This is a genomic window from Mesorhizobium sp. WSM4810 (genome assembly GCF_055811235.1).
In genome coordinates this window covers 54,391-165,709 of sequence record NZ_JBVVQV010000007.1, presented here as the reverse complement: position 1 = coordinate 165,709, position 111,319 = coordinate 54,391, and the positions used below count along the sequence as shown (strand labels likewise).

General features: G+C 62.2%; 111 protein-coding genes and 8 pseudogenes (2 of these 119 running past the window's edge). 54 read left to right on the top strand and 65 right to left on the bottom strand.

Annotated elements, in window-relative coordinates:
• Window positions 1–562, top strand: partial view of a CCA tRNA nucleotidyltransferase gene (locus AC0L3O_RS13400; RefSeq protein WP_023799946.1) — the end only. 707 nt of this gene lie to the left of the window's left edge; only the last 562 of its 1,269 coding nucleotides appear in the window; its start codon lies off the left edge, out of view; it ends in the stop codon at window positions 560–562.
• A gap of 5 nt (window positions 563–567) precedes the next feature.
• Here the strand turns inward: AC0L3O_RS13400 and AC0L3O_RS13395 are convergent, their stop codons facing one another.
• The 3 genes from AC0L3O_RS13395 to hemF form a co-directional block, all read right to left on the bottom strand.
• The gene (locus tag AC0L3O_RS13395; RefSeq protein WP_023799945.1) at window positions 568–753 is read right to left on the bottom strand and encodes a DUF1059 domain-containing protein; all 186 of its coding nucleotides are present in this window, start codon (window positions 751–753) and stop codon (window positions 568–570) included.
• Window positions 754–999: 246 nt separating this feature from the next.
• A complete protein-coding gene (locus AC0L3O_RS13390) occupies window positions 1,000–1,260 on the bottom strand; it encodes a DUF1344 domain-containing protein (protein ID WP_023799944.1) in 261 nt (86 codons plus the stop codon).
• Window positions 1,261–1,506: 246 nt separating this feature from the next.
• Window positions 1,507–2,421, bottom strand: a complete 915-nt coding sequence (gene hemF / locus AC0L3O_RS13385; protein ID WP_128174433.1) for an oxygen-dependent coproporphyrinogen oxidase — start codon at window positions 2,419–2,421, stop codon at window positions 1,507–1,509.
• 105 nt (window positions 2,422–2,526) lie between these two features.
• On the opposite strand from hemF, the gene AC0L3O_RS13380 reads away from it, so the two are divergent.
• Window positions 2,527–2,784, top strand: a complete 258-nt coding sequence (locus AC0L3O_RS13380; RefSeq protein ID WP_473615782.1) for a hypothetical protein — start codon at window positions 2,527–2,529, stop codon at window positions 2,782–2,784.
• On the opposite strand, the gene soxR is transcribed toward AC0L3O_RS13380, so the two are convergent.
• Both soxR and AC0L3O_RS13370 read right to left on the bottom strand, forming a co-directional pair.
• Window positions 2,781–3,227: a redox-sensitive transcriptional activator SoxR gene (soxR, locus tag AC0L3O_RS13375; protein WP_023799942.1), complete on the bottom strand. Its 447-nt coding sequence runs from the start codon at window positions 3,225–3,227 to the stop codon at window positions 2,781–2,783. The two genes, AC0L3O_RS13380 and soxR, sit on opposite strands and share 4 nt — an antisense overlap.
• Before the next feature lie 205 nt (window positions 3,228–3,432).
• Window positions 3,433–3,891, bottom strand: a complete 459-nt coding sequence (locus tag AC0L3O_RS13370; RefSeq protein ID WP_128169704.1) for a tRNA (cytidine(34)-2'-O)-methyltransferase — start codon at window positions 3,889–3,891, stop codon at window positions 3,433–3,435.
• Between the two features lie 871 nt (window positions 3,892–4,762).
• On the opposite strand from AC0L3O_RS13370, the gene AC0L3O_RS13365 reads away from it, so the two are divergent.
• The 6 genes and pseudogenes from AC0L3O_RS13365 to AC0L3O_RS13340 all read left to right on the top strand — a co-directional run bounded on the left by AC0L3O_RS13365 (window position 4,763) and on the right by AC0L3O_RS13340 (window position 10,935).
• Window positions 4,763–6,637 (top strand): ABC transporter ATP-binding protein, encoded by a 1,875-nt coding sequence (locus AC0L3O_RS13365; RefSeq protein ID WP_473615849.1) that lies wholly within the window; start codon window positions 4,763–4,765, stop codon window positions 6,635–6,637.
• Between the two features lie 53 nt (window positions 6,638–6,690).
• The gene (locus AC0L3O_RS13360; protein WP_128247198.1) at window positions 6,691–8,574 is read left to right on the top strand and encodes an ABC transporter ATP-binding protein; all 1,884 of its coding nucleotides are present in this window, start codon (window positions 6,691–6,693) and stop codon (window positions 8,572–8,574) included.
• Between the two features lie 31 nt (window positions 8,575–8,605).
• On the top strand, window positions 8,606–8,920 hold the full coding sequence (locus tag AC0L3O_RS13355) for a DUF6665 family protein (RefSeq protein ID WP_128174437.1): 315 nt from the start codon (window positions 8,606–8,608) through the stop codon (window positions 8,918–8,920).
• Between the two features lie 264 nt (window positions 8,921–9,184).
• A pseudogene (locus tag AC0L3O_RS13350) lies at window positions 9,185–9,425 on the top strand (calcium/proton exchanger); the annotation flags it as partial.
• A 247-nt stretch (window positions 9,426–9,672) separates the two neighbouring features.
• Window positions 9,673–10,182, top strand: coding sequence for a BA14K family protein (locus AC0L3O_RS13345; RefSeq protein WP_473615781.1), 510 nt, complete (start codon window positions 9,673–9,675; stop codon window positions 10,180–10,182).
• 276 nt (window positions 10,183–10,458) lie between these two features.
• Complete coding sequence (locus AC0L3O_RS13340) at window positions 10,459–10,935, top strand: histidine kinase (protein WP_128178093.1); 477 nt, start codon at window positions 10,459–10,461, stop codon at window positions 10,933–10,935.
• A 37-nt stretch (window positions 10,936–10,972) separates the two neighbouring features.
• On the opposite strand, the gene ppk2 is transcribed toward AC0L3O_RS13340, so the two are convergent.
• Together ppk2 and AC0L3O_RS13330 are read right to left on the bottom strand one after the other, a co-directional pair.
• Window positions 10,973–11,806, bottom strand: a complete 834-nt coding sequence (ppk2, locus tag AC0L3O_RS13335; RefSeq protein WP_128178101.1) for a polyphosphate kinase 2 — start codon at window positions 11,804–11,806, stop codon at window positions 10,973–10,975.
• The gene (locus AC0L3O_RS13330) at window positions 11,799–13,559 is read right to left on the bottom strand and encodes a SulP family inorganic anion transporter (RefSeq protein WP_473615779.1); all 1,761 of its coding nucleotides are present in this window, start codon (window positions 13,557–13,559) and stop codon (window positions 11,799–11,801) included. Before AC0L3O_RS13330 ends, ppk2 begins: the two co-directional genes overlap by 8 nt.
• Before the next feature lie 84 nt (window positions 13,560–13,643).
• Between AC0L3O_RS13330 and AC0L3O_RS13325 the strand changes: the two genes are divergently transcribed.
• The 4 genes from AC0L3O_RS13325 (at window position 13,644) to AC0L3O_RS13310 (ending at window position 15,772) form a co-directional block, all read left to right on the top strand.
• Window positions 13,644–13,778 (top strand): hypothetical protein, encoded by a 135-nt coding sequence (locus AC0L3O_RS13325; protein WP_473615854.1) that lies wholly within the window; start codon window positions 13,644–13,646, stop codon window positions 13,776–13,778.
• Window positions 13,714–15,192 carry a CYTH and CHAD domain-containing protein gene (locus AC0L3O_RS13320; protein WP_473615778.1) on the top strand — a complete coding sequence of 493 codons (1,479 nt, stop codon included), beginning with the start codon at window positions 13,714–13,716 and terminating at the stop codon, window positions 15,190–15,192. The genes AC0L3O_RS13325 and AC0L3O_RS13320 overlap by 65 nt, the downstream gene beginning before the upstream one ends.
• 83 nt (window positions 15,193–15,275) lie before the next feature.
• Entirely contained in the window at window positions 15,276–15,554 is a 279-nt protein-coding gene (locus tag AC0L3O_RS13315) for a hypothetical protein (protein ID WP_473615848.1), read from the top strand.
• Window positions 15,551–15,772, top strand: coding sequence for a hypothetical protein (locus tag AC0L3O_RS13310; RefSeq protein ID WP_473615776.1), 222 nt, complete (start codon window positions 15,551–15,553; stop codon window positions 15,770–15,772). The genes AC0L3O_RS13315 and AC0L3O_RS13310 overlap by 4 nt, the downstream gene beginning before the upstream one ends.
• Before the next feature lie 1,107 nt (window positions 15,773–16,879).
• Here AC0L3O_RS13310 and AC0L3O_RS13305 read toward each other — a convergent pair.
• The 3 genes and pseudogenes from AC0L3O_RS13305 to AC0L3O_RS13295 all read right to left on the bottom strand — a co-directional run bounded on the left by AC0L3O_RS13305 (window position 16,880) and on the right by AC0L3O_RS13295 (window position 19,847).
• The gene (locus tag AC0L3O_RS13305; RefSeq protein ID WP_473615775.1) at window positions 16,880–18,523 is read right to left on the bottom strand and encodes a SulP family inorganic anion transporter; all 1,644 of its coding nucleotides are present in this window, start codon (window positions 18,521–18,523) and stop codon (window positions 16,880–16,882) included.
• Between the two features lie 70 nt (window positions 18,524–18,593).
• Window positions 18,594–18,818 carry an SAM domain-containing protein gene (locus AC0L3O_RS13300; protein ID WP_287344762.1) on the bottom strand — a complete coding sequence of 75 codons (225 nt, stop codon included), beginning with the start codon at window positions 18,816–18,818 and terminating at the stop codon, window positions 18,594–18,596.
• A 363-nt stretch (window positions 18,819–19,181) separates the two neighbouring features.
• Window positions 19,182–19,847 (bottom strand): annotated as a pseudogene (locus AC0L3O_RS13295) (IS6 family transposase).
• A gap of 254 nt (window positions 19,848–20,101) precedes the next feature.
• On the opposite strand from AC0L3O_RS13295, the gene AC0L3O_RS13290 reads away from it, so the two are divergent.
• The 5 genes and pseudogenes from AC0L3O_RS13290 (at window position 20,102) to AC0L3O_RS13270 (ending at window position 22,238) form a co-directional block, all read left to right on the top strand.
• A complete protein-coding gene (locus AC0L3O_RS13290; protein WP_077380058.1) occupies window positions 20,102–20,248 on the top strand; it encodes an ABC transporter in 147 nt (48 codons plus the stop codon).
• Window positions 20,249–20,397: 149 nt separating this feature from the next.
• Window positions 20,398–21,069, top strand: a complete 672-nt coding sequence (locus tag AC0L3O_RS13285) for a hypothetical protein (protein ID WP_473615774.1) — start codon at window positions 20,398–20,400, stop codon at window positions 21,067–21,069.
• Between the two features lie 79 nt (window positions 21,070–21,148).
• A pseudogene (locus tag AC0L3O_RS13280) lies at window positions 21,149–21,322 on the top strand (protein-S-isoprenylcysteine O-methyltransferase); the annotation flags it as partial.
• Between the two features lie 270 nt (window positions 21,323–21,592).
• Entirely contained in the window at window positions 21,593–21,817 is a 225-nt protein-coding gene (locus AC0L3O_RS13275) for a hypothetical protein (RefSeq protein ID WP_473615772.1), read from the top strand.
• 88 nt (window positions 21,818–21,905) lie between these two features.
• On the top strand, window positions 21,906–22,238 hold the full coding sequence (locus AC0L3O_RS13270) for a VIT1/CCC1 transporter family protein (protein ID WP_473615846.1): 333 nt from the start codon (window positions 21,906–21,908) through the stop codon (window positions 22,236–22,238).
• Window positions 22,239–22,328: 90 nt separating this feature from the next.
• On the opposite strand, the gene ydiK is transcribed toward AC0L3O_RS13270, so the two are convergent.
• The 4 genes from ydiK to AC0L3O_RS13250 form a co-directional block, all read right to left on the bottom strand.
• Window positions 22,329–23,429 carry an AI-2E family transporter YdiK gene (ydiK, locus tag AC0L3O_RS13265; protein ID WP_473615771.1) on the bottom strand — a complete coding sequence of 367 codons (1,101 nt, stop codon included), beginning with the start codon at window positions 23,427–23,429 and terminating at the stop codon, window positions 22,329–22,331.
• Window positions 23,430–23,575: 146 nt separating this feature from the next.
• Entirely contained in the window at window positions 23,576–24,664 is a 1,089-nt protein-coding gene (cax, locus tag AC0L3O_RS13260) for a calcium/proton exchanger (RefSeq protein WP_031255267.1), read from the bottom strand.
• The gene (locus tag AC0L3O_RS13255) at window positions 24,636–24,983 is read right to left on the bottom strand and encodes a potassium channel family protein (protein WP_473615770.1); all 348 of its coding nucleotides are present in this window, start codon (window positions 24,981–24,983) and stop codon (window positions 24,636–24,638) included. Before AC0L3O_RS13255 ends, cax begins: the two co-directional genes overlap by 29 nt.
• Before the next feature lie 87 nt (window positions 24,984–25,070).
• Window positions 25,071–25,268: an aspartate-alanine antiporter-like transporter gene (locus AC0L3O_RS13250; protein WP_373420421.1), complete on the bottom strand. Its 198-nt coding sequence runs from the start codon at window positions 25,266–25,268 to the stop codon at window positions 25,071–25,073.
• Between the two features lie 615 nt (window positions 25,269–25,883).
• Between AC0L3O_RS13250 and AC0L3O_RS13245 the strand changes: the two genes are divergently transcribed.
• From AC0L3O_RS13245 to AC0L3O_RS13225, 5 genes are all read left to right on the top strand, one after another.
• A complete protein-coding gene (locus tag AC0L3O_RS13245) occupies window positions 25,884–26,390 on the top strand; it encodes a hypothetical protein (RefSeq protein ID WP_473615768.1) in 507 nt (168 codons plus the stop codon).
• Between the two features lie 30 nt (window positions 26,391–26,420).
• The gene (locus AC0L3O_RS13240; protein ID WP_473615767.1) at window positions 26,421–27,833 is read left to right on the top strand and encodes a DUF3300 domain-containing protein; all 1,413 of its coding nucleotides are present in this window, start codon (window positions 26,421–26,423) and stop codon (window positions 27,831–27,833) included.
• Between the two features lie 48 nt (window positions 27,834–27,881).
• Complete coding sequence (locus tag AC0L3O_RS13235; protein WP_473615765.1) at window positions 27,882–28,832, top strand: DUF2950 domain-containing protein; 951 nt, start codon at window positions 27,882–27,884, stop codon at window positions 28,830–28,832.
• Window positions 28,833–28,910: 78 nt separating this feature from the next.
• Complete coding sequence (locus AC0L3O_RS13230; RefSeq protein WP_287260228.1) at window positions 28,911–29,747, top strand: universal stress protein; 837 nt, start codon at window positions 28,911–28,913, stop codon at window positions 29,745–29,747.
• A 103-nt stretch (window positions 29,748–29,850) separates the two neighbouring features.
• Window positions 29,851–30,189, top strand: coding sequence for a hypothetical protein (locus AC0L3O_RS13225; RefSeq protein ID WP_133254778.1), 339 nt, complete (start codon window positions 29,851–29,853; stop codon window positions 30,187–30,189).
• A gap of 139 nt (window positions 30,190–30,328) precedes the next feature.
• Here the strand turns inward: AC0L3O_RS13225 and AC0L3O_RS13220 are convergent, their stop codons facing one another.
• From AC0L3O_RS13220 to AC0L3O_RS13200, 5 genes and pseudogenes are all read right to left on the bottom strand, one after another.
• On the bottom strand, window positions 30,329–31,564 hold the full coding sequence (locus AC0L3O_RS13220; protein ID WP_287344780.1) for an HlyD family secretion protein: 1,236 nt from the start codon (window positions 31,562–31,564) through the stop codon (window positions 30,329–30,331).
• A complete protein-coding gene (locus AC0L3O_RS13215; RefSeq protein ID WP_287344782.1) occupies window positions 31,561–32,115 on the bottom strand; it encodes a hypothetical protein in 555 nt (184 codons plus the stop codon). The genes AC0L3O_RS13220 and AC0L3O_RS13215 overlap by 4 nt, the downstream gene beginning before the upstream one ends.
• Before the next feature lie 288 nt (window positions 32,116–32,403).
• Complete coding sequence (gene ccoS / locus AC0L3O_RS13210; RefSeq protein ID WP_123148495.1) at window positions 32,404–32,670, bottom strand: cbb3-type cytochrome oxidase assembly protein CcoS; 267 nt, start codon at window positions 32,668–32,670, stop codon at window positions 32,404–32,406.
• Window positions 32,667–34,655 carry a heavy metal translocating P-type ATPase gene (locus AC0L3O_RS13205; RefSeq protein WP_473615764.1) on the bottom strand — a complete coding sequence of 663 codons (1,989 nt, stop codon included), beginning with the start codon at window positions 34,653–34,655 and terminating at the stop codon, window positions 32,667–32,669. Before AC0L3O_RS13205 ends, ccoS begins: the two co-directional genes overlap by 4 nt.
• Before the next feature lie 261 nt (window positions 34,656–34,916).
• Window positions 34,917–35,733, bottom strand: a pseudogene (locus AC0L3O_RS13200) (DUF2189 domain-containing protein).
• 299 nt (window positions 35,734–36,032) lie between these two features.
• Between AC0L3O_RS13200 and petA the strand changes: the two are divergent.
• The 4 genes from petA (at window position 36,033) to AC0L3O_RS13180 (ending at window position 39,651) form a co-directional block, all read left to right on the top strand.
• Entirely contained in the window at window positions 36,033–36,593 is a 561-nt protein-coding gene (gene petA / locus AC0L3O_RS13195; RefSeq protein WP_027151039.1) for a ubiquinol-cytochrome c reductase iron-sulfur subunit, read from the top strand.
• A gap of 17 nt (window positions 36,594–36,610) precedes the next feature.
• Entirely contained in the window at window positions 36,611–37,915 is a 1,305-nt protein-coding gene (locus tag AC0L3O_RS13190; RefSeq protein ID WP_128177051.1) for a cytochrome b, read from the top strand.
• A gap of 89 nt (window positions 37,916–38,004) precedes the next feature.
• Entirely contained in the window at window positions 38,005–38,877 is an 873-nt protein-coding gene (locus tag AC0L3O_RS13185) for a cytochrome c1 (RefSeq protein WP_287137019.1), read from the top strand.
• A 228-nt stretch (window positions 38,878–39,105) separates the two neighbouring features.
• On the top strand, window positions 39,106–39,651 hold the full coding sequence (locus tag AC0L3O_RS13180) for an adenine phosphoribosyltransferase (protein ID WP_091598429.1): 546 nt from the start codon (window positions 39,106–39,108) through the stop codon (window positions 39,649–39,651).
• 167 nt (window positions 39,652–39,818) lie between these two features.
• Here AC0L3O_RS13180 and AC0L3O_RS13175 read toward each other — a convergent pair whose 3' ends face one another.
• The 8 genes from AC0L3O_RS13175 to AC0L3O_RS13140 form a co-directional block, all read right to left on the bottom strand.
• Entirely contained in the window at window positions 39,819–40,289 is a 471-nt protein-coding gene (locus AC0L3O_RS13175; RefSeq protein ID WP_287260236.1) for a MaoC family dehydratase, read from the bottom strand.
• The gene (locus AC0L3O_RS13170) at window positions 40,286–40,801 is read right to left on the bottom strand and encodes a MaoC family dehydratase (protein WP_473535079.1); all 516 of its coding nucleotides are present in this window, start codon (window positions 40,799–40,801) and stop codon (window positions 40,286–40,288) included. Before AC0L3O_RS13170 ends, AC0L3O_RS13175 begins: the two co-directional genes overlap by 4 nt.
• 125 nt (window positions 40,802–40,926) lie before the next feature.
• Window positions 40,927–41,901, bottom strand: coding sequence for a magnesium/cobalt transporter CorA (gene corA, locus AC0L3O_RS13165; RefSeq protein ID WP_473535078.1), 975 nt, complete (start codon window positions 41,899–41,901; stop codon window positions 40,927–40,929).
• A 257-nt stretch (window positions 41,902–42,158) separates the two neighbouring features.
• Window positions 42,159–43,262: a redox-regulated ATPase YchF gene (gene ychF / locus AC0L3O_RS13160; RefSeq protein ID WP_473615762.1), complete on the bottom strand. Its 1,104-nt coding sequence runs from the start codon at window positions 43,260–43,262 to the stop codon at window positions 42,159–42,161.
• A 97-nt stretch (window positions 43,263–43,359) separates the two neighbouring features.
• Window positions 43,360–44,085 carry an aminoacyl-tRNA hydrolase gene (gene pth / locus AC0L3O_RS13155; protein WP_128169725.1) on the bottom strand — a complete coding sequence of 242 codons (726 nt, stop codon included), beginning with the start codon at window positions 44,083–44,085 and terminating at the stop codon, window positions 43,360–43,362.
• A 22-nt stretch (window positions 44,086–44,107) separates the two neighbouring features.
• On the bottom strand, window positions 44,108–44,749 hold the full coding sequence (locus tag AC0L3O_RS13150; protein WP_023799895.1) for a 50S ribosomal protein L25/general stress protein Ctc: 642 nt from the start codon (window positions 44,747–44,749) through the stop codon (window positions 44,108–44,110).
• Window positions 44,750–45,067: 318 nt separating this feature from the next.
• On the bottom strand, window positions 45,068–45,571 hold the full coding sequence (locus AC0L3O_RS13145; RefSeq protein WP_128177064.1) for a DUF2938 domain-containing protein: 504 nt from the start codon (window positions 45,569–45,571) through the stop codon (window positions 45,068–45,070).
• Between the two features lie 68 nt (window positions 45,572–45,639).
• Entirely contained in the window at window positions 45,640–45,816 is a 177-nt protein-coding gene (locus tag AC0L3O_RS13140) for a hypothetical protein (RefSeq protein ID WP_473535144.1), read from the bottom strand.
• On the opposite strand from AC0L3O_RS13140, the gene AC0L3O_RS13135 reads away from it, so the two are divergent.
• Together AC0L3O_RS13135 and AC0L3O_RS13130 are read left to right on the top strand one after the other, a co-directional pair.
• Window positions 45,742–46,359 carry an ArsR/SmtB family transcription factor gene (locus AC0L3O_RS13135; RefSeq protein WP_473535140.1) on the top strand — a complete coding sequence of 206 codons (618 nt, stop codon included), beginning with the start codon at window positions 45,742–45,744 and terminating at the stop codon, window positions 46,357–46,359. The two genes, AC0L3O_RS13140 and AC0L3O_RS13135, sit on opposite strands and share 75 nt — an antisense overlap.
• Window positions 46,360–46,401: 42 nt before the next feature.
• Window positions 46,402–47,031 (top strand): TetR/AcrR family transcriptional regulator, encoded by a 630-nt coding sequence (locus AC0L3O_RS13130; protein WP_473615845.1) that lies wholly within the window; start codon window positions 46,402–46,404, stop codon window positions 47,029–47,031.
• 79 nt (window positions 47,032–47,110) lie between these two features.
• On the opposite strand, the gene AC0L3O_RS13125 is transcribed toward AC0L3O_RS13130, so the two are convergent.
• A complete protein-coding gene (locus AC0L3O_RS13125) occupies window positions 47,111–48,361 on the bottom strand; it encodes an MFS transporter (RefSeq protein ID WP_287180827.1) in 1,251 nt (416 codons plus the stop codon).
• Between the two features lie 131 nt (window positions 48,362–48,492).
• Here AC0L3O_RS13125 and AC0L3O_RS13120 point away from each other — a divergent pair, with 131 nt between their 5' ends.
• A complete protein-coding gene (locus tag AC0L3O_RS13120; RefSeq protein WP_473535074.1) occupies window positions 48,493–49,359 on the top strand; it encodes an AraC family transcriptional regulator in 867 nt (288 codons plus the stop codon).
• 85 nt (window positions 49,360–49,444) lie between these two features.
• Here AC0L3O_RS13120 and AC0L3O_RS13115 read toward each other — a convergent pair whose 3' ends face one another.
• From AC0L3O_RS13115 to AC0L3O_RS13085, 7 genes are all read right to left on the bottom strand, one after another.
• The gene (locus tag AC0L3O_RS13115; protein ID WP_023799890.1) at window positions 49,445–50,380 is read right to left on the bottom strand and encodes a ribose-phosphate pyrophosphokinase; all 936 of its coding nucleotides are present in this window, start codon (window positions 50,378–50,380) and stop codon (window positions 49,445–49,447) included.
• A 165-nt stretch (window positions 50,381–50,545) separates the two neighbouring features.
• A complete protein-coding gene (locus AC0L3O_RS13110) occupies window positions 50,546–51,169 on the bottom strand; it encodes a hypothetical protein (RefSeq protein WP_473535073.1) in 624 nt (207 codons plus the stop codon).
• Window positions 51,170–51,223: 54 nt separating this feature from the next.
• Complete coding sequence (locus AC0L3O_RS13105) at window positions 51,224–52,375, bottom strand: M24 family metallopeptidase (RefSeq protein WP_473615761.1); 1,152 nt, start codon at window positions 52,373–52,375, stop codon at window positions 51,224–51,226.
• On the bottom strand, window positions 52,375–53,169 hold the full coding sequence (gene pgeF / locus AC0L3O_RS13100) for a peptidoglycan editing factor PgeF (protein WP_473535072.1): 795 nt from the start codon (window positions 53,167–53,169) through the stop codon (window positions 52,375–52,377). Before pgeF ends, AC0L3O_RS13105 begins: the two co-directional genes overlap by 1 nt.
• Before the next feature lie 97 nt (window positions 53,170–53,266).
• Window positions 53,267–54,355 carry a class I SAM-dependent methyltransferase gene (locus tag AC0L3O_RS13095; RefSeq protein WP_287238955.1) on the bottom strand — a complete coding sequence of 363 codons (1,089 nt, stop codon included), beginning with the start codon at window positions 54,353–54,355 and terminating at the stop codon, window positions 53,267–53,269.
• Window positions 54,356–54,433: 78 nt separating this feature from the next.
• A complete protein-coding gene (lgt, locus tag AC0L3O_RS13090) occupies window positions 54,434–55,309 on the bottom strand; it encodes a prolipoprotein diacylglyceryl transferase (protein WP_287171591.1) in 876 nt (291 codons plus the stop codon).
• Window positions 55,310–55,435: 126 nt separating this feature from the next.
• The gene (locus tag AC0L3O_RS13085; protein WP_023799884.1) at window positions 55,436–55,594 is read right to left on the bottom strand and encodes a hypothetical protein; all 159 of its coding nucleotides are present in this window, start codon (window positions 55,592–55,594) and stop codon (window positions 55,436–55,438) included.
• Between the two features lie 155 nt (window positions 55,595–55,749).
• Between AC0L3O_RS13085 and AC0L3O_RS13080 the strand changes: the two genes are divergently transcribed.
• The 4 genes from AC0L3O_RS13080 (at window position 55,750) to AC0L3O_RS13065 (ending at window position 58,021) form a co-directional block, all read left to right on the top strand.
• Complete coding sequence (locus tag AC0L3O_RS13080; protein WP_287230744.1) at window positions 55,750–56,052, top strand: accessory factor UbiK family protein; 303 nt, start codon at window positions 55,750–55,752, stop codon at window positions 56,050–56,052.
• A gap of 311 nt (window positions 56,053–56,363) precedes the next feature.
• On the top strand, window positions 56,364–56,864 hold the full coding sequence (locus AC0L3O_RS13075; protein WP_006202532.1) for a type III secretion system chaperone family protein: 501 nt from the start codon (window positions 56,364–56,366) through the stop codon (window positions 56,862–56,864).
• Between the two features lie 18 nt (window positions 56,865–56,882).
• Window positions 56,883–57,242, top strand: coding sequence for a tRNA-binding protein (locus tag AC0L3O_RS13070; RefSeq protein ID WP_027151061.1), 360 nt, complete (start codon window positions 56,883–56,885; stop codon window positions 57,240–57,242).
• Window positions 57,243–57,577: 335 nt separating this feature from the next.
• Window positions 57,578–58,021 carry a YybH family protein gene (locus AC0L3O_RS13065; protein WP_023799881.1) on the top strand — a complete coding sequence of 148 codons (444 nt, stop codon included), beginning with the start codon at window positions 57,578–57,580 and terminating at the stop codon, window positions 58,019–58,021.
• Window positions 58,022–58,247: 226 nt separating this feature from the next.
• On the opposite strand, the gene AC0L3O_RS13060 is transcribed toward AC0L3O_RS13065, so the two are convergent.
• The 4 genes from AC0L3O_RS13060 to AC0L3O_RS13045 all read right to left on the bottom strand — a co-directional run bounded on the left by AC0L3O_RS13060 (window position 58,248) and on the right by AC0L3O_RS13045 (window position 62,256).
• Window positions 58,248–59,333: a glycosyltransferase family 4 protein gene (locus AC0L3O_RS13060; RefSeq protein ID WP_473475491.1), complete on the bottom strand. Its 1,086-nt coding sequence runs from the start codon at window positions 59,331–59,333 to the stop codon at window positions 58,248–58,250.
• 218 nt (window positions 59,334–59,551) lie between these two features.
• The gene (locus tag AC0L3O_RS13055; RefSeq protein ID WP_473475490.1) at window positions 59,552–60,964 is read right to left on the bottom strand and encodes an ATP-binding protein; all 1,413 of its coding nucleotides are present in this window, start codon (window positions 60,962–60,964) and stop codon (window positions 59,552–59,554) included.
• A gap of 52 nt (window positions 60,965–61,016) precedes the next feature.
• A complete protein-coding gene (locus tag AC0L3O_RS13050) occupies window positions 61,017–61,736 on the bottom strand; it encodes a response regulator (protein ID WP_023799877.1) in 720 nt (239 codons plus the stop codon).
• Window positions 61,723–62,256, bottom strand: coding sequence for a MarR family winged helix-turn-helix transcriptional regulator (locus AC0L3O_RS13045; protein WP_031255243.1), 534 nt, complete (start codon window positions 62,254–62,256; stop codon window positions 61,723–61,725). The genes AC0L3O_RS13050 and AC0L3O_RS13045 overlap by 14 nt, the downstream gene beginning before the upstream one ends.
• 243 nt (window positions 62,257–62,499) lie before the next feature.
• Here AC0L3O_RS13045 and AC0L3O_RS13040 point away from each other — a divergent pair, with 243 nt between their 5' ends.
• From AC0L3O_RS13040 to AC0L3O_RS13030, 3 genes are all read left to right on the top strand, one after another.
• Complete coding sequence (locus AC0L3O_RS13040) at window positions 62,500–63,393, top strand: branched-chain amino acid aminotransferase (RefSeq protein WP_091598375.1); 894 nt, start codon at window positions 62,500–62,502, stop codon at window positions 63,391–63,393.
• 145 nt (window positions 63,394–63,538) lie between these two features.
• Window positions 63,539–63,856, top strand: coding sequence for a hypothetical protein (locus AC0L3O_RS13035; RefSeq protein ID WP_027151066.1), 318 nt, complete (start codon window positions 63,539–63,541; stop codon window positions 63,854–63,856).
• A 239-nt stretch (window positions 63,857–64,095) separates the two neighbouring features.
• Complete coding sequence (locus tag AC0L3O_RS13030; RefSeq protein WP_128177015.1) at window positions 64,096–64,737, top strand: MBL fold metallo-hydrolase; 642 nt, start codon at window positions 64,096–64,098, stop codon at window positions 64,735–64,737.
• A 115-nt stretch (window positions 64,738–64,852) separates the two neighbouring features.
• Here the strand turns inward: AC0L3O_RS13030 and AC0L3O_RS13025 are convergent, their stop codons facing one another.
• The 3 genes from AC0L3O_RS13025 to AC0L3O_RS13015 all read right to left on the bottom strand — a co-directional run bounded on the left by AC0L3O_RS13025 (window position 64,853) and on the right by AC0L3O_RS13015 (window position 66,222).
• The gene (locus AC0L3O_RS13025) at window positions 64,853–65,272 is read right to left on the bottom strand and encodes a BA14K family protein (protein WP_473615759.1); all 420 of its coding nucleotides are present in this window, start codon (window positions 65,270–65,272) and stop codon (window positions 64,853–64,855) included.
• 243 nt (window positions 65,273–65,515) lie between these two features.
• A complete protein-coding gene (locus AC0L3O_RS13020) occupies window positions 65,516–65,728 on the bottom strand; it encodes a cold-shock protein (RefSeq protein ID WP_006202521.1) in 213 nt (70 codons plus the stop codon).
• A 281-nt stretch (window positions 65,729–66,009) separates the two neighbouring features.
• On the bottom strand, window positions 66,010–66,222 hold the full coding sequence (locus AC0L3O_RS13015; RefSeq protein WP_023799871.1) for a cold-shock protein: 213 nt from the start codon (window positions 66,220–66,222) through the stop codon (window positions 66,010–66,012).
• A gap of 528 nt (window positions 66,223–66,750) precedes the next feature.
• Here AC0L3O_RS13015 and AC0L3O_RS13010 point away from each other — a divergent pair.
• A complete protein-coding gene (locus AC0L3O_RS13010; protein ID WP_128177013.1) occupies window positions 66,751–67,152 on the top strand; it encodes a Kazal-type serine protease inhibitor family protein in 402 nt (133 codons plus the stop codon).
• A gap of 87 nt (window positions 67,153–67,239) precedes the next feature.
• Here the strand turns inward: AC0L3O_RS13010 and AC0L3O_RS13005 are convergent, their stop codons facing one another.
• The 5 genes and pseudogenes from AC0L3O_RS13005 to AC0L3O_RS12985 all read right to left on the bottom strand — a co-directional run bounded on the left by AC0L3O_RS13005 (window position 67,240) and on the right by AC0L3O_RS12985 (window position 69,660).
• On the bottom strand, window positions 67,240–67,914 hold the full coding sequence (locus AC0L3O_RS13005; protein WP_473615758.1) for an EAL domain-containing protein: 675 nt from the start codon (window positions 67,912–67,914) through the stop codon (window positions 67,240–67,242).
• 74 nt (window positions 67,915–67,988) lie between these two features.
• Window positions 67,989–68,623: pseudogene (locus tag AC0L3O_RS13000) on the bottom strand (CSS-motif domain-containing protein).
• A 337-nt stretch (window positions 68,624–68,960) separates the two neighbouring features.
• Window positions 68,961–69,098, bottom strand: a complete 138-nt coding sequence (locus AC0L3O_RS12995; protein WP_023799867.1) for a hypothetical protein — start codon at window positions 69,096–69,098, stop codon at window positions 68,961–68,963.
• A 50-nt stretch (window positions 69,099–69,148) separates the two neighbouring features.
• Window positions 69,149–69,397 (bottom strand): hypothetical protein, encoded by a 249-nt coding sequence (locus AC0L3O_RS12990; protein WP_128169625.1) that lies wholly within the window; start codon window positions 69,395–69,397, stop codon window positions 69,149–69,151.
• Entirely contained in the window at window positions 69,394–69,660 is a 267-nt protein-coding gene (locus tag AC0L3O_RS12985; protein ID WP_027151071.1) for a hypothetical protein, read from the bottom strand. Before AC0L3O_RS12985 ends, AC0L3O_RS12990 begins: the two co-directional genes overlap by 4 nt.
• Window positions 69,661–70,028: 368 nt before the next feature.
• Here AC0L3O_RS12985 and AC0L3O_RS12980 point away from each other — a divergent pair, with 368 nt between their 5' ends.
• Together AC0L3O_RS12980 and AC0L3O_RS12975 are read left to right on the top strand one after the other, a co-directional pair.
• A complete protein-coding gene (locus tag AC0L3O_RS12980) occupies window positions 70,029–70,211 on the top strand; it encodes a hypothetical protein (protein WP_027151072.1) in 183 nt (60 codons plus the stop codon).
• A 195-nt stretch (window positions 70,212–70,406) separates the two neighbouring features.
• Window positions 70,407–72,041, top strand: a complete 1,635-nt coding sequence (locus AC0L3O_RS12975; protein ID WP_473475482.1) for a tetratricopeptide repeat-containing sulfotransferase family protein — start codon at window positions 70,407–70,409, stop codon at window positions 72,039–72,041.
• A 7-nt stretch (window positions 72,042–72,048) separates the two neighbouring features.
• On the opposite strand, the gene AC0L3O_RS12970 is transcribed toward AC0L3O_RS12975, so the two are convergent.
• From AC0L3O_RS12970 to AC0L3O_RS12945, 6 genes are all read right to left on the bottom strand, one after another.
• Window positions 72,049–72,402, bottom strand: coding sequence for a DUF1428 domain-containing protein (locus AC0L3O_RS12970; RefSeq protein WP_473615757.1), 354 nt, complete (start codon window positions 72,400–72,402; stop codon window positions 72,049–72,051).
• 61 nt (window positions 72,403–72,463) lie between these two features.
• On the bottom strand, window positions 72,464–72,892 hold the full coding sequence (locus AC0L3O_RS12965; protein WP_091598521.1) for a VOC family protein: 429 nt from the start codon (window positions 72,890–72,892) through the stop codon (window positions 72,464–72,466).
• A 187-nt stretch (window positions 72,893–73,079) separates the two neighbouring features.
• The gene (locus AC0L3O_RS12960; protein ID WP_023799860.1) at window positions 73,080–73,265 is read right to left on the bottom strand and encodes a hypothetical protein; all 186 of its coding nucleotides are present in this window, start codon (window positions 73,263–73,265) and stop codon (window positions 73,080–73,082) included.
• 104 nt (window positions 73,266–73,369) lie between these two features.
• The gene (locus tag AC0L3O_RS12955) at window positions 73,370–74,899 is read right to left on the bottom strand and encodes an ABC-F family ATP-binding cassette domain-containing protein (RefSeq protein ID WP_128169623.1); all 1,530 of its coding nucleotides are present in this window, start codon (window positions 74,897–74,899) and stop codon (window positions 73,370–73,372) included.
• 440 nt (window positions 74,900–75,339) lie between these two features.
• Entirely contained in the window at window positions 75,340–78,552 is a 3,213-nt protein-coding gene (uvrB, locus tag AC0L3O_RS12950) for an excinuclease ABC subunit UvrB (protein WP_473475480.1), read from the bottom strand.
• Window positions 78,553–78,663: 111 nt separating this feature from the next.
• Window positions 78,664–79,917, bottom strand: coding sequence for a hypothetical protein (locus tag AC0L3O_RS12945; protein WP_473535064.1), 1,254 nt, complete (start codon window positions 79,915–79,917; stop codon window positions 78,664–78,666).
• A gap of 156 nt (window positions 79,918–80,073) precedes the next feature.
• Here AC0L3O_RS12945 and AC0L3O_RS12940 point away from each other — a divergent pair, with 156 nt between their 5' ends.
• From AC0L3O_RS12940 to AC0L3O_RS12930, 3 genes are all read left to right on the top strand, one after another.
• Complete coding sequence (locus AC0L3O_RS12940) at window positions 80,074–81,105, top strand: CapA family protein (RefSeq protein WP_031255239.1); 1,032 nt, start codon at window positions 80,074–80,076, stop codon at window positions 81,103–81,105.
• Window positions 81,106–81,416: 311 nt separating this feature from the next.
• Window positions 81,417–82,376, top strand: a complete 960-nt coding sequence (locus tag AC0L3O_RS12935) for a hypothetical protein (protein ID WP_473615844.1) — start codon at window positions 81,417–81,419, stop codon at window positions 82,374–82,376.
• A gap of 723 nt (window positions 82,377–83,099) precedes the next feature.
• Window positions 83,100–84,038, top strand: coding sequence for a diacylglycerol/lipid kinase family protein (locus AC0L3O_RS12930; protein WP_473615756.1), 939 nt, complete (start codon window positions 83,100–83,102; stop codon window positions 84,036–84,038).
• A 140-nt stretch (window positions 84,039–84,178) separates the two neighbouring features.
• Here AC0L3O_RS12930 and AC0L3O_RS12925 read toward each other — a convergent pair whose 3' ends face one another.
• The 3 genes from AC0L3O_RS12925 to AC0L3O_RS12915 are packed head-to-tail and all read right to left on the bottom strand — an operon-like array spanning window position 84,179 to window position 87,645.
• Complete coding sequence (locus tag AC0L3O_RS12925; protein WP_473615754.1) at window positions 84,179–85,390, bottom strand: mandelate racemase/muconate lactonizing enzyme family protein; 1,212 nt, start codon at window positions 85,388–85,390, stop codon at window positions 84,179–84,181.
• Window positions 85,387–87,003 (bottom strand): GMC family oxidoreductase, encoded by a 1,617-nt coding sequence (locus AC0L3O_RS12920; protein ID WP_473615843.1) that lies wholly within the window; start codon window positions 87,001–87,003, stop codon window positions 85,387–85,389. The genes AC0L3O_RS12925 and AC0L3O_RS12920 overlap by 4 nt, the downstream gene beginning before the upstream one ends.
• A gap of 57 nt (window positions 87,004–87,060) precedes the next feature.
• Window positions 87,061–87,645, bottom strand: a complete 585-nt coding sequence (locus AC0L3O_RS12915) for a GNAT family N-acetyltransferase (RefSeq protein ID WP_473535136.1) — start codon at window positions 87,643–87,645, stop codon at window positions 87,061–87,063.
• A gap of 205 nt (window positions 87,646–87,850) precedes the next feature.
• On the opposite strand from AC0L3O_RS12915, the gene AC0L3O_RS12910 reads away from it, so the two are divergent.
• Window positions 87,851–88,246 carry an acyl-CoA thioesterase gene (locus AC0L3O_RS12910; RefSeq protein ID WP_027151084.1) on the top strand — a complete coding sequence of 132 codons (396 nt, stop codon included), beginning with the start codon at window positions 87,851–87,853 and terminating at the stop codon, window positions 88,244–88,246.
• A gap of 461 nt (window positions 88,247–88,707) precedes the next feature.
• Here AC0L3O_RS12910 and AC0L3O_RS12905 read toward each other — a convergent pair whose 3' ends face one another.
• A complete protein-coding gene (locus tag AC0L3O_RS12905) occupies window positions 88,708–89,076 on the bottom strand; it encodes a winged helix-turn-helix transcriptional regulator (protein WP_473535061.1) in 369 nt (122 codons plus the stop codon).
• Between the two features lie 92 nt (window positions 89,077–89,168).
• Here AC0L3O_RS12905 and AC0L3O_RS12900 point away from each other — a divergent pair, with 92 nt between their 5' ends.
• The gene (locus tag AC0L3O_RS12900; protein ID WP_473535060.1) at window positions 89,169–89,774 is read left to right on the top strand and encodes an NADPH-dependent FMN reductase; all 606 of its coding nucleotides are present in this window, start codon (window positions 89,169–89,171) and stop codon (window positions 89,772–89,774) included.
• A gap of 63 nt (window positions 89,775–89,837) precedes the next feature.
• Here AC0L3O_RS12900 and AC0L3O_RS12895 read toward each other — a convergent pair whose 3' ends face one another.
• Both AC0L3O_RS12895 and AC0L3O_RS12890 read right to left on the bottom strand, forming a co-directional pair.
• The gene (locus tag AC0L3O_RS12895; protein ID WP_473615753.1) at window positions 89,838–90,272 is read right to left on the bottom strand and encodes a winged helix-turn-helix transcriptional regulator; all 435 of its coding nucleotides are present in this window, start codon (window positions 90,270–90,272) and stop codon (window positions 89,838–89,840) included.
• A gap of 13 nt (window positions 90,273–90,285) precedes the next feature.
• Window positions 90,286–90,591, bottom strand: a complete 306-nt coding sequence (locus AC0L3O_RS12890) for a hypothetical protein (protein ID WP_473615853.1) — start codon at window positions 90,589–90,591, stop codon at window positions 90,286–90,288.
• On the opposite strand from AC0L3O_RS12890, the pseudogene AC0L3O_RS12885 reads away from it, so the two are divergent.
• Window positions 90,505–91,351 (top strand): annotated as a pseudogene (locus AC0L3O_RS12885) (quinone oxidoreductase family protein). The gene AC0L3O_RS12890 and the pseudogene AC0L3O_RS12885 overlap by 87 nt on opposite strands.
• Window positions 91,352–92,105: 754 nt before the next feature.
• Window positions 92,106–92,288, top strand: a complete 183-nt coding sequence (locus tag AC0L3O_RS12880; protein ID WP_287208949.1) for a hypothetical protein — start codon at window positions 92,106–92,108, stop codon at window positions 92,286–92,288.
• Between the two features lie 225 nt (window positions 92,289–92,513).
• Here AC0L3O_RS12880 and AC0L3O_RS12875 read toward each other — a convergent pair whose 3' ends face one another.
• Window positions 92,514–94,358: a peroxidase family protein gene (locus AC0L3O_RS12875; protein ID WP_287208950.1), complete on the bottom strand. Its 1,845-nt coding sequence runs from the start codon at window positions 94,356–94,358 to the stop codon at window positions 92,514–92,516.
• Between the two features lie 287 nt (window positions 94,359–94,645).
• Window positions 94,646–97,846, bottom strand: coding sequence for an ATP-binding protein (locus tag AC0L3O_RS12870; protein WP_473535056.1), 3,201 nt, complete (start codon window positions 97,844–97,846; stop codon window positions 94,646–94,648).
• Window positions 97,847–97,866: 20 nt separating this feature from the next.
• Between AC0L3O_RS12870 and AC0L3O_RS12865 the strand changes: the two are divergent.
• Window positions 97,867–97,947: pseudogene (locus AC0L3O_RS12865) on the top strand (DUF2726 domain-containing protein); the annotation flags it as partial.
• A gap of 287 nt (window positions 97,948–98,234) precedes the next feature.
• Here the strand turns inward: AC0L3O_RS12865 and AC0L3O_RS12860 are convergent.
• Window positions 98,235–98,374 (bottom strand): annotated as a pseudogene (locus AC0L3O_RS12860) (proline iminopeptidase-family hydrolase); the annotation flags it as partial.
• An 83-nt stretch (window positions 98,375–98,457) separates the two neighbouring features.
• Complete coding sequence (locus AC0L3O_RS12855; protein ID WP_287280774.1) at window positions 98,458–99,219, bottom strand: LuxR family transcriptional regulator; 762 nt, start codon at window positions 99,217–99,219, stop codon at window positions 98,458–98,460.
• A gap of 116 nt (window positions 99,220–99,335) precedes the next feature.
• Here AC0L3O_RS12855 and AC0L3O_RS12850 point away from each other — a divergent pair, with 116 nt between their 5' ends.
• From AC0L3O_RS12850 to AC0L3O_RS12820, 7 genes are all read left to right on the top strand, one after another.
• Window positions 99,336–100,226, top strand: coding sequence for a proline iminopeptidase-family hydrolase (locus AC0L3O_RS12850; RefSeq protein ID WP_287194283.1), 891 nt, complete (start codon window positions 99,336–99,338; stop codon window positions 100,224–100,226).
• A gap of 51 nt (window positions 100,227–100,277) precedes the next feature.
• Window positions 100,278–101,216, top strand: a complete 939-nt coding sequence (locus AC0L3O_RS12845) for an ABC transporter permease (protein ID WP_473535054.1) — start codon at window positions 100,278–100,280, stop codon at window positions 101,214–101,216.
• On the top strand, window positions 101,213–102,061 hold the full coding sequence (locus AC0L3O_RS12840; RefSeq protein ID WP_473535053.1) for an ABC transporter permease: 849 nt from the start codon (window positions 101,213–101,215) through the stop codon (window positions 102,059–102,061). Before AC0L3O_RS12845 ends, AC0L3O_RS12840 begins: the two co-directional genes overlap by 4 nt.
• Window positions 102,058–103,734: a dipeptide ABC transporter ATP-binding protein gene (locus AC0L3O_RS12835; protein WP_473535052.1), complete on the top strand. Its 1,677-nt coding sequence runs from the start codon at window positions 102,058–102,060 to the stop codon at window positions 103,732–103,734. Before AC0L3O_RS12840 ends, AC0L3O_RS12835 begins: the two co-directional genes overlap by 4 nt.
• Window positions 103,735–103,782: 48 nt before the next feature.
• Entirely contained in the window at window positions 103,783–105,282 is a 1,500-nt protein-coding gene (locus AC0L3O_RS12830) for an ABC transporter substrate-binding protein (RefSeq protein WP_473535135.1), read from the top strand.
• 634 nt (window positions 105,283–105,916) lie between these two features.
• On the top strand, window positions 105,917–109,321 hold the full coding sequence (locus AC0L3O_RS12825) for an adenylate/guanylate cyclase domain-containing protein (protein ID WP_473615751.1): 3,405 nt from the start codon (window positions 105,917–105,919) through the stop codon (window positions 109,319–109,321).
• 29 nt (window positions 109,322–109,350) lie between these two features.
• Entirely contained in the window at window positions 109,351–109,737 is a 387-nt protein-coding gene (locus AC0L3O_RS12820; protein ID WP_473615750.1) for a YybH family protein, read from the top strand.
• Between the two features lie 257 nt (window positions 109,738–109,994).
• Here the strand turns inward: AC0L3O_RS12820 and AC0L3O_RS12815 are convergent, their stop codons facing one another.
• Window positions 109,995–111,044 carry a class I SAM-dependent methyltransferase gene (locus tag AC0L3O_RS12815; RefSeq protein WP_473615749.1) on the bottom strand — a complete coding sequence of 350 codons (1,050 nt, stop codon included), beginning with the start codon at window positions 111,042–111,044 and terminating at the stop codon, window positions 109,995–109,997.
• A 155-nt stretch (window positions 111,045–111,199) separates the two neighbouring features.
• Window positions 111,200–111,319, bottom strand: the final stretch of a protein-coding gene (locus tag AC0L3O_RS12810) for an alpha/beta fold hydrolase (RefSeq protein WP_473615841.1). The gene runs 939 nt beyond the window's last position; 120 of the gene's 1,059 nt are visible here — the last part of the coding sequence; the start codon falls outside the window, past its right edge; its stop codon occupies window positions 111,200–111,202.

The following is a 111,319-nucleotide window of genomic DNA, read 5'->3' as shown; positions in this document are numbered from 1 at the left end:
CAGCGTTCTGCCGGAGAGCGAGAAATGGGGCATCGATGCGATCCATGCGCTGACCAGGGCGGAGAAGGATCTCGGCTGGACGCTGGACCCGCTGCTCAGGCTTGAAGCGATCGTGCCGCCGGACGCAGCGCGGATGAAGACGCTCGCGGAGCGGTTGAGGTCCTCCGTCAGCGACGCCGGTCGCCTCAGGCAGTGGGCGCTGACAGCGCCCGTCGGGCCGAAGACGACCGAAGCGGAACTCGCAAAACGGCTCTATCGCGGCGATCGTCAGGGCCTTGTCGATCGCTTGCGGCTGTCGCTCGCTTCCGCTCGAGCCCGTGCCGTCGAGGACAACGACGCGCTGCTCGAAGCTGGCGGCTTTTCGCGGCTGCTGGCCTTTGCCGGAAAATGGAAAAAGCCCGACTTTCCGCTCAAGGGCGCCGATCTGACGAGGCTTGGCGCGTCGCCCGGGCCGAAACTCGGCGCAACCCTGAAGAACCTCGAAAACGAGTGGATCGAGTCCGGCTTTGCGCTGGATCGCGGCGCACTTCTCAAGCGCGCCGCAGAAGCACTCGAAAATTAGGCAAATCAGGCCGCGTCGCGAGCCTTTTCGATGCGCGAACGGATCGCTTCGATCATCGTCTCGCGAATGATCGTCTCGCCATGCGTCTCACGCATATGCTCGACGGCACGACGCATGATCTCGGCTTCCTCGTCGGCGCGCGTATGCCAGTCACAACCCGGAACGAGCGAGCCGCAGTGGAATTCCTTCATCGGATTTCTCCCTTTCCTCCTCGGAGTGCCGCATCTGCTCTGACACGGAAGCTCCAGCACCTTTGATCGACGCATGATCTCTGTCGGAAACCGGTTCGGTTTTCGGGTCATGCGCTGGCCGAACCAGCATAACACGATCGGATGGTTTTGGTTGCTGCAGAGACCGAAAAAGGCGGAGCATCGCTGCTCCGCCCTCTTGACGCTACCCCGGAGGCAAGACCTCGTCTTGCTCCAGCGGGCAGGCCATCACTTCACAATCCTGACTGCCTCGGCAATTTTGTGCTTGCCGCTCATGTCCCACGAAACGCGGACCTTTTCGCCAGCCTTCAGGCCAGGATTCTTGAAGGCCTTGGGCAGCGTAAAGGTAGATCCGTTATCCAGAACAAGGCTCATGGCCGTTCCATCGTAAGTCTTGATCGTGCCCGTGGTGTGCTTGACCGCTGCGAAGGCAGCGCCACCAGAGGCAAGAACGGCGGCAGCCGCAACCGACATAATAAGCTTGCGCATGGCATGCTCTCCTGGAAATGAAGGCACCATTTTTCGGAGGTGCCCCACTCAATCATGGGCCGTCCGGTCGCGTCGGGTCGCGGTTCCAGGGAGGCGAGAACCGCCGGCGTTTCCCGGCCCGTAACGAAAAATAGTCTTGCTTTTTCAAATGGATATTAGACGAAAAAGATATTCTGCGCGCCACATTCGCCGCCAGAATCCTGCGATTTGGACCCGATTGCGACTCACGTCCAACTCACCGAGATTTTACGGCCATTTCACCTCTGGCGGCAGGCTGGACAGGATCGCGGCAACGTTGCCGCCGGTCTTCAGCCCGAAGATGGTGCCGCGATCGTGAAGCAAGTTGAATTCGACATAGCGGCCGCGGCGAATGAGCTGTTCTTCGCGGTCGCCGTCGGTCCAGTTGTCGTTGAAATTGGCCCGCACCAGATGCCCGTAGACGACGAGAAAAGTGCGCCCGACATCCTGGACGAAGTTGAAATCGGCGTTCCAGCCGCCTCTGTCCTCGTCCGAATGCAGCCAGTCGAAGAAGATGCCGCCGGTGCCGCGCGGTTCGTTGCGGTGCGGCAGATAGAAATACTCGTCGCACCAGGCCTTGAATTTCGCGTGGTCGGCGACGCCAGCGTGCTTCTCGCAGGCAAATTGCATGGCGCGGTGGAAGGCGACCGTGTCCGGGTCCCCCTGGCTGCGGCGACGGTCGAGCACCGGCGTCAGGTCGGCGCCGCCGCCGAACCATTGGCGCGAGGTGACGACCATGCGCGTGTTCATGTGCACCGCCGGCACGTTGGGGTTCCACGGATGGGCGATCAGCGAAATGCCGCTCGCCCAAAAGCGCGGGTCTTCCTCGGCGCCCGGCATCTGCTTCCTGAACTCCGGCGAGAACTCGCCATAGACCGTCGAGGTGTGGACGCCGACCTTCTCGAAGACACGGCCGCGCATCATCGACATGGTGCCGCCGCCGCCCTTGCCGGCGTCGCGCTGCCACGGCGTCTTTTCGAAGCGGCCGGGCGACCATGAGGCCTGCGGCCCCTGCAGGTCCTGCTCGATCTGCTCGAAGGCGGCGCAGATGCGCTCGCGCAGCGTCTCGAACCACAGCCGCGCCTTCATCTTCTTCTGTTCGATGTCGGCCGGCAGCCCCGCCGGTATTTCGGGTCGTTGCAAATGCTGTCTCCTGTTGTCGGGCGTACCCCGACAAATGACTCGTCTTTTCCGGCCGCGATCCCTAATCTCTTAGGTGCAAGGGTCAAGTGTGAATGGAGTTCTTTCGTGCGCACTCCGGCAAGACCGCCGCTGGATGGCCTGAAGAAGAGGCTCGACCGTTCGCGCGCCGAGCGCGAGCGCACGCCGCGCGACGGGTTTTTGCGCGAGACCTTCGTCCTGCCGCGCTCCGATGCGCGGCTCAAGGCGAAGGAGTGGTTCGAGCGCTTTCCCAAGCAGGCCTACTGGACCGAGATCGAAAGCTGGTTCGAGCGGCCGGGCGACGTCATCGAATTCACCATCAGGCGATTGCCGGCGGCGGATTAGCGAGCGACCAACAACCGCCTTGCGCCCGGGCCTTGGGCGCTCAGCCGGTCTTCCTTGTTGCGCAGCGGGCACTTGTCGATCGACATGCAGCCGCAGCCGATGCAGTCGGTCAGCCCGTCGCGCAGCTTCTTCAACTGGGCAATCTTGCGATCGAGCTGGTCGCGCCAGGCGGTTGAAAGCACATTCCAGTCCCCGCGCGTCGGCGTGCGGCCTTCAGGCAGCGATGCCAATGCCTCGCCGATCTCGGCCAGCGAGATGCCGACCTCCTGTGCCACCTTGATGATCGCCACCCGCCGCAGCACGTCGCGGCCGTAGCGCCGCTGGTTGCCTGATGTGCGGTGGCTGCGGATCAATCCGCGCGCCTCGTAGAAATGCAGCGCCGACACTGCCACCCCGCTGCGCGTGGCCACTTGGCCGACCGTCAATTCCGTCACCGCAGCCATTTGAATTTTCCGCTTGACCTCAAGTTTAGTTGAGCTTGTAACGAAGAAACCCTTGATATGCAAACCGCAGGAGAAGGCGATGTGCGCCTGGGTACGAGTGACAAGCGAGGGTCCGGTCATTGTTCAGGAAGCAACCGGGGGCCAGGAAGCAGCCGGGGGCCAGAAAGCGGCCGGGTTGGCTGCGCCCACTGAAGATCTGCAAATCCTATCCGAGCTGCCGGATCGCCTCGCCGGCCACCATGGCGACGGAAAGCGCGACGTTGATGCTGCGCGCGCCCGGCTGCATCGGGATGATCAGTCGCGCATCCGCCGCTTCGTGGACAGGGTCAGGCACGCCTGCGGATTCGCGGCCGAACAGAAGAATGTCGGCATCGGCGAAGGCGAAATCGGTGTAGGCGGTCGCGGCTCTGGTCGACAGCAGCACCAGCCGCCGCGCTTCGCCTCTGCGCCAGTTCTCGAAGGCTTGCCAGTCGACATGCCGGGTCAGCGCCGCCATTTCGAGATAATCCATGCCGGCCCGTTTCAGCGCCCGGTCGGAGAGCGGGAAGCCGGCCGGTTCGATGATGTCGACGCCGAGACCAAGGCAAGCCGCGAAGCGCAGGATCGTCCCGGTGTTGCCGGCGATATCCGGCTGGTAGAGCGCGATGCGGAGACGGTTGTTCATTTCCGCATCCTTCTAATAAGTGGCAGATCGGCCACAACAGGTTCGCGGTTTTGGAAATTTCTGGACCGGCGGGTGGTCATTTTCTGCGAAGTCGGTTATACGCCGGGCATTGTCAACCCGAACCGATGGAGGGGTAATTCATGATGATCATGCACATCCAGCGCCCCTCATGTGGGCTTACCAGCCTGCCGGCGGTTTCGGTTCGACGATTCTCCTGACCTTTTAGACTTCGATCGCACCGCTTCTTAGCCGAAACCCTTTTTCGGTTTTCGAAGGAATCCTGCGATGTTTTTCAAGCTGTCGAAGGGGCTGAACGCCCCGCCTGAGCACGCCGCTGTTCAACCCCCGTCTTTCGCTGGCCATTCAGCTGCGAACAGGACGGATTTTTTTCCCTATTTTCACATGGAGGACGGACCGATGTTCGATCCCTGCAAAATTCCCGGTTCAAGAAACCTGCACGAGCGCAGGATGGCGACCTGGACGCTGTTGGTCGGCGAAACCTACTCGTCGGCGGTTCACGCCGAAACCCGCCGGCGCCCGCATCGCGGCATGCTGCCGGACGTCGACTTCTCGCGCGCGGTTCCCGACCGCAGCCGGCCGTCGCTGGTGCGCCGGATCATTAGGCTGATCCGCCCTGGCGCGAAAACCGGCGCGAAACTCCGGGTGGTCGACACAGCGCTGTCAGGATCGTCAAACGAGCCTGTCGGCGAAAAGCCCGCGACATCCTATATTGCGCGAAGCAGGATCGGCGGCCCGGGTGATTCCGGGACGCCGGTCCTTGCTGCCACGCGACCCATGACGCCATGCGCTCCCAGGACGCTACACGCTCCCGCGCGGCGAGAGCGAAAACGAGCATGTGAGTACCAAGACAATGTTCCGCTGGTTTGAAACAAGGCTCGATCCGTTCCCTGCCGAGGAGCCGGTCGAGCCGCCGAAGACGCTGATCGCGTTCTGCGTCCACTATACGCTCGGCGCCTGGCCTTACATCGCGATCGATGCGATGCTGGTGACGGCTATCGCCCTTGCCGAGGTGTGGATGTTCGGCTTCATGGGCCGGATCGTCGACTGGCTGTCGGTGCAGAATCGCGAGACATTCCTGCAGACCGAGGGCTGGAAGCTCGCAGGCATGGCTTTCATCGTGGTTTTCGCGCTGCCGGCGACGGTCTGGTTCCATGCGCTCCTCAACCAGCAGACGCTGATGGGCAACTATCCGATGCGTATCCGCTGGCAGGTGCATCGCTACCTGCTCAAGCAGTCGATGGCCTTCTACCAGGACGAGTTCGCCGGACGCATCGCGACCAAGCTGATGCAGACGGCGCTCGCCGTGCGCGAATGCGTCATCAAGCTCATCGACGTGCTCAATTATGTCGTGGTCTATTTCCTCGGCATGCTGTTCATTGTCGGTTCGGCCGACTGGCGGCTGGCAGCACCGCTTGCCGTCTGGCTTGCCGGCTATGTCTTGCTCCTGCGCTATTTCATCCCGCGATTGGGCAAGGTCGGCGAGGAGCAGGCCAACGCGCGCTCGACTATGACCGGCCGCGTCGTCGACAGCTACTCCAACATCCAGACGGTCAAGCTGTTCTCGCATGCGCGGCGCGAGGCGTCCTTCGCCCGGGAAGGCATGGCCGGCTTTCTCGATACGGTCTACCGGTCGATGCGGTTGGTGACGCGGCTCTACGGCCTGCTCTACGTCCTCAACTCACTGCTGTTGTTTTCGGTCACTGCGATCTCGCTGTGGCTGTGGCTCGGCCAGGTGGTGACGATCGGCGCCGTCGCCCTGGTCATCGGCCTCGTGCTTCGGCTCTGGGGCATGTCGCAATGGATCATGTGGGAGATGTCCACCCTGTTCGAGAATATCGGCACGGTGCAGGACGGCATCAGCTCGATCTCGCTGCCGCGCGTCGTCGAAGACAGGCCTGGCGCCAAGGACATTGTCGTGATCAAGGGCGAGATCCGTTTCGAGGACATCCGCTTCCACTACGGCAAGCAGAAAGGCATGATCGAAAGCCTGTCGCTGACGGTGAAGCCGGGTGAAAAGGTCGGCATCGTCGGCCGCTCGGGCGCCGGCAAGTCGACGCTGGTCAACCTTCTGTTGCGCTTCTACGACCTTGAAAGCGGCAAGATCCTGATCGACGGCCAGGAAATCGCGGCGGTGACGCAGGATTCGCTGCGCGCCCAGATCGCCATGGTCACGCAGGATACCTCGCTGCTGCATCGCTCAGTGCGCGAGAACATCCTTTATGGCCGACCGGACGCCAGCAACGAGATGCTGGTCGAGGCAGCACGCCGCGCCGAGGCACTTGATTTCATATCAAGGCTTTCGGACGCCAGTGGCCGCACCGGTTTCGATGCGCATGTCGGCGATCGTGGCGTCAAATTGTCAGGCGGCCAGCGGCAACGCATCGCGATTGCCCGTGTTATGCTGAAGGACGCACCGATCCTCATTCTCGACGAGGCGACGTCTGCGCTTGATTCCGAGGCTGAGGCCGCCATCCAGGAGAACCTCTATAAGCTGATGCAAGGCAAGACCGTCATCGCCATCGCGCACCGGCTCTCGACCATCGCGGCGATGGACCGGCTCGTCGTCATGGACAAGGGCCGCATCATCGAGGAAGGTTCGCATGAGCAACTCGTCGCCAGCGGCGGGCTCTATGCGCAGCTTTGGCAGCGCCAATCGGGCGGCTTCCTGCTCGACGACGGTGCCGCCGCCAACGATGCCATCGTCAAGGGCCAAGCAGCGGAATGATAGCAGCGGAATGATGACAGTGGAATGATGGGCAGCAGAATGATGGCCGCTGAATGATGATTGCCGTCTATCGCTGGTTCGAGAACTGGGTCTATCCGTTCAGGGAGCCCGCGGACCTTCGGCCACCGGTCAGCGTCAGCGGTTTCCTCTGGCACTATGTCGGCCAGGCGAAGGTCGCCTTCTTCGCCATGCTTGTCATCGGCGGCATTGCGCCGCTGGTCGAGGCTGGGCTGTTCTACTTCGTCGGCAGGCTGGTCGACATTCTCGACCAGATCCCCGGCGAGCGCAGCTGGGACGCGCTGTGGACTGCCGCCGGCCCCGAACTTGTCTTCATGGCCGCCGTGGTGCTGGTCGTCCGCACCATCGTCGTCGGCCTGGCGGCGCTGGTCGACGAGCAGACCATCACCCCCGGCTTCTACAATCTGGTGCGCTGGCAGGCGCACCGTCATGTTTCGCGCCAGTCCTACGCCTTCTTCCAGAACGACTTCGCCGGCCGCATCGCGACCAAGGTCTGGCAGGCGGGCCAGGCGACCGGCGATTTGATGGAAAGCTTCATCGCGGTCGTCTGGTTCATGGTCGTCTATACGGTGACGACGCTGGTGCTGGTCGCCGGTCTCGACTTGCGGCTGGCGGTGCTGGTGGTGATCTGGATCACCGCCTTCGGCTGGCTGGCCAAGCGCTATCTGCCGGCGATCCGCAAGCATGCCGAGGCAACCGCCGAGGCTGGTTCGATGATCACCGGCCGCATCGTCGATTCCTATTCGAACGTGCAGACGCTGAAGCTGTTCTCGGCCGACGGCGACGACCGCTACATCAGGAGCGGCTTCGATATCTATCTTGACGCGCTGCGCCCGTTCACCCGCCGGCTAACCGGCGTGCGCATGGCGCTGACGACGCTGTCGGGGATGATGATCACCGCGATCGCCTGTTTTGCGGTCTATCTCTGGCTCGAAGGCTCGATCACCGTCGGCGCCGTCGCCTTCACGTTGTCGCTGGTGTTGCGGCTCAACATGCTACTCGGCCGGCTGATGATGCAGCTCAACGGCATCCTGCGGAATCTCGGCGTGCTGGAAAATTCCAAGGCGCTGATCTCGCAGCCGCTCGGCCTGACCGACGCGCCTGACGCCAGGGAGCTTGTCGTCGCCGGCGGCCGCATCGACGTGAAACAGGTCGAGTTCCACTATGGCAAGGGATTCGGCGTGCTCAACGGCATCGATCTTGTCGTGCGGCCGGGCGAGAAGGTCGGACTGGTCGGGCCGTCCGGCGCCGGCAAGACGACGCTGGCCAATCTGATCCTGCGCCTCTACGACCTCGAGGCCGGCAAGATCACCATCGACGGCCAGGATGTTTCAAAGGTGACGCAGGATTCGCTGCGCGCCAATATCGGCGTCGTTAGCCAGGATACTGCGCTTTTCCACCGCTCGCTTCGCGACAACATCAAGCTCGGCATGCCGGACGCGACCGACGCCGAGGTGGTCGCGGTCGCGAAGAAGGCCGAGGCGCACGACTTCATCCTTGACTTGCGCGACAATCGTGATCGCCAGGGCTACGAGGCCTTTGTCGGCGAGCGCGGCGTGAAATTGTCGGGCGGCCAGCGCCAGCGCGTGGCGATCGCCCGCGTCTTCCTCAAGGACGCGCCGATCCTGATACTCGACGAGGCGACGTCGGCGCTCGATTCCGACATCGAGGCGGCCATCCAGGAAAATCTGGCGAGGCTGATGGAGAACAAGACGGTCATCGCAATCGCGCACCGGCTGTCGACCATCGCGGCACTCGATCGCCTGGTGGTGCTCGACGGCGGCCGCATCGTCGAACAAGGCACGCATGACGAACTGGTCGCTATCGACGGGCTTTATGCGCGGCTGTGGAAGCGGCAGTCCGGCGGCTTCCTGTTCAACGAGGAGAGCGTGCTGGAGGAGACGCGGCCGGCGGAGTAGGGCCAGATTTCAGCAAAAACCGGAGTGAATCATGTCGGTGAGAATGCCATCGAATTTCGGACGGTCGGGAGCGCGGGAGAGCGCGCTCGACCTGCTCGGCCATGAAATCCTCGGCGAAAAGGCGGCGGCGCTCGGCCGCGCCGGCCGGCGGGTGGATGAAACGCTGGCGAGGTTGCGTGAACATGGCGAGGATGGCGAACGTCGTGCTCGCCTGCTCAGGGACGCGGCGGAGGCGGTCCATGGCTATTTCATCCAGCGCGAATTGTGCGGCTTGCGCAAGCACGACGCAGTGATCCGGGAATACAACATCCCCAAGGCCGTGCTGGCCAGGCTTGGCGCGAAATAGACAATAGTGTTGAAATCTGACGCTTGGTACCGAAGACGAAATAAATACCGATTTCGACCCGTTCCAGTCGTCCAGATTCGCTCGCGCTACGGAATAAGTTGACCCGAAGCCGCCCTTCATCAGCCCATTTCGCTGCCTGATAGCTGACATTTTTGGCAACCAGCACTGATGGCTCGGAAGCCTGCTGGCGGGGTTGAAGCCATGGACCAGCCAGCGCTCGTTCTAAGACAAGCAGTATTTCGCTGATCGTATCCATGGCCCCCCTTGCTCAAAGAAATCCGTGACAATCCCGTTCTCTGGTTGTTGGCCTTTGCGCCTGCGGTGTTCGTCGCCCAAGCACTCGAGCCCGAAGCACACACGCTGCTTTTTGTGCTTTCCGTGCTGGCGATCGTGCCGCTGGCCGCGCTGCTGAGCTACGCCACCGAGTCGATGGCGACCAAAACGGGCGATACGGGTGGGCGGCCTTCTCAATGCGACGCTGGGCAACCTCACCCAACTGATCATCTACTCACTCGGTCTGGTATTCTCGCTTAAAACGCATCGGGAGTTTTTCGGCGGCGGGGATCCCCATCCGGACGCAGGCGAATCGATGTTGCCGGCGCCCGTAGCTCTGGGGACGGCGGCCTGTCTGACCGTCAAAGGTTCGGAGCGGCTTGAGACAATTTGCCGGTCTCGGGAACAAATTTGGATTCTTTCAGTTAATGACGACGTTTCGCATACGGCAAACATTGCCACCAGCGAGGGACGCGATCATGAGGTTCCTGTCAGGCATAGCGACCTGCCTGGTCGCCACTTTTGCACTTACAAGCACTGTTCCAGTTGATGCCGCACCGATCTTCGTGCCCAGGGCACAAAGCGCGCAGTCCGATGTCATCCAAATTCGAGATGGCTGGTACAGGGGTTATCGCGGCTATCGCCACTATCGTCCGGGATACCATAGGCACAACGACTTTTGGTTCCCCGCCGGCGCATTTGTCGCTGGAGCGCTGCTCGGCAGCATGATCGCCAACAACAACGGCTACTACGGCGGGTATTACCGAAGCGGCTTCTACGGCGATCCGTATTACGGCGGACCCTATTACGGCAGACCTTATTATGGCGGATCCTATTATGGCGGATCCTATTATGGCGAACCGTATTACCGCGACCGGTATTACCGCAACCGGTATTATGGCGACCGGTATTATGGCAATGGGTATCACTCAAACAGGTCCTATCGCCCATGCTCGCCCCGGGAAGCCGATTCCGGTAATTGCTACTAGCGCGGCCTGTCGCGACATATTCTACCGCCTATCGCGAATTTGACCTTGATGTGCCCACATGGCATCATGGAATGGTAGCTGGACTGCGAAGACAAGACTTCTTGCCGCGGCGGCCGATCCCTTCAACGTGCGGCTGGCAGCCTGCCTCAGTCGACTACCCTGCTGATTTACGTTCTTGCGGTTGGGTGGGCATGAATTGAGCCCAACGAACGAGATTGGCAAGACGTCGATCTGCCTCTGTGTTCTATTCTCGAACGGTTTCGAGTGGAGGAGAAAATGGCCAACATCAAAGACACAGCTTTAGACATAAATGCGGCGCCGCCGAGCGCTGAGCAACTGCGAATGGCTCTCCTAGAGGAGCAGATGGCGGAGGCAGACAAGCAGGAAAAGCTGCGGGCGAAAAAAAATCAGGAGCTCACGAAGTTCACAGAAAGTTTCCTCAAGGACCAGGTGAACGAGAATGAAATCGCGATGGTCCGCCGCCTGGTGATGAACGCTGTCAAGAACGGCAAGTACGAAGCACTAGTATATAGTTTTCCGTCGGCCCTTTGCACTGACAGCGGCCGAGCCATCAACAGCGCTGATCCGCAATGGCCCGAAACGCTCCAGGGGAAGGCCAAGCAGTTCTATGAGCGCTACCAGAAGAATGCGAAGCCGCAGGGTTACAAGCTTAAGGCCATGATTATTAACTTCCCCGGCGGAATCCCTGGCGACGTCGGCTTCTTCTTAAATTGGGAGCCCGAAACCAAATAGGAACCGGTAATGGTTCTGAACAGCGTGTATAGCTGGGTCAAAGCACGTTCGGCACCACGTTGCGCGGAGTTGCATCGTCCACGAAGTTGTCGGGCCGCTTCTGGCGTTTGCTGAAGTTAGGTTTTTCGAACTCGACGCGCTCATAGGGGATGGAGCTCAGAATGTGCGAAATGCAGTTGATGCGCGCGCGCTTCTTGTCGTTTGACGGCACAATCCACCAGGGCGCATGCCTTGTGTCTGTTGCACGGATCATCTCGTCGTAAGCGCGGGTGTAATCCCACCAGCGGTTGTACGATTCGACATCCATCGGGCTCAGTTTCCACTGTCGAAGGGGGTCGTCGGCCCGCTGTCGGAAACGCCGCTCCTGTTCTTCCTCACTCACATCGAGGAAGTATTTGAGCAGCGTTATGCCGCTTTCGACCAGGGCGGTTTCAAACGTCGGCGCCTGTTCGAGAAAGCGCCGCGCCTGCTTGTCGCTACAGAAACCCATGACGCGTTCGACGCCAGGACGGTTGTACCAGGAGCGGTCGAATATCACGATCTCGCCTCCGGCGGGCAGGTGCTGGATGTAGCGCTGCATGTAGATCTGGGTCTTCTCTCGATCGGTCGGAGCCGGCAGGGCGACGACGCGGAACACTCGTGGGCTGACCCGCTCGGTCAGGCGCTTGATCACGCCGCCTTTCCCGGCGGCGTCACGGCCCTCGAAAATGATCGCGATGCGGGCACCAGACTTCTTCACCCAGGCCTGAAGGTGGGCAAGCTCAACATGCAACCGGGCGAGTTCCTTCGCATATTTTTTTCCTCCCGATTTCGCTTCCTCCGCCGGTTCGGATATCGTAGCCGCTGCCCTGTCTCTATTCTTCTTACTCATGTCTTCCTCCACTCCACTGGCACGCAGCCATTAAAATGACAGTTGGGTGACAGCAGGAGAGTCCCTGAACTGTCACGCTTGGGGCCTCGAACGCATGATACGCCTCTTCGAGAATGTCGAAGACCATGTCGGAGCCAATGCGCTCGATCACGCCGGCGCGAACAAGGATATCGCGCGCTTCGGCGTGAAGCTCCGCTACGCCAAGCCTGATCCCGCGATTGCGCAATTCGTCACATAGCTCCTCCAGCATTGCCGCTGCCGAGCTGTCGATCTGGGAAATTGCACTTGCATCAATCAGCAGCCAGCGTGTGTCTGCCGGCAATTCCTCGGCAATGGACCGCAGCCGCGATGCGACGTAGTCGGTGTTGAAGAACAGCAGGCTGCCTTGAATGAGGCATACGGCGAGGCCGGGTACCTGACGGGCCTCGGGCGTTCGATGCAGTTTGTAGAAACCGTCATGGCCTGGAACACGGCCGAGCATAGCGTCGCGGGGAAACATCAGCTTGCGCAAAACATAGACCAGCGTCGCGCCGATCGCGATGACAACCCCGTTAAGGACGCCCAGACCGATCGGACCCCACATCGCAATGAGGGCGAAGACGAACTCCATGCGGCTGATGCGCCAAATCTGCCTAAGGGCGGCGAGATCTATCAGGCTGATTGCAGTAGCCGCAAGAATCGCCCCGAGCGCAGGGATCGGGATAATCCTTAGGGTCGGACCGAGAAACAGCAGTGTCGCGATCAGGGTCGCGGCAGCCACGATGCTCGTCACCTGCGAGCGTCCGCCAACGGTAAGGTTGACCGCCGTGCGCGAGTCGGAGGCCGTCACCGGGAAGGCGCCGAAAAGGCCCGCCCCTATGTTCGCAGCGCTAAATCCGATGAGTTCGCGGTTCGGATCGACCGGGTAGCCGCCTATTGCCCCAAAGCTGCGGGCCGTAATGATGCCGGCGCCGTAGCTCACGAGGAAGATCGCCGCGGCGCCGAGGGCCAATGTCTGGATCGGAAGGTCAGCGATCGCTGGCAACGACAACGAGGGCAACCCTGTCGGAATATCGCCGACTACGGCGATGCCGCGTCCTTCAAAGTCGAAAACGGCCGAAAGCACTACGGAGAGGACCACGACCAGCACTGGCCCGGGAACCGGAAAACGCATGGCCCGCGCGATCTGCAACAAACCGAACATCCCCAAGGCCAGCAGAAGAGACGGCCAATGTATCGATCCGGCCTTGCGCAGAAGTTCGAGGACCGGTGCGAGCAGGCCTTCCGCCTCGACCTTGACTCCGGTGAAGCGACCGATTTGGCCGATCAGGATCGAAAGCGAGATGCCGATGAAGAACCCCGTCAGGATGGGACGCGACAGGAAGGTTGCAAGAACGCCGAGCCGAAGCACCCACGCCGCCAGGCAAAACAAACCGACGCCAAGCGCGAGGATTGCTGCGATCGCAGTTCGCTCCACTTCGAGCCCGACTGGCACGCTCGCGGTAACGGCGACCAAAACCGCCGCAAGCACCGTCATCGTAGCCGCGTCCGGACCGACTATGAGCTGACGCGAGGGGCCAAAGATCGCGTAGGCAACCAGCGGCGCGATGCTCGCGTAGATGCCGGTCTCAGGCGGCAGGCCCGCTATCGCAGGATAGGCGATAGCACTGGGAAGCCCAACCGCGGCAACTGCAAGCCCGGCAGAGACATCGCTCCGCACCCAGCCCGGTTGATAACCGGAAAGGCTCGTAAGCACGGGAAGGCGCAAGCCCACCGGGTTGAATCCTTAGCTGGCATAGCTATTTTATTAGCTTCAGCGACTCTATAGCCTTGTACCGGGCCTGACAACACTCGGCCAATGAGCGAGATCGAGCTAAAATTTCTCCTCGACGAACTGACGTCGAGCCAACTGGGCGCGCGCGAAGGCGTTGAAGCTGGTTACTGGCCGCCCGAAAACCAGGACGCTCAGAAGCATCTATCTCGACACCCCTGATCATGCGCTGAAGAAGGCAGGAATTGTGCTCAGACTCCGGCGCGACGGGCGGCGTTGGATACAGACCGTCAAGACCAAGCCAGAGCAGCATGGCGGTCTGTCGCAGGTTGGCGAGGTGGAGAACCCGGCTCCGGGCGGCCGGCTGTTTCTCGAAGCGATTCCGGACGCAGCGGTCCGAGAGGAAGTCGTTCGCCGCGTGAACGGCGCGCCGCTTGAGTTCGTCTGCGAGACCGTGATCAGGCGTTCCGCCAGCGAGTTGTCCCTTGAGGACGGCACGCGTGCGGAACTGGCAATAGACATCGGCGAAATCCACGCCGGGGGGCGCTCGGCCGAGTTGCGTGAATTCGAGATCGAACTCATTGAGGGCAGCCTGGGCGGACTGTTCGACATTGCACACGCGCTGTTTCCCGATGGGGGATTGAGGTTCTCCCGGCTTTCCAAGGCGGCGCGCGGCTATCTGCTCGCGGAACAGGGATGGATCGACCCGCCGCTCGCGCCCCGCAATGCCGAGGACGTTGCACTCGATCGGGCTCAGATCGCCGAGCAGGCGGCACGCGGCGTCCTTCGCGAGTGCCTCGATCAGGTCGCCACGAATGTCGTGGTGATCCGGGAGCTGGACGATCCCGAAGGGCCGCACCAGTTGCGGATCGGCCTGCGCCGATTGCGAAGCGCGTTCTCTGTCTGCGCTTCCGTTCTGAAGAGCCCGGAAATGACGCGGCTCAGCATGGAAGCCCGCTGGTTTGGCCAGGAGGTCGGGCGTCTCAGGGATATCGATATGGTGGCGAACAATATCGTACGGCGGGAGGTCGAGGCCCACGCGGATGAACCGGGTCTGCCGCCCCTTGCCGATGCTCTCTCGAGGCAGGCGGGGGGACTGCGCGATGACCTTCGCAAGGTTCTCCCCGACGCGCGCGTGCAGGCGTTCCTGATCGACCTGGCGCGTTTCGTGGAGGCGCGAGGCTGGCTCGTTCCTCAAGATTTTGGCCAGACCGAGCGGCTTGCAGCGCCGGTCGTCGAGTTGGCTGGCAAGGCACTCAGCAAGCGCTGGAAGACAGTTAGCAAGCACGCACGTGGACTGGAGACGCTCGATGTGGAGCAGCGCCACGAGTTGCGCAAGGAACTAAAGAAGCTGCGCTATGCGGTTGAGTTCTTCTCTCCCTTGTACCCGGCGAAACGTGCTGAACCGTTCCTGAAGCAATTGAAGAAACTTCAGGCGGTCTTCGGCGACCTGAACGACGCGGCGGTCGCCAGAGCCATGTTGACGGGAGCGGAAGCGCCCGGCGCCGGCGATCCGGCCGCGCAACGCGCCATCGGATGGGTGATCGGAGCGAGTCAGGCGCGCGCCGAATTTGGCTGGGCTGGCGCAAAAACCTTGTGGGGAAGCCTCGACGAGACCCGCCCCTTCTGGAGGTGACCGGCCCCGCTGCATGGAGATCGCTGGCCCGGCTGTGGCCTCCGGAAGACGCGGCGATTGTTTGACAGACCAAACTTTGGTTGATGGCGTTTCCCCGCAATCCTGCTAATATGGTTGGCGTCGCCAAGTGGAGTTTTGCTGAGATGCAGGCTATTGCCGACACCCTGATGCGGGTCGTGACGCCAGACATGACGCCCAAGCAATTGACCAAGGCGGCAATGAAAGCGCATCCGAACGCGTCAAAGAAGGATATCGCCTGCGCGGCGTTCTTCTCGATTATTGCAACCGCCGATCAGGACCACGGCAAGGTCAAGAACCTGCAGGCGTTCGCAATAGCCGAGCGCGTAGCCGGCGGCTCTTGATCGGGCGCTTGCGTCCAACCAATGCCGACCGAATAGCAATCCGCGAGCAACAGATTGAGCTTTGCCGCGACATGATTGCGTGGGAAGCGTCACACCATTGGGGCGATGCAGTCCAACTCGCGCATTTCTCGACTGATATCATCGAGGAATACAAGCGCCTGATCGCCACGCTGCAGCTAGTCAGCGACGGGTTGCGGAACCTTGAACCAGTTCAGTGACTAATCCACTGGCCGCGTCCCGTGCCATCTTATGAACGGCGTATTCTTCCCGGTAATCTCCACCCGCGTACAGAGCCTGGCCCAGCCTCCGGAATTGGTACGTCGCAAACCTCAAAGGGCTTCTGATACCCGACAAATCGAAGAGCCCGCATGGTCTTGCCGTCAGTCGTATGACCCTCCTGTCGTTGACCCTGGGCAGGACCACAAGATACACGCACGCAACACAGAATCCAAAGAACGTCGGCGCGCCGCCCCTCAGTAAGAAGTTGGTGGCGCTCGGGTCCGCATCCGCCCGTCTGGCTGTGTAAGGGTGAAGTGCCGGTCTGAGTCCTTAGTTGGGTGACGGACTTCTGCGCTGAGCCTAAACTTGCCAGATGACACTTTATGCGCGAAACTTGGTTTTCGAAGAGCCACTCATAGAGCAGATGTGGGAATAGCGTGGTTGTCCACACCACCGTCACAACCGGCATCAAAAATAACGGCGAGCAAAGTGGGGTCCAATCAAATGGCATATGTCGCGTCTTGGCGGAATCCTCGCGTGAAGGCGCGTGGTATGGTCATAAGAGCAACTTTCGCCGCCACTGCGTTGTCGCAGTTAGCGGCCATCGCGCATGCCAGCGAGGGATCATTTGATGACTTTCCTTTCTTAGTACATTGCGAGGTTAGCGGCCTGCATCGTGCTTTCTATTTGTCCACAATTGGCCAAGACGGGGTTGCCGTCTATATTTCGCCAGACAGGCAGGCCGGCACCATAACTGTAAGCGGCAAGGCCGATCCGGTGGGCGGAGACGGGTCGGGAAGTTGCGCAGGAAAAACACTTGAGCAACTACGATCGACGGGTCAAGCATATGACTTGCAACACTGATCTTTGAGGAATGTAGTCTTATTCTTTGACCTACTATCTCAGCTAGGACACCGGCTGTGGCCGGCTGAATGCCCGGTCTTCGTACGTGCCTTCCTTCGAGCCAAGCCAATGCTGCCTGTCTCGCGCCTGACAGAGTACATGGGATGATCAGCGAAGTTCCATCCGACCGCTCTTCACGGCAGGATCCCCAGTCATATTCACGCCCACCGAGAGGTGGCTCACGACCGAGCGCCAATGGGTGCCTAGTTTTGATTGAAACTCGTCGTATAGTGCTGGATGGCTCCCCGTACGCTGGAGAATAGACGCTCGGGTCCTAGTCGATCGGCGAAGCCAGAGGCCCGGATGTATTCGAGTACGCTGGGGTTCAGCGCCAATATCCAACACGTCGTTCCTTGCTCGGTTATGCGGCGTTCACCCTCCATTATCATCTGGAGGGCGGAATACTCGATGTCGAAGACCCGGCTCATGTCGAGCGCGAGGACGCGCGGCTTGTGCTCGACGACCAGGGCCTGGATCTGATCCGCGACCCGTTGGGCATTGGCGAAGAAGAGCCGTCCCTCCGGCCGGAGGATAAGCATGCCCTCGAATGTCTCATCGTCCGGGTGCTCGGGTGACAACGGACGGATTACGTCGGTGCCCCGCTTGCGGCCGATCACGTAGACATTTGGGTTGGCCGACTGACTGGCCAAGCCAACGAGCGACAGAACGATCGCCACGACGATGCCCTGCAGCGTGCCGAAGGCAAGTACGCCAAGGAAGGCCGCCAGCGCCCATCGAAACTCCATTCGCCGTACCTTGCGGATCGACACGAACTCGGCCGGCTTGATCAGTCCGATCGAGTAGACGATCACGATTGCCGCCAGCACAGCCTGAGGCAACAGGCTGAGCAGCGGGGCCAGGAGCAGCATGGTGGCCGCCGCGGCACAGGCCGTGACGAGAGATGCCTTCTGCGTTTGTCCTCCGACCGCGCGGACCACGGCAGTCTGGGAAGTACCACCGCCCGCCGGCATGGCGCCGAACAACGCACCCGCCAAGTTGGCGGCCCCTGTTGCAAGAAGCTCGCGGTCGGCCTTGATGAGTGGCTCGGCGGGGGCGGCGAAGGCTCGCCCAGCGGCGATCGATTCAGTGAAGCTCATCAATGCGATGCCGAGCGCGCCCGGCAAGAGTTGCTGGACGAGGCTGAGAGTCGGTAGGGTGATCGACGGGAGCGACTGTGGGATGAACCCCACAATCGCGACGCCCACAGAATCCAAACCGACGAACCATGAGAGCCCAATCCCCGCGCTCACCGCTACGAGGGGAGCCGGCGAATGGGGCCAGAGCCGCTCCATCGCCAACAGCGCCAGTATTGCCGCGATGGCGATGGTCAGAGTGAGCAGCGACGTGTTGGGTAAATGGTGCGCCACACTCAGAATGTCGCGGAGGAAGCCTTCCTTCGCAATGTGCACGCCGAGCAGCTTCGGCACCTGATCGAGTACGATCACAAGACCGATACCGGCCTTGAAGCCGGTCAGAACGGGAGACGAAATGAAATTGGCGACGAACCCGAGGCGAAGCACTGAGGCCCCGATCAGCAGGGCTCCGGTCAGCGCGGTGAGCGTCGCAGTTGCCGTGATCAGCTTATCCGGATCACCGTCCGGAACTGCGAGCCCGAGCTGTGTCCCAGCGAGGATCGCAAGGGTGGTCGTAGAGCTTACACTCAGGACGCGCGATGTGCCAAGCAACGCGTAGACGATCATCGGCACGAAGGCCGTGTAAAGTCCGACACTCACCGGCAGGCCCGCAACCGTGGCGTAGGCCATCGCCTTTGGCAGGACGACGGCTGAGGCCGTCAGGCCTGCGACCACGTCGAGGCGTTGGATTGCAACAATCGAGGGCTTTTTCACGCCGCTTTGCCAGCGCTCAACAATCGAGCGACCTTGCCGATGTCAGTTATGGGTTCTCAACCTAGTCTAGCTAGGGTGTAACTCCTCGGCAAGGAAGGTACTTAACTGTATCCGCCAGGGATCGCGTGGTCGAGGTGGCCGCTGTATCCGAATTCGCGCGCAGGGCGGCGATAGCGGCGAGCACGAGATCGTCGGCCGTGAGCTGGGGAAGCGTTTCAGCTTCAATGTCGTTGTCGCGAAAAGCCTGCTCGTATTGCTGCAGGCCGAGGCTCCGTAGCCATTTCGCGATGTCCACGCCCCTTCTCCTTTTCGGCTGCGGGGGGCTGCCCTGTTCTCCCAACTATATCCCAAATCGATGGAGTAGGCGGAATCTCTTTGGAAGAGGCCGCTGAAACGGAGATATCGGCGTGGAACGGGTGGCCTGACGACGAGCATCGCGCTTCTCGAGAGGATGCCTGCTCTGAGGTCAGGACTTGCCCATGCTCTTGCCTCGGGGAAGGTCAGCTTCGGAGAAGCGCCGGCAATGTCAAGAAATGGCGCGTCCTGACTAAGCCGCTCGCGCGGCAATGGCGCCCGTGGTGAGGGTGCAGCAATGATCTGAACGGTTCCGTTGCAAAATTGTCGTCTGGCAATAGAAACTCTGGGAACGACCCCAGCCTCACGCGACGGCGATGATTTCGAATTGCTCGGCGATGGCGGATTTGGATTGAAGGCGTACCTCGCCTGTCGTTTTCGCATCATGTGGATCATCTCGATCCCGCCCAGCCTGGCGATAGCGCTTGCCAAGTTTGAAACCGAGCATAGGCCGCACACGACAGTTGATGCGCCGGTGATCCTGCTCGATGCGGTTGTTGAGGTACTGGCTCTTTCGGATGCGGATCGGCTTGAGCTGCCACCGCGACCGATCCCGCAGCCGGCTTTCCGCGTCACAGGAAAGGATCGCCTCGCGATTCGTCTGGCTGCCGTCGATGACGATGCGCTCGGGGTGGCCGTGACGCTGCAAAGCCTTGCGCAGGAAGCGTTTGGCCGCCGGCAGATCACGATGTTCCCTGAACCAGAACTCGACGGTGTCGCCGACGCTGTCGATGGCGCGATAGAGATACATCCAGCGGCCGCGAACCTTGATATAGGTTTCGTCGATATGTCACCTTCCGCTGACGGGACACTTGCGCCGATTGAAGCCTTTCAGCAGCAAGGGCGAGAAGTGAACGACCCAGCGGTGGATCGCCGAATGATCGATATTGATGCCGCGCTCGGCCATCATTTCCTTCAAATCGCGAAGGCTCAAGCCGTAGGCCAGATACCAGCGAACGCAAAGCAGAATGACGGACTAGTCGAAATGGCGGCCCTTGAACATCTGAACTCTCCGGCGAAACACCAGAGGCCATGCCATGCGCCTGGTTACCGAAAACTTTGCAACACAGCCCAATTTTGCAACGGAACCCGACAGAATGCCTCTCCCAACCATCAACCGACAGTTAAACTGGCTAGGTGTGTCTTTCCTGCACTAGCTGCGGTGTAGTCCCCCGTTAGTTTGCGTGTTGTAGCTTGAACCGATTCGCCCGAGGGGAATATGTGATGAGCAGAATTCTAATCGCAGTGGTTGCGGCGCTCGCCGTCGCCAGCCTAAGCGGCTGCGCAAATATGGACATCGGCAAAGGGAAGGGGAAGGCTCCGCCGCCTGTCGTCGTCGAAGAGCCTGCACCGGCGCCCGTGTACAAGTAAACCGGCCCAGGTCGGGATGGGGAAAGAGCCGCTGGCCTTTCCCATCAGCCAGCAATCCGGATCGGGCGACTCTTCGGCTCGGTCGTGAGGTCGGCAGTGGCGGGCAGGACCCCGCTTTTGATCTGCGCTCCTCGGAGTTCGGGAATGAAATGACGCTTGTAAGTGGCCGTTCACTGTCCGTGGCCCTGCTCGCGCTCGCGGCGGCATCATGCCAATCGCAATCGCAGAATAAACCTCAACTGAATTTCACGTCCGATGATCGGACCCTAGCGGCTGCCGGGGCGCCGACGAGCACGGTGAATTCAGCAGAAGGCCGGTACTTCATCGAGTTCCGCTCCCGCTACGCCTATACATACGGGCACTCCTTCGTGATTTTCGGGCGCATGGACAAATCGGGAAAGATGATCAATGCCGAAGTCGCCGGGCTCGCGCCGAAATCCAACGATCCCAATATCTATATGCTCGGCCATCTCGCGCCGGTGCCGGCCTCGACCGAATGGACCGACGGCGATCTGGAAATCGCCTACCGGTCGGCGAGCTGGACAGTTCCGCTTACCGAACCTGAATACAGGAGGGTCGTGGCATATATACGCAAGCTGCAGGCCAAGTCGCCGCTCTGGCATGCGTCGCTCTACAATTGCAACGCCTTCGTGGCCGACATCGCAAGCTTCATGGGCTACAAGACGCCAGGTATCTGGCTTATGCCGCGTGATTTCATCACAAAGCTTCGACAGATGAATGGCGGGCCGAATGCGATCGGCTATACCGGCCCGCCGGGGGTTGAATCCGGAAATGCCCCCGCCGCAACGGCCCCCCGTTAGCAGATCGAGAATGTCGAGGCACCCGCGCCTCCTCAAGACGTCCATACCGCCGTAAGGGCGCCGGTGAGCTAGATTGAGCATGGAAGCGAGTTCAGTCGGCGAGATCGTATGGGTGTTCGGGATCGTCGGCTGGTACGTGATTCGATATCCTTTCGAGCACCGGGCCAAGCGCGTGCTGCTCTTCGGCCTGGCGATTCTGCCCGGCTTCTATGTCGCGACCGGAATCCCCGAGTCAGCCGACTTTACGGCGAGATGATGGGCGGTCGCGTTCGGGGCTATCATCTTCGCCCTGGCCGCGCGCGGCATGGGCCTCCCGGACTTTAATGGCGCATCATTGCCATCCGAATCAAAGGATGCGCTATGGGACAGGTTCTACACCGCCGCGCCACCATGCTGAAGCGGAGCCACTCGTTCGCCTCTGCCCAAAGCACGGGAACTCGGCAAGCGGAATTAGACTCCAAACGGAAATCGCTTGCTGTAAGGTGCGATTGCTCAAGTGTTGTCATGTGCCGGTTGTCCTGCCATGAACGGTCCCGATCCCGTTAGACCCGTGCTCGACCCCATCGACCGTCTGTCGGAGGTAATTTTCGGACTATTGATGGCGCTTTCCTTCACAGGCACCATGAGCGTCGCGGTTGGCGAAGGCGACATGGTGGGGGCCGTGCTGATGGCTGCCCTGGGCTGCAACCTCGCTTGGGGAATTGTCGACGGCGTCATGTTTGCCTTGACGACAGCTGTGGAGCGGTGAAGCGCCTAAATTTCTTTGAGGCCATCCGCGTGATGCCCCTGGCAGAGGCGCGGCGCGTCTTCCTCTCCGAGTTGCGAAGGACGTCCGCCTGGTCACATCCGAGGCCGACGCCGAAAGTATCGTCACGCGCATCAGATCTCTTCCAGCATCCGACAATCGCCGCATTGTGAACATTCGGGCTGTCAGAGCTGCAGTTTCAATCTGCTTGCTGGTCATCCTATCGACGCTTCCACCCAGCATGCCGTTCCTGTTCATCGACGATCTGCCGACGGCGATGCGCGCGTCGAACGCGGTAGCCGTAGCCATGCTGTTTTTGATCGGCGCACGGCTCGGCAAATATCTGGGCAGAAGCCCTTGGCCGATGGCTCTGGCCATGGCAATCGGTAGCGTCTTGGTAGTTACTATAGCGCTTGGAGGGTGAACTGCCGGGCGTGCGCATTGAGTCCACCCTACTAGCCGATTTGGCTCGCGGCGCTGCCGCCTAGCTTAAAAGCAGCAACGCGTGCCGGCTTCATCGCGTTTCCCCAGCAGGTTCTCTATCATCGCCATCCGCTATCCACGCATTGAGCAGCGTGTAGGCGACCGCCAGAACCGTCGGGCCTATGAAAATGCCCAGTATGCCAAACGCTACCAGGCCGCCGATGACCCCGGCCAGGATAAGCAGCATAGGCAAGTCGGCGCCTCTGCGGATGAGAACAGGGCGAATAAATTGATCCATCGTCGCGGCGACGATGGTAAAGGCCAGCAACACCGTCGCCCAAAGCGTGTCGCCCGAATAATACATCCAGATTACTGCCGGAGCCATTACCAGGACCGGACCGAGCTGGATCAGACACAAAATGAAGATCAATGCCATGAGCACGGCGGCATAGGGCACGCCGGCCACGGCCAGCCCGATACCCGCTACAGCGCTTTGCGCAACGGCGGTAACCACTACGCCTAAGGCCACACTTCGGATCGCCTGGCCGGCTAGCTTTACCGCGGTCTCTCCACGAACGCCGCCCAGCCGGCGACCGAAGAGAATTGCGGTGGCGGCGGCCCGTTCACCGCCCGAATACATGATCGCGGCAATCGCGGTCGTCAGCAGGAAATGTATGAACATGCCACCCAAATTTCCGGTGGCGGACGCGAACCAGTAGGTCAGCGTTCCGGCATAAGGGGTCAGTCTTTGGACCAGTTCCTGAGCGCCCGCCGAGTTCAGTTTCTGCCATGCTTCGGCAGCGCGTGCTCCAACCAGGGGCACTCCCTCCAGCCAGCTGGGTGGCGGTGGCAGTCGCATCGACAGGATAGTCCGGACCAGGTCGCCAACCTTGTCGATGTTCGCGATGACCGTGCTGAGCGCCAGCCAGAAGGGCACGATCACAAGCAGCAGCAAGGTCAGCGTCATGATCAGGACGGCAAGGCCGCGGCGGTTGCCGGTATGGCGCTGCAACCAGAGCATGAGCGGCCAGGTGGCAAGCACCAACGTCGTGGCCCACACGATCGCCGGCAGAAACGGCTGCATCACCCAGACGCTGGCGATGAGAAGACTGCCGATGAACAGCACCGCCAGCGTCACGCGGGTGAGATCCTGACGAGGATGGACGCGGGGACGCGAACCTTCCGAATCCATTATCTGCCCTCCCAACGCCGCTCGCCTATCTTTCTCACGTTATGTTCTCCAAGTCCGCTCCTGGCGCGCCCAAACCTGCGGTCAGCCCATCCTTTGGTGTTCATCTCTGGTATTCGCCGTGACGGAACCACGCTCCACCCACCTGCCTAGATTTGCGGCGGTAGAAGGTAGATCGTCATGGCGAAGATCAGATAGACCATCAGCAGCAGCACTCCGACGAACCATGCGGAACGTCCGCCATTGGTCATCAGGAACGCCGTTATCGTGGCAATAAGCACCATGACGACCGCGCCCGGCCAGAACAGAAGGTCCATCGGAGCAGGGCCGATGACATAGCTGAGGAGCACCATCATCGGGGCAACGAAAAGCGCGATCTGCGATGCGGCCCCAAGCGCGATGCCCACGCTCAGGTCCAGCCGGTTCCTTCGCGCGCCGGCAAACGCCGCCGCCATCTCGGCGGAACCGCCCACCAACGCAACGACGATGAAACCCACGAAGGCGGGGGTCATGCCGAACGCGACCGCAGCCTCCTGCACCGACTCGACGAACACTTCGCTTACCAGCGCAACAAGCAATGTCACCGCTGCCAACGTTCCGAGGGCCAGGCCCATCGGCCACGCTTCGCCGTCTTCCGCATGGGCTGTTCCGCTGAAAAGTTCTCGATGGGTCTTCAGCGAGAAGACCAGGCCCATCGCGTAGGCGCCGATGAGCAGCACCGACAATCCAACGCTCAACTGCTGGGTGAACGCGGACGTGGCAACGGAATCGACTTGCGCCACCATGGACGGTGTCACCATCGCGATCGTAGCGAGGAACAGCAGGCTGGTTTGCAGCCTGGCGCTGACTCTGTTGTACTCCTGCACATGATACTTGATACCGCCTAGCAGGAACGAGGCGCCCAACATGAACAGAGTATTGGCGACGATTGCTCCGGCGATAGAAGCCTTAACCAACGTGTACTGGCCGGCTTGCAGCGCAGCCAGCGCAATGACCAGTTCCGTCAGGTTTCCCAACGTGGCATTCAGCAGCCCGCCGACCGTATCGCCCGTCTTGGACGCGACCGACTCGGTAGCCGCGCTCAGCAAGGTGGCCAGCGGTACAATCGCCAGCACAGAGAGCACAAAGAGCAGCGTGTGCGCTTCCGGCTCCAATTGCCGGACGACGAAGACCACCGGAACAAACGCCAAAAGCCAGAGAACGACGTTGCTACGGATCTCTTTGATCAAGGGGCCCATTTCCAGCCTCATTCAGGAGATTGCTGTCAGCCGCCCTCAGCGCCTGCACGGCGACCGCCGCAATGAGGCCTGTCATCACTATGCCAGCAAAACCGATTGCTACCGCCAGTAACCGCGTCAGAAGGTGCTGCGGCGAGAAATCGCCGTAGCCGATCGTAAGACCCGTCACGAAGGTGAAATACAGAGCTTCGTCGACGCGCCAATTTTCAATACGCCCGATGATCAGCCCGCATCCCGCCATGGCGAGAAGGATGCCGGAGAAGATCGGCCAGACCACGCGAAGCTGCTGCACGAGCGCATAAAAGAAGCTGCGTCTCAACTGCCGCGATCGGGGCTTGCCGGGTAATCCTACTGCCACCGAAGTCCCTTTCTCAGGTCGGATTTCACTTCGCCGTCACGCCCACGATCACCGTCCCCCAGGTTGTGAGCAGGATATGGCCGATGGAACCGCCGGCGTATAGCCAAGGACGGCAACCGGGCTACCCGAGCGGTCCTGCACCGCCGCCATGCCGGCGGTCATGGTCTGCGCCCCAGCCAGTCCTCCGAGGAGCAGTATGGGGTTCATACGGAGCAGGTAGTGCCGGAGGTACAGTCCCGGCCCCACCGAAGAGAGGGAAGCGCATACGCAGATGCCCGACAACCAGTCCTGCCAGCAGCGCCTTCAGCGACGGAGAAATCGTGATCCCAAGCTGCCCAACGATGACGGCTGCAATGGGGGTCGCTGTCACCGCTCTTAATCCGAGATCTTCATCCATAAAGGGGCAGAAATAATAGCAAATGGCTAGAGACATGAAGGTCAAGATTTCAGGACAGCTGCGAAGCGTGCTCACGAACCCATTCTACCACGACACCCTCCTGTTGCAGGTTCAATACTGAAACAAGCGGCCAGAAGTTCTCCGATTGCTTCCGCCGCTAAGCTAAATTGTATGATAATTATCCTAATGAAACCGCTGATTGCAATTTCAGTTAATTTGAAGTCGTACAATACACCCTTGCGTGCCTTATTTCAAGGTGTTATCATGGAACAACTGCATCGCTATGTTATTGAAGTCTCGATTTTTTTTAACGTAGACTACTACTATGGTTACATTTTAACAACAGACGTGAGCGAGAGCGGAGGGACGATAATTCAAAGCTTATTTAATTATGGTGTGTCTAAAAACTGCGCGAGAAAGTAGTTTGACAGTAGAGAGTTGAGGGCCATTGAAGGGGTGTTCCTGTGGCGCATCAATTTTCCAGTGAGTTTGGCTCTGTTCCGAGCTTGAAGCGACGGCTCACCCCGCGTGACCGGTTAAACCATATCGATGCCGCGCAAACGGTTTCCAGTGCAAGCCGTATTCGCGAAGGCTCCGACAGCGGTGGCGCGGCCGGAATGCCCGACCGATGCAGATCGGACGCGCAAGGACCGCCTCTGGATGTTCAGCCCAACGCGAATTCTGCGGCGTACTGCGGAACCCTCGATTTCGAGTTCTGGCTGCGCAAATACCAAGGCGAGGAAATGGTTACGTGGCTGAAGAAGAACGTTCATCCACTGGACCTGGTCTATCGCCTGGCGGAAAACCACTCGATCGTGCTGCTCAATGGCGGGGGTTTCGATGCTCCCAACTGGAGCGTGCGTGTCTCCTTCGTCAATCTCCAGGACGATATCCATGACGACATAGGTCGCGCCGTCCGCGCGGTTGGGCGGAGCTACGTCGACCCTTTCGACGCCGCGCAAAAGAAATAGCTTGGCGATCGCAACTGTAGGAGCAGCCAGATGACCCATTGGTCCAGGTTCGGCCTCGTTTCAGTCGGCCTTGCGGCCCTTCTGCTTCTTTCCGCGCCGTTCGGTGCGCCTGCCTACGGCCAGACCCCCACTCCGACTCCGCGGCCGGCGGCCGACAGCGAACCGGCCGCCGTCACTGAGGAGCCTGCTCCTCTCACGCTCGACGAACTGAAGGTCCTGACCGCGCCGATCGCGCTTTATCCCGACGATGTCGTCGCGCTCACCATCGCGGCTTCGCTCTATCCGCTACAGATCGTGCAGGCGGCCCGCTTTCTCGACGAAAAGGCGAAGTCTCCCGACCTCGAGCCGAGCGACAAATGGGATGGCAGCGTGATCTCGCTGCTCAATTATCCCAAGATCGTGAAGATGATGAACGACGATCTGGAGTGGACCGAACAGTTGGGCAATGCGGCCGCCAACCAGCAGAAGGATTTGCTCGTCGCCATCCAGCAGTTGCGCGACGAGGCGGTCGCCAAGGACTACCTGAAGACGACGGAGCAGGTGCAGGTTGTCAACGAAGGCGACAATGTCGTGATCAGGTCTGCCGATCCGCAGACCGTCTATATCCCGACCTATCCCCCCGAAATGCTGTACGAGCCCGACTACGTCATAGCGGGCGACCCGATCGCCTACGACCCGTACCCCTCCTATTACTATCCGACAGCGCCCTACTGGGCCGCGCTTGCTACCGGTGCGATGTGGGCCGCAGTGGTCGACTGGGACGACTGGGGAACCTGGGGCGGCGACGTGGATCTCGACGTCGATATCGGCGACAACATCGATATCGATTTCGATAATATCGACATCGACAATATCGACATCGACAGGCTGAAGGACCTCGACCTCAAGAACATCGACCGCGACAAGATCAATCTCAAGAACGCGAACATCGACCGCGACAAGCTCAAGCAGAACCTGAAGAGCAAGGACTTCAACAACGTTGCCCGCAAGGCCAAGGACCGGGTGGGACCGGGCAAGCGCACTGAAGCCGGCAAGCTCCAGGCGCGCGCGCATGACCTCAAGGGCAAGGATGTCCGCAAAAACGTCGCCGAAGGTTTGAAGGACCGGCCGCAGGCCAAGCTGCCGAAGTCGGGGACCAAGCGGCCCGATGCAAAACGCGTCTCGGACCAGCACAGGAAGGCGAAACCGGCGGCCAACAAACCTGCGGCGAAGAAAGTCGCTCAGAAAAAGTCCTCCAGGAAAAAGCCGGCTGCGCGCGCCGACAATCGTCCGCGCAAGCCGTCGGCGATGGGGAATCCGCGACCTGGCAGGGTTGCGACCAACCATTCGAACCGCGGTGCCTATAGCCGGGGTGGCGGCCATCGCCAGGTGCAGAGCAGAGGTGGAAGAGGAGGGGGCGGAGGCGGACGAGGCGGAGGCGGACGAGGCGGAGGACGCCGGTAGCAACTGCCGTATCGTGTGCGACATCCGGTTTATTTCAGGAACATGATCATGATCCGATACCTCATTACCGCAACTCTCGCACTTTCGCTCGGCGTTCCCGCACTTTCGGCCGGCGGCGCCCAGGAAGCACAGACCAGCACCACGCAGGATCTCGATGCCTTCATCGGCGAGACGCCCACGCCGTTCGCAACAGTCGACGAACTCGTCGAGGCGTTCCGCAAAGCGCTGGAGGAAGATGACAAGGAGGCCGTCGCCTCGCTTCTCGGACTGTCGCCCAGCGAAGTGCTGAAGTCGAAGGAAGTGGAGGCGAGCTTTCCGGAAATCCGCGAAGAGGCGGCGAAGGGCATCGCCGTCAAGGAACTGGCAACCGACCGCCGCTCGCTTCTTCTTGGTAACCAGGTATGGCCGTTTCCATTCCCTGTCGTGCAGACAGAGGGCAAATGGGCGTTCGATACCATCGCCGGGCTGGAAGAAGTCATCAACCGCAGGATCGGCGAGAACGAGCTGACCACCGTCGCCAACCTGCGCGCCTATGTCGAGGCCCAGGAGGATTACAAGGAAACCGACTGGGACGAGGATGGCGTCGGCGAATATGCTCAGAAGTTGATCAGCACGCCCGAAACATATGACGGGCTCTATTGGGAACCCGGCGACGGCGTGCCGGAAAGCCCGTTCGGTTCGCTGATCAGCCAGGCCGAGTTGGCGACGGCCGCCGAGGACGGCTATTTCGGATACCGCTACCGCATATTGAACGGTCAAGGCGCTAACGTCGCCGGCGGCCAGTACGACTACGTCATCAACGGCAACATGATCGCCGGCTTTGGGCTGATCGCGATGCCTGCCGAATACGACCGCACAGGCATCATGACCTTCGTCGTAAACCAGTACGGCACAGTCTACGAAAAGGATCTCGGGCCCGATACGGCGGCGCTCGCCGAAAAGATCACGGCGTTCAATCCCGATGACGGTTGGGCCGTGGTCAACGATCCGGGCGAGTGAGCGGACCCATGCACATTCCGGATGCGTGCTTTGGGACTAGACGGCTGTCGCGTACCTGCATTCAGAGGGAGGCCCCTAGTGAAAACGATAGCCCTGCTTCCTGTTATCACCTATCCCGAACCCAACCCTGAAATGGTAGTGCCCAGGGCGGTCGCGATGGCGGCGGCCCTCGGCGCGCAACTGCATGCGTTGGCCATCAACGTAGAGATCCGAAACATCTCGAATGCGCTGTCGCGGAGGCTGGTCGACGTCCCCAAAATGACGCGGGAGGCCGAAGCGCTGTGCCGGGATCGCGGCGAAGCGTTTCTAGCAAAGGTTGTGCTGGAAGCGAAACGGGCAGGCGTGGACTCAACCACAGACGCGGTCACGTCGAACGCTCCCTTGCTGAATGACACCGCTGCAATTCACGCGCGTTACTATGATCTCGTTCTCTGCGCCTGGGAGGAGAACAACCCCACGAGCAGGACGACCGCGCAGGCCATTATCTTCGGGTCGGGAAGGCCGACGATCCTTCTGCCAGAGGTCGAGCCTGTCACGAAGCTGCACAGCGTTGCTATTGCCTGGGACGGCAGCCGTGTTGCGGCTCGCGCTGTGGCGGATGCACATCAGGTGTTGCGCCGCGCTTCCAAGATTACGGTGCTCACCGTGACGGGCGAGAAGTCCCTGCAGGAGACGGACGCCGCCCAACGCTTGACTCAAGGGCTGAACCTACGCGGGCTGTCAGCCGAGGCCATGCCATTCGTATCCGAGGATTGCCCGGTCGAGGTGTCGCTTCAGGAGCGAGCGATCGAAATCGGCGCCGACCTGATGATCATGGGAGCGTTCGGTCACACCAGACTGAGGGATTTCGTGCTCGGTGGGGCTACGAAAGGCATCCTGTTGGACGTCCGGCTGCCGATAATGCTTTCGCATTGATCGTGTCGGTGACGAGTGGCGAAGCGTCATCGAGCTTATTCGGAACCGGGTGGTCAAGGAACGGCAATCAATGGTGTATATTTGGCCTAGGAAGGATATTCGCATGAAGGCTCGTTGGCTATTTACAGGAACAGTTTTCGCTGTCATTGCGCAATCGTCGCTTGCCTGCATGTATAGCCCTGAAGCACATGCCCAAGAGGGATCGTTCGAGGACTTTCCTTTCTTGGTGCGTTGTGAATTAAGCGGCATCGTTCGTGCTTACTACTTGTCCAAAATTGGTCCAGACGGGGTTGCCGTTTATATAACCCCAGACAATCAGGCCGGCACAATCACCATGCGAGGCAAGGCCGAGCCAGTTGGCGGAGATTGGTCCGGAAGTTGCGCCGGAAAAACACTTGAGCAACTAAGGTCGGCAGGCCAAGCGTATGACTTGCCGCATTGATCCCTTGAGACGTCGTTGTTGCTCCGCGTTATGTCGGTTCAAATCCCGTTCCATTTAAGCACGAACGGCCATAGCGAGCTTAAGATCGCACTTTGGTGCAAATTTCCTTTGGCCGCATGTTCGACGGCGCGTCGGTTCCTCAATGCCCGCCCGAAAAGACGAGTGTTTGCACCGGAAGAAGGAGCGCCTGGAATCTCAATATGATCGCATGCACCAGCCCGACCGTATCTATGACGTGCAGGAACAGCCAGTGCGCTGTGCCCAAATCTTCCTCGGCAAGTCGGTCGTGATTGTTGGTGTAGGCGTTGGCGATGCAACTGCTGCCTGGAGGCACGCCATCGAACCCTCCCGCGAACAGCGGCTCCAGAAAGACGGTGATCGTTCCGGGCCGGACCACCTGTTGGGCGTCGATCAACTGATCCGACGCCCGAACCTGACCGGTCGCGATGAGATCCTGAACCTCGGTGACCACCATCGGAATGATCGTCAGAGGCATCGAAATACAAGTCGCTTCGGCAACCATGCCGACCTTCATGACCTGGGCTTCGAGCTGGCTGAAGCCCCCTATAAGAGCCTTCCTTCCGGCTTCCGCCGGTATGAGAACGCCGGCGGGCCGCATAATGGGATTTACGATGTCTCCCTTGCGCAGGGTGAATTGCTCCAAAGTGCCGGCGACCCCGGCGTAGACGACGGTCTTGTCCAGTTCGACCTGGGCCTGGGCAAGCGCCGCCTCGGCGCTTTTCTTCTGCGCCGGCAGCACGGACGAAATCTGCGATTCGACGGACTGCTTGCTTGCCATGACCGCGGAAATGGCGGCCTGCCGCCCTTCCACGATGTTGGCGAGCTTTTCGATCTCGCGCTGCGCGACCGTGCTGGCGTTTCGCCGTTGAAGTTCGGTCTTGGTTTCGAGTTCGTCCAAGGCCTGCTTGTACGAGCTTTGCGCTTCCTGAATGCGGGCGTCGGCCCCTACCAGCTCGGTTTTTGCCAATTCGAGCGCCGCGTCTATCTCCGATATCCGCCGTCGCGCGGTCTCGAGCGCCGCTTCCTGCTCCGAGCTGTCAAGCCTGAAGATGCGCTGGCCAGCCTCGACCTTGTCCCTTATGCCCACATAGACTTCCTCGACGCGGCCGGAGCCTTCGGGGAGGATGGGAATGGTGCGAAAGAACGAAATCGCACTCGACGTCGACGGATGATAGTAGAGAATGAGCGTCAGCAGAATCACTGTCAGAGCTATGCACGCCGTTATTCCGTATCGCAGCTCATACCATACAGAATAGAGCGTGATCTCGTGACCAATCCTCTTTCCCTGGACGAAGCGGCGGACGAGAAAATCGGGCAGGACGGTCACGACCGAACAAAGCAGAACTTCGATCATCGTTCATGACCTCCCACTGACACCGGCTGGCGCTGATGGCGGTCGGACGGCTCCGGCGCATGCGTCTTGGCGATTTCGTCGCGGGGGTCGCTTCGGGCTTTCTCCAAAGGGGTCGGAGGAGGTACGGCCTCCACTTTGACCGGCGTATAGTTGGCAACCACCTCGGGAGCCGGCTCAGACGGCGCCTCCGCGGCGGGGGATCGAAACCGCCCCGTCGCCATCCTGGCGAGCGAGTCGGCCATGCTGGCCAGGGGCGTCCAGAAGTCGGGCACGGGGACGAGCGCCAGAAACAGCGCGGCAATCCAGAACGCATGGATGTGGGTGAACAACGCCAGCAGCGACAGCACCGCCACAAGCTGGAACTGGATCTGACTGCCGCCGTGGGACATGCGCTCCGGCAAGGAATGGAGCCAGAAGTACAAACTTCCAATCCCCATCACGGCCAGCACAAGGAAGATGACCGACCCCGTGAACAACACATCGGTCTCGCCGGGGGCCGTTATGAAAGGCGGAAGATGATGCGGCGCCGCCGAATGCATTGCCTCGGACATGCCTGCCACTCCCCAATTTCGCTCGTGCGAGGACGCCCGAGCACTAGGCGCAGCAACGCGCCCAAACTTAAGGATACTCCGTCCGCATCCGAAAGCAACTGAAGAGGCCAGCAGTCTCGGAGCCGCCGCCCTACGCAGGACAGCCATCTCGTTGCTATAGCAATGCCAAGGCGACCGCCAGAAGGCTAACGACCAAGGCGGCGAGGCTTGGGACAAGCACGGCGGCTCCCGAGTAGAAAGCCAACGCCGCCACCCAGTCGTACGGCCTGTCACCAGCTTGAGACATTGTCAAACCCTTCCGTCCGTTCTGCTCCTTGAGAAAACGCCGTCGGCGGTCGGCGCCTTCCCGCCCTTGGGGCGAGCCTCATGAGCGGCCGCCTCGCTTTTCCATCCATACTGACGAAGGGGAACGTCCGCGGCGTCTGAAACCAGCACCCTTTCGGCGGCTCCGTCGAGATCTTCATATTGGCCGCTGCGCATCGACCACAGGAACGCCGCGAGACCCGCGACGCCCATGCCCAAGGCAATTGGAACAAGCCAGACGAGATAGTTCATGCCGCCTCCGCCAAGTCGAGCCTGCGAAGAGCCGGAGATCCTGCGGGCGGAGGCTTTCCCGGAAGGCGCAATGCGTTGCCGACCACGAGAATCGATGACGTCGACATGGCGACAGCGGCCATAAGCGGCGTAACATGGCCCATCACAGCGAGGGGCACGACCAGAACGTTGTAGGCGATGGCAAGGGCGAGGTTCTGCCGCACCAGCCGGGATGCGTTCCGGGCGACTCTTATGGCATGTGGTACGGCCTCCAGGCTCGTGCCCAGGAAGACAAGGTCGGCAGCATTCCGCCCGATGTCTGCCGCCGACGAGGGCGCCATTGAGACATGCGCGGTGGCGAGCGCGGGGGCATCGTTCAGCCCGTCTCCAACCATAAGGATGCGGCGGCCGGACCGCGCCAGCTCCTCCAGACGCTCGACCTTGTCCTCGGGAAGCGCACCGTGGCGGATTTCCGAGATTCCCAACGCAGCCGCCACCCTGCAAGCCTCCTCCACTCGATCGCCGGACAGCACCTCTGTCGCCAACCCGAGGTCAGTTAGCTTTCGGATGGCACGCGTCGCGCCAGGACGGATTTCGTCGGCAATCGCAAATGAACCCGCAAGCTTTCCGTCTTTCGAAAGCCACGTGGCGGCTTCACTCGGGACGTTGGCCACGCTTGCGGAGACCCAATCCTTCCTTCCTAGCCTGTAAAACGCTTCGCCAACGCGCCCTTCGATCCCGTACCCGGCAACTTCGCGGAACCCTTCGGTAGCCACTCTTGCGACTGTCATCGCGGCCACCGCGCGCCCCACCGGGTGCCTGGAAAAGGAGGCGAGTGCTGCGGCGGCCACAACATCTTGCGGAGCTACCGTGTGCCGTTCGACGCGGGCGGCGCCCGTCGTGAGCGTGCCCGTCTTGTCGAAGACCACGGTGTCGGTCTCGGCAAGGCGCTCTAGCGCGCTGCCATCCTTGAGGGTGACGCCGAGATCGAACAGCCGGCGCGCCGCCACGACCTGGACCATCGGCACGGCAAGGCCGAGCGCGCACGGGCAGGTGATGATGAGGACGGAAATCGCAATCGTAACCGATCGATGCCAGTCGCCTGTAAGCAGTATCCAGGCGGCGCAAGTCGCAAGCGCCAGCAGATGGATGACAGGGGAATAGAGCGCGGCCGCGCGGTCGGCGATGCGGCGATAGCGGGCGCGGCCGTGCTCAGCCGCCTCCATCAGCCTGACCACGTCGGCGAGGAAGGAATCCCGTGCACGCCGCTCGGCACGGACAGTGAGCGCGCCATCAAGACTTAGCGCTCCCGAAAGAACGGCGCTGCCCGGCTGCGCGCGTTCGGGCTTGGACTCACCGCTCACCACCGAAACGTCGAGGCTGCCCGCGCCCATGACAACCGTCCCGTCCACCGGAATGCGTTCTCCGGGGGCTACCAATATCATGTCGCCCGGCTCGATTTCTGTCAGGTCGCGGAACTCGCGGCTTCCGTCCGCCCCGACCACCGCCGCCCCCCTCGGCATCAAGCGGGCAAGACCGGTGACGGCGTTCCGCGCCTTCCGCCTCATCGCATGGTCAAGCGTGCGCCCGACAAGCAGAAAGAAGATCAACGACGTTACCGCATCGAAATAGGCGTGAGGTCCTCCGACAGACGTGTCGTAGAGGCTCAAGCCCAGAGCCAGCAGGATTCCGACTGAGATGGGAAAGTCCATGCTGGCGGTGCGCTTCATCGCCAAATTCCACGCCGAAACGAAGAATATCCGTCCGGAATAGGCGACGGTGGGGACGGCCAGCAGCGCCGAGATCAAGTGAAATGCATTTCGAGTTCCCTGATCTGCGCCAGACCAGACGGACACCGACAGCAACATGATGTTCATGGCGGCGAATCCCGCCACGGCTGTGACCCGCAGCAGCCGCGACAACTCGGCATCGCATGCATCGCATGCGCCGTCTTCCGTCTCCGCGAGGCAGGCATCGTATCCGACAGCCTTCAGGGCGTCGAACATCGGAGGGACACGACCTTCATTCCTCCACTTCACGGCGACACGTCGGGACGTGAGATTCACTCGTGCCGCGATGATTCCGTCGAGACTTTGCAGCGCGCCTTCGATCGCAGCTATGCAGGCAGCGCAATGCGCTTGCGGTACCGAAAACTGGATCTATCCCCCATGTCGCGGCTGGCGAGCACGATTTCGCGCTCGGCAATCTCCCGCCCTGGCGCCAGCAGCAATGCGGCTTCGGCCCCCGGCGCGCAACAACTCATGGTCTCACCCCTCTGGACGTGCGACCGCCCTGTACGCATGCCAGGTTGCGTGCCCCAGCAGAGGAAAGATGACGATCATCCCGATAAGCCCTGTGACCACGCAGACTGCGAAGAGCAGGAGCACCAAGGCGCCCCAGGCCAGCATCGGCGGAAGGTTGTTCCACACCAGTTTCGCGCTGATAGCCATAGCCGTCAGCGCGTCCACGCGCCGGTCGAGCAGCATCGGCACTGCAAAGACGCTGATGGCGAAAGCGAAGGCCGCGAAGAGGCCACCTATCGCCGTCCCGATCGCAATCATCGCCCACCCATATGCGGTGCCGAAGAGCACTCCGACTATGCGGTCGAATCCGGGAAAGGGCGTCACGCCGAAGAAGAGCGCCCAGAGGAGCACCGCCGCACGCGTCCACAGAAGCAGGAGCAAACACAGTAGTAGGCCCGTGAAGAAGACCTGTGCGCCGCCGGTGGGGCGCACCAGGAGCATCGAGGCGAGGCCGATGGCGCGTCCTTCCTCTATTGCCCGGCTCTTTTCATACAGCTAGCGCCAAAAAGGGGGCCACGATCATGAACCCGGCAAGCGCCGGAAACAGAATGTAGTCACGACCGAATCCGACAAGCGTCCAAACGAAGGCGACGGACAGGAGAAAGACGACAATCCCATAGGCCAGGCTCGACGCGGGCCGGATCCAGAAATCCCGCCAGCCCGCAGAGAGCCAGCGGAGTCCCTCGAAAAGCGGCAGTCCCCGGTCGAGGCGCCGGTCGCGCGTTTCGCCAATGCCCGAGGTCTCGCTGAGCAGCCAATACGACTTGTCGGTCTCGCTCATCTCACTCCTCCTCTCCTGTCGAGACAAACGCCGGCGCTGCTTCACGGGTTGATTTCGCTCGTTTTCGCCGTGTTCGACATGTGCCCGTCGCCACGCCGTCCGCCGCCGAATTGCGTCCCCGCGACAATCTGCCCTTGTGCCTTCACCCGTCTGGACAAAAACGGGCTTCACGCATAAACCGAAGGCCAATTGCCGGAGGAATTCGCTAGCCTGTTCGCCATGCGCTGTCGGGTTGGCGTGAAAGAGCGGGGAACAAGCCTCGGCCACCGGCACGGAAGAGGCGAAAGGATCAGGCACCCGTGAGCGCAACCGACATCCAGGATCCCAACCGTCGTGATTTTCTCTACGTCGCCACGGGCATGGCCGCGGTGGTCGGCGCGGGTGCCGTCGCCTGGCCGTTCATCGACCAGATGCGCCCGGATGCCTCGACGCTGGCGCTGGCCTCGGTAGAGGTCGACGTCTCCTCGCTGACTCCGGGAACGTCGCTTGTCGTGAAATGGCGCGGCAAGCCGGTGGTGGTGCGCAATCGCACCGAACAAGAGATGAAGGACGGCGAGGCGGTCAATCTGGCCGAGCTCAAGGATCCGCTCGCTCGCAACGCCAATCTGCCGGCCGATGCGCCGGCGACCGACGCCAACCGCACCATGCCGGGCAAGGAGGCCTGGATGGTGATGGTCCAGGTCTGCACCCATCTCGGCTGCATTCCGCTCGGCCAGGAAGGCGAGTTCGGCGGCTGGTTCTGCCCATGCCACGGTTCGACATACGATACCGCCGGCCGCGTCCGCGGCGGACCGGCGCCGGAGAACATGTCGGTGCCGGTATTCCAGTTCATTTCCGACACCAAGATCCGTATCGGCTGAGGCGAGGGGACATTTCGATGAGCGAGGGACACTCGACCTATACGCCCAAGACCGGTATCGGACGCTGGGTCGACGCCCGCATGCCGCTGCCGCGGCTGGTCTATGACAGCTTCGTCGCCTATCCGGTGCCGCGCAACCTCAATTATGCGTGGACCTTCGGCGGTATCCTGGCGCTCATGCTGGGGGCGCAGATGCTGACCGGCATCGTGCTGGCCATGCACTACGCGGCGGACAGCAGTCTCGCCTTCGATTCGGTCGAGAAGATCATGCGCGACGTGAATTCGGGCTGGCTGTTGCGCTATCTGCATTCGAACGGCGCGTCGTTCTTCTTCGTCGCCGTCTACATCCACATCTTCCGCGGCCTCTATTACGGCTCCTACAAGGCGCCGCGCGAGCTTCTGTGGATCCTCGGCTGCATCATCTATCTCCTGATGATGGCGACAGGCTTCATGGGCTATGTGCTGCCCTGGGGACAGATGTCGTTCTGGGGCGCGACCGTCATCACCGGCTTCTTCACCGCCATCCCGCTGGTCGGCGAATGGATCCAGCAGCTTCTGCTCGGCGGCTTCGCCGTCGACAACCCGACGCTGAACCGCTTCTTTTCACTGCACTATCTGCTGCCGTTCATGATCGCCGGCGTCGTCGTGCTGCATATATGGGCGCTGCATGTGGTCGGCCAGTCGAACCCGACCGGCATCGAGGTCAAATCGAAGACCGATACCGTCGCCTTCACCCCTTACGCGACCATCAAGGACGCGTTCGGGATGCTGGTGTTCCTGTTCATCTTCGCCTATTTCGTCTTCTACCTGCCGAACTTTCTCGGCCATCCGGACAACTACGTCGTCGCCGACCCGCTGAAGACGCCGGCCCACATCGTGCCGGAATGGTACTTCCTGCCGTTCTACGCGATCCTGCGCGCCATCACCTTCAATATCGGGCCGATCAACTCCAAGCTCGGTGGCGTGCTCGCGATGTTCGGCTCCATCGCCATGCTGTTCCTGGTGCCGTGGCTCGACACCTCGAAAGTGCGCTCGGCGGTCTACCGGCCCTGGTACAAGCTGTTCTTCTGGCTGTTCGTGATTGATGCCGTCCTGCTTGGTTGGCTGGGTTCGCAGCCGGCCGAGGGCAGCTATGTCTTCATGGCGCAGATGGCGACATTGTTCTACTTCGCCTTCTTCCTGGTCGTGCTGCCGGTGCTGGGCCTGGTCGAGAAGCCGCGGCGATTGCCGAACTCGATCACCGAGGCAGTTCTCGAGAAGAACAAGGCTGGCGGTGGCGGGCATCCGGCTCGCGCGACAGCCGCGCCGGAAACCAAGGGCTGAGCATGACCCCGAAAAGTGGAGACCGGTTTTCGGACAAGATCATGCTCGAGACGACGACAGCGCGCCAGAGAATCTCAAGGGGATTTGGTATGAAGACGATTCTCACCTCGCTGGCGCTGCTCGGCCTTGTGCTGGCAGGCACTGCGGCCGCGACCACCGGGGCGATCGCCCAGGAGGAGGCGCACAGCGAAGCCGCGCCGACGCATTTCCCGATACACCAGCCGAAGGAGATGGACTGGAGCTTCGCCGGGCCTTTCGGCACCTACGACAAGGCGCAGTTGCAGCGCGGGCTGAAGGTCTTCAAGGAAGTTTGCGCCACCTGCCATTCGATGAAATTGGTGGCGTTTCGCACGCTGGAAGACCTTGGCTATTCGGAAGCGCAGGTCAAGGCGCTGGCCGCCGAGTACACGATCAACGACGGTCCCAACGATGCCGGCGACATGTTCGAACGTCCCGGCATACCGTCCGACCATTTCCCGGCGCCGTTTCCCAACGATCAGGCAGCAGCGGCCGCCAATGGCGGGGCTGCCCCGCCCGATATGTCGCTGCTGGCCAAGGCGCGCGGCGTCACACGCGGTTTTCCGCGTTTCGTCTTCGACATCTTCACGCAATACGCCCAAGGCGGTCCCGACTACATCCACTCGCTGCTGACCGGCTATGACGAGCAGCCGCCGGCGGGCATGGAGATACCGGAAGGCACCCACTACAATCCGTACTTCATAGCCGGCGTCTCGCTGAAGATGCCCAACCCGCTTTCCGACGATCAGGTGACCTATGACGACGGCTCGCCGCAGACGGTCGACCAGTATTCCCGCGACGTGTCGGCCTTCCTGATGTGGGCAGCCGAGCCGCATCTGGAAGCCCGCAAGAAGACCGGCTTTCGCGTGCTGGTTTTCCTGTTGCTGTTCGGTGCGCTGGTCTATTTGACCAAGCGCAAGGTGTGGGCCGGCGTGGCGCACTGAGCTACGGAAAACCACGAAATCGAAAAGGGCGTCGAAGGGGCGCCCTTTTTGCATGTTCTGAGGACTGCCTCCGAAGACGCCTCCGAAGGTAGCCGGCTCCAGTCCTTTGCCGGACAATTTTCTTCCAGGCGCCACATCGCGGTAGCCGTCGCCGGCCGCGCCGGGTTACGATCGGCCAAAATTCCCTTTCATGTCTTCAAGTCGGACGAACGCCCGGAGAGCCGCCCCATGAAACCTTCGCTCGAGGACACGCTGCTTGCCGCGATCCGCACCATTCCAGACTATCCGAAGCCGGGCATCCTGTTTCGCGACATCACCACGCTGCTAAGCAATGCGCGCGCCTTCCGCCGCGCCATCGACGAGCTGGTGCATCCCTATGCCGGCCAGAAGGTCGACAAGATCGCCGGCATCGAGGCGCGGGGTTTCATCCTTGGCGGCGCCGTTGCCCACCAGCTCTCGGCCGGCTTCGTGCCGATCCGCAAGAAGGGCAAGCTGCCTTACGAGACGGTGCGCGTCGCCTACAGCCTCGAATACGGGCTGGACGAGATGGAGATGCACAGGGATGGCGTGTCTCCGGGTGAGAAGGTAATCCTCGTCGACGATTTGATCGCCACCGGCGGCACGGCAGAGGCAGCCGTCAAGCTGCTGCGGCAGATCGGCGCCGACATCCTCGCCGCCTGCTTCGTCATCGACCTGCCGGACCTTGGTGGTCGCGACAAGCTCGAGGCGCTCGGCGTGCCGGTCAGGACGCTGATCGGGTTCGAAGGGCATTGAAGTGTTTTTTCCTTCCCCCCTTGTGGGAGAAGGTGGCCTCGCGAAGCGAGGTCGGGTGAGGGGTGCTGCACGGAGTGCCGCAGTGCCAAGCTGGAGCACCCCTCATCCGTCTCGGCGCTACGCGCCGATCCACCTTCTCCCACAAGAGGAGAAGGAAAGAACTCTGCTTATTCCGCCTTCACCAGCACGGCGCTTTCGAACTCGATGACCTTGTCGCCGGTCGAATCGAAAGCCTCAGAGCGCAGCGTCAGCACTCGCCAGCCCGGCCGCGATGCGATGGGGCGGTGGGCAAGCGCGGTGCGGGTGAAGGTCACGGTTTCTCCGGCATAGACGGGTTTTAGCCATTTGAGGTTCTTGAAGCCGGGCGATGGCCCGAATTCGGGGGCGGGCCCAGCGCCGGCCCAGCTGATGCCTTCGGCCTCCACGCCGGTCTCGAGGTTCAGCTTCATCCAGGTTGCAGCTGTGTGCCAGCCGGAGGCGCACAGGCCGCCGAACACGCTGTTCTTCGCCGCCTCTTCGTCGAGATGGAATATCTGCGGATCGTATTTCCTGGCGAACGCCTTGATCGCCTCGGGCTCGAATCTATGCGACCCGAGGGTGACGGTGACGCCGATGCAGAAGAACTCGTCCAATGTCATGAGCGGCCCTGTGCGGCATCACGGGCGAGGAACATGACCGTGTTCTCGAGTTCGAAGACGCCTTCGCCACGCTGGTTGAAAAGCTCGCTGCGCAAAGTGACGAGACCGAGCTGCGGCTTGGACCTGGACAGACGCTTGGCAAGGACGGTGGTGCTGCCGCTCAAGATGTCGCCGGCCAGCACCGGCCTCTTCCACCGGACCTGATCAACACCAGGGGCGCCTTGCGAGGTCGAGTCCAGCAGGAAGGCGTCGCACAGCATGCGCATGAACATCGCGCAGGTGTGCCAGCCGGAGGCCGCCAGCCCGCCAAGGATGCTGGCCCTGCCCGCCGCTTCGTCGAGATGCATCGGCTGCGCGTCGAACTCTTGCGCGAATTCGATGATTTCGGCCGCGCTCACCAGCTTCGTGCCGAGGTCGAGCGAGGCGCCCTCGACGAAATCCTCATAGGCCCAGGTCTTTTCATGGGCCCCAGTCTTTTCATGGGCCGAGGTCTTTGCGTTCTTTCCGGTCATGGTCTGGAATCCGGTTCAAGATTGTACGATCGCCACGGATCGGGTTTCCCGGATGCAGGCGGGGCGGTCAAGTCATTTCTGGTGCGCCAGGCCATCACGCTCAACGCAATGGAAGCTCCGAGCCTCTACAGCCAGCCGCGGCGGCGGAAATACCAGAAGGGCAGGATCGCCGAGAGGATCATCAAGCCGATGGCGAAAGGATAGCCGAAGCTCCAGGTCAGTTCGGGCATGACATTGAAATTCATGCCGTAGATCGAGGCGACCAGCGTCGGCGGCAGGAAGATGACCGCGGCGACGGAGAAGATCTTGATGATGGCGTTCTGCTCGATCGAGATCATGCCGAGCGTCGCGTCGAGCAGGAAGTTGATCTTCTGCGACAGGAAGGTGGCGTGGTCGGCGAGCGACAGCACATCGCGCGACAAGGTCTTGATGCGGGCGCGGATGTCCTTGCTCATCTTGGTCTGGGTCGAGGCGTGGGTGAGGAAGCCGGCGAGCCGCTGCAGCGAGATCAGGCTGTCGCGGATCGAGGAGGCGATGTCCTCCTTGCGGCCGATGGCTTTCAGCAATTCCTGGAAATCGCGATTGCGCTTCGACGCCTTGGTCGAGCTTGGCTGGAAGATGTCGCGCGAGATCGCCTCGATGTCGCGGCCGGCACGCTCCAGAATGTCGGCGAGGCGGTCGACGATCGCCTCCAGCAGACCGATCAGGATGGTGTCGCCGCTGGTGCAGCCGGTCGCCACCTTCTCGGCACGCTGCGGAAAGGTCTTGAAGGCCTTCGGTTCGTGGTAGCGCACGGTGATCAGCCTGTTGCCGGCCAGCACGAAGGTGACCGGCGACATCAGGGGATCGTCGGCCTCGGTCTGGGCCGGCAGAATGGCGGTCATGAAATAGGCGCCGTCCTCGACATAGAGGCGGCTCGAAATCTCGATCTCCTCCATCTCCTCGCGCGTCGGAATGGCAACGCCGAGCCACGCCTCGATGGCCGCTTCCTCTTCCTTTGTCGGGCTCACAAGATCGACCCAGACGACCTGGTCGCTGTTTGCCAGGAGATCGTCGGCAAGGCGCAGGCGATCATTGTCGACGACGAATGCCTTGATCATCGCCGGGTCTCCCTTGCTGAGGCCAAAAGGATGGGTTCGAGCGGACGCGTCGTTTCGAATTGCACGCGCTTTCGACGAAAGCAGGGCCGGTGCAGACGCCCCTTAGACCGGGCGTTGCGGGCAGTCAAGCCGCGCCGGAGGGAGCCGCGCAGCCTCTTCCTTCTCCCCTTGTGGGAGAAGGTGGCCTCGCGAAGCGAGGTCGGATAAGGGGTGTTCCAGCTTGGCACCAGAGAAGGAAGAAGGCGCCGTCGGTGACCTCAAGTATTGGACTTGAACAGCATGATGTCGCCGTCCTGGACGACATACTCCTTGCCTTCGTCGCGCGCCTTGCCGGCTTCCTTGGCCGCCACTTCGCCGCCCAGCGTGACGAAGTCGTTGTAGGCGATGGTCTGGGCGCGGATGAAGCCGCGCTCGAAATCGGTGTGGATGACGCCTGCCGCCTGCGGCGCCTTGGCGCCCTTGTGCACGGTCCAGGCGCGCGTCTCCTTCGGCCCGACGGTGAAATAGGTGATGAGCTGCAGCAGCTCGTAGCCGGCGCGGATGACCTTGTTCAGGCCGGGCTCGTCGAGCCCCAGGGTCGCCAAAAATTCCATTTCCTCTTCATCGCTAAGCTGCGCGACCTCGGCCTCGATCGCCGCTGAAATCACCACGGTGCGGGCGCCCTGCGCGGCAGCCATCTGTTCGACCGCTGTGGTGTGTGCGTTGCCGGTGGCAGCATCGGCCTCGGCGACATTGCAGACATAGAGCACGGGGTGCGATGTCAGCAGGTTCAGCCCCTGCAGGATGCGCAGATCCTCCGCGGAGATATTTTTGAGCAGGATGCGGGCCGGCTTGCCGGCCTGCAGGAGTTCAAGGGCGGCTTCCATCATCGGAAGCACGGTCAGCGCCTCCTTGTCCTTGCCGGAAGCGCGCTTGCGGAACTGCACGATGCGGCGCTCGAGGCTGTCGAGATCGGCGAGCATCAGTTCGGTCTCGACGGTTTCGGCGTCGGCGACGGGATCGATGCGGCCCTCGACATGGGTGATGTCGTCATCCTCGAAGCAGCGCAGCACATGGACGATGGCGTCGACCTCGCGGATATTGGCCAGGAACTGGTTGCCCAGCCCTTCGCCTTTCGAGGCGCCGCGCACCAGGCCGGCGATGTCGACGAACGAGATGCGGGTCGGGATGATCTCCTTCGACTTGCCGATCGCGGCGATTTTTTGCAGGCGCGGGTCGGGCACCGCCACTTCGCCGGTGTTCGGTTCGATGGTGCAGAACGGATAGTTGGCGGCCTGCGCCGCCGCCGTTCTGGTCAGCGCGTTGAAAAGCGTCGACTTGCCGACGTTGGGCAAACCAACGATGCCGCATTTGAAACCCATTTTTATCCGGTCCTATCGGGAAATCATAATTTGTTGAGGGCTATGGGCGAAAGGGGTGACGAACGTCAAGCCCTGCAGCCCCGATCCGTGGCCAGGCTCAATCCTTGCCGCCAAACAGCTTCTTCAGCATGGCGGCCATCGGGCCGGTTTCGGGCAGCTTGGCTGCCGGCTGCTGCGGCCGCGCCTGGCGAACGTGGCTTTGTGCTTTCGGCGCCTTGGGTGGCGGGCGGTCGTCGTCGCCCGTCGGCGTGAGCTTGTCGCGCAAGGCCAGCGTCACGCGATTCATGAAGGAATTGTCGTCGCCCTTGGCAAGCAGTCCGGCATCGTCGGCGATGGTGTCGAGCAGCACGTCCAGCCACTCGCGGTCGCTTTTGGCGAAATCGCCAAGCACATGGCCATGCACCATTTCCTTGACGCCGGGGTGGCTGACGCCAATGCGCACACGGCGGAAATCCTTGCCGACATGCTGCTCGAGCGAGCGGATACCGTTGTGGCCACCGGAACCGCCGCCGACCTTGACCCGCACCTTGCCGGCGGCAAGGTCGATCTCGTCATAAAAGACGGTCAGCGCCGAAGCGTCGAGCTTGTAAAAGCGCAGGGCCTCGCCGACCGACTGGCCGGACAGGTTCATGAAGGTCTGCGGCTTGATCAGGATGATTTTCTCGCCGGCAAGCGTGCCTTCGGCGACCAGGCCCTGGAACTTTTTCGACCAGGGCGAAAAGGAATGGCGGCGGGCGATTGCGTCCGCCGCCATGAAGCCGACATTGTGCCGGTTGTCAGCGTATTTCGCGCCCGGATTGCCGAGGCCTGCAAACAGCAGCATCGTCACCTCCGGGCGGAAAGGATTACTTCTCTTCGTCGGCAGGAGCCGCTTCGGGTTCAGCCGCTTCGACCGTCTCTTCAGCCTCCGGCTTCATCGCCGCGGAGCCGGCTATGGTCGCGACGGTGAAGTCGCGGTCGGAGATCACCGGCTTGACGCCGGCCGGTAGCTTGACCGCCGAGATGTGGATCGAATCGCCGATATCGGTGCCGGTGAGATCGACGGTGATGAATTCCGGGATCGCATTGGCCGGGCAGTGGAACTCGACCTCGTGACGCACGATGTTGAGCACGCCGCCGCGCTTGATGCCGGGCGACTTGTCCTCGTTGATGAAGTGGACCGGCACGTCGACATTGACTTCGGTGTCCTTGCCGATGCGCAGGAAGTCGACATGGACCGGAAAATCCTTGACCGGGTCGAGCTGGTAGTCCTTCGGCAGGACCTGGATCTTCTTGCCGTCGACATCGATCGTGGCGATCGTGGTCAGGAACCCGCCGCCATGGATCTTGTAGTAGATGTCCTTGTAGGTCAGCGCAATCGCCAGGGGAGGCTGCTTGTCGCCGTAGATTACTGCAGGCACTTTACCGTTGCGGCGAACTGCACGGGCGGACCCCTTACCGACCTGTTCGCGCGCTTCGGCCTTGAGCTCGTAAGAAGCTTGGCTCATGGCATTTCCTTTCGCGTTTTTCTGGAGCGTTCGCGGCCGGCGAGATGCCTGGGCCGTAAACGTCGAAAGCCGTCATGGCCTTACATGATCTGGTCCAAAATCTATTTGGGATCACGTGAGGCCGGACAGCCTTCCGCCGCGTTGCCTCCAAGGGTGTCTACGCGGGTGGCGGCTCTATAGCGGAAGGTGGGGCGGGGTGCAAGCCAAAGGCGGGTGGCCAATGCGGGTGGGCAGGTCTCGCTTTTGAATTTCGTGCTTGCTCTCCATTTTCAAGAATATTGGGGTTGCGTCCTGAAAGCCGACCGCAATCGACCGGTATCAGATCGGGAACAGGTGTGCGGAAAACAACGCAGCGGCATACAGCCCGACCCCGAAGGACAGATGAGTCATGAGGCCGCGCAGACGCGCGGTGCTCGGATTGGGCGTTTTCGAGGCTGCAATTCCGGCGCCAAAGGCCGGCTGCATTACGAAAAACGGGGCGACGACAGTGGACATGCCGACAACAAGGGCGGGAAGCAATGTCGGGTCTCGTGCCCAGTCGAGGCCCCATACTGCCATCAGCAATGCAGCAAAGACGATGCCGATCGCGTAATGCGCGACCCACCCAATCGGCGTTTCGCCGCGAATTCGGGGAGCCTGCGCGATATTCGCATGCGCGAAACGTCCCCGCGGAAAGTGGCCGATCCAGCGGCCGACCCAGGCATAATCAAGCGGCGGAATCGCCAACGTTCGTTTCAGAAACAATCCCCAAAGATCCATCACCGCCGTCGCCCCCGTTCCGATCGCGGCTGCGCGGACAACGAACTCCAACTGCTCGTTCATTTCCATGCTCCTGTCTGGTCCATGCTCCTGTCTTGGGCGTCCGACACTAGCCGGTTGAAATAAGACATTCAATGTATTGATTGATCGTTTAATTGAATGTACCATGCGATATGAAAAACGCAGATGTCCATCATCCGATCTTTGACGAGATAGCCGATCTCGCCCGCACGCTGGGGCATGCACACCGGCTGGTTCTTCTGCGCCACATTGCCGACGGCGAACTGGCCGTGGAGCAGCTGACGCAACTTTCCGGGATCGCCTTGGCCAACACGTCGCAGCATCTTCAACAGCTCAAGCGGGCCGGCTTGGTGCAGACCCGGCGAGACGGGAAACGCGTGCTTTATCGTCTGGCCGATGGTCCGATCGAAAACGTGCTTGGGGCCCTGCGCAGCCTTGCGAACCACAGGCGCGAGCAAATCCGCGAGCTTATCGATGACACAATGAGCCGGCCGGACAGGCTGGAGAACATCCCGCGCGAGGAACTGGTGCGCCGCATACGGGACGACGAAATCGTGCTGCTCGACGTCCGGCCGCAAGAGGAATACGCGGCCGCGCATTTGCCGGGTGCGATCAACATTCCCGCGGGTGAGCTGGAAGAACGACTTGCGGAGCTTCCACGAGAGAAGGTCATCGTCGCCTATTGTCGTGGTGTCCAGTGCGTTCTCTCTGCCGACGCGCTGGCAATCCTGAGGGCGCGAGGCTGGGCATCACGTCGGTTCGAAGGTGGCTTTCCCGAGTGGCTGGCCTCAGACCTTGATGTCGACGGCATGAACTACGAAAGCGGCTGACAGAAGCCGAAGCCGGCGTCGCCGGGGCACGCCCGAGTATCGCTGGGCACTCCCGGTCACAATCTCGCCAGACCGAAGCCGGCCACCAAGGCTGCGCGTCGGGCACAGATCGAGCGGGCAGCCTACAAGCTTCTCAAGGAGAAAGGCTACGGCGGGACTTCCATGCTTGGCATAGCCAAAGAGGCAAAGGCGTCAAACGAAACCCTCTATCGCTGGTATGGCGACAAGAAGGGCCTGTTCAAGACGATGGTCGAAAACAATGCCAGCATGACGAAGGCGGCACTGGATGCAGCAATCAGGGACGAGGCCGATCCCCTAGCAACTCTGGAAGATGTTGCTCCGGTCCTGCTTTCGATGTTGCTTGGCGAGCGGGCAATTTCCCTGAACCGCGCGGCTGCTTCTGACGAGAGTGGCGAATTGGGTGCGACGATTGCCGCAGCTGGCCGCGATTCGGTATTTCCGCTGATCGAGAAATTGATCCAGCGCGGCTTGGAGAGCAATGCGTTGGCCGCGCCATCTGCGCGGATGGCGGCCGATTGGTTCTTGAACCTGCTGATTGGTGATCTGCAGATCCGGCGGGCCATTCACGCTCTGTCGGTTCCTTCAGACAGGGATGTCCATTCAAGAGTGGTTGCCGCGATCAGTGCATTTAAAAAGCTTTGCGGCACGTGATGGCAAAAATCGATCTGTGCCTGTTCTCATGCGTTGGGTGAGTTGGAAGCGTGGCTTAAGGCCGAAATCCAACTCAACCTCACTCGATCGTGGGCTCTTCCTCGAGCTTCCTCGCCTCCTTCATGTTCGGCAAAAAAACCGTCAGCAGCCCGAGCAGCGGCAAATACGAGCAGACCTGAAAGACGAAGTCGATGCCTTTCAGGTCGGCGACGACGCCGAGCACGGCGGCTGCGATGCCGCCCATGCCGAAGGCGAAGCCGAAGAAGATGCCGGCGATCATGCCGACGCGGCCGGGCACCAGTTCCTGGGCGAAGACGACGATGTTCGAGAAGGCCGAGGACAGGATCAGGCCGATCAGCACGGTCAGGATCATGGTCCATTCGAAATTGGCGTAGGGCAGGGCCAGCGTAAAGGGGAGCACGCCGACGATCGAGAACCAGATCATCGGCTTCTGTCCGTAGCGGTCGCCGAACGGGCCACCGAGCAGGATGCCCAGCGCCGAGGCGCCGAGGAACAGGAACAGCATGACCTGCGACATCTGCACCGAAACGCCGAATTTATCGATGGCGTAGAAGGTGTAGTAACTGGCGAGGCTGGCAACATAGGCGTTTTTTGTCAGCACCAGCAAGGTCAGCACCGCCAGCGCGCTCATCACCTTGCGGCGCGGGAAGGGCGAAACGAAGCCTGCCGCCTTGCGGTTGGCGAGCGAGGCGCGCAGCCGGCTGTACCAGCCGCCGACCCGCCACAGCACGACGATGCCGATCAGCGATCCGGCTGCGAACCACGCAATGCTGGTCTGGCCGAACGGCACGACGATGAAGGCGGCGAGCAGCGGTCCGATGGCCTGGCCGAGATTGCCGCCGACCTGGAACAGCGATTGCGCCAGGCCGAACCTGCCGCCCGAGGCGAAGCGGGCGATGCGCGAGGATTCCGGGTGGAAGATCGCCGAGCCAATGCCGATCAGCGACGCGCCGATCAGCAGGAGCCAATAGTGTCCGGCATAGGCCAGCACGATCAGGCCGATCAGCGAGGACGCCATGCCGTAGGGCAGCGAATAGGGCATCGGCCGCTTGTCGGTGACCATGCCGATCAGCGGCTGCAGCAATGACGCCGTTACCTGGAAGGTGAAGGTCAAAAGGCCGATCTGCCAGAAATCGAGACGGTAATTGTCCTTCAGCAGCGGATAGATGGCCGACAGCAGCGACTGCATGATGTCGTTGACACAATGGCAGAAGCTCACCGCAAGGATGACGGTGAAGGCCGTCGCTTGCGCCGAAGTGTGGCTGGCCGTCGCCGGCGTGGCGGCGGAGGTGGCTGTCGTATCAGTCAACGCAGGCTCCATGGTCTTTTTGGCGGACGCTCCCGCAGGCGGCCCTTATGGCCCCGCTGCCTTATAAGTTACTTGCCGGGCGACTTCTTTCGTGGTTTGGTCCAATAGTTTCGCGAGTGGGCCAATAGCCAATGCCGCATGGCAAAGAAATCTTCAAAGCGGGCGACAACGATCTCGGCCAGTTCACCGATCTCGGGCTGCTGCGCCGCTGGCAATGGCTGGAGCAGGCCGTCGGGCCGGCGGTGGCCCTGCCGACCGAATTTCCCGACGGCTACCACGTGCCGCAGCACCGGCACAGCCGCAGTCAATTGCTGCATGCGCTTGTCGGCGTCGTGCTGGTGACGACGCGGCATGGGCGCTGGATGGTGCCGCCCGATCATGCGATGTGGATTCCTGCCGGGACCGAGCATTCCGTCGAGATGCTTGGCGACGTCAGCATGCGCTCGGTCTATGTGATGCCGGACGCCATTGCCGGGCTGCCGGATGGCTTGCGCGTCGTCGGCATCACCGATCTGATGCACAGCCTGATCGTGGAATCGGAAAAGCTGCCGCAGGGCGCCGAGTTGGAGGGGCGCGGCGGGCTGATCATGAGCCTCCTGCTGCATGAAATCCCGAACCTGCCGGAACGGCCGCTCGGCCTGCCTTTTCCTTCGGATGCAAGGCTTGCGGCACTGTGCCGGCGCTTCGTCGCAGCACCCTCGCCGCACGCGACGATCGACGAATGGGCCGATATCGTCGGCATGAGCCGGCGTTCCTTCACCCGCGCCTTTCATCGCCAGACCGGATTGTCGTTGTCGACATGGCGCCAGCAGGCCTGCCTGTTCGCGGCCTTGCCGAGGCTGGCAGACGGCGAGCCGATCACAAGGGTGGCGCTCGATCTCGGCTATGACAGCGTGCCGGCCTTCATCACCATGTTCAAGCGCATGCTGGGGGCGTCGCCACGCGGCTATATGCGCGGCTCAAGGGACAACATCAGGGTGTCGAACGGAAGCGCATGACCCCGAAAGGATCATGCGCAAAATCAAGGTGCTACAGCGTCCTTTGCGCGTCTCTGGACGCGCGGCGCTGTATCGCGGGCAGATTTCAGTCGAACAGGCTCGACACCGACTCTTCGGTCGCCGTGCGCGAGATCGCCTCGCCCATCAGGTCGGCGATGGAGACGACGCGGATGTTGCTGGCGTCGAGCACCGCCTGGGTCGGCTGGATGGAATCGGTGATGACCAGTTCCTGCAGCTTCGAGGCGCCGATGCGTGCGATGGCGCCGCCGGACAGAACGCCATGGGTGGTGTAGGCGGTGACGCTGGTGGCGCCGGCGGCAAGCAGCGCATCGGCCGCATTGCACAAGGTACCGCCCGAATCGATGATGTCGTCGATCAGCAGGCAATCCTTGCCGCGCACGTCGCCGATGACGTTCATGACTTCCGATTCGCCAGGGCGCTCGCGACGCTTGTCGACAATGGCAAGCTGGGCGTCGATGCGCTTGGCGAGCGCGCGGGCACGGACCACGCCGCCGACATCCGGCGACACGACCATGACATTGGCAAGGCGCTTGTATTTCGCCTTCACATCGCGGGCCATGACCGGCACCGAGAACAGATTGTCGGTCGGGATGTCGAAAAAGCCCTGGATCTGGCCGGCGTGGAGATCCAGCGTCAAGACGCGATCGACCCCGGCTCGCGTGATCATGTTGGCGACCAGCTTGGCCGAGATCGGCGTGCGGCCCGAGGCGCGGCGGTCTTGCCTTGCATAGCCGAAATAGGGAATGACCGCTGTGATGCGCTTGGCCGACGAGCGCATGAAGGCATCGATCATGATGAGCAGTTCCATCAGGTGATCGTTGGTCGGGAACGAGGTGGACTGCAGGATGAAGACATCCTCGCCACGCACATTCTCCTGGATCTCAACGAAGATTTCCTGATCGGCGAAGCGCCTGACGCTGGCTTTGCCCAGCGGGATGTTGAGATAGCGGGCGACCGCTTCGGCCAGCACCCTGTTGGAATTGCCCGCGAAAAGCTTCATGCACCGTTCCTGGTGAAGGATGGAGACTCTGGCAGACTCTCTTGAGCCCCTTAGTCGGGGCTTTTAGCGGCCCGTGCCGGTATTGCAAGCGTCGTGATCGGAATCCGCCGGCTAATCTCAATAAACATGAATGGCGAGGAAAGCCGGCAACATGTCAGTCCGCCGTCAGCCCGCTTGCCCGCCAAGCCATGTGGCAAACTGGTCGATCGTCTGGTCGGCGATCGCCTGCATGGTCTCCGGCGCGACCGCAGCCCAGCCTTCGCCACCATTGACCGAGGCCGCCTTCTGCTGGCCGTTGATGCGATGCAGCCGGTTGCCTGCCGGGTCATAGACGTCCCAGACATAGATGACGGTGGTATCCTTGCCTTCCGACATCGTCGAGAAATAGCCTTTCAGCACGTGCGTCGGGGTCTGGCCGGCGCTTCCTGCCAAGGTGATGCCGCGCTGCTTGGCTCGCGTCTGAAGCTGCGCGGTCAATGGCGTCGCGGCTTCCACCGAGGCGCCGACGATCGGCGCCACCTGCAGACGGGTGCGTGCGATGACGGCGGCGCTTTTTGCCGGCAGCTCGGTTGCGGGCTGCGCAGGGGCCGAAGGCTGTGTTGTCGCGGACGGCTGGGCGGTGGTCGCAGGTGCGATGGGTGTTGCAGCCGTGCCGCTTCCGGCCGTTGGCACGGTCTGTGTCGACTGCGGGGCGATGGCCGAGGGTTCGAGAACGTCCTTCGCGTTGGTGCAGGCGGCCAGCGCCAGCGCCGCGAGCAATGACACGGTCGTCGCATGCGATCGCCTCATTTCCCTCAAAACTCCCTGGCGATGAACGCCTCTTGCATTCTTACCATTATGGATTCATTGCACAATCAAGTCGAGATCATGGCGGGACAGCGGCTTCGGCTGCGATTCAGTCGTCAGATAGGTGCGGCCAAGCGTCATTGCCGTCTCGGTTTCGGAGTCCATGATGATCATATGGGCGAACAGCGTCATGTTCGGCGCGATCGGTTCGGGATTGCCCTGATAGAACATCGGCATGTCCATCCATGATGGGGTGAAGCGGGCGCCGAGCGAATAGCCGCAGGCGTTGAGCCGGTGCTTGGTCAAATTGTGGGTTTCGAGCGTGCGGGCATGCGCGTCGAACACGTCGCCGAAGGTATTTCCGGGCGTCATCGCCTTTTCGACCGCCAGAAGTGCGGCGCGCGCAGCATCGAACAGTTCCTGGTGACGTTTCGACACTTTGCCGGTCAGCACCGTGCGCATCATCGCCGCATGGTAATGGTGGAAGGCGCCGGCCCATTCGAGCGTCAGCTGGTCATTCTTGCTCAGCTTGCGGCGGCCAGCCTTGTAACGGCAAAGCAGTGCGTCCACGCCGGAGCCGATGATGAACTCGTTGGCCGGATAGTCGCCGCCGCCGGCAAATATCGCGCCCTGCATGGCGGCAAGGATCAAGGCTTCGTCGCCACCCTGCTTGATCAGCGGCAGGGCCGCGTCCAACGCGTCGTCGGCGAGATTTGCGGCCTTTTCCACCTTGGCGATCTCGGCCGGACTCTTGAACAGGCGCAGCCGGCTGATGATGCCGGACGCGTCGGCGATCTGGCCAAAGGTCTGCAATTGCTCGTCCAGTCGCCGGCCATTGTAGGCGGTCAGGCCGTGGGTGTCGTATTCGACGCCGATGCGGGCGCCGAGCAGGTCGAGGTCGTTGAGCAAATTGCGCAGGTCGATCGCCGGATTGGCGCCGTCGCGGTCGGTCCACAGCACAATGTTGTCGATGATCGAGGTGTGGCGCGCCTGGCGCAGATCGGCCGAGCGCGTGAGCAGGATCATCGAGCCGTCCGCCTTCACCACCAGGCACTGGAAGAAGCAGAAGCCGAACGTATCGTAGCCGGTCAGCCAGTACATGCTCTCCTGTGCAAACAAAAGGACGGCATCGAGCTTCTTCTCGGCGATCTCGATCATCAGCCGATCGCGCCGCGCGTCAAATTCCGACCGTTCGAAATGCAGCGCCATTATTCTGTCTCCAAAACGATTGCCGAAATCTGCCGCCCGTAATCCGGCTCCTTGCGATGGGTGCTGCGCCGGTAGGAATAGAACAGATCCTCCTCGGCGTAGGTGCAGCGGCCGAGCCCATCGGCGATGACGCCGGCCCGGGTCAGCCGATCGACCGTATAGCGGTTGAGGTCGAACATTGCATGTCCCGGCTTCGCTGATGGCGCGAAATAGCTGATATTGTCGGCATCGGCCTCGATGAAACGAGCGATGAATTCCGGGCCGACTTCATAGTTTTCCGGGCCGATGGACGGACCGAGCACCGCAACGATGCGCTCGCGCCGGGCGCCGAGGCTTTCCATCGCCGCAATGGTGTTTTCCAGCACGCCTGACAAGGCGCCCTTCCAGCCGGCATGGGCTGCGCCGACGATTCGCGCCTCGGCATCGGCGAACAGCACCGGTCCGCAATCGGCCGTCGAGGCGCCCACCGCAATCCCCGGCCGGTCGGTGACGACGGCGTCGGCCTTCGGCCGCTCGCCGGGAAAGGGCTCCCTGGCGATGACGACATCGGGCGAATGGATCTGGTGGGCGGTCAACAGACGGCTTGATGGCACGCCCATCCAGTCGGCGACGCGGCGGCGGTTCTCGGCGACCTGCGTCTGGTCGTCGCTCGAGCCGGTGCCGATGTTGAGGCCCTGATAGATGCCGCTGGAGACGCCGCCGACGCGGGTGAAATAGCCGTGGCGAATGCCTTGCGCCCGCGCTTTCTCCAGCAAGGGCGACCGAACGGGATCCGGTTTGGACTGATTCAGCATGGCTGCGTTGTTGTCCGTGAGAGCGATTTCGTCAAGCGACAGTCGAAAGACGGCGACAGTCGGAAGGCGGGAGAGTGGGAGAGGCGGCAGTGAAAAGTCAATCCGCCGTTGCAAAGGGCGGAACGGCGATGCCGGCAGGCAGGACAGCAAGCACCTTGAACAGGTCGCCCATGGCTTGCGGGCCGGCGAGGCGTTCGACCTCACCCGCAATCTTTTCGCGAGCCGCCTCATTGGCATTGGCGCCGAGCTGGCCGGCGCGTTCGAGAAGCCCCATTTCCACCAGGAATTCGCCTTGCGTGGAGAGATGGGCATCGAGGCCATGCGCCCGCACGATCGCGGCAAGGGCGGCGAAATCGACATGGGCGGTGAGGTCGGCTTCGCCTGGATTGGCCAGCACATCTTCGTGATCGTGCTTGCGCAAGGCCTGCAACGTGTCGCCGATCCCTGGCTGGAGGTAGCCATAGTCGAGGAACAGGCCGGCGCCGCCGAGCCCGGCCAAGCGCTCGGCGATGGTCGCCATCAGCGCGGCTCGGGCCGGCGCGACCTCGACGATCGCGCCCTGTGGCGCGTTTTCGGCATCGTCTGGCAACAGTGTTGGATCGACCGAGCCGGCGCCGGCGAAGACGTGCAATTGGTCGGCGCCATCGAGGCCGATCATCCGTTCGCGCCAGCCTGTTCCGGCGCGGACGAACTGGCGGATCGGCACCGCGTCGAACAATTCGTTGCCGACGATGAAAAGCGGGGTCTGCGGCAGCGTGTCGATGCTTTCGTGCCAGCCGATCGCGGCCGGCGTGGCGACAAGCGTTTGCCTTTGGACATCGGCCAGTCGCGGACTGGTCTCGATCATGGCGAACGACGCACCGGCGGTCAGCGCCGGATCGAGCCGCGCAAGCGTGCGCAGCATGTCCTTCATCAGCGTGCCGCGGCCGGGGCCGATCTCGGCGATGGTGGCCGGCATCGGCCGGCCGGTCGCCAGCCAGGCTTCGTAGAGCCAGACGGCGATCAGCTCGCCGAACATCTGGCTGATCTCCGGCGCGGTGACGAAGTCGCCGGCAGCCCCGAACGGCTCGCGTGTCGTATAGTAGCCGTCCAGCGGATCGAACAGGCAAAGCGCCATGTAGTGGTTGACGGGGATCGGCCCCGCCGCACCGATCAGCTCGACGATGCGGGTTTTCAGCCGGGTCATACCGGCTGTGGCTGTGTTACCGCCCTAGGGCGACGTGCGTCCATTTGGACGCACAAAGTACGCCCTGGCACTTTGATTCTACGCATCGTGCTTCCCCAAAATCGATTCCGATTTTTGGGCCGATGCGGTAGCAGTCACCATCGCCCAGATGCCGGCCAGCAGCATCGGCAGCGACAGCACCATGCCCATCGTCAGCCAGTTGGTGCCGAGGAGGTAGCCGAGCTGCTGGTCGGGCTCGCGGAAGAATTCGACAAAGATGCGCGAGAGACCGTAACCGGCGATGAAGGCGCCGCCGACGAAGCGCGGCGTCTTCAGCTTGAGCCTGGAATGGGTGAAGAAGCGCAGGACCAGGAACAGCACCAGGCCTTCGAGCAGCGCCTCGTAGAGCTGGCTCGGATGGCGCGCAAATGGCCCGCCATTGGGGAATTCGACCGCCCATGGCACGTCGGTCGGCCTGCCCCAGAGTTCGGAGTTGATGAAATTCGCCATGCGGACGAGGCCAAGGCCGACCGGCACGCCGGCCGCCACCACGTCGAACAGCGACCAGGTGCGGATGCCGCGCGACCAGGAAAACAGCGTCATGGCGAGAATGACGCCGAGCAGCCCGCCATGGAACGACATGCCGCCCTGCCAGACAGCAAGGATATCAAAGGGTTGAGCGATGTAGCGCGGCAGGTCGTAAAACAGCACGTAGCCGACACGCCCGCCAAGCACCACGCCGATAGCCGCCCAGACGATGAAGTCGTCGAGATCCTCGGGCTTCATGGGCACGGTGCCGTCGGGCCAGAGCCTTGCATTGGTGACGAGCCGCTTGGCATACCACCAGGCGAAGAGAATGCCGACGATGTAGCCGACGCCATACCAATGCACCGCCAGCGGCCCGATCTGGACGATGACCGGGTCGATGTTGGGGAAGGGCAGGACGGCCAACGGCAGCATAAGATACTCGCTCAACAGGATCTCCCGGTTGCGATCACGTTCGGGCGCGGACCATGCGGCAGGGTTTTGGCCCGGTCAAGGCGACGCTGGCGCGGCAAATACGGCTTCGGGAAGCGGGCTGATCGCGCCGGTACTGCCGCCTCACAGCTTGGTCCCGGCCAATCCCTTGTATTTGGCCTCCAGGCGGTCAAGCACCTCTTCCGCAGGCTTCACCCGCCCTGCGTCGGCATCGCCGATGCCCTTGGCGAGCGCGGCGTCGCGTGCGGCAAGACGCTGGTCCAAATTCGCACTGAAAGCCATTGCAGGCCCCGTCAAAATGCTCTTTCTTGGACGGTACCAGCTATGGCTTGCGAGGTCAGGTCAAATTGCACCCGACTTGATGACGCAGCAGCCTCAACGTTCTTGCATTCCGCGTCGCGCGCCACTACGTCAAATCGAGCAAGCGAGGATTTGCCATGTCGACCGGACCGAACCGCATTCTCGATGAATTCGCCAAGCTGATGACCGACGCTGCCGGTGCCGCGCAAGGCGTGCGCCGCGAAGTGGAAACCGCCTTCAAGGGGCAGGCCGAGCGTGTTCTCAACTCGATGGACCTGGTGCAGCGCGAAGAATTCGAGGCCGCCCGCGACATGGCGGTAAAAGCCAGGGAAGAAAACACCCGTCTCGCTGCGCGCATCGAGACGCTCGAGGCGAAGCTCGCCGAACTGACCGGGCAGGCCGCGCCTGCGGCTGCGGCAAAGTCCAGGTTAAAAAAATAACGTTAAACTTTTCCACAAAGCACAATCGCAAAAAGCGCTTTGTCGTGAATCGCTTACTGGCATTGCGTGAATCTTTGTGACAGCGGCTTTCCACATGCGAATGACGCAGTGCGAAAAATTGGGCTGGTCACGCGACTCCCGATCAATAGACTGAATTTGTTGCATGATTCGGAGCAGGGTCATGCGCCGGGCGGTGGGGTCCGGTCTGGGGTCTTTGTGCGTTGACGAAGTCCCGGCCGTCCGAGTTCTAGACAAAATTGTTCGTTGTGGGTGCCCCGCCGGCCGAGGCGAAGGAACGACAGGAAGCATTCATGGAACTTCTCGAACTCGAATTCTCGCGCGAAATCCATCCGGTGGACGTTATCGAGCAGGTGGCGCACAACAACGACTGGTCCTTCGAACGGGCCGGCGACGACGAGATTTCGATTTCGGTTGCCGGAAGCTGGACCGACTACCACGTCTCATTTTCCTGGATGGAGGATTTCGAGGCGCTGCATCTGGCCTGCGCTTTCGACATCAAGGTGCCGGAGGCGCGCGCGCTCGAAGTGATGCGGCTGCTTTCGCTGATCAACGAGCAGATGCTGTTCGGCCATTTCGACCTCTGGGAGCAGGAGGGCGCGATCATGTTCCGCCAGTCGCTGCTGCTCGCCGGCGGGGTCGAGCCGTCGAGCCAGCAGGTCGAGGTGCTGTTGTCGTCGGCGCTGGAAGCCTGCGAATGCTACTTCCAGGCGTTCCAGTTCGTCGTCTGGTCGGGAACCTCGGCCAAGGATGCGCTGGCCGGCGTCCTGTTCGAGACCTACGGAAACGCCTGAGCCAGGTCCTGACCCGCCATGAGTTCGAGCAGCCAGCGCAAGCCCGAGATCAGCTTCGCCGATTTCGACCGTGTCGACATTCGCGCCGGCACGATCGTCGAGGCCGAGCCGTTTCCGGAGGCGCGCAAGCCGTCGATCAAGCTGAAGATCGATTTCGGCGCTGACATCGGGGTGAAGAAATCGTCGGCGCAGATCACCAAATACTATGCGCCCGAGACGCTGATCGGCCGGCAGGTGTTCGCGGTGGTCAATTTTCCGCCGCGGCAGATCGGCCCCTTCATGTCGGAAGTGCTGACGCTTGGCTTTCCCGACGAGGAGGGTGCGGTCGTCCTCGGTGCGATCGAACGCAGGGTGCCTGACGGCGGCCGACTGTTCTAGCTTCGTCATCCACGGGCGGAGCGGGAGCGAAGCCGACGCGCAGACTTTCCTTGGCCGCTCCAGGGGTTTGATCTCAAGAAGCGCGTGGTTTCCCCAAAAGTCGTGATCACCAGAAACCTCGGCCGCAGTATCGCGACCACGCCGAATGCCCGCGAATGAACCAAGGGTGCCCACAGGCTTGACCTGCACGTGATTGCCGTTCTCGGCGACTACATCGATTGAGTTTTCGTTGTGGGCGGCCACCCAAAACGGATTAGTCGACAGCCCAACGGCCCAGGCGTATTGTTTTGACGCGGCATCTGTCGGGCTGTGCCGCCAATTCTCGGGAGGATACGATGGTTCGACTGCTGACTGCGATTTTCGCTGTGCTTTCCCTTTGCCTCTTTTCGTGGTCGCCCGCCAACGCTGACCCCGTCGACGATCAGGTGAAAGCCGCTTACGTGGCCTGGGACGCTGCGTTCAACAAAGCAGACGCAAAGGCGGTTGCGGCGTTCTACACCGACGACGCGATCTTCTTACCCGCCACCCATGACGTCATCAAGGCACCGGACGGGGTCGAGAAATTCTTTGGCGGCCTCTTCGGCATGGGAGTGACAGGCCACAAGCTCGAACTGATCGAAGCAGGAGGTGACGGCAACCTGCTGTTTGGCACGGCGAAATGGTCGGCCAAGGGTAAAGACGCCAATGGTGCGGATCAGCCGTGGGCCGGGGTGGCAACCCACGTCTTCGAAAAGCAGGCAGATGGCAGCCTGAAACTCCGGCTGCACACCTTCAACTGATCAACGGCGTTCTCTGCTTCCGACGGGAGGGGTCCGCTACCGGGTCGCTGCCTCAGCTAGCGCAGTCACGATCCTGACGGACGCCAAGAGCTGCACCCTAGCGCAAGTAATTGAAATCGATCAGCGCCTGCGCTTCCCTGTTTTCGGCAAAGCGTTCCGGATGAACCTGTGGAGCCGCCGCCGCCTCAACCCAACAAGTTCTTCACCGAAACGGGCCGCTCGCAGGTCACGAAATGGATCCTCGGGTCTGCGCGCCGGCGTTGCCGCCGCTTCGCCCGTGGATGACGAAAGGTGGTGTCAGTTTTCGCTGGGTGCCCAGCGCCTCTCCAACCGTTTCCAGGAACATCTCCGCGCAGGCCTTCCAGCTATAGCGCATTGCCCGTTGGCGCGCTTCGGCGCGGTCGACATCGAGCGCGGCGAGCGCGGCCTCACGCAAATCATTCGATACGGCTCCGCCGACGCCGTCGCCGACAATGTCGATCGGCCCGGTCACCGGATAGGCTGCGACCGGCGTGCCGCTGGCCAGCGCCTCGATGATGACATTGCCGAACGTGTCGGTGCGGCTGGGAAAAATGAAGACATCGGCCGAGGCATAGATTTCGGCCAGTTCGTCGTTCGGGCGGTGGCCAAGGAAATGGGCATCGGGGTATCTGGCCTTGAGCCTGGCCAACTCCGGTCCCTCGCCGACGACCACCTTGCTGCCGGGCAAATCCAGGTCGAGGAAGGCGGCCAGGTTCTTTTCGATCGCGACGCGGCCGACGCAGAGGAAGATCGGTCGCTTGAGCCCCATATCCTTTTTCTTGTCCGGCCGGAAATGGTCGGTATCGACGCCGCGCGTCCATGGCCTGAGCTTGGTGAAGCCGCGCGCCGCCAGATCGTCCGCCAGCGACTGGGTGGCGACCAGCGTGCCTTGTCCTGAATTGTGGAAATCGCGAAGCCAGCGATAGGCCCAGGCTTCCGGTATTGGCAGCCGCGCGCTCAGATATTCCGGAAAGCGCGTGTGATAGCTTGTCGTGAACGGCCGGCCGGCCTTGCGGCAATAGCGCCGCGCCATGATGCCGAGCGGGCCTTCGGTGACGATATGGATATGATCGGCTTTGCGCGCTTCGATCAGGCGCGCGACGTGGCCTGGCGTCGTCAGCGCCAGCCGGATGTCCGGGTAGGTCGGCAGCGGCAAGGTGCGAAAGATGTTCGGGGTCAGGAAGTCCGTCTCGACGTCGAAGGATTTCAGGGTTTCCGAAAGCCGTTCCAGCGTGTGGACGACGCCGTTGACTTGCGGGCGCCAGGCGTCGGTGACCATCAGGATGCGCATAGCAGGCCTTTGCTTGAAAGGTCGTCGGTTTCCTTGATGCGAGGCCGCAAGGCCGAATCAATCAGGATCACGCGCTTCATGCGCGCTCTTCAGCATGGTTTCATGACGGGCCGATAAAGGCATAGCCGATGGCCGTCTACTACACCTGAAAGCACGATGCGTAAGTTCAAAGTGTTAGAGCGTGCTTTGTGCGTCCAATTGGACGCACGTCGCTCTAATCAGGCAGGAACCTTGATGACGGCGCGCAAGCCGCCGAGCGGGCTCTTGTCGAGCATGATGTCGCCGCCATGGCTGCGGGCAATGTCGCGTGCGATGGCAAGGCCAAGGCCGGTGCCGCTGGCATCGAGGTTGCGGGCTTCGTCAAGCCGCACGAAAGGCTTGAACACGTGCTCGCGCTTTTCAGGCGGAATGCCCGGACCGTCGTCGTCGATGGTGACGAGCAGCGAGCCGCGGCCGTGGTTGGCGTTGATCTCAACCGCCTTGGCATAACGGAAGGCGTTGCCGACGACATTGGACAACAGCCGGGCAAAGGCGTGGGGCCGCACATGCACATTTGGATCGCCGGCGAGCGAGGTCGACAGTTTGCGCTTGCGCAGCGTCGCCTCCTCGCCGAGCTTGTCGAAATAGGCTTCAAGGTTGAAACGGCCGGCGTCTTCCGTTGCCTCGCCGCGGGCAAAGGCGAGATAGCCTTCCAGCATCGACTGCATGTCGTCGATGTCCTGGCCGAGCGCCTCGGTGTCGGCCTTGGTCCCGGTCAGCGCAAGCTGCAGCTTGAAGCGCGTGAGGATGGTCCTCAAATCGTGACTGACGCCGCTCAGCATGGCGGTGCGCTGTTCGAGCTGGCGTTCGATGCGTTCGCGCATCTGGATGAAGGCAAAGCCGGCGCGGCGAACCTCCTCGGCACCGCGCGGACGGAAATCGAGCGGCATCGGCCGGCCCTTGCCGAAACTTTCGGCGGCCTCGGCCAGCGTCAGGATCGGCCGGATCTGGTTGCGCAGGAACGGGATGGCGATCATCAGCAGCACCAGCGAGGTGCCGACCATCCAGATCAGGAAAATGTGCGTGTTCGAGGCATAGGCCTGGCTGCGGCGCACGAAGGCGCGCAGCACCTTGCCTTCGAGCTGGACGCGGACCTCGATGATATTGGAATTGCCGACCGTATCGATCCAGAACGGACGGTTGATCTGATGGGTGATCTCGGACGAGAGAATTTCGTCGAGGATCGAGAAGAACGGCTTTGGACCGGGCGCCGGCAGCGGATCGGGCGGCAGCAAGTCGATCTTCAGCTGCATGCGATCCTGCGCGATGCGGATGATGTTGGCGTAGTCGGCGTCGTGCGGATAGGTTTCCACCAGGTCGACGATCGCGGCAATGTCGCGGACCGTGGCCTGCGACAGGCGCTGCGTCACGGTCTGCCAGTGGCGTTCCATGAAGACAAAGGCGAGGACCGATTGCAGCAGGATCATCGGCGCGATGACGATGATCAGCGAGCGGGCATAGAGCCGCTTCGGCATGTAAAGCGAAACCAGGCGCCAGAACCGTTTCCAGGCAAGCGGCACGGCCTTCAGTGCCCGCCTGGCGCGAGCGCTCAAGCCCCGATCTCCCGGCCGTTCCAGTTGCGTGGTCGCCATTCGCCCTTTTTGCTCATCCGCAGCCGCTCGACAAGGGGCTGCGGGCGGCAGTCTATTCCACGCTGAGCCGATACCCAATACCGCGCACGGTCTGCAGCCAGACCGGATTGGACGGATCGCGCTCGATCTTGCGGCGCAGCCTGTTGATCTGGACGTCGATGGTGCGCTCGCCGACTTCGGATTCGTCGCCGACAAGTTCATGACGCGGTATCGTTTCGCCGGCACGGGCCGCGAAGATCGCCAGGATCTCCTGCTCGCGGTCGGTCAGCTTCAGAGCCTCGCCGCCGCGCTTGAGCTCGCGCCGGGCGATCTGGAACGTGTAAGGCCCGAAGACCAGCTGCTCGACCTTGGGCGTCGTTGCCGGACCGCCGCGGCGCAGGATGTTGTTGATGCGCAGGATCAATTCGCGGGGATCGAAAGGCTTCGGCAGATAGTCGTCGGCGCCGGCCTCGAGCCCGGTGATCCGGCTGTCGGTCTCGGACAGCGCGGTAAGCATCAGGATCGGCACGTTCTTGGTTGCCCGCAATGCCTTGGCGAGATCGACGCCGGTTTCGCCCGGCATCATGATATCGAGCACCAGCAGATCGAAATCGAGGCCGGCGAGCTTGCGCCGCGCTTCGCCGGAATTTCCGGCAACGGTGACACGAAAGCCGTTTTCGGTCAGATATTGTTTGAGAAGATTGCGGATACGGGTATCGTCATCAATCACCAGCAGATGCGGCGCATCGTCGTCCGGTGCTGCCGGTTGATCAACCTTTTCAATGGTCTCCATGGCTTTTCCCTGACGTTTTTGCGGGCACAATGTCGATCTGCGCCCTTAGTTCCGGATTGACCATCGCTTCCAGGAAGCGCTCGATCAAGGCGCGTTCGGTGGCTCCGGAATCTTCCAATGCAGCATGGATGCGGCGTGACTGTGGCCGTGCCAGCGCCAGCGCCAGGGCGCGGCCCTTAGCTGTCGGATAGAGCTCGCGCTGGCGGCGGTCGCGCGGACCCTGCAACTGGACGATGTGGTCGGTGTCGATCAGTTGCTTGAGCACGCGCGCCAGGCTCTGCTTGGTGATCTTCAGCACGTCGAGGAGTTCGGCGACCGTCAGGCCCGGCCTGCGATTGACGAAATGCAGAACCCGGTGATGGGCGCGGCCGAAACCATAGTCGGACAGGATCTGGTCCGGATCGGAGGTAAAATCGCGATAGGCGAAGAAGAACAGTTCGATGATGGCAAAGTCGATGCCGTCCTCGTCGGTGATCGCCGTCCTGATCGGTTTTCCGGCTGGGTGGCTGCGATCCGTCATCATTTCTCCGTGCGAAAGGGAAATTATGTCAGTACTATTGACGTAATTTCCCGGCAATGGTAATTTTTGACAAGCTTTTCGGCGGATTGCGAACGAAAAGGCAAGGGAAAGCCGTTTTTCCGGAACTTCCTGTGTTTGCCAGACCTTATATATCCGCCTACGCTTCGAGATAGCGGCCGCCCGGTGCGGCTGACAAGAAACGCGCAACGATAATGTGCGGGCGGCCGCCCGCGGGAGGTTACCATGGCATCCGTTCCCTTTGACCAAATGGACGGCTTTATCTGGATGAACGGCGAGTTCGTCCAATGGGCCGACGCCAAGATCCACGTGCTGACCCATGGCCTGCACTACGCCAGCGCGGTGTTCGAGGGCGAACGCGCCTATGGCGGCGAGATTTTCAAGCTGACCGATCACAGCGAGCGCCTGCACGAATCGGCACGCCTGCTCGGCTTCAAGATTCCCTATTCGGTTGCCGAGATCGACGACGCCTGCCGCACGCTGTTGAAGAAGCAGGGTTTTCAGGATGCCTATGTCCGGCCGATCGCCTGGCGTGGCAGCGAACAGATGGGCGTCTCGGCGCAAAACAGCCGGATCAACTGCGCCATCGCCATCTGGCAGTGGCCCAGCTATTTCGATCCGGCACAGAAGCTGAAGGGCATCCGCCTCGATCTGGCCGAATGGCGCCGCCCCGATCCGCGCACCGCGCCGTCGAAATCGAAGGCCGCCGGCCTCTACATGATCTGCACCATGTCCAAGCATGCCGCCGAAGCCAAAGGCTATGCCGACGCCATGATGCTCGACTGGCGCGGCCAGGTTGCGGAAGCAACCGGCGCCAACATCTTCTTCGTCAAGGACGGCAAGATCCACACCCCCACTCCTGATTGCTTCCTCGACGGCATCACCCGCCGTACAGTCATTGGTCTTGCCAAGGATCGCGGCTTCGAGGTGATCGAGCGCACCATCATGCCGGAAGAACTCGAAGGCTTCCAGCAGTGCTTCCTCACCGGAACGGCGGCCGAGGTGACGCCCGTTTCAGAGATCGGTCCATACCGATTCGAGGTGGGCGAAATCGCCAAGACTCTGATGAACGACTATTCTGCAGCCGTTCAACCCAAGCATGCGATTGCCGCAGAATAACGAAAGTCACAACTTTTTTAACAAGTAGGGGCGGTTTTCGGACTGCCCCTTTTATTTAAGCACCTCGGCATTTGACTTTCGTCCAGTTCGGCGTCTCATGATGCTGTCGGCCCGGGAGGCTGGCAGCTATGGAGGGACTGGCAATATGGACATGAACACGCTTCTTCAGATCATTGTTCAGGTGATTATGGGTGTCATTGGTGGCCAGGCGGTGGGCGCCGCGCTCAAGACAGCGGCAATGGGGCAGCTTACCAAAATCCTCGGCGGCGCCCTTGGCGGCGTCGGCGGTGCGGCCATCCTCGGCAGCCTGCTCGGCGGCGGCACGATCGATCCGGCTGCAGCCGCAGCAGCAACGGGCGGATTGGGCAGCGCGCTGAATGTGCAGAACATCCTCGGCGGTGCCGGTGGTGGCGCCATTCTGACGGCCATCATCGGCGCGGTCATGAACGCGACGAAGAAGTAAGCCTAAAGCGCGTCGCGTTCGACCGACCTCACGCGATGCGCTTTAGGTTGTTGTTCATGCATGTCGCCACCGCATCCGGCTGTCGCGACAACGCAAAAATGAAACGGGCGGCCGAAGCCGCCCACGCAAAAGCCCGAAACCGCTAATGCATGTCGCGCAAAAGTGTGCAGCGGTTTTGCGATAACGGACGACGTTCGCGTGTGTCTCTAAATCAGAAGCGACACAGCGAAAGGACGATCATGGGTCAGCTCAACGCCGGCATTGTGCCGGTCACGGCCTTCCAGCAAAACTGCACCATCCTCTTCGACATGGACGACAGGCAAGGCGTCGTCGTCGATCCCGGCGGCGACATCGACAAGGTGCTGACAGTGCTCAAGGACAATGCGATCAACGCCGGCGCGATCTGGATCACGCATGGTCACATCGACCACGCCGGCGGCGCCATGGAGCTGAAGGACGCGCTCGGCATCGAGATCATCGGCCCGCATGAGGCCGACCGTCCGTTGCTTGCCAATCTCGAGAAGCAGGCGAAACACTACGGCATCACCGATCCGGTGCGCAACTGCGTGCCCGACCGCTTTCTCGGCGAAGGCGATACCGTCTCGTTCGGCCAGCACGCGTTCGAAGTCTTTCATTGCCCGGGCCACGCGCCCGGCCATGTCGTCTTCTACAATCGTGCTGCGAAGTTCGCCCATGTTGGCGACGTGTTGTTCCGCGGCTCGGTCGGGCGCACCGATCTGCCGGGCGGCGACCACGCCGCGCTGATCGCCTCGATCAAGGACAAGCTTCTGCCGCTCGGCGACGACATCGGCTTCATCTGCGGCCATGGTCCCGGCGGCCGCTTCGGCGAGGAGCGCCGGAGCAACCCCTTCCTGATTTAAACGCGTCGTGGCTGCGGAGCCTCACGCGGCGCGCGTCGGTCTCTCCTTTCCTTATGACGCCGAAAAAAAAGCGCTGTCCTTGCGGACAGCGCTTTTTTGGGGGGGCAGGGAAGCCTCAGTTCGCGGTGCAGAAATGCTGTTCGCCGTCATAGCCGGTGAACGTGCCGGTGCGGCCGTTGAAAGAGCGATAGCGATCCGAACAATATTCATACCAGCCACGGGTCCATGGCTCGGCATAGCCGTCATTGTAGGCGACCCGCGGTTCCGCGTAGTAGCGGCGCACCGGGGCGGACCGCCGTGGATAACGATCATAATCGTCATAACCGGGGTCGTAATAGCTGGGCTGCGGGTTGTTGAGCGCACCAACGATCAGGGCGCCGGCCGCGAGGCCAAGGACACCTGCCGCGATCGCATCGCCATTGCCACGATGGTGGTGCCGGTGGCGCCAGTCACCAGCGCTGGCCGCCGACAAGGTCGCGAGCGTGGTTGCAACGATCGCGGCGGACAGGACGGCGGTCTTGAGAATTCGGTTCATCTCGGTCTCCTTCATGCCGGCCCGGGTAATCTGCGGCCCGGGTAATCTGTGGGTAATCTGGGGGATGCGGTCCGGCTTTACCGAAGATTAATAGGCGACCGTGGCTGAACGGGGGCTGAACGAAATTGGCGGGCTGGGACCAGTCGATTTATCGATCAGGCATGGCGCAAGGCACAAATATTGTACGCTCGACAAGGAGCGGAGCTGCGCCAGCGGACCGCCCGACGCTGTCTCGAGCTCGGCTCAGCCGATCGACAGGTTGACGGCTTTCGGACCCTTGCCGCGCTTGTCCGGCTCGGTGTCGAATGTCACCTTCTGCCCATCCTCAAGACCGGGAAGACCCGACGCCTGCACGGCCGAAATATGGACGAAGACATCCTTCGCGCCATCATCCGGCGTGATGAAGCCGAAGCCTTTGGCATGATTGAAGAATTTGACGGTGCCGGTCTGCGGCATGGGAAGCTCCTTTGATCCCATCAAGTCCAGTTTCGGGCCGGCAAATGCCCGAGTAGAAATTTGTCGTTTATTTTAGCGCCATCGGCAAGAGAAAGTTTTGCGAGCAGTGGCTTGCCGCCCTGCCACTAAAAAAGGCGCGACGAAACCGCCGCGCCTTCGAAACTCGGGTCCGGCGCTGAAAGCCGGTTCAAGGCCTTTGGAGCGGCCTCGGGCTCATTCCTGGCACCTCCGGCTTCGCACGTCCCCTAGGGCACGTCCGGGCGGACATGCGCGCCGACGGTTCAGTCCGCGCGGAGATTGACCGCCTTCGGCCCCTTGCCCATGCGGTCGGGCTCGACATCGAACGTGACCTTCTGGCCATCGACGAGCGTGCGCAGGCCCGAAGCCTCGATCGCCGAGATGTGGACGAACACGTCCTTGGCGCCGTCGTCTGGCGTGATAAAGCCGAAGCCTTTGGTAGCGTTGAAGAATTTAACGGTGCCGGTCTGGGCCATTGGGGAAACTCCTTCACCCGTGTCAGTCTTTGTGGTTTGCCCGCCGCCTGACGCCGTGGGCAAGTCCCGGTGGTTGCTTCGGCAGTCATGCATTGGCGCATGGTTAGAACCCCCGCCGAAAAACGGGGCCGTCAGAGATTCACAGTATCGGGGAAAGGTCGTCCAAAACGTTCCGCTCTCCGGGTCGCAAATGCCCGAACACAAAATTTATCGCACGGAAACGCGATGGTTGCAAGGTAGCGCCAACGGCCGCTCATGGGCGCCTTCGCACACATGGCATCGACAAAGCGGGGTGCTCGCCCGGTGGTCATCGGCCATAGCCCGGCCACGCATGGTCCAGCCTGCTGGGAGCCTGCAAACAGGGGTTGCATTCGGCGGGTGGAATGGCGAGGATCGGCTTGGCGTGTAGGCGCATTTTGCTTTTGCGCATGCCGTTGTCCCAAACCGCTTCGCACCCTCGGGTCAGAGCCCCGTGGGCATGCTTTTGGGTGACATGCATTCGAGCGGGGGCTAGAGGGAGGTCTGGTGATGAAATTTCCTGCGGCAATCTTCTCGCGACAGGGTTTTGCCATCCTGTTGCTGTCGGCAGTTCTTGCAGCCTGTACCGCGGTGGTGGTGGAGGAGGACGGACCGGGCTACCGCCCGCCTCGGCCCGAGCCGCAATATTGCACCAGACAATATGATCCGGTCTGCGCGCGGCGCGGTGGCGACCGCCAGACCTTCGCCAATGCCTGCCTTGCCGAGCGGGCCGGATATCGCATCATCAGCGACGGCCAGTGCCGCGACGGTGGCGGTGATGGAGAGCAGACATTCTGCACGCGCGAATACCGCCCGGTCTGCGCCCGCCGCGGCAGCGCGTTGCGCACCTTCCCCAACGCCTGCGAGGCTCGCGCCGCCGACTATCGCATCGTCGACGACGGTCCCTGCTGAGAGGCTGGTTTCCTCCCCGTCTCCGGGCGGGGAGGCTCATCCATCAACTGGGCGCAGCCGCGCGAGGGCAGCTGGCGGCTCTTGCTTCTACGTCGGCGGCCTGGCCTTGCGGCAATAGGCGATGAACTCGGCCGCGGGCATAGGTTTGGCAAACAACCAACCCTGACCATAGTCGACGTCGCGTTCCATCAGGTAGTCGACCTGTGCCTGCGTCTCCACGCCCTCGGCAATGATCTTCAGCTTCAGCGTCTTGGCCATGTCGATGATATGCGGCGTGACGGAACTGGTGGCGGAATCCGTAGCGATCGTGTCGATGAACGACTTATCGATCTTCAGCGCATCGAGCGGCAGGCCCTCGAAATGGGACAGGCTCGAATAACCTGTGCCGAAGTCGTCGATTGCGACCGCATGGCCAAGCTCGCGGGCGCGAATGACGGTCGAACGCGCTGAATCGACGTCGACGAAACCGCGCTCCGTCGCCTCCAGCCAGATCTGCCGAGGCTGAATTCCGGTGTGCTGCAGGGCCTTTTCGATGACCGGAAGGACCCTTGCCGTTCTGACGTCGGCCGGGCTGAGATTGATCGCGATGTGGAGCGAACGATTGGCGACAAGAAGTTTTTTCAGGTCCAAAACAACAAGGGCGATGATCTGGTCGGTGATTGCCGCGATCAGGCCGCTCTCTTCGGCCAGCGGGACGAAGAGATCGGGCCGGACCAGCGTGCCGTCGGGTCGTCTCCAGCGCACCAGCGCTTCGGCACCCACGCAATTGCCTGTCCTGAGCGCGACGATCGGCTGATAGTGGACGATAACTCGTGCTTGCGCACGGCAATCTGCAATTATCCAAGCGGCGACAGCCGCCGTCGTGACAGCCAGACAACCATGCCGATGATGAAAGCGGCGATGAAAGCGCCGAGGGGAAGCAACAGCAATTGCCGCCTGCGCACGCTGTCGACAATCTGGCTTTCCGGTTCGGTGGCGACGGCGATCCAGTCCGTCCCGCGCACCGCGGCAAACAGATGACCGTCATCCAGGCCTTTGCCAGGGTCGGCGATGATCTTGCCGATGCGGGCAGGATCAGGCCCGTTCAGCGCGCTGAGCAGGACGCCCGTGTTTGTCGCCAGGGCAAGCTGAACGTCGGGATCGACGACGATGTCGACAAAGCGCAGGGGGTCGATAAGGACATTATGGCGCTTGTACTGCAGGGCCATCAGCGGATGGTCCAGGTTGGCCAGGGGCCGTATCCGGGCAGTGACGGCAACGCCGTCTGCAGCGGTGAAATCCGGTGCGGCTTGCGTAACGCGTCCCTCGGTCGGTCCCCAGGATGTGCATTTGAGCAGGCCGTTTTCGAAATAGCCCATTCTTCGATCGAGCGCGTGTTGATGGTGAGCCGCCGCATGCGGGCAATGTGGTCCACCGAACAGCGGTCGCCGGTGAACCGGTCGATCTCCCGCAACGCGCCGGCTGCATCCATGAGGGATATGCTGGCCCTGGCGATCGCGCGGTTGGCGAACAGCTCCAGCCGCTCGTGTTCTTCTTGAACCGCCAGGACCCATGAAAAGTGGAACATCGCCGCGATGGGTACTATCGCACCGAGCAGGGCCAGCACCACCGCAGTCACGATGATGCGCGACCTGTCCATGTGCGCCTCCCTGCATTCGGCTGCGAGCGACGATTTCGCGCGCGGCCCGCCAGGCAGCCAACTGTGATCGGGCCCGGTTCCAGCGGACCTTATAGGGCTTCGAAATTACATGATCTATAATCCGGCCCGCGATGGCTGGATGAATGCAGGGCTGCTCATCCGTCCGCCGCTAGCCCTTGGACTTCGGTTTCAAACCGGCTTCCGCCTGCTTGACAGCCGAGCCGAAGGGCGAGGCCGGCTTTGCTGCCGTCTTGTCCTTCTTGGGCTTGCGTGTCTCGCGGTTGCTGCGCTGTTGACCCTTGGCCATTTCCTGGTCCCTCGTGATTGATGAACATGGTGGCGACGGTTGATGGGCGGCTAGCCGTTTGGATCGTCGGCCACTTCGAGATTGTCTTCCGTGGTGACCCGCTCATGGGTCTCCTCGTTGCTGCGGATGCGGTATTGCGGCGAGCCGTCCTTGACCGGCAGCCTGCTTTTGATCTGGAACAGCTCGGCGGTCTTCTGAACAAGGCCGGTGCGGCTCTTCATGCGAACGGTCTGGCCGATCGCGAAAAGATGCGCAGGCGTGTCGGTGCGCGGGCGCGCGTTCTGCTGGAAGCGGATCATGCGGCATTCTCCTGGTCGCGCCTCAGCGCGGTTTCGAGTTCGGCGAAATCGATGGCGACCAATTGGCTGGTCTGGCTTTTCACCGTCCTTGCCGGCAGGTGGATGAAAGTGGCGACACGGCGCCAGGCAAGCCACGAGATGCCATCGACAAGCTCCTCATCGTGGTCGATGTCGTAGTCGCCGGCCGGCAATTGTCCTTCCAGGCCGCCAATCATGAAGGGTGCCTCGAAATGCGCGATGGAATGGGTAGTTCGGCCAGACATTCTCGTGCCTCGAAGTGTCGTCTTGGATCCGATAGGGTGGTGCCCGCTTCGCGGCACCGGGACCTAAGATCGTGGGTCCCTGTTCGGCAATTTGGGTATCGGCGATCTGGAATGAGTTTGGCGGGTCGAGAACTTCTGACGCCGCGAGATGCCAAGCTTGGCCCAAAAAACGATCTCAATTCATTAATCCAAAATTGCGGTTTATTCAAGAAGATTCCCGCCTGGAGCCGATCTTGGCGTAAAATTACTTTTCTAGGGCTATTTGTAAAATGGTGATACGATCCGGACTCTTCACAAGAATTGTTTGAGATTGTGCCGGAAAACTTCATCCTGGCATAGATTTTTATTTATATTTGAAAGGAAAATCCATGGTTTCCGTGAAAACGCCTGATGGCTCGACCGTAACAATCAAGCCGATCATCAAGCCCACAAAAGTCATGTCGGCGCGACTGACGATAAGAAGTGATGAGGCAGCGAGGCGCAGGATTGCCGACACCGACGGCACGCTGCGGCGGGCCAGACAGGTTGCGGAGACCAACCGCCTGATCTGACATGGCCGGCCCATGAACCCAGGATTTCCGGTAAGCTGGCCTGCGAACCCTTGAACCTGCCGCGCCGATGGCCTAGATCGCGGCAGGCGGACAAAACACGGCAGGTTTCCCATCAACAGAGATCCGAGAAGACCGGCAGGCGCGGGCGGCAAATTCGGCTCAGGCGGACAGCCCCCTCTTGGGCTTGACCAGCGCGTGCAGCAGGCACTGCAATTGCATCAGGCGGGGCGCCGGCAGGAAGCCGAGATGCTCTACCGGCAGGTGCTGGCGCAAAAGGCCAATCATGCGGCGGCAGCACATTTCCTCGGTTTGCTGCTGCACCAGACCGGGCGCAGCGCCGAAGGACTTGGTCTCCTCGAACAGTCGGTGCGCCTGCAACCCAAGAATCCAGATTTCCTCAACAATCTCGGCACGGTGATGCGCGACCTCGGCCGTGTCGGTGCAGCCGTCGATTTCTTCCGTGGCGCGGTGGCAATCCGGCCGGAGCAACTCGCGGCGCGCGACAATCTCGGCTCCTCGCTGAAGCAACTCGGCCAGTTCGAGGGCGCGGAGGAGATCTATCGCGGCACCATCGGCCGCAACCCGTTCCATGTCCGCGCCCGCATCGGGCTTGCCGAAACGCTGCAGGAGGCTGGGCGGCTCGACGAGGCGCTCGCCGTCTTCCGCGAAGCATTGGCAATTCGGCCGAAGGACGCCGACCTGCTGCACGGTCTGGGCGTCGGGCTGATGGAGAACGGCAGCCTCGCAGAGGCAGCGGAGCATTTCCGGCAGGCGCTGGTGGTCGATCCCGGCATGGCCAGGGCCTGGCTGATGCTCACCCAGGTCAAGCGGCAGCAGGAGCGCGACGCCGAGCTTGCCGGGATGGAGGCGCAGCACGCCAAGGCGCCGGAAGGCAGCCTGGCGCGCATGCAGCTTTCGTTCGGCCTCGGCAAGGCCAATGACGATCTGAAGGATTATGGCCGTGCCTTCGATTATTTCGCCGAAGGCAATGCCATCCGCCGCATGGGCATCGACTATGATGCGGGCAAGACACGCGCCGAATTCGAAACGATGAAGGCGGTGTTCGACAAGGCCTTCTTCGACAAGCACAGACCGAGCGGGATTGCCGACGACACGCCGATCTTCGTCGTCGGCATGCCGCGCTCCGGCACCACGCTGGTCGAGCAGATCATCGCCAGCCATCCGCAGGTCTATGGCGCGGGCGAGCTCGGCATATTGAAGACGGCGGTGGGAAAACAGTTTCCGCCTGGTATGAAGGGCGGTTTCCCCAGCGGGATCGCTGACCTGCCCGACAAAGCCTTTGCCGAGGCAGGCCAGGCCTATCTGGACCTGCTGCACGCCCGCTATCCGGGTTTCCGGCATGTCACCGACAAGATGCCCGGCAATTTCCTTTTGGTCGGCTTCATTCATCTGATGCTGCCCAAGGCCAAGATCATCCATTGCGCCCGCGACGCGGCGGCGACCTGCCTGTCGATCTACAAGGTGCATTTCCGCGGCGACAGCCACCGCTACGGCTACGACCTCGGCGAGCTTGCCGATTTCCACAATCTCTACACCGACATCATGGCGCATTGGCGCACCGTTCTGCCTGATGTCGTGCATGATGTGCGCTATGAGGATTTCGTCGCCGACCAGGAAGGGCAGACGCGGGCGCTGATCGCCTATCTCGGCCTGCCATGGGACGATGCAGTGCTGTCGTTCCACGAGACCGATCGGCCGGTCCGCACGGCGTCGGCGGCGCAGGTGCGCCAGCCGATGTACCAGGGCTCGGTCGATCTGTGGAAGCGCTATGGCGACCGGCTCAAGCCGCTGCTCGACCGGCTGGCGTAATGCGGGCCTACAACTCAATGAAGGGCTGAAAGCCGCCGAAGATCATGCGCTTGCCGTCGAACGGCATCGCCGACCAGTCGGACTTCAGCCGCTCATCGGCCATGACCTTGGCCATCACCGCATCGCGGCTCTGCCGCGATTCATAGACGACCCACGAGAAGACGACGATCTCGTCGTCCTTGGCCTGCACGGCGCGCGGGAACGAGGTCATTTCGCCATAGGGCAGGTCGTCGCCAATGCACTCGACATAGGCGAGCGCGCCATGCTCCATCCAGACGGTGCCGCCCAGCTGCGCCATTTTCTTGTAGGCATCGAGATTCGCCTTGGGTACGGCGAGAACGAAACCATCAACATAGGACATTGTGGGTTCTCCTTGTTGGATTTTCCTTCTCCCACAAGGGGAGAAGGAAGAAACGGTGGCGCTACGCCGCCTTTACTGGCGCGTTCATCGCCCACTCCACGCCGAAGGGATCAGTCAACTGACCCCAGCGATCGCCCCAGAACATCACCTGCAGCGGCGTGCCGACCTTGCAACCGGCATCGATGGCGCGCTGCCACCAGGCGTCGATGTCGTCGCTGCCGAGATGCAGCTGCATGGTGAAGCCCTGCGGCTTCACCGGGGCCATTCCGTGCTCGGGATAGAAGTCGGAAATCATCAAGGTCGAACCGTTGATGTGGAGATGGATGTGCATCGTCCGGCCCTGCTCGTCCGGCGGGTAGAAGAACACCTGCTCGGCGCCGAACGCCTTCTGATAGAATTCCGAAGCCTTGAAGGCGCCGTCCAGTTGAAGGTAGGGCGTCAATCCGCCGAGGACTTTCGCTTTAGGCTGGGTTTGGGGCTGGTCGTTCATCTTTTTGCTCCTCTCTGCGTTTGGTTTGACCTTGCGGACCACAGGACGAATGAAGCGGCGGCGATCCTACACGTCAGATGCATTTCTTTAATGCCGGAACCAGATGCGCCGGGCCGCCGGCGGTTGGAGTGACCCTGGGCGACGCGCAAGGCTGATGACGGCGCCGCTGCGGCCGGTTGGTCTCTTATCATCTTGCCTCGGACAGGGAGATTGCAATCCGACGGCTGTTTTGCGCGTCGACGACGATCTCCGGCCAGCCGATGTCCTTGCGCAGTTCGATCGGCAATGAAAGCAGGGCGCGCTCGCTGCGGTAACGGGCGCGAGCCGCCGAGTAACGGGTCGCGATGCGACCGACGGACGACAGAATGGACATGATGCTCTCTCCTCGATTGGCGCCGGCATCACCGTGTCGGCATCCCAAGGACGTCGCGCGCGGCCATGATCCGACAGAGCGTCGGATTTTTTTGCCGCAAAGCTTCAACCGCCCGCTTCTGCCACCGATCGGAAGAAGTCTTCCGGGCTGTCGATCTCGGCCAGCCGCCGCTTCTCGATCAGCCAGAAACGGTTGCCGATCGCCCTGATGAAGCAGCGGTCGTGCGATGCCAGCACGCAGCTCGCCTGATGGGCGAGCAATTCCGCCTCCAGCGCCTCCTGGCCGTCGATGTCGAGATGGTTGGTCGGCTCGTCGAGCAGGTAGAAATTGGGATTGGCGAGCCTAAGCGCCAGCATCATCAGCCGCGCCTTCTGCCCGCCCGACAGCACGCCTATCCTGCGCTCCTGCATGTCGATGCCGACGCCCGCACCCGCGAGCAGCGAGCGGGCGCGCTGCTCGCCGACATCGAATCTGCGCGAGAGCATCGCCAGCGGCGTGTCTTCGCCGTTGAGGCCCGACAATGCCTGGTCGCTGTAGCCGAGCACGGTCGACGGCGTCACCTTCACGCCTTGTGTTGCCGTCTCTGGCTCGACGACGGCATTTCTGATCAGGCTGATCAGCCGCGACTTGCCGACGCCGTTGCGGCCGAGCAGCACGATGCGGTCGCCTTGGCAGATGTGGCGCTTGCCGGTCCTGAACAGCAGCGTGCCGTCAGGCGTTGCGACCGCCACGTCGTCGAGCGTGATCAGCACCTTGGCATGGGTGCCGCGATTGGCGAGCTTTATCGCGCCCGCCGATTTTTCGCGGTGCGCCGGTGCTGCGACCTCTTCGAGGCGCTGGGCGCGCTGGTTGAGCTGCTTGGTCTTGACCGTCAGCAGGTCGCTGCCCGAATTGATGCCGATGTTGTTGAGCTTGGCCGCCTGCCGGCGCAATTGCTGCGCCACCTTCATGTCGCGCTGGAACTTGCGCTCGGTCGAGGCGTCGACTTCGCTCAACGCATCGCGTGCCCTGGAATAGGGCAGCGAGAATACCGGCGACTGTTCGGGGCGCAGGAACAGCGTCCGGTTGGTCGTCGCGTCGAGGAACGCCCGGTCGTGGCTGGCGATCACCACCGGCACCTCGCGCGGCAGTGCGTTCAGCCAGGTTTCCAGCTGGCTGATCTTGGCGAGGTCGAGATGGTTGGTCGGCTCGTCGAGAAGCAGGACATCGGGATCGGTGACCCAGACGCGGGCGATCAGCGCCAGTCTTTGCCAGCCGCCGCTCAAGGCCCGCATCGGCCGCTCGCGCATCGGCTGCGGCACGTCGAGTGAATCGAGAACGACATCGACGCGCCATTGCTCGCTTTCGGCCTGCTCGGCCGGCAAGGCGTCGGCCACCACCTGCTGAAAGCCGTGCTCGGCCAATGCTGCGGGAATGGCTTGCTCGACATAGCCGACGCGCAGGCCGCGCGTGCGGGTGATGTCGCCGGACGTCGGCTCCATCTCGCCGGTCAGGCACTTCAGCAAGGTGGACTTGCCGCGGCCATTGGCGGCGACGATGCCGAGCCGGTCGCCGGTGCCGATGCTGAGATCGAGGTTGGAGAAGAGCGGCGCACTCATGGTGACGCCGAGGGACTTGAGGCTGATCAGGGCCATGTTGGTTTCTCTGGTCTGCCCGGAATGAATTCCGGTTCGATGCACTTCGACGGTGCGCAGGCAGGCCAGCAGGCTCGGCGTTGCAGCACCACGAAGGGCAGACCAAGAAAATCGAAGCGGGAGAAACCCGGACCGTCTCTGGTCAGCCCTGCAAGCAAGCTCGCAGGGCAGGGGCAGGGCCGCGCTGACGGTGGTGGTCGATATGCACGCAGCCCTCCTTTCAAGACGTTCGAGTTGTAGAACTGGCTACACCAAGGGAGGGGCCGATGGCAAGGGCGGGCGCATCCCTTCTCCCCTTGTGGGAGAAGGTGGATCGGCGCGCAGCGCCGAGACGGTTGAGGGGTGCTGGACGGAGCACCGCTTTTGCCAAGCTGGAACACCCCTCATCCGACCGAGCTTCGCTCGGCCACCATCTCCCACAAGGGGAGAAGGGAAGTTCGCTACCGTCCCGGCCTGCCCGTCTTACCCGGCCGGCGCTTTTCACGGCGGGCATCGGCTGGATCTTCGTAGGAGCCGATGCCGGCGCGCTGGCGGATAACTGGTTTGGCCGAATCGTCGCGTTCCTCCGCGCCCGTTTGGCGGGAGATCGGCTGTGGCTTGGCCGGCACTTTGCCCTCAACAGGCTTTTCAGTCCGTCGCACCGTCATTTCATCGAGCGAGTTCTTCTTGAACAGCGGCTTGGTCGGCTCGCCGGGGATGCCGAAATCGGAGCCGTGCGCCTCCTCGGCCGACTGTTTCTTGAACAGCGAGCGTGACACCGCCCCGGCGGGTGTCGGCATGTCGGTGCCCGGACCCATCGCATCGAGCGAAGGCTTGGCGAATAGCGGCTTCTTGACCGGCACGGCCCCGTCGGCGCCCATCTCGTCGAGCGCGGGCTTGCGGAACAGCCCCTTGCCGTCGTCATCCACCGTGCGGTGGATGGCGCGGCCCTTGTTGTGCTTGCCCTTTTCGCGGCCCGAAACCGGGCTTTCCATGTCGGCATATTTGGCCAGTGGATCGTCGGAGATGGACAGTTCCATCTCGCGCAGCCGCTTGATCTCGTCGCGGATGCGGGCTGCCTTCTCGAAATCGAGATTGGCGGCTGCGTCGCGCATCTGCTTGTCCATCGCGTCGAGATGGGCTTTCAGATTGTTGCCCATCATCGCGCCGGCGCTGTCGGTGAACTGCGAGATGTCGGCGCGGACGTGGTCCTTCTCGTAGACCGAGTCCAGGATGTCGGAGATGCGCGACTTGACCGATTCCGGGGTGATGCCGTTGGCCGCGTTCCACTCCATCTGCTTTTCGCGGCGGCGGTTGGTCTCGGCCATCGCCCGCTCCATCGAGCCGGTGATCTGGTCGGCGTAGAGGATGACCTTGCCGTCGACGTTTCGGGCGGCGCGGCCGATGGTCTGGATCAGCGAGGTTTCGGAGCGCAAAAAACCCTCCTTGTCGGCATCGAGGATGGCGACGAAGCCGCATTCGGGAATGTCGAGGCCTTCGCGCAAAAGGTTGATGCCGACCAGCACGTCGAAGGCGCCGAGGCGCAGATCGCGCAGGATCTCGATGCGCTCCAGCGTGTCGATGTCGGAGTGCATGTAGCGGACGCGAATGCCCTGCTCGTGCAGATATTCGGTCAGGTCCTCGGCCATGCGCTTGGTCAGCACGGTGACCAGCGTGCGGTAGCCGGCTTTTGTCGTTTCGCGGATTTCGCCGACGACGTCGTCGACCTGGGTCTTGGCCGGGCGCACCTCGACCGGCGGATCGATCAGGCCGGTCGGGCGGATGACCTGCTCGGCAAAGACGCCGCCGGACTGCTCCATCTCCCAGGCGCCGGGCGTCGCCGAAACCGCGACCGAAAGCGGGCGCATCGCGTCCCATTCCTCGAAACGCAACGGCCGGTTGTCCATGCAGGACGGCAGACGGAAACCGTACTCGGCCAGCGTCGCCTTGCGGCGAAAGTCGCCGCGATACATGCCGCCGATCTGCGGGATGGTGACGTGGCTTTCGTCGATGAAGACCAGCGCATTGTCGGGGATGTACTCAAACAGGGTCGGTGGCGGATCGCCCGGCTGGCGGCCGGTGAGATAGCGCGAATAGTTCTCGATGCCGGCGCAGGAGCCGGTGGCTTCCAGCATCTCGAGGTCGAAGCGGCTGCGCTGCTCCAGCCGCTGCGCCTCGAGCAGGCGTCCGGCGCGCTCGAGTTCGACCAGCCGCTGCTTGAGCTCTTCCTTGATCGACTTGATAGCCTGATTCAAGGTCGGGCGCGGCGTCACATAGTGCGAATTGGCGTAGATCTTGACGCTCTTCAATTCGCCGGTCTTCTGGCCGGTCAGCGGGTCGAATTCGGTGATCGCCTCGATCTCGTCGCCGAACAGCGAAATACGCCAGGCGCGGTCCTCAAGGTGGGCCGGAAAAATCTCGATCGTGTCGCCGCGCACGCGGAACGAGCCGCGGACAAAGTTGATGTCCTGCCGCTTGTATTGCTGGGCGACGAGATCGGCGAGCAGCGCGCGCTGGTCGAGCCGGTCGCCGATCTGCATCTGGAAGGTCATCGCCGTGTAGGTCTCGACCGAGCCGATACCGTAGATGCAGGACACCGAGGCGACGATGATGACGTCGTCGCGCTCCAGCAGCGAGCGCGTCGCCGAATGGCGCATGCGATCGATCTGTTCGTTGATCGAGGATTCCTTTTCGATGAAGGTATCCGTCCGGGGCACATAGGCTTCCGGCTGGTAGTAGTCGTAATAGGAGACGAAATACTCGACGGCATTCTCCGGGAAGAATTTCTTGAACTCGGAATAAAGCTGCGCGGCCAGCGTCTTGTTGGGGGCGAGGATCAAGGCAGGGCGCTGCGTCTCCTCGATCACCTTGGCCATGGTAAAGGTTTTTCCCGAGCCGGTGACGCCGAGCAGCACCTGGGTGCGGTCGTTGTCGTTGACGCCCTCGACAAGGTCCTTGATCGCCGTCGGCTGGTCGCCGGCCGGCTCGAAATCCGACACCATCTTGATGGCAATGCCGCCTTCGGATTTTTCGGGCCGGGCTGGGCGATGCGGCGTCCACAGCACGCCGTCCTTGTGCAGCGGGTTGCCGGACTCGATCAGCGCCGACAGCGCCGCCACGGTGGCGGTGACGCCGCCGGAGGCCATGGTCTCGGCTTCCTCCAGCGAAACATCGAGGCCGGCAACCGGATTGAGGCCGGCCGCGGTTCGCTCCCGCGCCGAAGCCGCGCCGCCCATGGAGGTGCCGCGCGCCGTGCGGCCAGGGGAAGAGGAGCGTTCAGGGATCTTTTTCGCCTTGGCGACTTCCCTTCCCCTTGAGGGGAGGGTGGCGGCGGACCCGCCGGGTGGGGTCGGTGCGGCCGGGCTCGACGTGCCCTCATGTTGAGCGCCTCCTTTGCCGACCCCCTCTGTCGCCTTCGGCGACATCTCCCCCTCGAGGGGGGAGACTTGGCGCCCTTCCTTTTCGGCTTCCTGCTCGATCTGCTCGGCCCAATCGGCGATCGAGCCGGTCAGCGGCGTGCCTGAGAATTCGGTCTGCGGCGCCTCGGCAAAGCCGCCCTTGTGCAATGGCTCCGACGCATCGAGGAAATCGGTCAACGGGCTGCGCCGCTTGGGCGGCGAAGCACGATCGTCACGCGCCGGCGGCGGCGTCTTTTTGTCAGGAAGTTTGGCCATGCCCCGAATATGGGAGGTATCGGCCAAAATGGAAAGAGCGGAGTGGCCAGGGGCGCGAGAGGAAACCAGGCTGCTGACACAAGGGTGTCAGGAGCGATGTCGAACGCGCCCTCAGTTGAACCACAGCGCAAAGGTCAAAAACCCGGCGCCGTCGAACTGGCGCCGGATCTGGTCGAACTCTTCGCTGGTGAGAATCTTTCCGCTGTCGAGATAGGGCGCGATGGCCGGGCCGGTGATCGACAGCATCAGGTCGAAGGGCTTTGGCTCGTCGAAGAAGCGCTTCATGTTGATGCCTTTGTCGGCGAAGCGGAAATGCGGCAGCAAGGTGCGGCCTTCGAGCAGGTCCTCGGCCATATCAAGCGCGGCGTGCCAGGCCTGGACCTGCTCCTCGCCGACCTCCAGGCCGGTGAGCGGGCTGGCGCCTTTCTGTTGCGGGCCGGGCAGCCATTCACGGTCGTTGTCGGTCTCGGCGCGGATCGCCTTCCAGTCTTCGCGGGACAGCCGGATCATTTCCATGAGATGGCGGCGCGCCGCGTGGCGGCGCTCCGGCTCGACCACCGGCCAATTGACCAGATGAACCAGCGAGATGAAGTCGGCGATGCGCCACTCGGCCGACAACATGCCGCCGCTCATGCCGCCGTCCGGCGGCACGAGCGTGTCCTGCAGCGGCAGTTTTGCGCGCGGAAACAGCATGTGGAACGAGCCGTCGAAGGCGTTGCTGAAGTCATGCGCCAGCCAGAAATCCGCCTGCGCCATCAGGAATTCGGCATAGCCCTGCAGCCAGTAGCCATCGGCGCGGTCGAAGCGGAAGGTGAGGGCGGGTGCGGCCGGGTCTGGCGCACCGCCGCCGCGTGACAGGGACGCCATGATCGCGGCGGCACTTTCGTCCGGCGCGATCTGGCCGTCCTCGTTGAGGTCGATGCCGAGACGGGTGAGGTCGACCTCGATGCCGATGTCGGCATCGGCAGGCACGGATCCAAGCGTGGCTGCGGACTTTTCCAGCCGATCGCGGAAGGCGACCAGGATGGCGCGGAAGCCGTCGTAGGTCAGTGGCGCGGGATTGGGATTGTCCGGCACCGGCAGCCGCATCAGCGGCAGCATGAACGATTGCGGGCTTTCGAAACCGTGGCGGTGCAGGCCGCCGGCCAGGATCTCCAGCGCGGTGAAGAACTGGCCGGCGCCGGTGGCGTAGGCCGACCCAGGATCAGTGGGCGCAGCGGCTTCCAGCGCAGCAAGCGTGCTGTCGCGGTCGGCTACGGTTTTTGCCTCGAACAGGGCGGCCGGTTCGGGGGCCGCGGCACCGGCGGAATCAACCGGCAGCAGCAGAAGAAGGGCGGATGCCAGCAGGCTCGAAAATCGCGTCATCTTGGTCTTCCTGTATGCTGTTCGGCGGCAACAATATACGCATCTTGTGTGTTGCGCCTACTGCTGGGCATCTGGCCGCACGATTGCGAACGGAGGCGCTTCGCTATATCGGGCGCATCGTCTACCGTGGCCGTTCATCCCGGTGCAGGGCTGCGCGTGTCGAACTATCCGCTTTCCTACAAACTGTCCTGGCTGCCACGCTTCTTGAAGCCTTCGCTCAGCGGCGATCGCCAAGGCTTTGCGCCAGCGGCAGGAAACATGATCGAGCCGCCACCGGCGCGGACGGTGCGGCTCGCCTTTGTCGGCGATATCTCGGCGGTGGCCAATCGCAGCGCGCCGCAGTGCGACCCGGCGATCGCCACGCTGCTCGGCTCCGCCGATCTGGTGATCGGCAATTGCGAAAGCCCTGTGGTGGAGCGACCGAGCGCGGCGATGGGCACGAAGCTTGGCACCCGTCATGCCATGACCGAGCGGTTTCTTGCCGAGGCGCTGGCCGCCGTGGGCATCTCGCGCGATAGGCTGGTGTTGTCGCTCGCCAACAACCATGCGCTCGACCAGGGCGTCGAGGGTTTTGACGAGACCGTGGCAGCGCTGGAACGGCTTGGCATCCGCAGCATCGGTACCGCGGCCGCCGGTCCGGTCGAACGCGTCGCAGTCGGGCCGCTGACAATAGGCTTCGCCGCCTTCACGCTGTGGCGCAACGCCGGCGCGGCGGCGTTCGCCGGCCGAGTGTCGATGCAAGGCGAGCCGGCACGATGGCCGCGCCGCGACGCCGTCGACCTTACCTGCGCCGTGCCACATTGGGATTGGGAGTTCCGGCATTTTCCGCAGGCTGAAACGCGCGTGCTGGCCCGGCGTTTGGCCGCGCAGGGCGTCGGGCTGATCGCTGGCCATCATGCCCATGTCGTGCAGCCGGTGGAGCGGATCGGCAAGGCGCTCGTCGCCTATGGCCTCGGCGATTTCCTCGGCACCGCCTTTGCGCGGCAGCCATGGCCCGGCCGCATTGGTAGCATCCTGACCGTCGATATCAGCGCCGACGCCGGCAAGCGTGGCGCCATTGCCGCCTACCGGCTGCATCCGTTCATGCGGCTGCGCGCCGGCGACCATGAGCGGCTGCTTCCGGTTGAGGCGCTGGAGGACCGAATGCGCAGCAAAGTCGAAGGCCGGTTGACTGCGATTTTTCCGTAGCGCGTAAGTGACGGCTAGTCGCACGTTGCTTATCGCACAAGTATGGCGCTGCCCCTCATTGTCCTGCCGGACATTTCTCCCCGTAAACGGGGAGAAAGACGCCGTCATTTGATGACTTCGCGAATCACAGCCTCGCCGAACGAGCGCCAGCGCAGCGACAGCGGGCTTCTCCCCGTTCACGGGGAGAAGGTGCCGGCAGGCGGATGAGGGGCAGCGCAAACATCTGCTTGAGAAGCGCTGCCTCTCAGTGCTGTAGTCGAGATGTCGATAAAATCGGCTATCATGAGTTTGTTAGGAGGCGTGGGATGGCGATGGAAGCAGCGGATTTCATGCCTGATGAAGCTGACATCGCCGGCATCAAGAGCAATCTCGCGGCCTATGAGGCCGAAAGGGCTTCGGCCTATCGGCAAGTCCGCTGGCGGGTGCCGCTGTTCATCGGCCTGGTCCTGGTGTTCGTGGCGCTTGTCGCCTGGCTTTTTAACAGGATCGCCGATCCCTACGAGCAATGGTTCTCGACGCCGCATGTGTTGCTCTATGTCGTCGGGTTGGTGGCGGCGATCCTGCTCTATTTCCAGGCGATCAAGCCTACGAGCAGGTTGCAGCACCGCAAGACACTGCTGCCGATCATCTTCGGCTTCATCAGGGACCTGCGCTACGAGCATGAGGTGACACCGAATTCGTTCGACCGGCTGCCGCGCGAGACGATCGGCACGTTCAACACCAAGCGCTTCGACGACATTGTCTCCGGCCGCTACGAGGGATTTCCGTTCGAGCTTTACGAAGCCGATCTCCGGCAAGGCACGGGCGGCACGATAGCATTCAAGGGGATCGTCGTTGCCTTCGAGACCATGGTGCCGTTCCCCGGCATATTGGTGGCCGCCCGCCGGACCGACATGGCCGCCGGGTTTTTCCGCGGCATGTTCGCCAGCAAGATGCAGGAATTGTCATGCGGGGTGCCCGAGCTCGATGCCGCCTACGACTTCCGCAGCGACAACATCGAGGCGGCGCAGCCGCTGGTGAGCGGCCGGCTGGCGCAGGCACTGACATGGCTCAAGGAGACGTGGCCTGATGATCCGGCGCGGGTCGCGCTCAATGGCAGCGACGGCTTTTTACTCCTGCCGCAGACGAGGAATTTTTTCGAGCTGCCTGATATCTCGGTGCCGCTCGACTACGCCAAGCATGTCGCGCCTATCATCGCCGACGTCGGGGCGATGCTGGCGACGGCGGCGCTGGTGCGCAAGATCGGCGCAAAGGACGCGGCGGCGGGTTAGCCCGAACTTGAGGTCTGCTGCCAGTTTCTGAATCAACACCAGGAAGTTCCCTCCTAGCGAACCGCGAGAGACAGGCGATCAAATCGCGAGAGAAGCCCAAAAAACAGTCGGCGCCGGGATTTCTCCAGCGCCTCCCTGTCAGATCAGGACACGGTCGCGGCAGCAACTTCCGTAAAGACGTCGCGCCATGCCGGCCTTGATGTTGACGGTCCTGCCAGCCACCGCCCGAGGGCAGCGTCCGTTCGGGACCTCGCCAGTCTCCACCCTTGCAAGCTTCGTCCAGCGCGCCATCGAAGGTCTTTGCCGTCCTTCATGGCAGCATCGGTCCGCCGTAGGCGTTCGCACGCTTTCCGCGGCCCCGTAGGTCTCGGTCCTCAAAACAGGCAAGCCTGCCTTCATTCGGGCCGTACGGGCCTCAGGAAATCTGCCGTCTCGCTTCGCCTTTCGACTTGGCAATCGGTAGCCGCCTGAGATGGGTTTAATGTACGGGAGATAAGCGTTTGGCGAAACGGCTGCGAGCCTGTGGATAGCGGGATTATCGGGGATCAGCGCCTGCATCGGCGCGTTTATTTTGCCGAGATGCAGGAGGCGGGGACACGGCCCTGATCTGCGGCGAGCAGCAGATCGAACATTCGGCTCTTGCCCCACACTGCGGCGCGGGCTTCAATGCCGGCGAAGGATTTTAGGACAGCAGTGTCGTTGCTATCCTATGGGGAGGCATTCTTGAAGGTCGGGGTGGTTCTCAATCCGATTGCCGGCGGCGGCTGGCTCAAGCGGCATTGGCCCGAGGTCAGCGCTTCGCTCAGGAAACATTTCGGCGATTTCGAGCTGCGCGAGACGCAGGCGACCGGCGACGCCGAACGGCTGGCGCTGGTCCTTGCCGCCAGCGGCTTCGACCTGGTGATCGCGGCGGGCGGCGACGGCACCGCCAGCGAAGTCGCCGACGGGCTGCTGCAGGCGTTTGCGGAAAGCGGCCGGACGGCCGAGCTCGGCCTGCTGCCTTGCGGCGCCGGCATCGATTTCGCCCGCGGGCTCGGTCTTTCGGACCAGGTCGACCTGACGCTGAAGCGCATCGCCGAGGCCAAGGCCCGCAGGGTCGATGCCGGCCGCATCTCCTATGTCGACGACCATGGCGCTCTGGCCAGTCGCCATTTCATCAACATCGCCAGCCTCGGCCTGTCGGGCGCCACCGACCGCGCGGTCAACGCCGACAAGCGCAAGGGCAATGTGTCGGCCAAGGCGCTGTTCTACTGGCGCACCGTGTGGGAATTCATGCGCTACCGGTTCCAGGACGTCGTGATCACCGTCGACGACGGCGTCCCGGTCGAGGCGCGCGTCGCGCTGGTGGCGGTGGCCAACGGAAAGTTCTTCGGCGCCGGCATGATGATCGCGCCGGATGCCGAACTGGACGACGGCCAGTTCGACATCGTCGTCCTGCGCGCGGCTGGCAAGCTGAAGCTGATCTGGGATATCCGTCTGCTCTATGGCGGCCGGCATCGCAACCACCCGGCAATCACCATTTTGCGCGGCAGGAAAGTCGTTGTCGAACCGCTCGGCGATGTGAAAAAGAACGGCGCGCTGGTCGACATAGACGGCGAGTCGCCGGGGCGCATACCGGCGACCTTCGAGATCCTGCCCGGCGCGCTGACGCTGAGGTATTGAATCAAGCTGTTGAGACCTTGGTTCCGGTCGCTTCGATCGGGATTTAGGCTATCAGGCCAACATGCTGGAATCGCGCGACAATTACCTGACGGCAGAGCTTGAGCCTAGCCGGGAAACCCGGTCGCATCTCTTGCGCGCGCTCACGGCGTCAACGGCGTCTGCATCATCTGCAGATGCAGGTCTGTGCCGGTCCAGGGATGCGCTTCGCAGACGGCTTCGTCGAGCTCGACGCCAAGGCCCGGCTCCTTCGACGGAATGACGTTGCCGTCCTGCCACTCGATCTTCTTCTTCAGCAGCTTCTCGTGAAAACCGTCCCACTGCTTCAGCGATTCCAGGATGAGGAAGTTGGGCAAGGTCACGGCAAGCTGGATGTTGGCCGCACCGACGATCGGCCCGCAATAGCAGTGCGGGGCGATCTGGATGTGATAGGCCTCGGCCATGGCGGCGATCTTCTTGGTTTCGAGAATGCCGCCGGAGCGGCCGAGGTCGGGCTGCAGAATGGTCGCGGCGCGGTTCTCGATGACGCGGGCAAACTCGAACTTGGTCGTCAGCCGTTCGCCGGTGGCGATCGGGATCGACGTGCCGCGCGCCACCTGCGCCATCACTTCGGGCATGTCGGGCGGCACCGGCTCCTCGAACCACAGCGGGTCGTAAGGTTCGATGGCGCGGGCCATGCGCAGCGCGCCCGATGCGGTGAACTGGCCATGCGTGCCGAACAGGATGTCGGCCCTTGAGCCGACCGCCTCGCGGATCGCCTTGATCATGCGGGCGGAGAGATCGATGTCGACGAGGCGCGGCTGGTGACCGTCAAAGGCGGTGTAGGGGCCGGCCGGATCGAGCTTGACGGCATTAAAACCCTGCTCGACATATTCGAGCGCGCATTCCGCCGCCAGGTCGGGGTCGTTGTAGACGTTCTTGCCGCGGGCATCTTCCGAATGGACGCTGCCGCTGTGCGGATAGAGGTATGTATAGGAACGAAGCGTTTCGTTAACCTGGCCGCCGAGCAGCTTGTAGACCGGCTTGTCGGCCTCCTTGCCGATGATGTCCCAGCAGGCGATTTCGAGCGCCGAAAAACAGCCCATGCCGGACACGTCGGGGCGCTGGGTGAAGCCGGACGAATAGGCGCGGCGGAAGAAGTTCTCGATGTCGTGCGGATCGCGGCCGATCAGATAGCGCTCGGCCATGTCCTCGATCATCCTCGCGGTGACGTGGGCGGAGAAGGTGGCGTTGTAGGCCTCGCCATAGCCGACGACGCCGCCGTCGGTGGTGAGCTTGACGAAGATGAAATACTTGCCGCCGATGCCGGGCGGCGGATTGCCGACAACCCAGGTTTTGACGTCGGTGATTTTCATTTTTGATCCTCCAGAACCAGTTCGGCGCCCTTCCATCCGGTCATGATCGCGGCGGCGTTGGTGTTGCCGGTGATGTTATCGGGAAAGATCGAGGCGTCGATGACCCGCAAGCTTTCGAGGCCGTGAACTCGCAGGCGCGGGTCGACGACGGCGGCGGTAGCGTCCGGTCCCATGCGGCAGGTCGCGACCGGGTGGTAGACAGTGCCCGAGCGCTTTCTGAAATCCTGGATGAGATCCGCGTCGGAGGTGATTGACGGGCCCGGCAACACCTCTTCCTCGATGATCTCGGCCATTGCCGGCATGGCGGCGATCTTCCGGATGAACCTCACCGCCGCCAGCATTTCGGCGACATCGGCCTCGGTCGAGAAGGCGTTGGCGACGATCTTCGGATAGTCGCGCGGATTGCTGGAGCGGATCATGATCTCGCCACGGCTCGACGGGCGGCAGTTGGACAGGCCGATGGAAAAGCCCGGCCACGGATCTGGGGTCAGGATCGGGCGTTCTCCGCTCTTCGGAATGACGGTCGAGAACGCCTGGAAGTAAAGCTGCATGTTGGGCCGTGCCGCGGCCGGGTCGGTGCGGAAGAAGCCGCCGGCATTGTTCATCGACAGCGACAGCGGGCCGGAGCGCATCAGCACGTATTGCATGCCGACCATGAGCTTGCCCCACCACGGGCGCAGGATCTGGTTCAGCGTCGGCAGCTTGCCCTTGAAAGTGTAGTTGATGCCGACATGGTCTTGCAGGTTCGCCCCGACATTCTCATTGGCGTGGACGACGCCAATGCCAAGCGCGCCAAGCAGCGCCGAGGGACCGATCCCGGAAAGCTGCAGCAATTGCGGCGAGTTGATCGAGCCGCTGGACACGACGATCTCGCGGCCGGCGCGGGCGGTTTTCGTCTCACCATTTTGGAGATACTCGATGCCAACGGCCCGCTTGCCCTCGAACAGGATCCTGGTCGCCAGCGCGTTGATCTCGACGCGGAGGTTTTTGCGCTTCATCGCCGGGCGCAGGAAAGCTCGGGCGGCCGACATGCGGCGGCCATTTTTGGTGGTGATCTGATAAATGCCGGCGCCTTCCTGGGAGGCGCCGTTGAAATCCGGGTTGAACGGCAGGCCGGCCTGATTGGCGGCCGCCAGATAGCGCTTGGTCAGCGGATGGACGGCGGTCGAGCAGTCGCTGATACGCAGCGGGCCGCCAACCCCGCGCCATTGATCGGCGCCGGCCTGATTGTCCTCCAGCGCCTTGAAGACGGGCAGCAGGTCGTCGAAGCCCCAGCCGGGATTGCCGGCCGCTGCCCAATCGTCGAAATCCTCGCGCGCGCCCCTGATCCAGACCATGGCGTTGATCGAGCTCGAGCCGCCGAGCAGCCTGCCGCGCGGCCAATGGTCGACATTGCCGGCGAGGCCGGGGTCCGGCTCGGTCTTGTAGTTCCAGTTGACCGCCGGGTCGAAGAAGGTTTTGCCGTAGCCGAGCGGCATCTGCACGTAGAAGCGCCGGTCGCTGCCGCCGGCCTCGAGCACCAGAACCGAGAAGCGGCCGGAAGCCGACAGTCTTTCGGCCACAACCGAGCCGGCCGAGCCGGAGCCAACGATGATGAAATCATAGGTCTGCATGATGGCTGCGGCCGGCTCCGAAATTTTGCTCAACCTAGACGCCGCGAGCCGCCGCGATCACCGGAGCTTCCGGCATCGCCTGTGAAAAAAGCGACCGGCACTTCGTTTGCATTCGGTGCCCTGACCGAAGCGGCCTTTGCCTCGAGGACAAGCGGTCGGAGCATCATACGCCATGATCAGCATTTTGCCTGAATCATAACGCATGATCGGTCGGGCCGTCACCCTGCGGGCGACGACCCTGAACCCGGCGCGAGCGAAGGTGGAGGCGTATCCGCTGCCGGAAGCGCTCGGCGATACATCGGCATCAAAAGGGTAGGCCTCAAGCGCAGGGGCATCTGCGCGCCTTGCGGATTCCAGCGCCGCTGCGATCAGGTGGGACGTGATGCCTTGCCGGCGGTATGCTTTTCGCACGTAGAGGCAGGACAAGGACCAGACCGGCGCATCATCCACCCGCTTGAGCTGCCACAGCCGATCGAGCCAGGGCACGGCATCGCGCGGTGTCACCTGGCACCAGCCGACAGCAGTATCGCCGTCGAAAGCAAGTACGCCTGGAGGCGGACCATGCTCGACGGCTTGCCGGAACGCAGCCTTGTTTTCCTCGCCTGGTCGCTTTCGATAACAACTGCCGATCCGCCCGTACATACACCAACAGCGACTGCAGACGGCGCTCTCACCGAACAGCTCCTCGAGCGTGGGCCATAGATCAGATGTCAGAGGGCGAGAGGCTAGTTCCATGTCAGCTGCCTTTCCCAACTCACTGTGCGCAGTCTAGCACTTGGCAGTGCGCGTTGACGCATCGGTGCCATCCCGATACGGGAGAAGATCGATATCGAGGGGATTTTGGCGCATGGTGCATTACGCGGACGGACGGCCGATCGGCGATCTGACGCTGAGGACCTTGGCCATGCCTTCGGATGCCAATGCGGCGGGCGACATTTTTGGCGGCTGGGTGATGGCGCAGATGGATCTTGCCTGCGGTATCCGCGCCGCCGAGCGCGCCAAGGGCCGCGTGGTGACGGCGGCGGTGAAGGAAATGTCGTTCGCCAAGGCGATGAAGATTGGCGACACGCTGTGCATCTATACGCATGTCGAGCGCGTCGGCCGCACCTCGATGACGCTCAAGGTCGAGGCATGGGCGCAGCGCTACCTCTCCGACCTGATGGAGAAGGTCACCCACGCCGACTTCGTCATGGTGGCGCTGGACGGCGAAGGCAAGCCGAAGGCCGTTCCGGCGGAAAGCTGACCGGCTGGACGCAGTCAGCTTAATCGGCGCGCCGCTGCCAGCCTCCTGCATGCGAATGGCGATGCGTCGCGTTTGCACATTGCCGTGACCATATCCGGCAGCGCATGGACAATGCGTCAACGATTGCTGAACGGCGCATTGGCAGGCGCGCTTCGCCTTGTTCTGCCTGATGGCCGCGATCGCCTGAGCGAGGTCAAACGAGACGAGGCCGCAGCCAGTTGCGGCTCCGAAAACCGCACCCTCAAGCGGCAAGTGCCGAGCTGCGAAATCTGCCTGCGACGCGACGTAAGACACCGGCGCGAGGAGCGTAAGCAATTGCGGCGAGGGGCGCCATCGACGGCAAGGTGGTCAACCGAGCCCGAAATCGAAACGGGACAGAAGCCGTGCGGGCCGGAATGCAGATGCAGCCGTAGAATTCGTCTACGCTACGCGCGTGCGCAAACCCTTGCAGCGCAAGAGTTTCAGGTATGAAGCCCATCGAACCTCGCGCGAGCGGCCTTGACCCGCTCGGTGTTCTTGCGCGCCCATTCGCCGAGTGCGCCGACCGGCACAAGCAGCTCGTAGCCAAGGTCGGTCAGCTCATAGTCGACGCGTGGCGGAATGGTCGGAAACACGGTGCGGGTGACGAAGCCGTCGCGCTCCAGCCCGCGCAACGTGGTGGTCAGCATCTTTTGCGAAATGCCGCCGACGGCGCTGCGCAATTCGTTGAAGCGCAGCGGCCCGTCACCGAGCTTGCCGACGACGAGCACGGTCCATTTGTCGCCGACGCGCTGCAGGATTTCCGAGATGGCGCGGCAGTCCTCGGTGCGGTGCGGGTGCCTTGGTATCAAAAAGGTGCCTCCTTGCGCCTCGTCGGCGCAGTCACTCATATAGCTCAGGTATCTAAACGATACCAGAAATTCGCCTGAAGGAGAGCCCCTCTATGTCCAAACCCAAAATCGCCATTGTCATCGGTTCGACCCGCGCCGCACGCTTCGCCGACGTTCCGACCCAGTGGATCGCAAAGATCGCCAAGTCGCATGCCGACATCGACGTGGAGGTGGTCGACCTGCGCGACTTCCCGCTGCCGTTCTTCGACGAGGTCGCTTCGTCCGCCTGGGCGCCGTCGCAGAATGAAGTGGCCAAGCGCTGGCAGAAGAAGGTCGCCGAATTCGATGGCTTCATCTTCACCGCCGCCGAATACAACCATGGCCCGACCGCCGTGCTGAAGAACGCGATCGACTACGCTGCCAATGAATGGAACAAGAAGTCGGCAGGCTTCGTCGGCTATGGCAGCGTCGGCGGCGCGCGCGCCGTCGAGCAGCTGAGACTACATGCGGTCGAGCTGCAGATGGCGCCGGTCAAGTCGGCAGTCCATATTGCGTGGGGCGATTTCCTTGCGGTCCGGCAAGGTGAAAAGAAGCTCGAGGAGCTCGAGCACCTGAACCAGGCGGCGACTGCACTGGTCAACGACGTTGCATGGTGGGCCAAAGTGCTGAAGGCCGCGCGCCAGGCCGACGCGGTGGCCGAGGAAGTCAGGGCGGCCTGAACCGCAGACCAGAACAATCCTCCCAAGGGTTCCCGGGGCGGCGCTTGCGTCGCCCCTTTTGATTCAGGCGATGGCTGGCTGCCGCGCCTGCCGAGGCCTGATGATACAGTCGGCGAGGCGGTCCATCTCGTTCAACTCATCCGCATGGTGCTGGCCCCACTCACAGAGCGCCAGAAGGATAGGCTCGAGGCTGAGGCCGAGGCGCGTCGCCGAATATTCGACGCGTGAGGGGATTTCGGCAAAGATCTCGCGTCTGACAAGGCCGTGTTCCTCCATTTCGCGAAGCTGCTGGATCAGCACTTTCTGGGTGATATCAGGCACCAGCGTCTTCAGCGCCGACAGCCGCCGGGGGCCGTCGAAGAGATGGTAGAGAATGACAGCCTTCCATCGGCCCGAGATCACCTTCAGCGCGCGTTCCGCCGGCAGCAGAGGCAGTCTCTTGAGCAGCCTTTTTGTCGGCACCCATTTGGTCGGCCCCGTTTTGGTCGGCATCGCCATGGTCACCTCCTGGTCAGCAGGGGACAAATGAGTGTGTAGTCGCGATCAGGCAGATAGTGGCAAACAGCAGCCGATGCCATAGCGATGGATGCATGCCATGAGAGCCATTCAACTGAACCGTTTCGGCGGTCCCGATGTCCTGGACGTCGTCGAGATGCCGAAGCCAGAGCCGCAAACAGGCGAGGTGCTGATCCGCGTTCATGCGGCCGGCGTGAATTTCTTCGAAGTGTTGATGCGCGGGGATCGCTACGCGGTGACGCCGCAATTGCCGATGGTTCTCGGCGTCGAGGCTGCCGGCACCGTGGAGGCGCTTGGTCACGGGGTCGACATCTCGCTGACCGGGACACGCGTCGCGGCGCCGCTGTTCGCTTCGAAGCGCCCGTTTGGTGGCTATGCCGACTATGTGACGATCGACGCAAAGCTGGCCGTTCCACTGCCGGAGACACTCTCATTCGAAGACGCGACGGCCTTGATGGTGCAGGGGCTGACGGCCTTTCATCTGCTGCGGCAAAGCCCGCCCGCCGGCAAGTCGGTGCTGGTCACTGCAGCTGCAGGCGGTGTCGGATCCCTGCTGGTCCAGCTCGCCAAACGCCAGGGGCGCCAGTGCCGTGATTGCGGTCGCCGGCAGCAGGGCCAAGCTCGATCTTGCCCTGTCGCTTGGTGCCGATGCCGCGGTCGACTACAGCACGTCGGATTGGCCCATGCGTGTACGAGAAGCGGCGGGCGGCGCCGGCGTCGATGTCGCCTACGACATTGTCGGCGGCTCGATGACGGCGGCGTCGCTGCAGGCTCTCGCGCCAGGCGGAGAGCTGGTCTTTGCGGCGCTGGGCAGATACGCGATCGGCGCTGCGGAACTGGAAGCGATGATCACCCGGAACCAGTCCCTGCGAGGTTTTGCCCTGCTTCCGCTGCTCTCTGCCGATGGCCTCAGGGCCAGCCTGTCGGACCTTTTCCAGCTGGCCGCCGGCGGCCAGTTTGCCGTGACGCAAGGCGGCCGCTATCCGCTCGACCAGGCCAACGAAGCGCACCGCCTGCTGGAGGAGCGCCGCTCGACCGGCAAGGTCGTGCTGATACCTTGAGTGGTGTGGTCGATTAACTGCGCACTGGCCGATCGTGGAACCTGTCCGCTCTGCGCCTGATATCGGCCATTGAGGTGACCGTTGCCACTGCCTGAAAGCAGAGATTGTTGGCGACCATTCTGGACGCCGCGATTGCGCCATCTGCGGAAGTTCGAGGCATCCCCAATGAACGGTTAGCAGTCGGACCCGTTCCAGAAGTTCGTGCGCGAGCGCCTACGGAACATTATCTACACCTAATAGATAACCTAGCCGATTTCGAAGAAATGGGACATAGTTGAGGAGCATATGATCTCTTGTTCACGAATCCGGGCGAGTCGCCCGCCAGCGATTGGAGATATGTCATGGCAGCCAATTGGGACCTTACGCAGACACTTAACAATGGTCGGGTCGAGTGGCCGACGGGTCCGATCACAGGCCTCACCTCCGAAGAACCCAGGTGGGTCGACGCCTGGGTTGTGCAGGCTGACGCTGGAGTCGCGTTACCGTTCATTAAATATGTGGGCCCCAGTCAAAGCTCAGGCCACACTCCACATTGGTCAGGTTGGGGGGCGGGGCCGTATACTATGTGGAAGGCAGACGACCCGGGGTGGGCATACGGAAAATTCACGAGCGGATTCGCACTGGGAATCGCGCTCTTGGCTTATCGGGATACCGCCACAAATCCCGATACCCCTGAATTCGAATGGTGGTATGAGATAGTCTGGCTTGCATAACGGCCGCTAACTATCGAGCGCGGCATAGATGGAGGAATGAAATGCCTATCGACGACGTTTATATGAAGAGTTTCCAAAATCAGGTCCAGGTCCTTGAGAACATGAAGACGGGGATTGAGGCTGCGATCGGCAGGGCCCAAAAACGGCTCGCGGAAGTTGAGCAGAAAGTTAACGAGGGGAAATCTACTAAGGAAGCTATAGAGGACGTTTTTAAAAAAAAGTAAAGGTCCGGCGGCTCAAGGCAGTCGGTGTTGGTTCGGAATGACCAACACGGGTCAAAAAGCGGCTATTCATCGAACAGAGGCGAGCGGAAAAATTCGCGGGACCGTCAAGTTGCGACGATACTGCATGAGCGGCTTGCCAGGGGGACCGGTGAACTGGATCTGGACCAGATCGCAGTTGAAGTCAGCACAGCTGAAGGTCCGTCATCGGCGTTCGCAACGCGATTTCTATGGTTGCGTTACCCCGGCGAACGCCACCAGATCGGCCACCGTGAAGTTTCCAGGCGTGGACGAAGGAAGGATAGGTGTGAACCCACCGGCGACGTTCAGATAGGATGACGCATCTCGCTTCAAAATCCTGACAAACGTCTCCGCCACGATCCTGCCGCCGACCGGACCCAACTGATTTCCGCCGGCAAGGACCGCAGCCTCGCGAAGGACGTAATACCACAATGGCGTCTTGTTCAGCAGTAAACCGCCGCTGGAATTCAGCACAGCCATTTCGGCCGCCGGCACCCCAGATGTCAGCTGCGCCGCGGTCATCGGCGCAATGCCGAATGAGTTGGCCATGCCCTGTCCACTCGGCAGACCGAGCGATAGAGCGCGCCGGAGGTTTCGCGTTGCCAGAATCGCCATCATTCCAGTGAATCCGGGCAACGATTCCAATCCGTTAGCGATGAAGCTATCGATTTTCCGGGCCTTGTTGTGAACCGGTACTGGCACTCCGGTGTCAAAGAACGCGTTGAAGTCAACGACCCAGGTGGAAAAGACCGGCAGCCGTGGATCGCGATTGAACTCAAAGACCTGTCCAAGTGTGGCTTCCTTGAAGTTGAAATTCACCCAATACGTATCGCGGATCATACTGTGGCCGAACCGGTACGCTGCCACGGCGAACTCGACGGGCATTCGGAACGAGCTGCCGATGGGAGCAGATACGCTCGCCATCGCGTTGTTCACGGCAGCCACTCCGCAGATTCTTGTCAAAAAATCGTGCACCACGGCCCATTGGTAGTGATGGGTCACGATTCGTTTGGCCTCTGCGAAGATGTCGCCCGCAAACGCGACTGCCACCAGAAGATCAACGACGGCGTTATGGAAACGCAGCATAGCGTGCTGCAACTGTACGATGATCAGATTTTCGTCGTTGCGCGGATCACCGATCGCAGCAGTGTTCGTACCCTGCATGCGGGGCACATCCCAGTTCGTCTGCTGGACCATGCCCGATTTGTCACCGTTGTTGCTGGGGCCGCCCGGGCCAATAGGAGTGTTCGAGCCCCTGTGCAGCTTGATTGCGGTAACTGGACCAGATGTGGGAAAAACGTAGAGAAACGGATCTAAGCCAGGCCCGCGGCCGTAAACGGACTCCAGATCGAGCGCCGGGCTGCGCATGTTACTGATTGTATTCGCATCCGTAGCGGCGTCGAGAGTCGACGAGACGTCGAACGTGATGTCATGGTCCACAAACTGACCAAAATAAGTGAAGCCTGCTGGTATCGAAGACACGCCCGCATCGGCGGGATTGTGAGAAGCAGGATTAGGATCACGGCCGGGGTCTCCCATCATGTTACCGAGTTGGCCGAGGAGTGCTTGCGTCGCGACATTGAATGGCAATTTCGTTGCCGCACGGGTGGCCGCGGACGACATGTACCCGAAGCGATCTGCACAGGCAGAACTCAGCCAGGGAAACGGGAACCAGTAGAGCGGAATTTTAACGCCGTGAAAACGTCGAATCCCCGGCTTCAGTGCGACGATAGAATCTTTGACGTCTTCCGGTAACTTCTCCACGGGAAGGTCCGCCGGCTTGATGCGATTCGCGCTGGCCAACAGTTGCTCCAGCGAAACGGTGGGCCTCAGATTCGTTTCGGTCACGCGCTTCCGCAACTCCGACAGCACGATCGGCTTTGGGTTAACGAAACCTTTGGGAATCGATGTCTTCTTGAGAAATTCGCGGACTGGCTCGGCAATTTCGGAGCTTGCGGCTGGGTTCGCTGTCTCAGCTTTTCGCTTCGTAGGCTTCGTCGCACCGAGTCGCTCAGGTGTCTGTTTCGCTGGGGCTGTCTTTTTCGTGACCATGCTTGGCCTCTTCGAAAATGATTTCAGGAAGTAGCACCCTCACCCAATGGGAAAGGGGGCCTTCAACAAGTTGGGATTAAGCAGAAAGGCCCATGCAGGCGGCACCCGGCTGGAGGACCCAGGTGTCGAGCCTCAGGTCTGTCTCGCCCGGGTCTAGCTCTAGGCCAGCGGTGAGACATATTTATACTCGTCGATCGTATCGAAGTTCGGGTGGCATCACATCACCTCCGATCCAGAGCGGTTCACAAGCAGGTGCGGGCGATACCCCTTGCCGCCTCCCGACGGTGTCACATTTTGACGAGTTTGCCTAGGCGGAGCTGGGTCGCGGCCGCGGCGACCACGTTTCCCTTCAGCTCGTAGAGATGCAGCGCTCCGGACACAGCGGCGACCGCCTCGTCGCCTCGGCGGGCGGCCTCGAGCACGTGCGACAAGTCGACCAGTGCATCCGCCCGGTCGTTGACGAAGTCGGTCGCTTCGGCGATCGTCACTGCTTCGCGCGCGAGCGCCTCCGCCGCCCGGAGCTCTGCCCGCCGCGCATGCACGCGTGCGCGCACGCGGCGCCAACGGACCTGCGTCACGAGGTCTCCGCTCGCAGCCAGCTGGGCGCTGAGTTTAGCAAAGTCCTCGGCCTCTTCGTCGCGTCCCTGTTCGAGGATCACCACGGCGAGGGACGCGGCCATCGTCGAACGGAACGCGCGCTCGCCCATCTCCTCAAGCGCGCGATACGCCGCGCGCGCGCTCCTCTCGGCCGCAGCGGGGTTCCCGGCGAGCAGCTCGATGACGGCCTCGTGCTCTGAGGACGCCACGTAGAGCGTAAGGCCGAGGTCGGCGTAGGTGGCGTTGCTCGTCGCGATCAGCTCGCGGGCAATCGCGAAGCGGCCGACAATCGCGTTGAGGCACGCGAGCTGACGGAGGATCGCTGCCTCGGACTCGGGGCTTTCGCCCACCTGCACGCGCATCGCCTCGCAACGGCGGATGCCCTCGGCTGCCGGGGTGGGCCCGAACCACAAGGAGGAAGCGATCCACGTGAGGATTTCGTAGTACTCATGCCAATCCCCCGCACGTCGCGCGTGAGCAGCAGCTTGCTCCCAAGCTGCAATGGCGGCCTCGCCGCGAGCCGCGGTGAAGGATAGCCAGGCCTCAAGCCGCCGTGCGCGGCACAGGCCGAGGTCGTCCCCGACGCGCTCGAAGACCGGGATCACCGCAGCTACCGCGCGTGCCGACTCCTCCAGCCCGCCCTCTTCGCCGTGGAAGATCCGGAGGAACTGCCGCTGAACGAGCACATGCGCTGCCAAGCGCTGGTCGTCAGCGGCAGCGGCCAAGCGCTCCGCCTCGTCCAGCGCGCGCCCGGCGTCGTCCAGCCGGCCGCTTTCGATCAGCGCGCCGCTCAAGTCGGCGAGCAGCACGATCCGCCGTGTGTCATCGGTGGGAAGCAGCCGGGAAACCCTCTCAAGCAGGCTGATCGCCGCCGGCAGGTCGCTGCGGACAAGCGCCCGCCGCCCGGCTGCCTCGAGCCGTTCGCACGCCCGGGCGGCAAGCGAGGCCGCGCGCACGTCGCGCGGACCGAGCGCGACACGGTACTGAAAGGCCTGTTCGAGGTGATAGCCGACAATCTCCTCAAACTCGCGTAGCCGGTCCGCGGCCGCTAGCTCGAGCCAGGCGGCGAAGCGCTCGTGCAGGTCGGCGCGCGCATTCTTCGGCAGGGAGCGATACGCGGCGTCGCGGATCAGGACGTGACGGAAGCGATAGGCCTTCTCGCCGGCGAACAACGGCGCCTCCGGGCGGATCAGGTCCCGGCGGACGAGCGCGAGCAAACCGTCCTCGAATGTGTCGAGCACCGGGCCGGCGAGCTCGCTGACGGCGCTCCGATGGAATACTGAGCCCTCGACCGATGCGGCCGTCAGGATGGCGCGCTCGACGGACGGGAGGCCCTCGAGACGGGCAGCGAGAAGCGCGTTGATAGTCGAGGGGACGGGCAGCGCAACGAGGTCCGACGCGGCGACCCAGCTGTCGGGCGCCTGCCTGAGCAACGCGTCGTCGACGAGCATCGCCACGAGTTCCTCAGCGAAGAGCGCATTGCCCTCGGCCGCGCTCGCGATCCTCGACTCGGCAGCGGGCGGCAGCGGCGCGGGGCCAAGAAGGTTGGAGATCAGCTCGCGGCATTCCGCGTCGCTGAGCCGCTCCAGGACGATCGACGTCGCGTTGCGTTTGCCGGCCCCCCAGCCAGGACGCGCGTCGAAGAGCTCCGGCCGCGCGATGCAGATGAGCAGGATCGGGAAATCGCGTGAGAAGTCGGCGACGTGCTCGACTAAGTCGAGGAATGTCGACTCGGCCCAATGGACGTCGTCCACCACAACGACGAGCGGCCCCGCTCGCGCGAGCGCCTCAAACAGCCTCCGGACGGCCCAGGCGGTCTCCTCGGTCGTCCCTTGTCCCGCGCCGCCAAGCCCGAGCGCCCCGGTCACACGCTCGGCAATCAGCCGGGCCTTCTCGTCGCCTGCGAGCCGCGCCTCGATCACCGATGCGAGTTGCTTGCCGGAGTCGGCTCCCTCCGCGCGGGTAAGCTCCCGGACGATCTCGGCCAGCGGCCAATAGGTGATGCCCTCGCCATAGGGCAGACAGCGGCCGTGCAAGACTGTGACATCCTCGGCAAGGCCGCTCGTGAACTCCCGTACGAGCCGCGACTTTCCCACACCCGCGTCGGCGAGAATGGTGACCAGGTGGCAGGTCCTATCGCCGACCGCGTTGCGGAAGACGGTCTCAAGCAAGGCTCGTTGGCGTTCGCGCCCGACGAAAGGCGAGTCGAAGCGGCGCGCAACGCCAGGGGCGTGGGCGTGGACATCTAACACGACGAGGGCGCGGATGGTCGCGCCGCGCTTGAGTGCGCGCGGCCCGCTGGGCTCGACGACGACCGCATCGCGCACGAGCTTGTGCGTCGGCTCCCCTATCAGGATCTCACTCGCCGTCGCTGCCTCCTCAAGGCGCTTCGCGACAATGACGGCCTCTCCGGCGACTGACAAGTATCCCTGCGTTTGGTCGCTGGCGATCACCTCGCCGGTGTTGATGCCGATTCGGTTCATAAGGCGGACGCCCCAACCGGCTTCGAGCTCGTGGTTAAGGATGGCAAGTGTATCGCGCATCTCCACCGCTGCCCGCACCGCGCGCAGCGCGTCGTCTTCGTGGACGAACGGCATGCCGAACACAGCCATGATCGCGTCCCCCATATAGTTGTCCACGATTCCGCCGTGCCGTTGAACGACGGCGCTCAACTCGCCGAAGTACCGGGAGAGCAAGTTCCGGAGCGCTTCTGGATCGAGGGAGAGGCTAAGCCGCGAGGAATCAACGATGTCGGCGAAGAGGATGGTGACCGTCTTGCGGGCGTCCGGCCCGGGCTCCCGCGCGTCCGGCGCTGCCGCCTTAGCTGGAACCGAGGAAGCCGCCTTAGGCCTCCGCTTCGGATTCGGCCGGAGATGGTTGTCCGATGACATGGCACGGCTCCGTGTCTTAGCCTCCCGACGCCGCTGACCAGTTGCGGATTGTCATGGGTGCTGATTTCACGATACAGCCGCTTCTCAACAAGAACAAAGCGGTTTCCTCGCCGGTCAAAACTCCCGCACTTCTTCCAAAGATATCTTTTGGGCTATCTGCAGGGCTTTAGTTGGCTTCTCCCTCATAGGTGGAAGAACCGGCTGCAAACTTGCCGAGCGGTCCGTCCGCAGAAAGCGATACCCGCACTATTAGGAATAACCACCGGGCCTGCTGGGGTGAAACCCAGCGGGCTTTCTCGCGTGTCATATTCAACAAGGATCAGATGCAGACCCCAATTACAGATCGAATGAACCAACACAAGCGGGCTTGGTGCCTGCCAGTTACAGCTCAGTCCTGCGTCTTGAGGAAGTCCGAGACAGTGCGCATGCAGAGGTCCCGCTCCTCGACATGCGGCATGTGGCTCGAATGTCCGAAACGCGTTCCACATAGGGTCGAACCACCTCGGGTGTAGCCTCGTCGTGGCGGCCACGGCGCTCTCCTCGTTGCGGCGAGCATCATAGGGCGAGCCTGTCAGAGGGGGGCAGCTATGAAAAGTGATAGGGTCTTTTCGTCAGTTGTCGAGCAGGCGGAAATGCGCGGCGCGAACGACGGCCTGCGTGCGGTTCCTGGCGCCCAGCTTCCTGGCGGCGGCGGTGAGGTGCATGACGACCGTAGGAATCGAGCGCCCGATGACGCGCGAGATCTCCTTGGCAGAGAGGCCATGTGCCGAATGGCGGAGACACTCGCGCTCGCGCTCAGTCAAGGACGGCAGGAGCGGACTGAGAGCCGATCGGTCGTAGAGGGCGTAGGCCATATCGTGGAAGACATGCGCCAGCAAGCTAAAGCGCGCGATGGTTCCCGCATCCCGATCTACCATCTCGTCCGCGCCGAGGCGGATGCCGGTAACCGTGGCATAGCCGCCGCGCGGCATGTGGATAGGGATCGTGACGCCGCTAGTGAGGTCGCGCTCGCGCAGATAGCGCGCAACGGGTTCCGTAGTCTCGTCGAGGAGCGCTCCTATCTCGGTGTCGATCTCCTTGTCGTAGCTCCAGGCGAAGGGGGTGGAGCTGCGCGCCGCCACGATCTGCACCGGATCGATGCGGAAGTAACCTCGATCGCACCAATAGTCGCGCATGTCATCATCGATGTTACGCAGCTTGAGCATCGACGGGATCATGATAGCGCCGTCGAGATCGTACGGGATGGGCGTGTAGTCGTAGACCAGCGCGTCGTAGCCTAGGCCGGACAGGGCGGCGAACGCCTCGTCGATGCATTCGTCCAAGGTGCCATGGCGAGTGAAACGCTGCCTGATCGTTGTGATTTCGTCCAGCATGAGCTCTTCCGCCGACATCCTCCCGGACCCACCCTATCACTTCTTATAGCTGACGCACTCCCAACGTTTCGCTTAAAGTATGAGCATGCCTAAAAGCTGTGCATTCGGAGCGTATCATGTGGCGTGAGATGGCGGCGGACGATCGCATCGAGGTAAATGTCGACGGCTTTAAGGTCGTCGCCTACAGCTTCGGCTCCAGCACCGAGACGGTGTTCTGCCTCAACGGCGGGCCTGGCCTGGCCTGCGACTACCTTCGCGAATCGCACTCCTGCCTGGTAGACCAGGGATACAGGGTCGTGGCGTTCGACCAGCTTGGCACCGGCGCCTCCGACCGGCCGACGGACACCTCGTTGTGGACTATCGCGCGCTACGTCGAGGAGACCGAGACGGTTCGCAAGACGCTGGGACTCGGCAATGTCCACATGCTGGGTCATTCCTGGGGCGGCTGGCTGGCGATCGACTATGCGCTTGCCTACCAGGAGAACCTGCAGACGTTGATCCTCGAGGATACCGTCGCCGACATGCCGCATCTTGTTCTGGAACTGGAACGCCTGCGCGCCTCGCTGGGACCCGAGACCGTATCGATGATGCAGAAGCACGAGGCGCAGGGAACCTACGATCATCCGGAATACATGGCGGCGGTGACGATCCTCAACTACCGCCATGTCTGCCGCCTGCCCGAATGGCCGGCGCCGGTGCGCCGCTCGCTCGACGACTGGAACATGGGACCCTACGCGACCATGCAAGGTCCGAACGAGTTTCTCTACATCGGCAATCTCAAGGACTGGAACCGGGTGCCCGACCTGCCCAGGATCAAGGTGCCGGTGCTGATCACGCATGGCGAGCACGACGAACTGACACCAGCCTGTGGTCTGCGCATGAAGCTTGGCCTGCCGCAGTCGGAGTTGCACATCATCCCGAATGCGAGTCACATGCCCTTCTACGAGAACCCAGCTGCATACTATCCGATCCTTTTAGGGTTCCTCTCGCGCAACAAGGCAGGCTGATGCAGGCCGAATGCAGGGGAAAGGGAGCGGACGGGGAAACACCTCAGGGCCATGCACCGCTATAAGTTCGTTCTATACCGTCCGCTTCAGTTCCTGCCGGTGCTGTTCGGCATCAGCGTGATCACGTTCATCCTTGTCCGGCTGATCCCCGGCGACCCCGCTCGCGTTCTGCTCGGCGTCCGCGCCACCCCCGAAGCGATCGCCCGCATCCGCGCGCAGTACGGCCTCGATGAGCCCATGCTCGCCCAGTATTTCTACTTCCTGCGCAACCTCGCGGACGGCGAGATGGGGCGCTCGATCCTCTACAAGATCGATGTGCTGAAGCTGATCGCCACGCGCATCGAGCCCACTCTGACGCTGGTGCTTTGCAGCGTTGTGCTGTCGGTATTGATCGCCGTGCCGGTGGCGGCGATCGCGGCGCGCAATCAGGGCAGGCTGGCCGACCAAGTTATCCGCATCGTTTCCACCTTCGGCATCGGCTTCCCGCCCTTCTGGCTCGGCCTGATGCTGATCATCCTGTTCAGCGTCGAACTCGCCATTCTCCCGGTGTCCGGTTACGGCAACACGCTTTCTGAAAAGCTTGCACATCTCGTGCTGCCGAGCCTCACTGTCTCGCTGTCGCTGTCGACCGTTCTGGCGCGCAGCTTGCGTGCGGCGATGGTCGAAGGCTTGAAGTCCGACGTGGCGACTGCCGCGCGCGCGCGCGGCATGCCGGAGAGCATCGTGTTCTGGCGCCACGTGCTGCCAAATTCGTTGGTGCCGACCGTCAACCTTCTCGCCGTAAACATAGGTTGGCTGATAGGCGGCACCGTCGTGGTGGAGACCGTATTCGCGCTGCCCGGCATGGGCCAGCTGCTGGTGCGCGCCATCTTCTCGCGCGACTACATGGTCGTGCAGGGCGTGGCGATGGTCTTCGCCTGCGCCACCGTGCTGATCAACTTCCTGGCTGACATCGTCACGGTGGCTCTCGATCCGAGGGTGAAGCTGTGAGCGAGCCCTTGGCCGCGCCCGCGCTCGGCAGGAAGGGCCGCTTTCGCCGCCGCGGTACGCTGGCGGCCGGCGTCTTCCTGCTTGGGGCGTTCGTCTTCCTCGCGCTCGGCGCGCTGCTGATCGCGCCCTACGATCCGATCGCCCAGGACGCGACAGCACGGCTCCAGGGGCCGTCCTGGCTGCACCCGTTCGGGACCGACAATTTCGGCCGCGACATCCTCTCGCGCGTCATCTGGGGTACGCGCATCGACCTCAAGATCGCCGTCATCGGCGTTATCTTCCCCTTTCTCATCGGCACCACGCTGGGTACGGTAGCCGGCTTCTTCGGCGGGATAGTCGACGCCATCTTCATGCGGCTGGTCGACGTCATCTTGGCCTTCCCGTTCCTGGTATTGATGCTGTCGATCATTGCGATCCTGGGGCCTGGCCTGGCCAGTTTTTACATCGCCATAGCCCTCGTCGGCTGGGTTTCCTACGCGCGGCTCATCCGCGCCCAGATGCTCGTGCTCAAGAACCACGACTACGCGGTTGCGGCGGTCAGCCTCGGCTTCAGCCGCATGCGCATCATGTTCCGTCACCTCCTGCCCAATGCCGCTGCCGGCTCGGTCGTCTTCGCGATGTCCGACGCGGTCCTCGTCCTGCTGAATGGCGCGGCCATTAGCTATCTCGGGCTGGGCGTGCAGCCGCCAGTCGCGGAGTGGGGCGTGATGGTGGCGGAAGGCCAAGCCTTCGTCACCACCGCGTGGTGGATTACACTGTTCCCGGGGCTTGCGATCGTGACGCTCGCCTTCGCCTTCAGCATGATCGGCGACGGGCTGGCCGATTTGTTCGGGGTTCACGAGTGATCGCGGCGCTGCTCAAGGTCACCGACCTGACGGTTGTCCATGACGGTGACGGCGGGGAGCGTATCCTGCTTGATGCCGTGTCGCTCGATCTCGCCCCGGGAGAAGTGCTCGGGCTGGTCGGCGAGAGCGGGTCGGGCAAGAGCCTGCTCTGCCGCTCACTCGTTAGGCTGCTGCCATCGAGCCGGCTCAGGATCAGCGGTGGCTCGATCACACTTTCCGGGCGTGAGCTGACGACCGCGCCGGAAGCCGAGATGCTCGCGGTGCGCGGCGGTGAAATCGGCATGATCTTTCAGAATCCGAGCAGCCATCTCGACCCGGTCATGAGGATCGGCGACCAGATCACCGAGGGCATCCGCTTTCACCAGCGGCTGGACGCCAAGGCGGCGCGCGCCGCGGCGGTGGATATCCTCGCCCAGGTCGGGTTTCCGGATCCGGCTCGGCAATACGATAGCTACCCGCACGAATTCTCCGGCGGCATGCGCCAGCGCGCCATGATCGGCGCGGCGCTATCGAGCAATCCCAGGATCCTGATCGCCGACGAGCCGACGACGGCACTCGACGTGACGATACAGGCGCAGATCCTGCGGCTTCTGATGGACATCCGCGCCAGGCGTGGACTCTCGGTGATCCTGGTCACCCACGATCTCGGCATCGTCGCCCAAGTCTGCGACCGCATCGCGGTGATGTGGCAAGGTCGACTGGTGGAGATTGGAGAGAAGCGCGGTCTGCTTGCGGCGCCGGCGCATGCCTACACCCGTTCGCTGATCGCCAGTCATCCCTCGCTGCCGGAGGAGGACATGCCGGCAAAGGCTGAGAAGCTCCGGGCACCCGGAGCGGTGCCGGTGGTCGACATCGAGAAGCTGCACGTGCGCTTCGCCACGGGCGGCCTGTTCCGGCGAGGCGCGGTTGATGCCGTCAATGGGGTCACACTCCGTGTCATGCCGGGCGAAACGGTCGGAATTGTCGGCGAATCCGGAAGCGGCAAGAGCACTCTGGCGCGCGCCGTCCTTGGACTTACGCCGGTCTCGTCAGGCACGATTCGGTTCGATGGTATGGACATCGCATCGGATCGCGCAGTCCTCGGCATGCTGCGACGTCAAACCGCCATGGTTTTCCAGGACCCCTACAACGCCCTCAATCCTCATCTTACCGTTGGCAAGATGCTGGCCGAGGTCCTGCGGGTACAGGGCAAGATCGAGACCGCGCAAATTCCGGCACGCTGCGGCGAACTGCTAGACCTGGTCGGATTGGGGCGCGCGTTCCTCGACCGCAAGCCGCGCTCGATGAGCGGCGGCCAATGCCAGCGAGCCGGGATAGCTCGCGCGCTCGCCGTCGACCCGAAACTTATCATTGCGGACGAGTGCGTGGCCGCCCTCGACGTCACCATCCAGGCGCAGATCGTGGAGTTGTTCCGCGAACTGGTGGAACGTATGTCGCTCACGCTGATATTTATCGCTCACGATCTCGCAATCGTTCGCAATCTCTGCCAGCGTGTTGTGGTGATGCACCGCGGCGTGATCGTCGAGGAAGGTCGGTCGGAGGAAGTGTTCTCCCGGCCGAAGCATGCCTACACCGCCGCGCTGATTGCCGCCGTTCCGCATATCGATCCGGACAAGCCGCTGCTTGCTCCCTCGAACATGGCGACCCCGCAGGCCGACGGGGTCGCAAACTGAAACCAAAGGCAAACCAGAAGGGGAATACCGATGTTAAGAAGCAAATGGATGCGCATCGGCTTGGTCACCGTTATGACCAGCCTGTCCCTGGGGGCGACGCTCGCAGAAGCCGCCGGCGTACTCACGATTGGCCGGCGCGAAGACTCGACCACCTTCGATCCGATCAAGACCGCCCAGAACATCGACCTGTGGGTGTTCGCCAACGTCTATGACGTGCTGATCCGCGTCGACAAGACGGGCACCAAGCTGGAGCCCGGTCTCGCCGAGAGTTGGGAGGTCAGCCCGGACGGCCTCACCTATACGCTCGAGCTGCGCGACGCGAAGTTCTCGGACGGCTCCGACCTGACGGCCGACGACGTGGTGTTCAGCCTCACCCGCATCAGGGATGACGAGGGCTCGCTGTGGGCGGATCCTTTCAAGGTGATGGATACGGTCGAGGCAACCGATCCAAAGACCGTCACGATCAAACTCAAGCAAGCGACCGCGCCGTTCCTGGCGACGCTGGCCTTCCCGATCGCCTCGGTTCTTTCCAAGAAGGGTTTTGAGGCGCTCGGTCCGGAGAAATATGCCGAAACACCCATCGGCTCTGGCGCCTTCACCATCACGGAATGGAGGCGCGGCGACCGTGTCATCCTGGCGAAAAACCCGCATTTCTGGGAGGCCGATCGTGTCAGCCTCGACGGCGTCGAGTGGATCTCCGTGCCGGACGATAACACCCGCATGCTGAACGTGCAGGCCGGCCAGCTCGACACCGCGATCTTTGTGCCGTTCTCACGCGTCGCCGAACTGCAGAAGGATTCCAACCTCACCGTCCATCTCGACCCGTCGACCCGCGAGGATCACCTGCTGATTAACCACGAGCATGGCGCGCTGGCGAAGAAGGAGGTGCGGCAGGCCCTCGACATGGCCATCGACGAGCAGGCTGTGGTCGACACGGTGACGTTCGGCTACGGCGAGGTCGCAAACTCCTACGTCCCGAAGGGCGCACTCTATTACTACGCCGACAATCTGAAGCGGCCCTACGATCCGGAAAAGGCCAAGCAGATGCTGGCCGACGCCGGGGCCTCGGACCTGACGCTCAACTACGTCGTGCGGGCCGGCGACGAGATCGTCGAGCAGACGGCCGTGCTGCTGCAGCAGCAGCTCGCCAAAGCCGGAGTCACCGTCCAAATCCAGAAGGTCGACCCGAGCCAGGAATGGGACATGCTGGTGGCCGGCGACTATGACGTCGGTGTCAACTACTGGACCAACGACATCCTCGACCCAGACCAGAAGACCACCTTCGTTCTCGGCCACGACGCGAACATGAATTACATGACCCGCTACAACAACGAGAAGGTCAAGGAGCTGGTCGCGGCGGCGCGCATCGAGATGGATCCGGCCAAGCGCGAGCAAATGTACACCGATCTGCAGAAGATGGCCAAAGAGGACGTCAACTGGATCGATCTGTACTACAGCCCGTTCATCAACGTCTCGCGTATTAACATCGAGAACTTCTACCAGAATCCGCTGGGCCGGTTCTTTCTGGAAGACGTGGTCAAGAACTAGACTTGTGAACGAAGCCACGGAACGCCGCTCTGCGGCGTTCCGCCCAGCACTGACAACACGTTTGGCGTGCCGCCCGTCTGACCGCGCGTCGTTTGTTGGGACAGGTGAGCGATCTGCTGCTGTCGCTACTTTCTGACAGTTCCGCGCTGATTGCGGACGGTCCGCACTTGTGAAGGGTTTCGGGCGCCGGCATGCCGTCTCCGGAAAACGTCGATACTACACGATTTATCGGCATACCGGCAACTAGTGGCCCACCGGCAATGCCACTGGAACGGCCCCTCAGGTGAAGGTTTTTCGATGTGGGCCGCAGCGCGAGGGTGCGGGCTGGGATCGACATCAGCCCGCGTTGGAAAACCTCCCAAGCCATCGAGCCATGGAGCCTGAACCGTGATGAACAGCGGCGCGACGCGAGCCGTTAGACCCTGACGCAATCGCCATTTCCGAAGGGTCGGCCAGGGACTGCGAACCAACTTTAGCTATTTCCCTCCGGACCTTTTGGTCCTGCTCCGTCCTCCCAAGACGGCTCGTGCACGTCGCGCCAGCGTCGTGGGTGCACGAAGGAGCGTGTTATCGCAATGTCAGTGTGATAAACTTGTTCCCCGCCGAAGGAGGGCCGATGGCCGTGAGGGGCCAAATGAATATTGCAGTTTGGCTCAAGAGCTTGGGCCTGGAGCAATATGTTCCGGTTTTCGATGACAACGCAATCGATGCCGAAATCCTGCCCCGCCTCACCGCCGAAGACCTGAAAGAAATTGGGGTTGGCGCGCTTGGCCATCGCAAGCGAATACTTGAGGCGATTGCCGCGATGGAAGGCCAGCCGGAGGTAGTGTCGGCCAAGCCGGCTTCTGCCTCACCAGTTCCGATGTCGGCTTCGGTTGAGCGGTTCGGCGAACCCGGTCGCCCCCGGGAGGCGGAACGGCGGCAACTGACGGTCATGTTTGTGGATCTCGTCGGTTCTACGGCGCTCGCGACGAGGCTTGACCCCGAGGAGATGCGCGACCTCCTGAGGCAGTTCCAGAATACCACGGCTGGCGAAGTCCTTCGCTTCCAGGGGCACGTCGCGAAGCTCATGGGCGACGGGGCGTTGGCCTATTTCGGTTGGCCGCAGGCGCATGAAGACGAAGCCGAACGCGCCGTCCGTGCCGCGCTCGCGGTAGTGAGCGCTGTCAGCGGTCTGTCCGTCAAGGGCGGTCAGCAACTCTCAGTCCGTGTCGGGATCGCGACCGGGGTGGTGGTCGTAGGTGACCTCATTAGCATCGGCTCAGCGCAGGAGAACGCGGTCGTGGGAGAGACTCCCAATCTTGCCGCGCGGCTCCAGGCCATCGCCGAGCCGGGAACGGTAGTCATCTCTGAGCTCACCTATCGACTTATCGGAAACCTGTTCGAGGTGACCAGCATTCCGCCGCAGAAGCTGGCAGGGTTCGACACGCCCGTCAGCGCATTCAAAGTGATTGGAGAGGGCCGCGCAGAGAGTCGGTTCGAAGCACTTCATGCAGACGAATCTGCGCCGCTTGCCGGGCGCGAACACGATGTCGCCTTGCTGCTCGACCGGTGGCGGCTCGCGGCGTCCGGTGAAGGACAAGTCGTCGAGCTGTTCGGCGAGGCTGGCATTGGCAAGTCCCGTATTCTGCAAGAGCTGCGGGAGCACTTGAAAGACGAGGCACACACGCGACTGCGGTACTACTGCTCCCCCTATCACGTAGAAACCGCCCTTTATCCTGTTACGGATCAGTTACTCCGAGCCGGGGACATAAGGCGGACCGACCCGCCCGACCGTCAGCTTGACTGTCTCGAGCAGCTTCTTGCCGATTCGACCAAGTATCCAAACGAGGCAATACCGCTGATCGCCGCATTGCTGTCCATCCCGACTGAGGGGCGCTATCCCAAGGTCGATCTTATGGCGCAAAAACAGAAGACGCGCACGTTCGAGTTGCTGATCGAGCAACAAGAGGCTCTTGCCCGCAGCCAACCAGTGCTGATGCTGCTTGAGGACGCGCATTTTTTAGATACGACCTCGGCCGAGCTGTTCGACCAAATCGCAAGCCGGATTCGGCAACTGCCTGTACTGCTGATTGCAACTTCGCGTCCGGAAGGCGCAGTCCGCTGGAGTGGTCTCCCGCACGCGACATTTTTGACGCTCAATCGGCTCAGCCGCGCCCAGGCGGCCTCTATCATTGCAGCGATGACAGGGGGCAAGCAGTTGCCGACCGAAGTGCTGGACCAGATTCTGTCCAAGACCGAGGGCGTTCCGCTGTTTGTCGAAGAACTGACCAAGGTCGTCCTTGAATCAGGCCTGCTTCAAATGCGCGATGGAGAGCTGGTTCTGGCTGGCCCGCTACCTCCGCTGGCGGTTCCAGCGACGCTCCACGACTCGCTGATGGCCCGCCTCGACCGTTTGGATTCTATCAGGGACGTGGCGCAGGTCGGAGCAGTGATCGGGCGCGAATTCACGCACGAGCTGCTTGCCGCAGCCACGGGCCTTCCTGAATTGGAACTTGAGCGCGCAACGAACCAGCTGGTCACGTCGGGCCTTGTTTTCCGCCGTGGCAGTGACACTCAAGCGAGCTATGCCTTCAAACATGCACTCGTGCAGGATGCGGCGTACAGCAGTCTGCTGCACAGCCGCCGTCAGCAGCTGCATGCTCGGATTGCCTTGATTCTCGAGGAGCGCTTCCCCGAAATCGTAGCCACGGAGCCCGAACTGCTTGCCCACCACTTTGGTCAGGCGGGCCTTTTGGAAAAGGCTGTCGAGTACAATGAACTGGCCGGTCGCCGAGCGCTTTCGCGCTCGGTCCTGACGGAGGCGCTCGCCCGATTCGACAACGCGTTAAGCGGGCTTTCGGCGATGCCCCCGTCCGAGGAACGTTCGCGCAGAGAACTTTCAATCCGGCTGGCGCTCGGCAGCACGCATGTTGCGGCACATGGCTTCGCCGCACCTCCAACGGCGGAGGCCTACGGTCGGGCGCGCGAACTTTGTGAAGAGCTGGGCGAGACGCGTCAGCTCTTTCCGGTGCTTTACGGCCTGTGCCTTTACCACCTCTATGCTGCCGAATTGGCGGAAGCACGTGGCGCAGCAGACCGCCTGCTTGAATTGGCGGAAGCCAACAATGATACCGGGCTCGCCTTCTTTGCTCATCGGGCCGCCGGCGTCAGCGCGTTGCCTGCCGGCGAGTTCTCCCGCGCCCGGATACATCTGGAGGAGGCGCTTGCCCTTTACGATCCCCGAGCGCACAGATCGCCGGCGTTTGTTTACGCCTTCGATCCGCACGTCGTGTGCCTGGACTATCTCGCCCGCACATTACTGCCGCTTGGGTTTGCCGATCAGGCTCTGGCGGCCAACGACGAGGCGGTTGCGGAAGCGCATCGTGTGGGTCATCGCAACAGCCTGGCTCTGCCACTATTCTTCGGCGGCGTCATCCGCCAGATCATTGGCGATCACCAAGGCGTCCAGGAGCGGTGCGCAGAATTAACCCGCGTTGCCAGCGAAGCCGGATTTCGCTTGTGGCTTTCCGGCGCCACAATCTTAAGCGCTTGGACAAACGCCGAGGCAGGTGATTTTGATCGTGGCCGCCTCGAACTCCAACGAGGTATTACCGAGTGGCGCGCGACCGGCGCAGAATTCATGGTTCCTTATTTCATTGCCCTTCAGGCGCAAATCGAGGTCAGAGCCGGCGATCATGGTGCTGCACGCCTTCTGCTCGAAGCCGCGCAAGCAGGGATTGAGCGCACCAAAGAGCGTTGGTTTGCGGCCGAGATACTGCGTCTGCAGGGGGAGGTACTGCTGCAACTTGGGGAGGACAAAACCGGAGGTTCGAGGAATCGCCTCCTGGACGCACTGGCGACGGCCCGGGCTCAGGGAGCGCGTTTCTGGGAACTGCGTGCTGCACTGAGCCTCGTGCGAGCCAACTGTCCCGCGCCTGGCGCGCGCGAGCAGCTCGCACTGATTTATTCCGGGTTTACTGAGGGCCTGACATTGCCTGACCTGCAAGCCGCACAGACGCTCGCAACAACGAATGAAGGCCTTCGGGCCGCGAATTGATTGAGAAGGCGATAAACAAGGAGGACGCCATGACACAATCGACTGAGAGTATCAGCGACGAAATTCAGCGAGCAAACGATCACTGGAATTCGGCCTTCAACAGCGGCAATGCTGACGCAGTAGCTGCACTCTATACACAGGACGCGGTCGTGTTGCCATCCACTCACGCAGTCGTCAGGGGAACGAGCGCAATCAAAGACTTCTGGAATGGATTGATCTCGGCCGGAGTGAAGGATCATCGCATCGAGATGATCGATGCGCAGGCTGTCGGCGACATTGCCTATGCAACAGGGAAATGGTCGGCCAACGCTTTTGACGAAGGCGGTAAAACGCAGCGCTATGAGGGAACTATCGTCACGATCTTCAGGCGCCAGGGCGATGGATCCTGGAGAGCCTGCCTCCACACTTGGAACTGAGGCTGCGCCGTCGCGCATCCGGACCGTCGCGGTTTTGCGGCCTGACGGCCGCAGCCGGTTTTTGTCCCCTTTCGGTGACGCCCGCCTCCGCACTTCACTTCGACGGCCGAAGGTGCGTTTTCCAGGCAGGTGCACGAAAGGGCCCGGCAGCGGGGACCACCGCTCCCTGCCGCAAACTGACACAGCAGGCCGCTCCGACCACGATCTTCCGAGCCGTCAATTGACAGATGCTTGATGTTCGTCGCTTTGCTATCTGTTCAGGTCGCTTCGAGAACCATGTTGAGCGGAGTCTGCGCGGCCCTGCGGACCTTGGTGAAGCCGCCGGAGCGGATGACTTCGGTCAATCGTTTCTCGCCCGCCTGGGCGCCGAGTGCGAGCCCAGCCTCCTGCGCCAGCGAGGTTGGCACACAGATCATCGTGGAGGCGGAATAGTACATCCTGCCGATCGGGTTGATATTGTCCTCCAGCGTATCGCCGGCCATCGGTTCGACCACCATCCACGTGCCTCCCTTGTTAAGCGCTTTGCGGATGTGCACAGCGGCGGTCTTCGGATCGCCCATGTCGTGCAGGCAGTCGAAGCAGGTGATCAGGTCGAAGTCGCGGCCGGCGAAGTCCTGCGCCCGGCCGACCTCAAAGCTCACATTCGCTATCGCATGTGCCATTGCGTGCGCGGTCGCGGTGGCAATCGAAGCGGAGTGGAAGTCGTATCCGGTGAAACGAGACCTGGGAAACGCCTGCGCCATCAGGATGGTCGACAGACCGTGCCCGCATCCCACATCGGCTACATCAGCTCCGGCCTTCAGCTTGTCGGCAACGCCATCGAGGGCCGGGATCCACTCCTGCACCAGCGCATTCACATAGCCCGGTCGGAACAGCCGCGCTACGGCACAGAACATGCAGCCGGCGTGGTCGCCCCAGGCGACACCCCTGCCAGTCTTGAAGGCCGCCTGCACCTTCGGCTGGTTCTCGACCATCGCGGCGGCGGTGTCGAAAGCGCCGATCATGTTGACAGGACTGTTCGGTTCCGCGAACACGAACGCCTGCTCAGGTGTCAGCCAGAAACTTCCGCGCTCGTGCTGGACGTAGCCGGAGGCCGCCTGCGCCGCGAGCCATTCGCTGACATAGCGGGGGAAGCAATCTGCCGCAGCGGCGAGTTCTTCGGCCGTAGCGGGCCCGATCCGGTTCAAGGTTTCGTACAGCCCAAGGGAATCGCCGATCCGCACCAGCGGCACGCTGACAGCGCCGCCGAGGTCTCCAAGCACGCGCCCGACCAGTTCATTCAGCTTCGTTTCGTCAACCTGTGTCATGTCGATTTCTCCTCGCCTCCAGCAGCATCCAGCGCTGGTCAGTTCGAGGATGCGGCCAAGTTTGCCTGCTGGCATGAGGCAACTGTCCCTCACGGCAGCCGAAATCCGGCATTCGTCGAGGGACATCTGTCCCGCACCGGCACACGTGAGACGATCTAGCGGGACAGCGACTTGACGATCGCCTGTGAGCGGCTGCGCACGCCCAGCTTGCTGAAGATCACCGACAACTGGTTGCGGACCGTCTTTGTGCTCTTGCCGAGCCGCTCGGCGATTGA

Bases quoted from the DNA above. Each gene is read 5' to 3' on its own strand.
- AC0L3O_RS13055 (WP_473475490.1), bottom strand. From the start codon at position 60,964: ATGGCGACCACGCAACTGGAACGGCCGGGAGATCGGGGCTTGAGCGCT.
- AC0L3O_RS13355 (WP_128174437.1), top strand. From the start codon at position 8,606: ATGTCGGTGAGAATGCCATCGAATTTCGGACGGTCGGGAGCGCGGGAG.
- cax (WP_031255267.1), bottom strand. From the start codon at position 24,664: ATGGGCCCCTTGATCAAAGAGATCCGTAGCAACGTCGTTCTCTGGCTT.
- AC0L3O_RS12990 (WP_128169625.1), bottom strand. From the start codon at position 69,397: ATGATCCGCTTCCAGCAGAACGCGCGCCCGCGCACCGACACGCCTGCG.
- AC0L3O_RS12910 (WP_027151084.1), top strand. From the start codon at position 87,851: ATGGTGCATTACGCGGACGGACGGCCGATCGGCGATCTGACGCTGAGG.
- AC0L3O_RS13020 (WP_006202521.1), bottom strand. From the start codon at position 65,728: ATGCCGCAGACCGGCACCGTCAAATTCTTCAATCATGCCAAAGGCTTC.
- AC0L3O_RS13080 (WP_287230744.1), top strand. From the start codon at position 55,750: ATGTCGACCGGACCGAACCGCATTCTCGATGAATTCGCCAAGCTGATG.
- AC0L3O_RS13060 (WP_473475491.1), bottom strand. From the start codon at position 59,333: ATGCGCATCCTGATGGTCACCGACGCCTGGCGCCCGCAAGTCAACGGC.
- corA (WP_473535078.1), bottom strand. From the start codon at position 41,901: ATGATCAAGGCATTCGTCGTCGACAATGATCGCCTGCGCCTTGCCGAC.
- AC0L3O_RS12875 (WP_287208950.1), bottom strand. From the start codon at position 94,358: ATGGTCACGAAAAAGACAGCCCCAGCGAAACAGACACCTGAGCGACTC.
- AC0L3O_RS13205 (WP_473615764.1), bottom strand. From the start codon at position 34,655: ATGTTCGACGCCCTGAAGGCTGTCGGATACGATGCCTGCCTCGCGGAG.
- AC0L3O_RS12900 (WP_473535060.1), top strand. From the start codon at position 89,169: ATGTCCAAACCCAAAATCGCCATTGTCATCGGTTCGACCCGCGCCGCA.
- AC0L3O_RS13065 (WP_023799881.1), top strand. From the start codon at position 57,578: ATGGTTCGACTGCTGACTGCGATTTTCGCTGTGCTTTCCCTTTGCCTC.
- AC0L3O_RS13085 (WP_023799884.1), bottom strand. From the start codon at position 55,594: ATGGCTTTCAGTGCGAATTTGGACCAGCGTCTTGCCGCACGCGACGCC.
- AC0L3O_RS13175 (WP_287260236.1), bottom strand. From the start codon at position 40,289: ATGACATTGGACGAGTTCTTCTGCATCGGCGTCACCGTCACCCTCGGG.
- AC0L3O_RS13240 (WP_473615767.1), top strand. From the start codon at position 26,421: ATGACCCATTGGTCCAGGTTCGGCCTCGTTTCAGTCGGCCTTGCGGCC.
- AC0L3O_RS13325 (WP_473615854.1), top strand. From the start codon at position 13,644: ATGAGCGAGATCGAGCTAAAATTTCTCCTCGACGAACTGACGTCGAGC.
- AC0L3O_RS13105 (WP_473615761.1), bottom strand. From the start codon at position 52,375: ATGGCGCTGCATTTCGAACGGTCGGAATTTGACGCGCGGCGCGATCGG.
- AC0L3O_RS13390 (WP_023799944.1), bottom strand. From the start codon at position 1,260: ATGCGCAAGCTTATTATGTCGGTTGCGGCTGCCGCCGTTCTTGCCTCT.
- AC0L3O_RS12825 (WP_473615751.1), top strand. From the start codon at position 105,917: ATGAATATTGCAGTTTGGCTCAAGAGCTTGGGCCTGGAGCAATATGTT.
- AC0L3O_RS13170 (WP_473535079.1), bottom strand. From the start codon at position 40,801: ATGACCGGAAAGAACGCAAAGACCTCGGCCCATGAAAAGACTGGGGCC.
- AC0L3O_RS12870 (WP_473535056.1), bottom strand. From the start codon at position 97,846: ATGTCATCGGACAACCATCTCCGGCCGAATCCGAAGCGGAGGCCTAAG.
- AC0L3O_RS13115 (WP_023799890.1), bottom strand. From the start codon at position 50,380: ATGAAGCTTTTCGCGGGCAATTCCAACAGGGTGCTGGCCGAAGCGGTC.
- pth (WP_128169725.1), bottom strand. From the start codon at position 44,085: ATGCTGCTGTTTGCAGGCCTCGGCAATCCGGGCGCGAAATACGCTGAC.
- AC0L3O_RS13290 (WP_077380058.1), top strand. From the start codon at position 20,102: ATGAGCAGAATTCTAATCGCAGTGGTTGCGGCGCTCGCCGTCGCCAGC.
- AC0L3O_RS13050 (WP_023799877.1), bottom strand. From the start codon at position 61,736: ATGGAGACCATTGAAAAGGTTGATCAACCGGCAGCACCGGACGACGAT.
- AC0L3O_RS12925 (WP_473615754.1), bottom strand. From the start codon at position 85,390: ATGAAAATCACCGACGTCAAAACCTGGGTTGTCGGCAATCCGCCGCCC.
- AC0L3O_RS12985 (WP_027151071.1), bottom strand. From the start codon at position 69,660: ATGTCTGGCCGAACTACCCATTCCATCGCGCATTTCGAGGCACCCTTC.
- AC0L3O_RS13025 (WP_473615759.1), bottom strand. From the start codon at position 65,272: ATGAACCGAATTCTCAAGACCGCCGTCCTGTCCGCCGCGATCGTTGCA.
- AC0L3O_RS13040 (WP_091598375.1), top strand. From the start codon at position 62,500: ATGGCATCCGTTCCCTTTGACCAAATGGACGGCTTTATCTGGATGAAC.
- AC0L3O_RS13120 (WP_473535074.1), top strand. From the start codon at position 48,493: ATGCCGCATGGCAAAGAAATCTTCAAAGCGGGCGACAACGATCTCGGC.
- AC0L3O_RS12830 (WP_473535135.1), top strand. From the start codon at position 103,783: ATGCGCATCGGCTTGGTCACCGTTATGACCAGCCTGTCCCTGGGGGCG.
- AC0L3O_RS12945 (WP_473535064.1), bottom strand. From the start codon at position 79,917: ATGACGCGATTTTCGAGCCTGCTGGCATCCGCCCTTCTTCTGCTGCTG.
- AC0L3O_RS12850 (WP_287194283.1), top strand. From the start codon at position 99,336: ATGTGGCGTGAGATGGCGGCGGACGATCGCATCGAGGTAAATGTCGAC.
- AC0L3O_RS13190 (WP_128177051.1), top strand. From the start codon at position 36,611: ATGAGCGAGGGACACTCGACCTATACGCCCAAGACCGGTATCGGACGC.
- ychF (WP_473615762.1), bottom strand. From the start codon at position 43,262: ATGGGTTTCAAATGCGGCATCGTTGGTTTGCCCAACGTCGGCAAGTCG.
- ccoS (WP_123148495.1), bottom strand. From the start codon at position 32,670: ATGAACTATCTCGTCTGGCTTGTTCCAATTGCCTTGGGCATGGGCGTC.
- AC0L3O_RS13340 (WP_128178093.1), top strand. From the start codon at position 10,459: ATGGCCAACATCAAAGACACAGCTTTAGACATAAATGCGGCGCCGCCG.
- AC0L3O_RS13015 (WP_023799871.1), bottom strand. From the start codon at position 66,222: ATGGCCCAGACCGGCACCGTTAAATTCTTCAACGCTACCAAAGGCTTC.
- AC0L3O_RS13395 (WP_023799945.1), bottom strand. From the start codon at position 753: ATGAAGGAATTCCACTGCGGCTCGCTCGTTCCGGGTTGTGACTGGCAT.
- AC0L3O_RS12955 (WP_128169623.1), bottom strand. From the start codon at position 74,899: ATGGCCCTGATCAGCCTCAAGTCCCTCGGCGTCACCATGAGTGCGCCG.
- AC0L3O_RS13285 (WP_473615774.1), top strand. From the start codon at position 20,398: ATGACGCTTGTAAGTGGCCGTTCACTGTCCGTGGCCCTGCTCGCGCTC.
- AC0L3O_RS12820 (WP_473615750.1), top strand. From the start codon at position 109,351: ATGACACAATCGACTGAGAGTATCAGCGACGAAATTCAGCGAGCAAAC.
- AC0L3O_RS12965 (WP_091598521.1), bottom strand. From the start codon at position 72,892: ATGAACGACCAGCCCCAAACCCAGCCTAAAGCGAAAGTCCTCGGCGGA.
- AC0L3O_RS12895 (WP_473615753.1), bottom strand. From the start codon at position 90,272: ATGGCGATGCCGACCAAAACGGGGCCGACCAAATGGGTGCCGACAAAA.
- AC0L3O_RS13035 (WP_027151066.1), top strand. From the start codon at position 63,539: ATGGACATGAACACGCTTCTTCAGATCATTGTTCAGGTGATTATGGGT.
- AC0L3O_RS13360 (WP_128247198.1), top strand. From the start codon at position 6,691: ATGATGATTGCCGTCTATCGCTGGTTCGAGAACTGGGTCTATCCGTTC.
- AC0L3O_RS12920 (WP_473615843.1), bottom strand. From the start codon at position 87,003: ATGCAGACCTATGATTTCATCATCGTTGGCTCCGGCTCGGCCGGCTCG.
- AC0L3O_RS12960 (WP_023799860.1), bottom strand. From the start codon at position 73,265: ATGTCCATTCTGTCGTCCGTCGGTCGCATCGCGACCCGTTACTCGGCG.
- AC0L3O_RS12845 (WP_473535054.1), top strand. From the start codon at position 100,278: ATGCACCGCTATAAGTTCGTTCTATACCGTCCGCTTCAGTTCCTGCCG.
- AC0L3O_RS12915 (WP_473535136.1), bottom strand. From the start codon at position 87,645: ATGTACGGGCGGATCGGCAGTTGTTATCGAAAGCGACCAGGCGAGGAA.
- AC0L3O_RS13075 (WP_006202532.1), top strand. From the start codon at position 56,364: ATGGAACTTCTCGAACTCGAATTCTCGCGCGAAATCCATCCGGTGGAC.
- AC0L3O_RS13215 (WP_287344782.1), bottom strand. From the start codon at position 32,115: ATGTCCGAGGCAATGCATTCGGCGGCGCCGCATCATCTTCCGCCTTTC.
- AC0L3O_RS13010 (WP_128177013.1), top strand. From the start codon at position 66,751: ATGAAATTTCCTGCGGCAATCTTCTCGCGACAGGGTTTTGCCATCCTG.
- AC0L3O_RS12880 (WP_287208949.1), top strand. From the start codon at position 92,106: ATGCCTATCGACGACGTTTATATGAAGAGTTTCCAAAATCAGGTCCAG.
- AC0L3O_RS13030 (WP_128177015.1), top strand. From the start codon at position 64,096: ATGGGTCAGCTCAACGCCGGCATTGTGCCGGTCACGGCCTTCCAGCAA.
- AC0L3O_RS13180 (WP_091598429.1), top strand. From the start codon at position 39,106: ATGAAACCTTCGCTCGAGGACACGCTGCTTGCCGCGATCCGCACCATT.
- AC0L3O_RS13110 (WP_473535073.1), bottom strand. From the start codon at position 51,169: ATGAGGCGATCGCATGCGACGACCGTGTCATTGCTCGCGGCGCTGGCG.
- AC0L3O_RS13225 (WP_133254778.1), top strand. From the start codon at position 29,851: ATGAAGGCTCGTTGGCTATTTACAGGAACAGTTTTCGCTGTCATTGCG.
- uvrB (WP_473475480.1), bottom strand. From the start codon at position 78,552: ATGGCCAAACTTCCTGACAAAAAGACGCCGCCGCCGGCGCGTGACGAT.
- AC0L3O_RS13370 (WP_128169704.1), bottom strand. From the start codon at position 3,891: ATGAACAACCGTCTCCGCATCGCGCTCTACCAGCCGGATATCGCCGGC.
- AC0L3O_RS12980 (WP_027151072.1), top strand. From the start codon at position 70,029: ATGGTTTCCGTGAAAACGCCTGATGGCTCGACCGTAACAATCAAGCCG.
- AC0L3O_RS12855 (WP_287280774.1), bottom strand. From the start codon at position 99,219: ATGCTGGACGAAATCACAACGATCAGGCAGCGTTTCACTCGCCATGGC.
- AC0L3O_RS13345 (WP_473615781.1), top strand. From the start codon at position 9,673: ATGAGGTTCCTGTCAGGCATAGCGACCTGCCTGGTCGCCACTTTTGCA.
- AC0L3O_RS13220 (WP_287344780.1), bottom strand. From the start codon at position 31,564: ATGATCGAAGTTCTGCTTTGTTCGGTCGTGACCGTCCTGCCCGATTTT.
- AC0L3O_RS13275 (WP_473615772.1), top strand. From the start codon at position 21,593: ATGAACGGTCCCGATCCCGTTAGACCCGTGCTCGACCCCATCGACCGT.
- AC0L3O_RS12935 (WP_473615844.1), top strand. From the start codon at position 81,417: ATGGAAGCAGCGGATTTCATGCCTGATGAAGCTGACATCGCCGGCATC.
- AC0L3O_RS13145 (WP_128177064.1), bottom strand. From the start codon at position 45,571: ATGAACGAGCAGTTGGAGTTCGTTGTCCGCGCAGCCGCGATCGGAACG.
- ydiK (WP_473615771.1), bottom strand. From the start codon at position 23,429: ATGGATTCGGAAGGTTCGCGTCCCCGCGTCCATCCTCGTCAGGATCTC.
- AC0L3O_RS13235 (WP_473615765.1), top strand. From the start codon at position 27,882: ATGATCCGATACCTCATTACCGCAACTCTCGCACTTTCGCTCGGCGTT.
- AC0L3O_RS13315 (WP_473615848.1), top strand. From the start codon at position 15,276: ATGGCGTTTCCCCGCAATCCTGCTAATATGGTTGGCGTCGCCAAGTGG.
- AC0L3O_RS13365 (WP_473615849.1), top strand. From the start codon at position 4,763: ATGTTCCGCTGGTTTGAAACAAGGCTCGATCCGTTCCCTGCCGAGGAG.
- pgeF (WP_473535072.1), bottom strand. From the start codon at position 53,169: ATGCTGAATCAGTCCAAACCGGATCCCGTTCGGTCGCCCTTGCTGGAG.
- AC0L3O_RS12815 (WP_473615749.1), bottom strand. From the start codon at position 111,044: ATGACACAGGTTGACGAAACGAAGCTGAATGAACTGGTCGGGCGCGTG.
- AC0L3O_RS13070 (WP_027151061.1), top strand. From the start codon at position 56,883: ATGAGTTCGAGCAGCCAGCGCAAGCCCGAGATCAGCTTCGCCGATTTC.
- ppk2 (WP_128178101.1), bottom strand. From the start codon at position 11,806: ATGAGTAAGAAGAATAGAGACAGGGCAGCGGCTACGATATCCGAACCG.
- AC0L3O_RS12970 (WP_473615757.1), bottom strand. From the start codon at position 72,402: ATGTCCTATGTTGATGGTTTCGTTCTCGCCGTACCCAAGGCGAATCTC.
- AC0L3O_RS13045 (WP_031255243.1), bottom strand. From the start codon at position 62,256: ATGACGGATCGCAGCCACCCAGCCGGAAAACCGATCAGGACGGCGATC.
- AC0L3O_RS13095 (WP_287238955.1), bottom strand. From the start codon at position 54,355: ATGACCCGGCTGAAAACCCGCATCGTCGAGCTGATCGGTGCGGCGGGG.
- AC0L3O_RS13150 (WP_023799895.1), bottom strand. From the start codon at position 44,749: ATGAGCCAAGCTTCTTACGAGCTCAAGGCCGAAGCGCGCGAACAGGTC.
- AC0L3O_RS12995 (WP_023799867.1), bottom strand. From the start codon at position 69,098: ATGGCCAAGGGTCAACAGCGCAGCAACCGCGAGACACGCAAGCCCAAG.
- soxR (WP_023799942.1), bottom strand. From the start codon at position 3,227: ATGGCTGCGGTGACGGAATTGACGGTCGGCCAAGTGGCCACGCGCAGC.
- AC0L3O_RS13185 (WP_287137019.1), top strand. From the start codon at position 38,005: ATGAAGACGATTCTCACCTCGCTGGCGCTGCTCGGCCTTGTGCTGGCA.